The organism is Polynucleobacter sphagniphilus (genome assembly GCF_029892205.1).
Taxonomy (GTDB): Bacteria; Pseudomonadota; Gammaproteobacteria; order Burkholderiales; family Burkholderiaceae; genus Polynucleobacter; species Polynucleobacter sphagniphilus.
The window spans coordinates 112949-227074 of record NZ_JARXVX010000003.1; the positions used below are offsets into that span (position 1 = coordinate 112949).

114 protein-coding genes, 1 tRNA gene, 1 other RNA gene and 1 pseudogene (2 of these 117 only partly in view) are annotated in these 114126 nt (G+C 46.2%); 69 read left to right on the plus strand and 48 right to left on the minus strand.

What is annotated here, in order from left to right; translation table 11 throughout:
* Positions 1–472, plus strand: partial view of a lipoyl(octanoyl) transferase LipB gene (lipB, locus tag M2125_RS07405; protein ID WP_277541869.1) — the 3' portion only. 173 nt of this gene lie to the left of the window's left edge; the window shows 472 of its 645 coding nt (coding positions 174–645); its start codon lies off the left edge, out of view; it ends in the stop codon at positions 470–472.
* 53 nt (positions 473–525) lie between these two features.
* Positions 526–1494 (plus strand): annotated as a pseudogene (lipA, locus tag M2125_RS07410) (lipoyl synthase); the annotation flags it as partial.
* Position 1495: 1 nt separating this feature from the next.
* On the opposite strand, the gene M2125_RS07415 reads toward lipA, so the two are convergent.
* Positions 1496–2185 carry a response regulator transcription factor gene (locus tag M2125_RS07415; protein ID WP_280742790.1) on the minus strand — a complete coding sequence of 230 codons (690 nt, stop codon included), beginning with the start codon at positions 2183–2185 and terminating at the stop codon, positions 1496–1498.
* Between the two features lie 124 nt (positions 2186–2309).
* Here M2125_RS07415 and M2125_RS07420 point away from each other — a divergent pair, with 124 nt between their 5' ends.
* The 8 genes from M2125_RS07420 (at position 2310) to M2125_RS07455 (ending at position 13238) form a co-directional block, all read left to right on the plus strand.
* Positions 2310–3032 carry a winged helix-turn-helix domain-containing protein gene (locus M2125_RS07420; protein WP_076024367.1) on the plus strand — a complete coding sequence of 241 codons (723 nt, stop codon included), beginning with the start codon at positions 2310–2312 and terminating at the stop codon, positions 3030–3032.
* Positions 3033–3503: 471 nt separating this feature from the next.
* Positions 3504–5243, plus strand: coding sequence for an outer membrane beta-barrel protein (locus tag M2125_RS07425; protein ID WP_280742791.1), 1740 nt, complete (start codon positions 3504–3506; stop codon positions 5241–5243).
* Positions 5244–5372: 129 nt separating this feature from the next.
* On the plus strand, positions 5373–5891 hold the full coding sequence (locus M2125_RS07430; protein WP_076024365.1) for a hypothetical protein: 519 nt from the start codon (positions 5373–5375) through the stop codon (positions 5889–5891).
* A 266-nt stretch (positions 5892–6157) separates the two neighbouring features.
* Positions 6158–7429: an efflux RND transporter periplasmic adaptor subunit gene (locus tag M2125_RS07435; RefSeq protein ID WP_280742792.1), complete on the plus strand. Its 1272-nt coding sequence runs from the start codon at positions 6158–6160 to the stop codon at positions 7427–7429.
* A 49-nt stretch (positions 7430–7478) separates the two neighbouring features.
* Positions 7479–10730, plus strand: a complete 3252-nt coding sequence (locus M2125_RS07440; protein ID WP_076024364.1) for an efflux RND transporter permease subunit — start codon at positions 7479–7481, stop codon at positions 10728–10730.
* 1 nt (position 10731) lies between these two features.
* A complete protein-coding gene (locus M2125_RS07445; protein ID WP_143742184.1) occupies positions 10732–10947 on the plus strand; it encodes a hypothetical protein in 216 nt (71 codons plus the stop codon).
* A 12-nt stretch (positions 10948–10959) separates the two neighbouring features.
* Entirely contained in the window at positions 10960–11718 is a 759-nt protein-coding gene (locus M2125_RS07450; protein ID WP_076024362.1) for a hypothetical protein, read from the plus strand.
* An 8-nt stretch (positions 11719–11726) separates the two neighbouring features.
* A complete protein-coding gene (locus tag M2125_RS07455; RefSeq protein ID WP_076024361.1) occupies positions 11727–13238 on the plus strand; it encodes an efflux transporter outer membrane subunit in 1512 nt (503 codons plus the stop codon).
* Between the two features lie 53 nt (positions 13239–13291).
* On the opposite strand, the gene M2125_RS07460 is transcribed toward M2125_RS07455, so the two are convergent.
* Together M2125_RS07460 and M2125_RS07465 are read right to left on the minus strand one after the other, a co-directional pair.
* Positions 13292–13657 (minus strand): hypothetical protein, encoded by a 366-nt coding sequence (locus M2125_RS07460; protein ID WP_076024360.1) that lies wholly within the window; start codon positions 13655–13657, stop codon positions 13292–13294.
* A gap of 145 nt (positions 13658–13802) precedes the next feature.
* On the minus strand, positions 13803–14120 hold the full coding sequence (locus M2125_RS07465; protein ID WP_076024359.1) for an EF-hand domain-containing protein: 318 nt from the start codon (positions 14118–14120) through the stop codon (positions 13803–13805).
* 209 nt (positions 14121–14329) lie between these two features.
* Between M2125_RS07465 and M2125_RS07470 the strand changes: the two genes are divergently transcribed.
* From M2125_RS07470 to M2125_RS07480, 3 genes are read left to right on the plus strand one after another with little or no spacing between them, the layout of a single operon-like run.
* Positions 14330–16024: an outer membrane beta-barrel protein gene (locus tag M2125_RS07470; protein ID WP_277541886.1), complete on the plus strand. Its 1695-nt coding sequence runs from the start codon at positions 14330–14332 to the stop codon at positions 16022–16024.
* 20 nt (positions 16025–16044) lie between these two features.
* Positions 16045–16620: a pentapeptide repeat-containing protein gene (locus tag M2125_RS07475; RefSeq protein WP_076024358.1), complete on the plus strand. Its 576-nt coding sequence runs from the start codon at positions 16045–16047 to the stop codon at positions 16618–16620.
* Between the two features lie 16 nt (positions 16621–16636).
* Positions 16637–17221 (plus strand): hypothetical protein, encoded by a 585-nt coding sequence (locus M2125_RS07480; protein ID WP_280742793.1) that lies wholly within the window; start codon positions 16637–16639, stop codon positions 17219–17221.
* A 29-nt stretch (positions 17222–17250) separates the two neighbouring features.
* Here M2125_RS07480 and M2125_RS07485 read toward each other — a convergent pair whose 3' ends face one another.
* Entirely contained in the window at positions 17251–17460 is a 210-nt protein-coding gene (locus tag M2125_RS07485; RefSeq protein WP_420875843.1) for an accessory factor UbiK family protein, read from the minus strand.
* A gap of 228 nt (positions 17461–17688) precedes the next feature.
* Between M2125_RS07485 and M2125_RS07490 the strand changes: the two genes are divergently transcribed.
* From M2125_RS07490 to ptsP, 7 genes are all read left to right on the plus strand, one after another.
* Complete coding sequence (locus M2125_RS07490) at positions 17689–18027, plus strand: P-II family nitrogen regulator (protein WP_076024356.1); 339 nt, start codon at positions 17689–17691, stop codon at positions 18025–18027.
* Between the two features lie 15 nt (positions 18028–18042).
* Positions 18043–19518 carry an ammonium transporter gene (locus tag M2125_RS07495; protein WP_076024355.1) on the plus strand — a complete coding sequence of 492 codons (1476 nt, stop codon included), beginning with the start codon at positions 18043–18045 and terminating at the stop codon, positions 19516–19518.
* Between the two features lie 102 nt (positions 19519–19620).
* Positions 19621–20919, plus strand: coding sequence for a glutamate--cysteine ligase (gshA, locus tag M2125_RS07500; RefSeq protein WP_076024354.1), 1299 nt, complete (start codon positions 19621–19623; stop codon positions 20917–20919).
* A gap of 18 nt (positions 20920–20937) precedes the next feature.
* Positions 20938–21885, plus strand: a complete 948-nt coding sequence (gene gshB, locus M2125_RS07505) for a glutathione synthase (RefSeq protein ID WP_280742794.1) — start codon at positions 20938–20940, stop codon at positions 21883–21885.
* Positions 21882–22298 carry a PTS sugar transporter subunit IIA gene (locus M2125_RS07510; protein ID WP_076023621.1) on the plus strand — a complete coding sequence of 139 codons (417 nt, stop codon included), beginning with the start codon at positions 21882–21884 and terminating at the stop codon, positions 22296–22298. The genes gshB and M2125_RS07510 overlap by 4 nt, the downstream gene beginning before the upstream one ends.
* A 25-nt stretch (positions 22299–22323) precedes the next feature.
* Positions 22324–22593 carry an HPr family phosphocarrier protein gene (locus M2125_RS07515; RefSeq protein WP_076023622.1) on the plus strand — a complete coding sequence of 90 codons (270 nt, stop codon included), beginning with the start codon at positions 22324–22326 and terminating at the stop codon, positions 22591–22593.
* Between the two features lie 2 nt (positions 22594–22595).
* Positions 22596–24347: a phosphoenolpyruvate--protein phosphotransferase gene (gene ptsP, locus M2125_RS07520; protein WP_076023623.1), complete on the plus strand. Its 1752-nt coding sequence runs from the start codon at positions 22596–22598 to the stop codon at positions 24345–24347.
* On the opposite strand, the gene M2125_RS07525 is transcribed toward ptsP, so the two are convergent.
* Genes M2125_RS07525 through gpmA form a run of 3 tightly spaced genes read right to left on the minus strand, consistent with a single transcriptional unit; the run spans position 24344 to position 27259 of the window.
* On the minus strand, positions 24344–25096 hold the full coding sequence (locus tag M2125_RS07525; RefSeq protein WP_076023624.1) for a HesA/MoeB/ThiF family protein: 753 nt from the start codon (positions 25094–25096) through the stop codon (positions 24344–24346). The two genes, ptsP and M2125_RS07525, sit on opposite strands and share 4 nt — an antisense overlap.
* A 27-nt stretch (positions 25097–25123) precedes the next feature.
* A complete protein-coding gene (locus M2125_RS07530; RefSeq protein WP_280742795.1) occupies positions 25124–26557 on the minus strand; it encodes a S41 family peptidase in 1434 nt (477 codons plus the stop codon).
* 6 nt (positions 26558–26563) lie between these two features.
* Positions 26564–27259 (minus strand): 2,3-diphosphoglycerate-dependent phosphoglycerate mutase, encoded by a 696-nt coding sequence (gene gpmA / locus M2125_RS07535; protein ID WP_076023626.1) that lies wholly within the window; start codon positions 27257–27259, stop codon positions 26564–26566.
* Between the two features lie 22 nt (positions 27260–27281).
* On the opposite strand from gpmA, the gene M2125_RS07540 reads away from it, so the two are divergent.
* From M2125_RS07540 to M2125_RS07555, 4 genes are read left to right on the plus strand one after another with little or no spacing between them, the layout of a single operon-like run.
* Entirely contained in the window at positions 27282–27695 is a 414-nt protein-coding gene (locus tag M2125_RS07540) for a rhodanese-like domain-containing protein (protein WP_076023627.1), read from the plus strand.
* Positions 27696–27705: 10 nt separating this feature from the next.
* On the plus strand, positions 27706–27960 hold the full coding sequence (grxC, locus tag M2125_RS07545; RefSeq protein WP_076023628.1) for a glutaredoxin 3: 255 nt from the start codon (positions 27706–27708) through the stop codon (positions 27958–27960).
* 28 nt (positions 27961–27988) lie between these two features.
* Positions 27989–28492: a protein-export chaperone SecB gene (gene secB, locus M2125_RS07550; RefSeq protein ID WP_277541901.1), complete on the plus strand. Its 504-nt coding sequence runs from the start codon at positions 27989–27991 to the stop codon at positions 28490–28492.
* Positions 28493–28516: 24 nt separating this feature from the next.
* Complete coding sequence (locus M2125_RS07555; RefSeq protein WP_277541903.1) at positions 28517–29539, plus strand: NAD(P)H-dependent glycerol-3-phosphate dehydrogenase; 1023 nt, start codon at positions 28517–28519, stop codon at positions 29537–29539.
* Here M2125_RS07555 and trmL read toward each other — a convergent pair.
* Together trmL and M2125_RS07565 are read right to left on the minus strand one after the other, a co-directional pair.
* Entirely contained in the window at positions 29536–30006 is a 471-nt protein-coding gene (gene trmL, locus M2125_RS07560; RefSeq protein WP_277541905.1) for a tRNA (uridine(34)/cytosine(34)/5-carboxymethylaminomethyluridine(34)-2'-O)-methyltransferase TrmL, read from the minus strand. The genes M2125_RS07555 and trmL overlap by 4 nt on opposite strands.
* A complete protein-coding gene (locus M2125_RS07565) occupies positions 29999–30763 on the minus strand; it encodes a ComF family protein (RefSeq protein ID WP_076023845.1) in 765 nt (254 codons plus the stop codon). The genes trmL and M2125_RS07565 overlap by 8 nt, the downstream gene beginning before the upstream one ends.
* 23 nt (positions 30764–30786) lie before the next feature.
* Between M2125_RS07565 and M2125_RS07570 the strand changes: the two genes are divergently transcribed.
* From M2125_RS07570 to M2125_RS07600, 7 genes are all read left to right on the plus strand, one after another.
* On the plus strand, positions 30787–31587 hold the full coding sequence (locus M2125_RS07570; protein ID WP_277541908.1) for a class I SAM-dependent methyltransferase: 801 nt from the start codon (positions 30787–30789) through the stop codon (positions 31585–31587).
* Positions 31588–31767: 180 nt separating this feature from the next.
* Positions 31768–32925: a cytochrome c oxidase subunit II gene (gene coxB / locus M2125_RS07575; protein WP_076023633.1), complete on the plus strand. Its 1158-nt coding sequence runs from the start codon at positions 31768–31770 to the stop codon at positions 32923–32925.
* Between the two features lie 36 nt (positions 32926–32961).
* Positions 32962–34581 (plus strand): cytochrome c oxidase subunit I, encoded by a 1620-nt coding sequence (gene ctaD / locus M2125_RS07580; protein ID WP_076023634.1) that lies wholly within the window; start codon positions 32962–32964, stop codon positions 34579–34581.
* Positions 34565–34696: a cytochrome oxidase small assembly protein gene (locus tag M2125_RS07585; protein ID WP_269844384.1), complete on the plus strand. Its 132-nt coding sequence runs from the start codon at positions 34565–34567 to the stop codon at positions 34694–34696. The genes ctaD and M2125_RS07585 overlap by 17 nt, the downstream gene beginning before the upstream one ends.
* A gap of 16 nt (positions 34697–34712) precedes the next feature.
* On the plus strand, positions 34713–35303 hold the full coding sequence (locus M2125_RS07590) for a cytochrome c oxidase assembly protein (RefSeq protein ID WP_076023635.1): 591 nt from the start codon (positions 34713–34715) through the stop codon (positions 35301–35303).
* A complete protein-coding gene (locus M2125_RS07595; protein WP_076023636.1) occupies positions 35300–35494 on the plus strand; it encodes a DUF2970 domain-containing protein in 195 nt (64 codons plus the stop codon). The genes M2125_RS07590 and M2125_RS07595 overlap by 4 nt, the downstream gene beginning before the upstream one ends.
* A gap of 29 nt (positions 35495–35523) precedes the next feature.
* Positions 35524–36378, plus strand: a complete 855-nt coding sequence (locus M2125_RS07600; RefSeq protein WP_076023637.1) for a cytochrome c oxidase subunit 3 — start codon at positions 35524–35526, stop codon at positions 36376–36378.
* Positions 36379–36442: 64 nt separating this feature from the next.
* On the opposite strand, the gene M2125_RS07605 is transcribed toward M2125_RS07600, so the two are convergent.
* Positions 36443–36655 carry a twin transmembrane helix small protein gene (locus M2125_RS07605; RefSeq protein ID WP_076023638.1) on the minus strand — a complete coding sequence of 71 codons (213 nt, stop codon included), beginning with the start codon at positions 36653–36655 and terminating at the stop codon, positions 36443–36445.
* 12 nt (positions 36656–36667) lie between these two features.
* Between M2125_RS07605 and M2125_RS07610 the strand changes: the two genes are divergently transcribed.
* Genes M2125_RS07610 through M2125_RS07630 form a run of 5 tightly spaced genes read left to right on the plus strand, consistent with a single transcriptional unit; the run spans position 36668 to position 40700 of the window.
* Complete coding sequence (locus M2125_RS07610) at positions 36668–37444, plus strand: SURF1 family protein (protein ID WP_280742796.1); 777 nt, start codon at positions 36668–36670, stop codon at positions 37442–37444.
* Positions 37437–38096 carry a hypothetical protein gene (locus M2125_RS07615; protein WP_076023640.1) on the plus strand — a complete coding sequence of 220 codons (660 nt, stop codon included), beginning with the start codon at positions 37437–37439 and terminating at the stop codon, positions 38094–38096. The genes M2125_RS07610 and M2125_RS07615 overlap by 8 nt, the downstream gene beginning before the upstream one ends.
* A complete protein-coding gene (locus M2125_RS07620; protein ID WP_277541918.1) occupies positions 38093–39187 on the plus strand; it encodes a COX15/CtaA family protein in 1095 nt (364 codons plus the stop codon). The genes M2125_RS07615 and M2125_RS07620 overlap by 4 nt, the downstream gene beginning before the upstream one ends.
* A 9-nt stretch (positions 39188–39196) precedes the next feature.
* A complete protein-coding gene (cyoE, locus tag M2125_RS07625) occupies positions 39197–40090 on the plus strand; it encodes a heme o synthase (RefSeq protein ID WP_076023642.1) in 894 nt (297 codons plus the stop codon).
* A gap of 7 nt (positions 40091–40097) precedes the next feature.
* Positions 40098–40700, plus strand: a complete 603-nt coding sequence (locus M2125_RS07630; RefSeq protein WP_076023643.1) for an SCO family protein — start codon at positions 40098–40100, stop codon at positions 40698–40700.
* Between the two features lie 4 nt (positions 40701–40704).
* Here M2125_RS07630 and rpoH read toward each other — a convergent pair whose 3' ends face one another.
* Positions 40705–41646, minus strand: a complete 942-nt coding sequence (gene rpoH, locus M2125_RS07635; protein WP_277541922.1) for an RNA polymerase sigma factor RpoH — start codon at positions 41644–41646, stop codon at positions 40705–40707.
* A 90-nt stretch (positions 41647–41736) separates the two neighbouring features.
* Positions 41737–42627, minus strand: coding sequence for a signal recognition particle-docking protein FtsY (gene ftsY, locus M2125_RS07640; protein ID WP_277541924.1), 891 nt, complete (start codon positions 42625–42627; stop codon positions 41737–41739).
* 19 nt (positions 42628–42646) lie between these two features.
* Here ftsY and M2125_RS07645 point away from each other — a divergent pair, with 19 nt between their 5' ends.
* The 5 genes from M2125_RS07645 to M2125_RS07665 are packed head-to-tail and all read left to right on the plus strand — an operon-like array spanning position 42647 to position 46866.
* Complete coding sequence (locus M2125_RS07645) at positions 42647–44071, plus strand: M16 family metallopeptidase (protein ID WP_280742797.1); 1425 nt, start codon at positions 42647–42649, stop codon at positions 44069–44071.
* Complete coding sequence (locus M2125_RS07650) at positions 44068–45414, plus strand: M16 family metallopeptidase (protein WP_280742798.1); 1347 nt, start codon at positions 44068–44070, stop codon at positions 45412–45414. The genes M2125_RS07645 and M2125_RS07650 overlap by 4 nt, the downstream gene beginning before the upstream one ends.
* Positions 45415–45446: 32 nt before the next feature.
* A complete protein-coding gene (gene rsmD, locus M2125_RS07655; RefSeq protein ID WP_083657516.1) occupies positions 45447–46037 on the plus strand; it encodes a 16S rRNA (guanine(966)-N(2))-methyltransferase RsmD in 591 nt (196 codons plus the stop codon).
* A 36-nt stretch (positions 46038–46073) separates the two neighbouring features.
* Positions 46074–46568 (plus strand): pantetheine-phosphate adenylyltransferase, encoded by a 495-nt coding sequence (coaD, locus tag M2125_RS07660; RefSeq protein WP_076023648.1) that lies wholly within the window; start codon positions 46074–46076, stop codon positions 46566–46568.
* Between the two features lie 28 nt (positions 46569–46596).
* Entirely contained in the window at positions 46597–46866 is a 270-nt protein-coding gene (locus M2125_RS07665; protein ID WP_076023649.1) for a YfhL family 4Fe-4S dicluster ferredoxin, read from the plus strand.
* On the opposite strand, the gene pth is transcribed toward M2125_RS07665, so the two are convergent.
* From pth to M2125_RS07695, 6 genes are all read right to left on the minus strand, one after another.
* Positions 46863–47453 carry an aminoacyl-tRNA hydrolase gene (pth, locus tag M2125_RS07670; protein WP_076023650.1) on the minus strand — a complete coding sequence of 197 codons (591 nt, stop codon included), beginning with the start codon at positions 47451–47453 and terminating at the stop codon, positions 46863–46865. The genes M2125_RS07665 and pth overlap by 4 nt on opposite strands.
* 94 nt (positions 47454–47547) lie before the next feature.
* Complete coding sequence (locus M2125_RS07675) at positions 47548–48180, minus strand: 50S ribosomal protein L25/general stress protein Ctc (RefSeq protein WP_280742799.1); 633 nt, start codon at positions 48178–48180, stop codon at positions 47548–47550.
* 136 nt (positions 48181–48316) lie between these two features.
* Positions 48317–49285 (minus strand): ribose-phosphate pyrophosphokinase, encoded by a 969-nt coding sequence (locus M2125_RS07680; RefSeq protein WP_083657517.1) that lies wholly within the window; start codon positions 49283–49285, stop codon positions 48317–48319.
* 59 nt (positions 49286–49344) lie between these two features.
* A tRNA-Gln gene (locus tag M2125_RS07685) sits at positions 49345–49421 on the minus strand.
* Between the two features lie 5 nt (positions 49422–49426).
* A complete protein-coding gene (gene ispE / locus M2125_RS07690) occupies positions 49427–50311 on the minus strand; it encodes a 4-(cytidine 5'-diphospho)-2-C-methyl-D-erythritol kinase (protein WP_280741659.1) in 885 nt (294 codons plus the stop codon).
* Positions 50304–51788, minus strand: a complete 1485-nt coding sequence (locus tag M2125_RS07695) for a lipoprotein insertase outer membrane protein LolB (RefSeq protein ID WP_076023653.1) — start codon at positions 51786–51788, stop codon at positions 50304–50306. Before M2125_RS07695 ends, ispE begins: the two co-directional genes overlap by 8 nt.
* A gap of 35 nt (positions 51789–51823) precedes the next feature.
* On the opposite strand from M2125_RS07695, the gene mutM reads away from it, so the two are divergent.
* Both mutM and mutY read left to right on the plus strand, forming a co-directional pair.
* Positions 51824–52660: a bifunctional DNA-formamidopyrimidine glycosylase/DNA-(apurinic or apyrimidinic site) lyase gene (mutM, locus tag M2125_RS07700; RefSeq protein ID WP_280742800.1), complete on the plus strand. Its 837-nt coding sequence runs from the start codon at positions 51824–51826 to the stop codon at positions 52658–52660.
* A complete protein-coding gene (gene mutY, locus M2125_RS07705) occupies positions 52645–53778 on the plus strand; it encodes an A/G-specific adenine glycosylase (RefSeq protein WP_076023655.1) in 1134 nt (377 codons plus the stop codon). The genes mutM and mutY overlap by 16 nt, the downstream gene beginning before the upstream one ends.
* Here mutY and rapZ read toward each other — a convergent pair.
* The 9 genes from rapZ to M2125_RS07750 all read right to left on the minus strand — a co-directional run bounded on the left by rapZ (position 53732) and on the right by M2125_RS07750 (position 60166).
* Positions 53732–54622: an RNase adapter RapZ gene (gene rapZ, locus M2125_RS07710; RefSeq protein WP_076023656.1), complete on the minus strand. Its 891-nt coding sequence runs from the start codon at positions 54620–54622 to the stop codon at positions 53732–53734. The two genes, mutY and rapZ, sit on opposite strands and share 47 nt — an antisense overlap.
* Before the next feature lies 1 nt (position 54623).
* A complete protein-coding gene (gene hprK / locus M2125_RS07715) occupies positions 54624–55598 on the minus strand; it encodes an HPr(Ser) kinase/phosphatase (protein WP_198929292.1) in 975 nt (324 codons plus the stop codon).
* 8 nt (positions 55599–55606) lie between these two features.
* Positions 55607–56068, minus strand: coding sequence for a PTS sugar transporter subunit IIA (locus M2125_RS07720; RefSeq protein WP_076023658.1), 462 nt, complete (start codon positions 56066–56068; stop codon positions 55607–55609).
* 32 nt (positions 56069–56100) lie between these two features.
* Positions 56101–56424 (minus strand): ribosome hibernation-promoting factor, HPF/YfiA family, encoded by a 324-nt coding sequence (gene hpf / locus M2125_RS07725; RefSeq protein WP_076023659.1) that lies wholly within the window; start codon positions 56422–56424, stop codon positions 56101–56103.
* 178 nt (positions 56425–56602) lie between these two features.
* Positions 56603–57370: an LPS export ABC transporter ATP-binding protein gene (lptB, locus tag M2125_RS07730; RefSeq protein ID WP_076023660.1), complete on the minus strand. Its 768-nt coding sequence runs from the start codon at positions 57368–57370 to the stop codon at positions 56603–56605.
* A complete protein-coding gene (locus M2125_RS07735; protein WP_076023661.1) occupies positions 57367–57921 on the minus strand; it encodes an LptA/OstA family protein in 555 nt (184 codons plus the stop codon). The genes lptB and M2125_RS07735 overlap by 4 nt, the downstream gene beginning before the upstream one ends.
* On the minus strand, positions 57921–58562 hold the full coding sequence (lptC, locus tag M2125_RS07740; RefSeq protein WP_076023662.1) for an LPS export ABC transporter periplasmic protein LptC: 642 nt from the start codon (positions 58560–58562) through the stop codon (positions 57921–57923). The genes M2125_RS07735 and lptC overlap by 1 nt, the downstream gene beginning before the upstream one ends.
* Positions 58563–58572: 10 nt before the next feature.
* On the minus strand, positions 58573–59145 hold the full coding sequence (locus M2125_RS07745) for a KdsC family phosphatase (RefSeq protein ID WP_076023663.1): 573 nt from the start codon (positions 59143–59145) through the stop codon (positions 58573–58575).
* Positions 59146–59173: 28 nt separating this feature from the next.
* Positions 59174–60166: a KpsF/GutQ family sugar-phosphate isomerase gene (locus tag M2125_RS07750; protein ID WP_280742801.1), complete on the minus strand. Its 993-nt coding sequence runs from the start codon at positions 60164–60166 to the stop codon at positions 59174–59176.
* A gap of 11 nt (positions 60167–60177) precedes the next feature.
* Between M2125_RS07750 and M2125_RS07755 the strand changes: the two genes are divergently transcribed.
* Positions 60178–62160 carry a monovalent cation:proton antiporter family protein gene (locus M2125_RS07755; protein ID WP_076023665.1) on the plus strand — a complete coding sequence of 661 codons (1983 nt, stop codon included), beginning with the start codon at positions 60178–60180 and terminating at the stop codon, positions 62158–62160.
* Positions 62161–62170: 10 nt separating this feature from the next.
* Here M2125_RS07755 and uvrA read toward each other — a convergent pair whose 3' ends face one another.
* On the minus strand, positions 62171–65062 hold the full coding sequence (gene uvrA / locus M2125_RS07760; RefSeq protein ID WP_076023666.1) for an excinuclease ABC subunit UvrA: 2892 nt from the start codon (positions 65060–65062) through the stop codon (positions 62171–62173).
* 37 nt (positions 65063–65099) lie between these two features.
* On the opposite strand from uvrA, the gene M2125_RS07765 reads away from it, so the two are divergent.
* The 3 genes from M2125_RS07765 (at position 65100) to M2125_RS07775 (ending at position 68161) form a co-directional block, all read left to right on the plus strand.
* On the plus strand, positions 65100–66278 hold the full coding sequence (locus M2125_RS07765; RefSeq protein WP_076023667.1) for an MFS transporter: 1179 nt from the start codon (positions 65100–65102) through the stop codon (positions 66276–66278).
* A 69-nt stretch (positions 66279–66347) separates the two neighbouring features.
* Positions 66348–66806 carry a single-stranded DNA-binding protein gene (gene ssb, locus M2125_RS07770; RefSeq protein WP_076023668.1) on the plus strand — a complete coding sequence of 153 codons (459 nt, stop codon included), beginning with the start codon at positions 66348–66350 and terminating at the stop codon, positions 66804–66806.
* 182 nt (positions 66807–66988) lie between these two features.
* The gene (locus M2125_RS07775) at positions 66989–68161 is read left to right on the plus strand and encodes a hypothetical protein (protein WP_076023669.1); all 1173 of its coding nucleotides are present in this window, start codon (positions 66989–66991) and stop codon (positions 68159–68161) included.
* Positions 68162–68188: 27 nt separating this feature from the next.
* Here M2125_RS07775 and queF read toward each other — a convergent pair whose 3' ends face one another.
* From queF to ilvA, 3 genes are read right to left on the minus strand one after another with little or no spacing between them, the layout of a single operon-like run.
* Positions 68189–69016, minus strand: coding sequence for an NADPH-dependent 7-cyano-7-deazaguanine reductase QueF (gene queF / locus M2125_RS07780; RefSeq protein ID WP_076023670.1), 828 nt, complete (start codon positions 69014–69016; stop codon positions 68189–68191).
* A 19-nt stretch (positions 69017–69035) separates the two neighbouring features.
* Positions 69036–69947, minus strand: a complete 912-nt coding sequence (locus M2125_RS07785; RefSeq protein ID WP_076023671.1) for a 5'-nucleotidase — start codon at positions 69945–69947, stop codon at positions 69036–69038.
* Between the two features lie 15 nt (positions 69948–69962).
* A complete protein-coding gene (gene ilvA, locus M2125_RS07790; RefSeq protein WP_280742802.1) occupies positions 69963–71483 on the minus strand; it encodes a threonine ammonia-lyase, biosynthetic in 1521 nt (506 codons plus the stop codon).
* A gap of 133 nt (positions 71484–71616) precedes the next feature.
* Here ilvA and M2125_RS07795 point away from each other — a divergent pair, with 133 nt between their 5' ends.
* From M2125_RS07795 to rnpB, 13 genes are all read left to right on the plus strand, one after another.
* A complete protein-coding gene (locus M2125_RS07795; protein WP_076023673.1) occupies positions 71617–75456 on the plus strand; it encodes a DUF3683 domain-containing protein in 3840 nt (1279 codons plus the stop codon).
* Positions 75456–75842, plus strand: a complete 387-nt coding sequence (locus M2125_RS07800; protein WP_076023674.1) for a gamma-butyrobetaine hydroxylase family protein — start codon at positions 75456–75458, stop codon at positions 75840–75842. The genes M2125_RS07795 and M2125_RS07800 overlap by 1 nt, the downstream gene beginning before the upstream one ends.
* A 30-nt stretch (positions 75843–75872) precedes the next feature.
* On the plus strand, positions 75873–76616 hold the full coding sequence (gene ubiE, locus M2125_RS07805) for a bifunctional demethylmenaquinone methyltransferase/2-methoxy-6-polyprenyl-1,4-benzoquinol methylase UbiE (protein ID WP_076023675.1): 744 nt from the start codon (positions 75873–75875) through the stop codon (positions 76614–76616).
* A gap of 27 nt (positions 76617–76643) precedes the next feature.
* On the plus strand, positions 76644–77549 hold the full coding sequence (locus M2125_RS07810) for a Tim44 domain-containing protein (RefSeq protein WP_076023848.1): 906 nt from the start codon (positions 76644–76646) through the stop codon (positions 77547–77549).
* Positions 77550–77602: 53 nt separating this feature from the next.
* The gene (locus tag M2125_RS07815; RefSeq protein WP_277541960.1) at positions 77603–78223 is read left to right on the plus strand and encodes a ubiquinone biosynthesis accessory factor UbiJ; all 621 of its coding nucleotides are present in this window, start codon (positions 77603–77605) and stop codon (positions 78221–78223) included.
* Positions 78224–78226: 3 nt separating this feature from the next.
* On the plus strand, positions 78227–79813 hold the full coding sequence (gene ubiB, locus M2125_RS07820; RefSeq protein WP_280741664.1) for a ubiquinone biosynthesis regulatory protein kinase UbiB: 1587 nt from the start codon (positions 78227–78229) through the stop codon (positions 79811–79813).
* A gap of 52 nt (positions 79814–79865) precedes the next feature.
* The gene (locus tag M2125_RS07825) at positions 79866–80519 is read left to right on the plus strand and encodes a DUF502 domain-containing protein (RefSeq protein WP_076023678.1); all 654 of its coding nucleotides are present in this window, start codon (positions 79866–79868) and stop codon (positions 80517–80519) included.
* A gap of 16 nt (positions 80520–80535) precedes the next feature.
* Entirely contained in the window at positions 80536–82335 is a 1800-nt protein-coding gene (gene aspS / locus M2125_RS07830) for an aspartate--tRNA ligase (RefSeq protein ID WP_076023679.1), read from the plus strand.
* A 29-nt stretch (positions 82336–82364) separates the two neighbouring features.
* The gene (nudB, locus tag M2125_RS07835; RefSeq protein WP_076023680.1) at positions 82365–82805 is read left to right on the plus strand and encodes a dihydroneopterin triphosphate diphosphatase; all 441 of its coding nucleotides are present in this window, start codon (positions 82365–82367) and stop codon (positions 82803–82805) included.
* Between the two features lie 27 nt (positions 82806–82832).
* A complete protein-coding gene (locus M2125_RS07840) occupies positions 82833–84656 on the plus strand; it encodes an ABCB family ABC transporter ATP-binding protein/permease (RefSeq protein ID WP_076023681.1) in 1824 nt (607 codons plus the stop codon).
* A gap of 9 nt (positions 84657–84665) precedes the next feature.
* Complete coding sequence (locus M2125_RS07845; RefSeq protein ID WP_076023682.1) at positions 84666–85982, plus strand: glycerate kinase type-2 family protein; 1317 nt, start codon at positions 84666–84668, stop codon at positions 85980–85982.
* A 15-nt stretch (positions 85983–85997) separates the two neighbouring features.
* Entirely contained in the window at positions 85998–87059 is a 1062-nt protein-coding gene (pyrC, locus tag M2125_RS07850) for a dihydroorotase (protein WP_280742803.1), read from the plus strand.
* Positions 87060–87108: 49 nt separating this feature from the next.
* Positions 87109–87415, plus strand: an RNA gene (gene rnpB, locus M2125_RS07855) — RNase P RNA component class A.
* Here the strand turns inward: rnpB and M2125_RS07860 are convergent.
* Positions 87416–87838 carry an OsmC family protein gene (locus M2125_RS07860; protein ID WP_076023684.1) on the minus strand — a complete coding sequence of 141 codons (423 nt, stop codon included), beginning with the start codon at positions 87836–87838 and terminating at the stop codon, positions 87416–87418.
* A 410-nt stretch (positions 87839–88248) separates the two neighbouring features.
* Here M2125_RS07860 and rplM point away from each other — a divergent pair, with 410 nt between their 5' ends.
* From rplM to erpA, 4 genes are all read left to right on the plus strand, one after another.
* Positions 88249–88677 (plus strand): 50S ribosomal protein L13, encoded by a 429-nt coding sequence (gene rplM / locus M2125_RS07865; protein ID WP_071466176.1) that lies wholly within the window; start codon positions 88249–88251, stop codon positions 88675–88677.
* Between the two features lie 9 nt (positions 88678–88686).
* Positions 88687–89088: a 30S ribosomal protein S9 gene (rpsI, locus tag M2125_RS07870; protein WP_076023685.1), complete on the plus strand. Its 402-nt coding sequence runs from the start codon at positions 88687–88689 to the stop codon at positions 89086–89088.
* A gap of 148 nt (positions 89089–89236) precedes the next feature.
* Positions 89237–90295, plus strand: a complete 1059-nt coding sequence (gene argC / locus M2125_RS07875; protein WP_076023686.1) for an N-acetyl-gamma-glutamyl-phosphate reductase — start codon at positions 89237–89239, stop codon at positions 90293–90295.
* 105 nt (positions 90296–90400) lie between these two features.
* Entirely contained in the window at positions 90401–90787 is a 387-nt protein-coding gene (erpA, locus tag M2125_RS07880) for an iron-sulfur cluster insertion protein ErpA (RefSeq protein WP_076023687.1), read from the plus strand.
* Between the two features lie 17 nt (positions 90788–90804).
* On the opposite strand, the gene M2125_RS07885 is transcribed toward erpA, so the two are convergent.
* A complete protein-coding gene (locus M2125_RS07885; RefSeq protein ID WP_076023688.1) occupies positions 90805–91935 on the minus strand; it encodes an anhydro-N-acetylmuramic acid kinase in 1131 nt (376 codons plus the stop codon).
* A 62-nt stretch (positions 91936–91997) separates the two neighbouring features.
* On the opposite strand from M2125_RS07885, the gene tyrS reads away from it, so the two are divergent.
* Entirely contained in the window at positions 91998–93230 is a 1233-nt protein-coding gene (tyrS, locus tag M2125_RS07890) for a tyrosine--tRNA ligase (RefSeq protein WP_076023689.1), read from the plus strand.
* A 49-nt stretch (positions 93231–93279) separates the two neighbouring features.
* On the opposite strand, the gene ruvB is transcribed toward tyrS, so the two are convergent.
* From ruvB to M2125_RS07940, 10 genes are all read right to left on the minus strand, one after another.
* Complete coding sequence (gene ruvB, locus M2125_RS07895; protein ID WP_280742805.1) at positions 93280–94344, minus strand: Holliday junction branch migration DNA helicase RuvB; 1065 nt, start codon at positions 94342–94344, stop codon at positions 93280–93282.
* Between the two features lie 18 nt (positions 94345–94362).
* Entirely contained in the window at positions 94363–94944 is a 582-nt protein-coding gene (ruvA, locus tag M2125_RS07900) for a Holliday junction branch migration protein RuvA (protein ID WP_280742806.1), read from the minus strand.
* A gap of 39 nt (positions 94945–94983) precedes the next feature.
* Positions 94984–95502, minus strand: a complete 519-nt coding sequence (gene ruvC / locus M2125_RS07905) for a crossover junction endodeoxyribonuclease RuvC (RefSeq protein WP_076023692.1) — start codon at positions 95500–95502, stop codon at positions 94984–94986.
* A gap of 6 nt (positions 95503–95508) precedes the next feature.
* Positions 95509–97089, minus strand: coding sequence for a bifunctional phosphoribosylaminoimidazolecarboxamide formyltransferase/IMP cyclohydrolase (gene purH / locus M2125_RS07910; RefSeq protein ID WP_076023693.1), 1581 nt, complete (start codon positions 97087–97089; stop codon positions 95509–95511).
* Between the two features lie 42 nt (positions 97090–97131).
* Positions 97132–97371 carry a helix-turn-helix domain-containing protein gene (locus M2125_RS07915; RefSeq protein WP_076023694.1) on the minus strand — a complete coding sequence of 80 codons (240 nt, stop codon included), beginning with the start codon at positions 97369–97371 and terminating at the stop codon, positions 97132–97134.
* 21 nt (positions 97372–97392) lie between these two features.
* On the minus strand, positions 97393–98409 hold the full coding sequence (gene dusB, locus M2125_RS07920) for a tRNA dihydrouridine synthase DusB (protein WP_280742807.1): 1017 nt from the start codon (positions 98407–98409) through the stop codon (positions 97393–97395).
* Positions 98410–98548: 139 nt separating this feature from the next.
* Positions 98549–99703 carry an FAD-dependent monooxygenase gene (locus M2125_RS07925; RefSeq protein WP_076023696.1) on the minus strand — a complete coding sequence of 385 codons (1155 nt, stop codon included), beginning with the start codon at positions 99701–99703 and terminating at the stop codon, positions 98549–98551.
* 12 nt (positions 99704–99715) lie between these two features.
* Positions 99716–101080 (minus strand): aminopeptidase P N-terminal domain-containing protein, encoded by a 1365-nt coding sequence (locus M2125_RS07930; protein WP_076023697.1) that lies wholly within the window; start codon positions 101078–101080, stop codon positions 99716–99718.
* Positions 101073–101795, minus strand: coding sequence for an N-acetylmuramate alpha-1-phosphate uridylyltransferase MurU (gene murU, locus M2125_RS07935; RefSeq protein WP_076023698.1), 723 nt, complete (start codon positions 101793–101795; stop codon positions 101073–101075). The genes M2125_RS07930 and murU overlap by 8 nt, the downstream gene beginning before the upstream one ends.
* A complete protein-coding gene (locus M2125_RS07940) occupies positions 101788–102792 on the minus strand; it encodes an aminoglycoside phosphotransferase family protein (RefSeq protein ID WP_083657518.1) in 1005 nt (334 codons plus the stop codon). Before M2125_RS07940 ends, murU begins: the two co-directional genes overlap by 8 nt.
* A 33-nt stretch (positions 102793–102825) precedes the next feature.
* Between M2125_RS07940 and M2125_RS07945 the strand changes: the two genes are divergently transcribed.
* Genes M2125_RS07945 through rsmA form a run of 4 tightly spaced genes read left to right on the plus strand, consistent with a single transcriptional unit; the run spans position 102826 to position 108570 of the window.
* Positions 102826–105357 (plus strand): LPS-assembly protein LptD, encoded by a 2532-nt coding sequence (locus M2125_RS07945; RefSeq protein ID WP_280742808.1) that lies wholly within the window; start codon positions 102826–102828, stop codon positions 105355–105357.
* 11 nt (positions 105358–105368) lie between these two features.
* A complete protein-coding gene (locus tag M2125_RS07950; RefSeq protein ID WP_277541984.1) occupies positions 105369–106808 on the plus strand; it encodes a peptidylprolyl isomerase in 1440 nt (479 codons plus the stop codon).
* Positions 106786–107790 (plus strand): 4-hydroxythreonine-4-phosphate dehydrogenase PdxA, encoded by a 1005-nt coding sequence (gene pdxA / locus M2125_RS07955; protein WP_076023702.1) that lies wholly within the window; start codon positions 106786–106788, stop codon positions 107788–107790. Before M2125_RS07950 ends, pdxA begins: the two co-directional genes overlap by 23 nt.
* Positions 107791–108570, plus strand: coding sequence for a 16S rRNA (adenine(1518)-N(6)/adenine(1519)-N(6))-dimethyltransferase RsmA (gene rsmA / locus M2125_RS07960; RefSeq protein ID WP_280742809.1), 780 nt, complete (start codon positions 107791–107793; stop codon positions 108568–108570).
* Here the strand turns inward: rsmA and M2125_RS07965 are convergent.
* The 5 genes in view from M2125_RS07965 to lnt are tightly spaced (at most 49 nt apart) and all read right to left on the minus strand, a layout consistent with a single transcriptional unit that may run on beyond the window.
* A complete protein-coding gene (locus M2125_RS07965) occupies positions 108559–109299 on the minus strand; it encodes a lysophospholipid acyltransferase family protein (protein WP_076023703.1) in 741 nt (246 codons plus the stop codon). The genes rsmA and M2125_RS07965 overlap by 12 nt on opposite strands.
* 7 nt (positions 109300–109306) lie before the next feature.
* Positions 109307–109879: a D-glycero-beta-D-manno-heptose 1,7-bisphosphate 7-phosphatase gene (gene gmhB, locus M2125_RS07970; protein ID WP_076023704.1), complete on the minus strand. Its 573-nt coding sequence runs from the start codon at positions 109877–109879 to the stop codon at positions 109307–109309.
* Positions 109876–112014, minus strand: coding sequence for a glycine--tRNA ligase subunit beta (gene glyS, locus M2125_RS07975; protein WP_277541989.1), 2139 nt, complete (start codon positions 112012–112014; stop codon positions 109876–109878). Before glyS ends, gmhB begins: the two co-directional genes overlap by 4 nt.
* Before the next feature lie 16 nt (positions 112015–112030).
* On the minus strand, positions 112031–112915 hold the full coding sequence (glyQ, locus tag M2125_RS07980) for a glycine--tRNA ligase subunit alpha (protein WP_076023706.1): 885 nt from the start codon (positions 112913–112915) through the stop codon (positions 112031–112033).
* Between the two features lie 49 nt (positions 112916–112964).
* Positions 112965–114126: the 3' portion of an apolipoprotein N-acyltransferase gene (gene lnt, locus M2125_RS07985; protein WP_076023707.1), read on the minus strand. 347 nt of this gene lie beyond the right edge of the window; 1162 of the gene's 1509 nt are visible here — the last part of the coding sequence; the start codon falls outside the window, past its right edge; its stop codon occupies positions 112965–112967.

Consider the following 114126-nt stretch of genomic DNA (forward strand, 5'->3'; position numbering starts at 1 on the left):
GAGCAATCAAATTCCATTGGTGCAGGTTGATCGTGGGGGTGAGATTACCTATCATGGACCAGGGCAGATTGTGATTTACCTGCTCTTGGATCTACGTCGATTAGGTATCTTTGTAAAAGAATTGGTTTTGCGGATTGAGCAAGCTCTCATCGATACGCTCGCTGAATATGGATTGAAGGCGGAGAGGCATGCTGGAGCACCGGGCATTTATGTGGCAGAACAAGATGAAATATCCCAGTCTTGGGCGGGCGCTAAGATCGCTGCACTGGGCTTAAAAGTCTCAAAAGGGTGCTCGTATCATGGTTTAGCCCTCAATGTGGCCACTGATTTAGGGGCTTTTGCCCGTATTCATCCTTGCGGCTATGAGGGTTTGAAGACGGTTGATATGCAAACCCTTGGGATCGGGGACAATATAGATCTTATTAGCCAAACGCTCTTAGGGCATTTGCAACAGCAATTGATCAAATCATGACCACTGACAAAACAAGTATCAATTCCGATAAAGAAGTGCGCCAAGACTTGGCTTACGATGCAACGCGTAAGCAAAAGTCGAGCGAGAAGACTGCGCGCATTCCAATCAAAATTGTTCCATTGGCAGAGGTATTGAAAAAACCGGATTGGATTAGGGTAAAGGCAGCCTCAGGCAATTCACGTTTTTCTGAAATCAAAAAGATCTTGCGTGAGAATGAATTAGTCACAGTATGTGAAGAAGCCAGTTGCCCCAATATTGGTGAATGCTTTGGTAAGGGCACGGCTACTTTCATGATCATGGGCGACAAATGCACACGACGTTGTCCATTTTGCGATGTGGGGCATGGTAGACCAGATCCACTGGATGAAAAAGAGCCAGGCAATTTAGCAAGAACAATTGCTGCTTTAAAGCTCAATTACGTCGTGATTACAAGTGTTGATCGTGATGACTTGCGTGATGGCGGTGCCATGCACTATGTTGATTGCATCTCCCAATCAAGAGCGCTTTCGCCAAAGACACGTATTGAAGTATTGGTGCCAGATTTTCGGGGTCGTCTTGACAAGGCTCTCGATATTTTTTCTGAGCATGCGCCACAAGGTTTGCCTGATGTGATGAATCACAATTTAGAAACCGTGCCACGTCTGTACAAGCAGGCTCGTCCCGGCGCTGATTATGCGCATTCATTGAAGTTGTTGAAAGAATTTAAAGAGCGCTTCCCGCATATCCCAACCAAGAGTGGCTTAATGGTGGGTCTGGGCGAAACCGATGAAGAAATCTTGAAAGTGATGCGCGACATGCGCGAGCACAATATTGACATGCTCACGATTGGCCAATACCTAGCGCCTTCTGGACATCATCTCCCAGTGCAGCGTTATGTTCATCCAGATGTCTTTAAGCATTTTGAAAAAGAGGCTTATGCCATGGGCTTTTCGCATGCGGCAGTCGGTGCTATGGTGCGTTCGAGCTATCACGCTGACCAGCAGGCCCATCATGCCGGCCTAATGGAAAATCAAATCGCTTGATTTAAGTAAGGACTAGTGGGTTGATGGAGTAGCCCACTTTAGGAATTGAAGAAATCAATTCGCGCGTTTCTCCAGCTTCCGCTATCTTGTTCTTAATTCCCCAAATGCTGACTCGGAGTGAGCCAATGGCATGCTTGTAGGATGGCCCCCAGATTTCATTGATCAGCTCTTCGTGGGAGAAAATTTTCCCCGGTTGAGTGAGCAAAAGAGAGAGCACGCGATATTCGAATACGCTTAGGCTGATACTGCCTTTGGGCCCCTGCAGCTTTCTGTCTAAATTGCTAATTTTTAGATCGCCTAATTGCAGTGATAAATCAGAGGAATTGTCGATCATCTTCTTGCGCAGAAATAGGCGAATGCGCGCATTGAGCTCATCTAAGGAAAAAGGCTTTTCTAGGAAGGCATCTGCCCCCAGCTCTAAGATATTGACGATGGTGTTTTCATCATTAAAAGCGGATACAGCAATGATCGGCACCTTAGACCATTTGCGGATTTCAGAAATCACATACTGGCCATTGACGTCAGGAAGCCCAAGATCCAAGATGATTAAGTCTGGACGTCTTGACTTGGCCAACTGCATGCCTTCGCTACCATTTTTTGCGGCAAAGGTTTTAAAGCCTTCTCGACCAAATAGTCTTTTCAACAAAAGTTGATGCGAGTTCTCGTCTTCGATTACTAAAATTGTGATCATCTCGGAGCAATGATATATTGCGAGGGCTATTGGGCCCCAGCTTTGAAAAAATTCTAACATTTGCAAGGCCTTGGGCTCATACTGTTTACATATGATCATGCAACCATCCTCGGAAAAATAGATAGTGCCTGCATTTATTAAGAATCAGCCTTGGGTTGGCAAGATTGGATGCATTTTTTTGGGCGCTCCTGTCGATCTCATGAGCATCTCGTTTGCCGCAGAGATTCCAGATGAGCATCTGCAAGTTCTCACTGAGATCAATAGCGAATCTGTCCATCATTTGGACATCATTCTGTTTGTGCTTGGCAGAGCAGATCAAGCCATCATGGATCGATTGTTTGCGGAACTCAAACTCTTGCGTGCTCAAGATACGCTGCCAGTTGCCACTTATGGCATTGCTTTAGAGGGTCATGAGAAAGTGGCATTGATTAATACAGGCTTGAATGAGTGCCTCAGTCCCAATGAGACCCCCCGTGAAATGCTAGCCAAAATGAAGGCATTGATACGCAGATATGGGTTTGAGAAGGCGCCGGCTTCGGAAATCATGCAACTTGGCGACTGTGTCATTGACTTTACAAAGCACACGATTTCCTTGAATGGCGAGACTAGCAACTTATCGCCCATCGAGTATCGGCTCCTCAAATATTTTGAGAAAAACAAAGGTGTACTGCTGACTCAGCAGCAAATTTTTTCCCATGTTTGGGGGGTCGATAAGCCCTTTAATAGTCACTATGTAGTTCTTTATATCGGCAAAATCCGCAAAAGAATCGGCGACTCGGCAAGCAATCCCCAGTGGATTGTTTCGGATAAGGGTTTGGGCTATCGGTTTATGGATGAAAGCATTTAGTCGTTCCAACCGACCAGCCTTGATTGGGATGCCAGATTGTTGTGCATCTGCAACAAAACTGACTTCAAGTCTTTATTTTCATTTTTAGCGCCTGCTGCCACATTGGCGCTCCTGAGTGATCATGCTCAAAAATAAGGGGAAACACCTATAAACCCTTGGTTTTATTGGGTTTATCAGCAATGCCCCCATTTTATTTTAATTTTTATTTTACTTATTTGAATCTGAATTTAATTATTTTTTAATTAAATTAAATCAATTTGAGCCTTTATTTATATGACTCAGAACGGCATTAATTAATTATTTTACGTTTTTAGCTATTTAATAATTATTTTTTTACTTTACTTTCTTAGCATAGCTACATGGGATAAATGAGTAACAAAAGTGTCACCGAATTTCCTATGAAAAATGCAATGCAAATCAGCTGTTCCGGATTTTTGGAATTTTAGCGTTTTAAATGAAAGGTAGGACGATATGTCTAACAAATGGCGAAGTAACGCAGTCAAGGGGGTAATGGCAGTTGCTATTACTGCCGCTGCATTTGGGGTAGCGCAGAACGCCAGCGCAGAAGCCCAGGTAACGGCGAAATCCGTTCCTTGTGACCCCTACGCCAAATACGACTGTTTAGATTCGTATTTGGGTGATGGTTTCTGGAACCGTTTAACAAATTACTACAAATTAGAGATGGGTAAAGATGCGGCTCCTGCCGATCCAAATGCACCTCCCTCACGTAGTGAAGATTTCCCACCTGCGGCCCAAACTACGCCTCCAATGCCATTTACTGAATGGCCAAACGGTGGTAATCCTGGAATTGGGGTCACTACGCCAAACATGGTTGACAGTCCGTTCATGAACGCGATTGCCAACACTACTGTTGGTCAGTGGATGATTGATAACCACATTCAAGCATACGGTTGGGCCAACGCGGGTTTTAACTTCAGTACAAATAACACCCACGGTGGTAACGCTCCTGCAGCGTATGACTACAACCCGAACGTTCCTGTATTGAACCAAATCGTTGAGTACGTTGAGCGTCTGCCAGATACAGTGCAAAAAGAGCACAACGATTGGGGCTTCCGTCTGAACATGATTTACGGTGAAGACTATCGTTACACCACTTCATACGGTGTCTTCAGTGGCCAGTTGATGAACAAAAACTTCCAGTATGGCTTTGATGCTGTGATGGCTTATTTCGATTGGTTCACACCATCTGTTGCACAAGGTTTGAATATTCGTATTGGTCGTTACATTGCGATTCCCGATATTGAAGCGCAGTTGGCTCCAAACAACTATATGTACTCACACTCGATTACGTATGGTTATGACAACTATACGAACGAAGGCATCTTAGGCACATTGGCATTGGACAAGAACTGGCAAGTGCAAGCTGGTGTAACTGCTGGTACTGACACAACCTTGCAACATATGTGGACTACTAACACCATTAACTGTTCGGTACTCTATCCATGTAAGGGCGCAACATATAACCAACAAACTGGTTTGAGCACCCAAACGCAAGGTATGTTGCAAGATCCAGGTGCTAAGCCATCCTTTACCGGTGCAATTCGCTGGAACTCGGATGATGGCAAAACTAGCGTTCAAGTGGTTGAGAATGGTATCAATAGTGGTCAATGGGGTTATAACAACCTGCAATGGCACGGCGCTACTTTCTACCACCAGTTTGATGAGCACTGGCATATTTCTACTGAGTTCTATAACGAATTCCAGAAGAATGTACCAAATGCGCAAAATCCTATGATTGCTAGTATGTATGGCAACTGGGGTAATGGTGGCACTGGGTTTAATTCCAACCAAATGCCATTTGCTCAGTTTAATTACAATGCACCTAACTTAGCTGCTTGTGGTAACGCTACAGCGTTAAGTTGCCGAGCGATGGCTAATGGCTCTGTAACTTACATTAACTATCAAATTGATCCGTTAAATAATTTGTCCTTCCGCCCTGAGTTTTACTGGGATGCGCAAGGTCAGCGTACTGGCGTAAGTAGCTATCAAACTGGTACAGCTAGTGCTACAGGTGCTTCAGCTGCTGGCGCTATTTATCGTAACTATGCATTCGGTTGGCAACACTGGTTCTCCCCACAGATCGAAGTACGTCCTGAAGTGGCATGGTACTCAGCTTCCAACCCAGTGTTTAACAACGGTCAAACACGCTATCAAACAGTTTGGTCTGGTGACATTATCTGGCACTGGTAAGCATGTTTGAAGTAGAAGTTAAGTAATATCTGTATCAATAGAAACAGCATGGATTTAACCCCATGCTGTTTTTTTATTGGGATGTTTCGCACTACACTTGAAGTAATTTCAGGATTAAGGAAGTCATTTATGTCGAATAAAACAAATATAGTGACCTTATGCGCTAGTTTGACCGCAATCGTTTTATTAACTTTGTCCAGTCCATCTTGGGCGGGAATATTTGGCGACTACTCTTATGATGATTGCTATAAGAGTTTGAAATCCAAATACGGTGAAGGCACTACCGAGGGTTACATTGAAAAGATTTGTCGGAAACGCTATCCCAAAATGCCTAAATTAGACGACCGTGGCGATGTTAAATTCATCTGCAAGGCCACGAAAGATGAGAAAGACATATTTCATTTTGCGGTGATCGACAATATCGCAGAGATGACAAAGTCGATCGACGATCCTCACAAAATCGAATTTAATGTTTTGGTACGCAAAAATAATGCATTTGCCTTAAAAAGCCGTGAATCTCAGAAGATTAATGGTAAACAGATCTACATCATCGTTGACATTAATACGGGTACTGGTAAAGGACAAATCTATTTTGCAGACAATGAGCAAACCCCAATTGCCACTACTGAGTTATTTTGCTCTGAGTAGATGTTCTTAGTTTTTGTGGTTGGTGAACCAGGGTGGGTTACTTGTGCACTAATAAGGTGCATAAGTAATATTTCAGCCATCTGGGATAACTAGAATGAGTGTCTAGATAGTGTGGGCAAAAAAAATGATGCCCAAAACCTGGATTAGTCAATTTTTACACTTTTTTTACTGCGATTTATGACAGCAGACAGGCTTTTGCATTGTTTTTATTATGTGCAAATGCACAATTTTCATTGAGCGGCAACGATTCTTAATTTGATTAAAAAATGAATACACCAAAAAATCTAAATGAACTAAAGCAACGTGTCCAAGCTTGGTATGCGACCAAAGTGAAGCCTAGCGTTGATGAAGCAATCGTTGCTTGGAATACGAAGCTCACTAAAAAGCAGCGCACACTGATTGTCATCGGCGTGGTGATTGTGTTGATTTTGTACTTTGGCTTGCCATTCTTAAAGCATGCCGAAGAAGAGAAAGTGGAGACTGGACCTAAAACCTTCGTTGTTCTCAATGAAAAGCAGGTTTCCACTATCGCACTCAAGGCAGTTGGAAGTGCTGAATTTACCGCTGAATTTCCAGCATACGGCAGCATTGATTTCAATCAAAACTCAGCCGTTCAAGTATTTACCAACTATCAAGGTAGAGTCATTAAGGCGAACTTTGATGTAGGTGATGCCGTTAAAAAAGGAGATGTACTCTTTACTGTAGATAGTCCAGATTTGGCTAGTGCCGAGTCCGCATTGTTAAGCGCTAAGGGCGTTTATGACAACACTACTGCTGTGCTCAACAGAGCAAAACAGTTATATGAATTAAAGTCCATTTCTTTGCAGCAGTATCAACAAAACGTTGCCGATCAAACTGCTGCAGATGCATCTTTAAAAGCGGCGCGCGATACCGTTCGTATGTTTGGTAAGTCAGCTAGTGATATTCAGCAGATCGAAACCAAGCGCAAGATGGATTCCACTTTGGCGGTTTTAAGCCCATTGGATGGTCAGGTAGTAGCGCGTAATGTTCAGCCTGGTTTATTAGTTCAGCCAGGCAATACACCTGCTCCATTTATTGTGGCAGATCCAATAATGAAATGGTTGGTGATCAATGCGCCTGAATCTGAAAGTACACGCTTGGCACAGGGTCAAGAATTGGATGTGACTGTGCCTGCTTTACCCAACGAGAAATTCACAGCTAAGGTGAAGATTGTCGGTTCCATCGTTGATCCAGTTACTAGAACGGTTAATGTGCGTGCCGATGTAGCCGACCCTAAAAATATGATGCGTGGTGGTATGTATGCCAACTATGTGGTCCATGCCGATGCGCCAATCAAAGGCATTGCCGTTCCAATTGAAGCAGTTGTACGCGAAGGCGATGGCTCCAATACAGTTTGGGTGACCACTGATGGCGGAAAACACATGAATGTGCGTTCTGTGAAATTGGGAATTCGGAGTAATGGCTTGGTACAAGTTACTGAAGGTCTGCAAGAGGGTGAAGTGATTGCAACCACGAATGCTATTTTCCTCAGCAACTTATTAGTTGTTGGCGAATAAGAGCTTAGTAACCATTACTGCTATTGAAAAAATTTAAGAAAGATTTCTTGTGATTAAGTCGCTCATTGCTTTTGGCCTTTCACGACGCCCAATTATTTTATTAACCCTCTTCGTCTTCTTGGGGGCGGGTTTGTTTGCTTTTAGCAAACTCAATATCGAGGCTTATCCAAATCCAGCCCCGGTGATTCTGGAGATTACTGCTCAGGCCCCCGGTTTGTCTGCCGAGGAGATGGAGAAGTACTACACCATTCCAATGGAAATTGGTTTGTATTCAACTCCGGGCATTACCAATATTCGCTCAACTTCTTTCTATGGCCTGTCATTTGTGCGGGTTACTTTTAGATACGGCATTGATTTCTATTTTGCCTATTCACAAGCTGCAGTTGCAATTCAGCAAAACATTAATTTGCCAGGCAATTTGGTGCCCACCATTCAGCAATCAAGCTTAACGGGTGAAATTTATCGTTACGAAGTAGTAGGTCCTCCCGGATTTGGTTTGAGCAATTTGCGTACAGTTCAAGATTGGATTGTTGCCCGTCGTCTCGCCACCATTCCCGGAATTGTGATGATCAATAGCTGGGGTGGTACTACTAAAGAATTCCAGGTTCATGTGGATATGGCCAAGCTACAAGCTTATGGCATGACTCTCAATCAAGTGCTCACCAACCTGGGAAGCTCCAATATTAACGTTGGTGGTCGTGAGATTGAGTACGGTCAGCAGTCAATCAACATCCGTGGCGTTGGTTTGATTGATGATGGTGGTGAGTACAACATTGTTGATGGTTACCACACCAAAGATATTGAAAACGTCGTTCTTTCTCAAACGAATGGCGTGCCGATTCGTGTGAAAGATATTGGTACCGTTGAGGTTGGTTTTGTCCCTCGCTTAGGTATTGCTGGTAAAGACCATAACGATGACATAGTTGCATCGATTGTGGCGATGGGTCGCAATCAACATACCAATGACATGATTCCTAAAGTCAAGGAGATGGTTGAGAAGATGAACACTGACGGTAGCTTGCCGGCAGGTGTCAAGGTTGTTTCTTACTATGACCGTTCTGGCTTGGTTGGCGTTACTACGCATACCGTATTAGAAAACTTAGTCTTAGGTTGTTTATTCGTATTCTTTATCCAGTGGATTTTCTTGGGTGATCTACGAAGCGCAATCATTGTGGGTATCAACATTCCATTCGCATTGCTATTTAGTATCATTATTTTGGTGTTGCGCGATGAGGACGCCAACCTCTTATCTATCGGTGCGGTGGACTTCGGAATTATTGTTGACTCGGCGGTAATTCTTGTTGAGAATATTTTCAGAAACTTTCAATCAACGCCTGCCCAACGAGTGGGTATGTTGCGTGATTTATCTTCGGGTCGTTTAGGTATTGATCCTAAGGTTGCTGATGGTGGTGGCGAGGGATCTGCATCCAAGCCTTGGTCTGACCGCTTAAAAATGATTTATATCAGTGCCTGTCAGATTGATACCTCAGTTTTGTTCTCGGTTGTCATTACAGTAGCCGCATTTATTCCGCTCTTCACGATGCAAGGTGTGGAAGGTCAAATTTTTGGACCAATGGCAAAAACCTATGCTTATGCATTGACCGGTGGTTTGCTTGCAACCTTCACAATTACTCCGGTCTTATGCTCCTATATGTTGCCAGAGCATATTGAAGAAGTAGAGACATTCATTGTGCGTTGGTTGCGTGAGCGCTATGAGCCATTGCTAAAGTGGTCATTAAACAATGGCAAGAAGTCTGTGATGTACGGTGTTCTCTTTTTAGTGGTCTGCGGAATTGCAGGTTCACGCTTAGGCTCTGAGTTTCTACCAGCCCTAGAAGAAGGAAACTTGTGGATTCGTGCGGCGATGCCAATGACCATGGGTCTGAATGCGGGTACTGAGCCAACACGCAAGATGCGCGAAATCTTGCTACGTCATCCAGAGGTGGTTACAGTGGTTTCGCAACACGGTCGTCCTGATAACGGAAGCGATGCTTCGCCATTCTCAAACGTAGAGCTGTTTGTACCGCTAAAGCCAATGGATGAATGGCCTAAGGGTGAAGATAAAGAGCAGTTGGTGGCTAAGATTCAAAAAGAATTTAATGATGAATTACCTGGCGTTGTCTTTAACTTCTCTCAATATATTCAAGATAACGTTGAGGAGGCGCTCTCCGGTGTGAAGGGTGCAAACTCAGTCAAAATTATTGGCCCTGATTTAAAAGAATTAGAGAAGTATGCTGTGCAAGTTAAGGATGTAATGGCTAAGATCAAAGGTGTTGATGATCTCGGTATTTTTAACGTGCTCGGTCAACCCAACTTAAATATTAAGATCAACCGTGAAAAAGCTGCGCGCTATAACTTGAATACGGGTGATGTCAATGCCTATATCCAGGCCGCCCTTTCTGATCAAGTTGCTACTACTGTGTTGGAGGGGCCACGCCAATTCAATCTTTCTGTGCGCTTGGATAAATCGTATCGAAACGATATCGATAAGATCAAAGAGTTGCGGGTGGGTTACCAAAATAATAACGGTGGCACCTCTTACGTTCCACTTAAAGATGTGGCTGATATCAGCCTAGATACTGGGGCGTCATTCATTTATCACGAATCGACTGTGCGTTACATTCCAATTAAATTTAGCGTGCGTGGTCGTGACTTGGGTAGTACGGTTTCCGAAGCGCAGCAGAGAATTGCTAAGGCTGTACCGTTGGCTCGTGGTTATCGTATTGAGTGGGCGGGTGAGTTCGAGAGTTTGCAAAAAGCATCTGCTCGCTTGATGGTGATTGTTCCAATTACTTTGATCGTGATCATCATTCTCTTGTACTGCTTGTTTAATAATGTTCGCGACGTGGTATTTGTACTCTCTGGTTTGCCGTTTGCGATTGGCGGAGGCATCTTAGGCCTGTGGATTTCGGGTCTTGATTTCAGTATTTCTGCGGCAATTGGTTTCATCTCCTTGTTTGGTATTAGTGTGATGAACGGTATTTTGATGACTACATACTTCAATGAAACCTATAAAACCGGCAAGATGAATAGTATCGATGCGATGTACCATGCTGCGACACACCGTATGCGACCTATGCTGATGACCGCATGGTCAGCATGTATCGGTCTTTTCCCTGCAGCGATTGCAACAGGTATTGGTAGTCAAGTTCAGAAACCACTGGCAACGGTAGTTGTGGGCGGCTTGTTGATTGGCCCAATCATGCTATTGATCGTGGTTCCAGCACTTTGCTTGCTGATGATCAAAGAGGAAGGCGAGCTCAAAGGTCCAAGTCATATTTCTGAAGATGCACATCACTAATATGAAAAGACACTTCTTGTTCTCAAGGGCTCTCTGCTTCCTGTTGGTTTTAGCGAGTTCTTCTTTAGCCTTAGCTGCACAAGTGGGTGGGGCTAAGGCGGCTGCTCCTATGATTCCAGCCGGTCCGCCAGCTCAGACCAAGAAGACGCCTGGACCAACAGGTGGTCCAGCTCCTGGAACACCGAATGTGCCTGATGCAAAACCGGTGAAGAAATAATCAACCCTCGCCATGAATCACTCTACTCAAGCCCTCGAAATGCGAAAACCAACTCTAGCCAAAATGGCCTGGGTTAAAGGCCTGTTTCGTTTTGATCTTGCAGGGCGGGTTTCGCATTTACAAGAATTGCAGACAGGAAATACTTCGTTTGTTGTGAGTTTGCTATTGTTTGCGGCTCTCATTCAGATCTGTGCATTATTTATTCCGTTTTTTGCTTGGTTTACTTGGCCGTACTTAGTCTTCGCTTGCGTAGATATTCTGAATACTCAAAAGCCGTCTTGGCGTTTAGCACCAAAGCTATTGGGTAAGCGCATTCTTGCTCTTAAAAGTCAGTTATCTGTCGCCTTCTCTTTGTTTCTTTATGGTGCGCTAGGCTTGCTGATGTTCCGCGTGATTGCCGATCTCATTCAACGTATTTCGCTCCCTGTTGGAGTGCTGCCAAACGAGATGGTGGCGTTGCTTCCATATACGCTGTCTGAAGCTATTTGTTTATTGTTTATTGGAGCTAGTTCAGCGCGCTATACCGTGAGCTTGGAAGACCCCCTCTCTATTTTGAGTAAATCTTTAATGGATTTGGTGTTGGCGCCGATTTCATTTTTGATCTTGGTGACGCTTCAAACGATTGTGATCGCTCCCCTAGCAATTCATATTAGTCTGGCATTGAAGATGCCGGTGCTATCTACTTTTTTAGGGCATGCGCCATTTATTTTGATTGCTCTGTTTTGGTCTTGTGGGCAAATAATCAAGACTTCGGCCAGTGAAAGAACTTAATACTTACTATGCATAATTTCAAAAAACGAATTCTAGTTGCAAGCTTGGGTGCCTTGGTTGGCTCTGGTTTAATTTCTTGCGCAGTTGGCCCTGACTACAAAAGACCGGATGTCGTACCTGCGAGCACATCATCCTTTACGCGTGATGCTAATGCCGTTGAGACGGCTAAACCTTCTACTATTGATCAAGATTGGTGGAAAGCTTACGGCTCTCCACAGTTAAATGATTTGGTTGAGTTGGCCCTCAAAAATAATCCGAATATTGAAGCGGCATCTGCTAATTTAAGAGTAGCGCAGCAAAACGTGATTGCTCAGCAGGGCTTCTTTTTTCCACAGGTCAATGCCGGCTATGCCGTTTCAAGACAGAGCACTGGTAACAACCTTCAGCCTGCGATTAACGTAACGCCGCCATCTATTTATACCTTCCAAACTGCGCAATTAAGCGTTGGTTTTACGCCTGATATTTTTGGTGGAAATCGTAGAGCAGTGGAGTCCTTAGTTGGTCAAGCGAATTCACAACAATATCAATTAGATGCTTTGCGCATCACTATCATCACAAACGTTATTGCTACAGCTGCACAAGAAGCGGTTTACCGAGAAGAGCTGCAATCAGCCATTCAATCGGTAGAGGCACAGCGTCTTCAGCTAGAGCACACGGGTCATATGGTGCGCTTAGGCTATTTGGGCGGCATGGATTTAGCTAACGCGCAATCTGCTTATGCGGCTGCCGCAGCTCAAGTGCCTACTTTGAGAAAGATGCATGAGCAAGCCTTAGATTTGTTGGCAGTGTATTGCGGTAAGTTTCCAAATGAACAATTGCTATTGCCGAATTTGGAGTCTTTGCACATACCTGAAAACTTGCCAAATGCCTTGCCTTCTAGCTTGGTTACGCAACGTCCTGACGTACGTGCAGCCGAAGAATTGGTGCGTGCAAGTAATGCGCAAATTGGCGTAGCCATTGCTAACCGCATTCCACAATTCTCCATCACCGGGCTGGTTGGTGGCGTGACGGGCCCAGCATTTTCTAATCTCTTTGGCAATGATTCAATCTGGGGTCTTACCGGTGGTGTCACAGCGCCGATCTTTGCTGGCGGTACCTTAGCGGCTCGCCAAAAAGCAGCTGAAGCTGGCTTAGATGCATCCGTTGCACAATACAAAGCAACTGTACTGACTGCATTTCAGAACGTAGCGGATACTTTGTATGCCCTTGATAATGATGGCAAGTTATATGCGCTAGCAAAAGACAGTGAGCAGGCCAATAAGACTGTTTATGAAATGACCCAATCTCAACTGAAATTAGGTTATGCATCTGAGCCTGGCATGTTGATGGCGCAGCAACAATATCTGCAATCTAAGATTAATCGCGTGCAAGCATTTGCTGTTTACTTGGGCGATACGGCTGCACTGTATCAATCATTGGGTGGCGGTTGGGTTTCTCCTGAGCAGGCTCAAGCTGCACAGAAAGCAAAGGAGACGCCTAGTCAGGCCAATCAATCGCCTTTGCAAAAGTTATTAGACTAATAAAAAAGCCCTGTGAATCATCAACAGGGCTCTTTAAATAGCGCCGACGCCAATTAGAAAGGTCGGTTGTAGCTAAATGAGTTCTGATCAAACTGGTGAATAGAGATGTAAGAATCTTGATGCAAGTCGCCAAGCACCTCATTGAGCGCTACAAATGTTTCACGAATAAAGTTTGCCTTCTCTTCGTCATTGATTAAATCGGAAATAGTGACATTCATGATCATGCAATTTTTTTGCTGTTCACTTAATGGCACTCCACCAATGACCCAAAGATCTAGCGGTATGTACTCGACCATCACTACGGTGTAGTCTTTTCTGCCACGGAGGTATTGCAGATTCATATCCAAAATAACCTTGGAAATAGACTTCGTGGTTCCGTAGGATTTATTGCCGCTCACTTTGATTGTAAAAATGGCCATACTTGTCTCCCCTAATGCTTGAGCATTAATTGTGTTGGATCATGCAATGAATGAAGATAATGCCTCAAAATTGATAGGGGATTATTCAGTGAATACCCCATGTTCATATCTTTGAGGTCTTGATGATCAAGGCAGAGCTTGCTGCTTATTTACTACCGCCACCAGTGTGAGGTTGAGTGATATTGAGTTTTTTGAGTTCTGTAATGTCCAATTTGCCTGCCTTGTTGACATCCAAATTATCAAACTCAGCTGACATGTAGTTCATAAACTCGGTTTTAGAGACCATGCCATCGTTGTCAGCATCCATGAGCAATAAGAGACGCTTTACCAAGGGCTCACCTTTGGTAATTTGGTAATTTCCTGTTGGCGTAGAGTGTGATCCACCGGCTCCAAATGCAGAATAGGCTAAAGAAAGCCCCAGTAGTACTGCAAAAATAGAGAATAACTTCAATAACTTAGTCATAAAACACCCTGAATAAACGGATACGGCTTAATTAAGTACTTGATATTAGTATAAGGATACTTATTCTCTAAAATCCATCAAATATTGTGGCGCCACCAAATTGGTGCAAGCGCTTTCTCGTTCTGCACTAGCAAAGTGCACAATTCAAAACTGAGTGATTACCCCACACTAAAATTTGCAATATATATCTTTCTAACGGTAATGATTTAATGAAAAGAGCATTCTCCAAGTCATCCCTTGGTCTAAAAACTGTCTTATGCGGGTTAGGGATTACTTTTTCCCTCGCTTTTCAGTTGACCTACGCCGATGAATCTGCAACGGTTGCAGTGATTCCAGCTCCTGGCGCCACTGATTGCAACCCTTATGAGGAGTACACCTGTCTTGATGATTATTTGGGTACAGGTTTTTGGCAGCGCTTAAAAAATTATTACAAGTTAGAGATGGGGCAGGCTACTCCACCTGTTGATCCTGATGGTCCTTTGTCGCGTCGGGATGATTTCCCACCAGAAGCCCAGACTATTCCGCCAATGCCATTTACTGAGTGGCCTTATGGTGGAACTAATCCGTTGGGCGCCACCATTCCAAATTCAGTAGATAGCCCATTGATGGCAGCTATTGGGGATACCGATATTGGTAAGTGGATGTTTGAAAATCATATCCAGGCTTACGGCTGGGTGGACGTCGGCGGAAATGTCAGTACCAGTAAGGTCAGTCACGGTGGTAACTCACCAGCAGCATATGACTACAATCCAAATGCTTTGGATTTGAATCAAATTGTTTTATATATCGATCGCTTTCCCGATATGGTTCAAAAAGAACACAATGACTGGGGTTTCCGTCTCTCAGGAATTTATGGTTCCGACTATCGCTACACAACCTCTTATGGCCTGGGCAGTAATCAATTGATCACCAAGAATCTGGCCAATGGTTGGGATACGCCAATGATTTATGCAGACTGGTATACCCCATTTGTAATGGAAGGCTTAAATATTCGGGTGGGTCGCTATATTTCTTTGCCAGATATTGAAGCCCAATTGGCACCAAATAACTATATGTATACGCACTCAATGACGTATACATATGACAACTACACCAACACCGGCATTATGGCCTCGTTGGCAGTCAATAAAAATTGGATTGTCCAGTTTGGTGTTGCCGATGGTACGGAAGCAACGATTCCACATATGTATCAGAAGCAAACAAATCCTTACCCGAATAATCCTGCTGCTGGACAGATTAACCCGCTCTATCCAGGCACCACTTTTCGCGTTGATCCAGGAGCCAATCCAAACTTTACCCTTTGCGGTCGTTGGAACTCCGATGATGGCAAGGATGATGTGAATTTTTGCGCCAATGATATCAATCGCGGTAATTACGGCTACAACAATTTACAGTGGTACGGTATTACCGTGTATCACCAGATTGATGAGCACTGGCATCTTGATGCAGAGCTGTACAACGAGCATCAGAATAATGCGCCAAATGCCCTCAATTCCACAGTGCAAACCATCTATGCCAATAACGGTTCGCCATTTGCATCTCAATTTATGCCATACAACGCCCCTAGTTTGGCGCAGTGTGCAAATGCCAGCGTCTTGACTTGTACATCCTCATCAACTGGCTTAACTGGCTATCTCAATTACTCTCCTGATCCAATGAATAATTTCTCATTACGTCCAGAAATTTATTGGGACTATCAGGGTCAACGTACTGGTACGGCAACCACCTACCGTAATATTGCGGTAGGTTGGCAACATTGGTTCTCACCACAAATTGAAGTGCGTCCTGAGATTGGCTACATGAAGGCAAATACTGCCGCCTTTAATGGAAATTCTAATTTAGGGATTGCTCCCAATCGGAATAATCAAACGGTTTTGGCTGGCGATATTATTTGGCACTTTTAATCAGAGAGTTTGGAGTTTCTATGCTTAAGTTCATTTCTATTGCTACCACTCTTTGTTTTGCTATGCTGTCATTGACTGCTGCTGCAGCTGACTGTCCGTCGGCTCAAGCGATTGCATCTGCAGCACCAGGTGCGCTCAAAGGCACCACCTGGGCTGGTTGTGATTACACCAAGGCTAATCTCTCTAGTGGTTTGAATTTAGAGAACGCCAATTTAAGTCAAACCATTTTGGTTGATGCCAATTTGAGCAATGCCAATCTAAATGAGACTCTTATGCAAGAGGCTAACCTGACGAATGCCACGTTGGTGAAGACTTCGTTTAAGGAGTCCAATCTCACTTACGCTAACCTGACTGGCGCAAATCTCTCAAGCGCCAATCTGAGTCATGCTCGGCTGTATGGTGTGTATTTGCGACAAGCAAATCTCAAGGGCGCAAATTTAAGCTCTGCCGATCTGACTGCGGCTGACTTGTCTAATGCGGACTTAACGGGAGCTAATATTGATGATGCTAACTTTGAATATGCCAAATTAGGTGGCGCTACTTGGGTTACGGGCGATCGCGTATGCAAGCCAGGTAGCTTGGGTGAGTGTAATTAATTTTTTCCCAAATCAATTGTTCAAACGTTCCTTTGTAGTCTTTGCCTTTATTGGCTTACTGACTTTTATGCTTTGCGCTTGTAGCCCTCAATTAGATTGGCGCACAGTCACATCTACTCAAGCGCAGTACTCGGCTTTATTTCCGGCAAAGCCAGAACACCTTGAGCGTCATCTGGTATATCAAGATCAGGATATTTTGCAGGTTCTAGACGCTGTAAAAATAGATGATGCTATTTTTTCAATTAGCACTATTGAACTCAAAAAAGACCAAGCTAGCCTTGAAGATGGCATCCTGGAAAGCTCGAAAAATGCTCTGAGTCAACAAGCTGATTTAGTGAAAGATGCGTCTCTCATTAAGGAAGCAAGTTATCAAACGGCCGATCACCAGTGCTTTGCAGTCAAAGATTATTATTTTGAAGTGAAGATGCCAAGCCATTCGCAGTTCATGCGATCAAGGTGGATCGTGAGACGCACTCCTGCGGGAGAAGTTTTTATTTATCAGGTTTCTGTATTGCTACAGAATGTGAAAAGTGGCACTGTGGAACAAATGCTCTCTCAAGAGCAGTACGCTACTTTTTTTGAAGAGTTCCATCCTCTTTAGAGGATTGGTGGGTGAGTTGCTGCTTGAGCTTAATTGCCGACTTGCTCTAGCGCCGCCACTTTCTTTTCAAGGGCCTCAAGCTTTTCTCTAGTCTTGGCTAGAACTTTAGATTGCAGTTCGAATTCTTCGCGGGTCACTAAGTCCATTTTTTGGAAACCCTGATTCATGAGCGCTTTGACGTTCTTTTCAATCTCTTGCGCTGGTGAGTTGCGAATGGCATCCCCCACTTTTGCTTGCATGCCAGAGGCAATTTGCTGAATTTGCTCAAGAATCTCGCCAGTTTTTTTCATAGGTAGCCGTGGTGCTTTATTTTGGTGCAATTAAATGAACTATTTTGGTGCATTTGCATTGATAACGTGAATTTATTAATTCAATTCAAGGTATCTTAAGTCATTATTTTAGCGTGGAAGGTGGATTCTTTCCGCCTTAATAAGATTATTTAATTCTTTTCCTGAACGGAGAAATGTATGAAATTAATTACTACCATCATAAAGCCCTTCAAGCTTGATGAAGTACGTGAAGCCTTATCGGAAGTCGGCGTTTCCGGCATTACCGTAACTGAAGTAAAAGGCTTTGGTCGCCAAAAGGGCCACACTGAGCTATATCGCGGTGCTGAGTATGTAGTGGATTTTTTGCCTAAGGTAAAAATTGAAGCGGCTGTTGAAGATGGCATTCTCGAGCGTGCGCTTGAAGCCATTGAAAAATCTGCTCGTACAGGCAAGATTGGGGATGGCAAGATTTTTGTTTCTCCGATTGAGCATGTCATTCGTATTCGCACCGGTGAAACCGGTGTGGCAGCCCTTTAATAAGAGAGGTAAAAAATGTTCACTTGGATAAAACAACTTGTCGCTGGCGGCGCGATTGCCTTAAGTCTTGGCGTAGCCGGTGTAATGGTGACTGCACCAGCACATGCAGATGAAGCTAAAAAGCCTGCAGTAGTTGCTCCAGCTGCTGGTACAGCCGCAGCCGCAACTGCACCTACAGCCGTACCTAATAAAGGCGATACAGCTTGGATGTTGGTTTCTACTGCCTTGGTTTTGTTGATGACTTTGCCGGGCTTGGCTTTGTTCTACGGCGGTTTGACACGTAGCAAAAATATTCTATCGATCTGCATGCAATGTATGGTCATTTTCTCGGTAATTACGGTCTTATGGTCCCTTTATGGCTATAGCATCGCGTTTACTGAAGGTGGACCATTCTTGGGTGGATTAGATCGCTTGTTCTTATCTGGTATTACTCCTGATTCTGTAGCCGCTACTTTCTCTAAGGGTGTTGTTATTCCTGAGTATGTATTTATGGCATTCCAGGCAGTATTTGCCACCATTACCTGCTGCTTGATCATTGGTTCTTTTGCGGAGCGCGCTAAGTTTTCTGCAATTTTAGTATTCATGGTGATTTGGTTCACATTTAGCTATTTGCCAATCGCACACATGGTTTGGTTCTGGCCTGGTCCTGATGACATCAAAGATGCTGCTTCACTGGAAGCGGTAACTGCGCGTGCTGGTTGGTTGTTCCAAAAAGGCGTACTTGATTTTGCTGGCGGTACAGTGGTTCATATCAATGCGGCGATTGCTGGTTTGGTTGGTTCATTCGTTATCGGTAAGCGTATTGGTTACGGTAAAGAAGCCATGAAGCCACATAACTTAGTCTATGTAATGACTGGTGCCGCTCTCTTGTGGTTCGGTTGGTTTGGTTTTAATGCGGGTTCTGCTTTAGAGGCAAACGGCAGTGCAGCATTGGCATTCGTGAATACTTATTTGGCTACTGCAGCTGCAGTATTGAGCTGGTCATTGGGTGAGTGGGTTCACAAAGGTAAGCCTTCTGTATTGGGCGCAGCTTCTGGTTGCGTAGCAGGCTTGGTTGCAATTACCCCTGCTGCTGGTTTTGTAGGCCCAATGGGCGCTCTAGCAATCGGTGCTGCTGCTGGTGTGGTGTGCTTGTGGGGTGTTACTGGCCTCAAGCGTATGCTTGGCTCTGATGACAGTTTGGATGTGTTCGGTGTACACGGCGTTGGCGGTATCTTGGGCGCCTTGTTGACTGGCATCTTCGCTGATCCAGCTCTGGGCGGTACAGGTATCTGGGATTATGTTGCTAATGCTGTTAGCCCAGACTATTCCATTCCTAGTCAGCTTTGGGTTCAGGCTCAGGGTGTGATTACCACAGTCATTTGGTCAGCACTTGTATCCTTCATCGCCTTCAAATTGATCGATATCGTGATTGGTTTGCGTGTGAAAGAGGACGAAGAGCGCGAAGGCTTGGATATCAGCTCCCACGGCGAGACCGCTTACGAGAGTTAATCCATACTTACCCTGATTGGGCAGGCTTGCTTGGCTGCCTAGTTTTTAAGCGCGGGATCTCAGTATCCCGCGTCTTTCTTTTAAAAATCTTACAATGATGAAATGGTCCCACATCTCATCACTGCCCTGAGCGGCCCTTTGCTTGAACTCGAGACAAAGGTATTAGAAGCAACCCCAACAATTGAGCGCTGGTTTAGGCTGGAGTGGCAAGAGCACACCCCACCGTTTTACTGCTCGGTTGATCTGCGTAATTCTGGATTTAAGCTTGCTCCAGTAGATACCAATCTATTTCCAGGTGGATTTAATAACCTATCGCCACAAATGCTCCCATTGGCGGTTCAGGCAGCAATGGCTGCGATCGAGAAGATCTGCCCAGAAGCCAAAAATTTATTATTGATTCCTGAGCGTCATACGCGTAATACCTTCTATTTGCAAAATATCGCACGGCTTTCATCGATCTTGCGTCAAGCGGGTTTGAATGTTCGCCTCGGTAGCTTGTCTGATGAAATCAAAAAACCCACTTGGATTGATTTGCCCGATGGCAATCGTTTATTAATGGAGCCTTTGGCGCGCACTGGACTGAAAAAGCAGCGCTTGGGATTAAAGGATTTTGATCCTTGCTCCATCTTATTGAATAATGATTTATCGGCTGGGATTCCCCCTGTTCTAGAAAATATTCACGAACAATATTTATTGCCCGGCCTGCACGCCGGCTGGCATGTGCGTCGTAAGTCGGCGCACTTTGCCGCATATGAAGAAGTGGCCAAGAAGTTTGCCAAGGTGGTCAACATTGATCCTTGGATGATTAATCCTTACTTTACGAGTTGCTCGAATGTGAATTTTCATGAGCGTAAGGGTGAAGATGAGTTACAAACAGCCGTCGAACAGATTCTAAAAAAGACTGCCAAAAAATATCGTGAGTACGGCATTAAAGAAAAACCGTATGTCGTAGTCAAGGCAGATGCTGGCACATATGGCATGGGTGTGATGGTTGTTCAAGATCCAGCCCAGCTCAAAGGTTTGAATCGCAAAGACCGTAATAAAATGAGTGTGGTCAAAGAGGGTCTTGAAGTAAGTGATGTGCTCATTCAAGAGGGCGTCTATTCATTTGAAAAAGTAAATGAGGCCGTGGCAGAGCCGGTGGTTTACATGATTGATCGTTATGTCATTGGCGGCTTCTACCGCGTGCATACAGATCGCGGCCCGAATGAGAATTTAAATGCACCCGGTATGCATTTTGTGCCTTTGGCCTTTGAGCAAAACTCCATGCCTGATTTATCTGCTAAGCCCGGTAGTGCTGCGCCAAATCGCTTTTATTTGTATGGTGTAGTTGCACGTCTAGCCCTGTTGGCTGCCTCCTTAGAGCTAGAGCGCACCGATCCCAATGCTGAATTTTCTTAATAGCTAAATAAATAAAAAATGGATTTTTTATTTATTGCCGACCCCCTAGAGTCTTTCAAGATCTACAAAGACACTACTTTGGCAATGATGCGCGCTACGCAAGGGGCAGGTCATCGCCTCTGGTTTTGTCAAAGTTGCCAAATTCTATGGAAAGATAATTTTGTCGTAGCCGATTGCCAGACTGTGGCAATTAAGCCAAGTGGAACTTCTTGGTATGAGTTAGGTGAAATAGAGCAGCGTAAATTAAATAGTTTTTCTGCCGTGCTGATGCGCACCGACCCACCTTTTGATATTGAATATCTCAATACCACTTGGATGTTATCCGCCGCTGTCCGGCAGGGGGCTGTGGTCATGAATAATCCTGCAGCAATTCGTGATCACTCTGAAAAATTATCGATTACTGAGTTCCCGGAGCTGATTCCACCAACTTTGGTGACGCGTGAGCTTGAGGCAGTACAAGCCTTTCATCAACAGCATGCCGATATTGTTGTGAAGCCTTTAGATGGAATGGGCGGCATGGGTATTTTCCGGGTAGGGCCTGACGGCCTTAATCTGGCGAGCATTGTTGAAACGCTAGGCGAGAATGGTACAAGAACCTTAATGGTTCAACGTTTCTTGCCAGAAATCTCCCAGGGCGACAAGCGCGTACTTTTAATTGATGGGGAGGTTGTGCCATTCGCATTGGCGCGCATTCCGCAAGGTAGTGAAATTCGTGGCAACTTAGCCGCTGGTGGTAAGGGTGTAGCAATGCCTTTAACTGATTCTGAAAAAAGAGTTGCTGAGCGGTTGGCCCCCCTCTTAAATGAGCGCGGTTTATTTTTGGTTGGACTCGACTTAATTGGAGGCTATGTCACTGAGATTAATGTGACGAGCCCCACTTGCTTTGTAGAAATTACTGAGCAAACGGGTTTTGATGTTGCCGCTTTTTGGTTAAAAGCACTTGAAAAAAGATTGAGCCTGACATGACGGGAATTGTGATTGTGGCCCATACCCCAGTAGCGAGTGCTATGTTGGGATTTGTGGAGCATGCATTTGGAGTGATGCCACAAGGAGTGAGGGCGGTGGATATTCCTGCACATGAAGATACCAAAATCAGTTTTGATCGCGTGCTTGAGGCCGCCAAGGGCGTGAACTCAGGTAAAGGCGTGCTCATTTTGACCGATGTCATGGGCGCAACGCCGGCAAACGTGGCCTCTAAGATAGAGGCTGCTGGTGCTGTGACTGGCCTAGCTGCGCCGGTGATTGTCTTAGCTGGACTCAATCTTCCTATGTTAATGCGTTGCATTTCACACCGAAGTGATGATTTAGAGGGTTTAGCTCAAAAAGCCTTGCAGGGTGGTCAGCATGGGATTTTGCGTCTTGGCGCTAAAGTGACATAACAACAGAAGGAAATCAGTTCCGATCATGCCAGTTTCAGAAATTGAAATTATTAATAAGCTAGGGCTGCATGCCAGAGCATCTGCCAAGTTATCGCAACTGGCAGCCCAATTTCCTTGTGAAATACTTCTGTCGCGCAATGGTAGGCAGATCAATGCAAAAAGCATTATGGGTGTGATGATGCTGGCTGCTGGTATGGGTAGCACCATTACGCTTGAAACAGTAGGCGAGCAAGCCGATGAAGCAATGCAAGCGTTGACGCATTTAATTAATGACCGCTTTGGTGAGGGTGAGTAAGCATGACATTTGCCCTGCACGGAATTCCAGTATCTAAAGGCATTGCCATTGGCAAGGCGGTACTGATTTCACGTGCAGCGTTAGAGGTTAGCCACTATTTAATCGAAGCAGGAAAAGAAGAGTTAGAGGCGCAAAAATTAATTAATGCATTTGAGCAAGTACGTCTTGAGTTAGAGCAGCTACGTTATGGCTTGCCCAAAGATGCTCCGGGTGAGATGGCGGCATTCTTGGATGTGCATGGCATGATTTTGGCTGATCCTGCGCTAGCTGAAAAACCCTTGAAACTGATTCGTAGCCAGCGTTTAAATGCTGCTTGGGCTTTAACGACTGAGCTCAATGATTTGCTAGAACAGTTCTCTGAAATTGAAGATACCTACTTAAAAGAGCGGGCAAATGACATACGGCAGGTTGCTGAGCGCGTTCTCAAGGCACTCAAGTCGGGCGAAAAGGAATCGACAGAAGACCCTGAATTAGCATTATTCGGTGAGGTAGATGTAGATGCCATTATTGTTGCGCACGATATTGCGCCTCACGATATGTTGCGTTTCAAGGATCGCGCACTCACTGGCTTTGTCACTGATTTAGGTGGCAAAACTTCTCACACCGCTATTGTGGCCCGCAGCATGGAAATACCCGCGGTGGTGGGTGTGCGTCACGCCAGTGAAATGATTCGTCATGGCGATTGGTTGATTCTTGACGGTGAGCATGGTGTAGTCATCGTTGCACCAGACGAGCAACTCTTATCGGAATATCGCTCTCTCAGAGCGCAGGCCTTGGAAGATACCCGCCAGCTCCAGCAGCTCAAGTATGCAAAAACCCGCACCTTAGATGGCGTTGATATCTCTTTGTTTGCCAATATTGAATTACCTGAAGATGCTACGCAAGCGGTTGAAGTGGGTGCAGTGGGTGTTGGCCTATTTCGTTCCGAATTTTTATTCATGGATCGCAACCAAGCTCTGCCTGATGAAGAAAAGCAATATCAAGAGTATCGTCGCGTTGTCGATCTGATGCATGGCCTGCCGGTCAATATTCGCACGATTGACGTTGGGGCAGATAAGGCTTTGGGTGCAGGTACGGATTTATCTCAGACGGGTACTTCTCCCTTGGGTTTACGTGCAATTCGCTGGTCACTGACTGAGCCAGAAATTTTTCTTACGCAATTGAGGGCCATTTTGCGGGCATCTGCCCATGGCCAAGCGCGCATCATGATTCCCATGCTGGCACATGCAAAAGAGATTGATGAAACTTTGCGCTTAATAGAAAAAGCCAAACAACAATTGCATCAACGCGGCAAGGCTTTTAACCCCAATATTCAAGTAGGGGCAATGATTGAGATTCCTGCGGCCGCCTTGGTGTTACCTTTATTTATCAAGCGCTTTGATTTCCTATCTATTGGTACAAACGATTTAATTCAATACACATTGGCTATCGACCGGGCTGACCATGCGGTGGCACATTTGTATGACCCATTGCATCCGGCAATTTTGTATTTACTCTCGAACATTATTAGTCAAGCAAAACGTGCGAATGTGCCGATTTCTGTTTGCGGTGAAATGGCGGGAGACCCTGCTCTCACTAAATTGCTATTGGCTTTGGGTTTAACCGATTTCTCAATGCACTTCAGTCAGTTACTCTTGGTTAAGCAAGAAATTTTGCAGGCCGATGTTGGCCAATTACAGGCCCATATCCCACAACTCTTAGAGGCGGTTGAGCCTGAAGCCCAAGCGAAGGCGCTTGAATTCTTATTGGCTTAGTGGGCTTTGCCGCAAACGGGGCAGTCTGGGTTACGAGATAGCTTGATTTCATCTATCTGAGTTGAACGCGCATTCCAAAGCAATAGTCGCCCAACCAAAGGTGCGCCAAAGCCTATCAATAGTTGCAGACATTGAGCGGCCTGCATTGCTCCAATGATTCCTACTAATGGTGAAAAGATACCCATGCTTGAACAGCTTACTTCCTCAAATTGCTCTTCTGGTGAGAAGATGCAAGCATAACAAGGTGAGCTAGATTGACGGGGATCAAACACTGTTAATTGACCGTCAAAACCCAATGCTGAGCCTGACACTAGAGGCGTTTGATGTGCCACACAACAAGCATTAATGAATTGCCGAGTAGAAAAGTTATCGGTGCAATCGAGCACTATATCAACGCTAGGCAGTAACTCATCGAGGAGTGCTTGCTCGGCTTTGGCAGCAATCGCATGGATTTGTATATTGGGATTGAGCGTTTCTAAAAAGGTTTTTGCAGACAATGCTTTGCTTTTCCCAACCGAATCTTGGGAATACATAATTTGTCTTTGGAGATTGGTTAACTCAACTTGATCATGATCAATCAAGGTGATCTTGCCAATGCCTGCTGCAACAAGATAGGGGGCTGCAGCACTGCCTAAGCCCCCGCATCCAATGACTAGAACATGTGATGCCAAGAGTTTTTCTTGGCCAAGCACATCGATTTCCTCAAGAAGCAAATGCCTAGAGTAACGCAGCAATTGCTCATCATTCATATACAGATATGTAGTCTGAAAATGAAATTATTCGAGCTTGGATGAGGAGCGCTTCACAGGCTCACCATTAATAAATGCCACTGCTTGTGAAAGCATGAAGTCATCTGCACTTCCCAATTCGACTGGTTTTTTGTTCTTGTCTTTTTCTTTTTCCTCAGGCGTCTTCTTCGCATTTTTTTCTTCAATGCGCTGCAACTCTTCCAAGCGACGTTTTTCGCGATCGGCAATTAACTTGTCTTCAGAGGACTGCGTATTTTTAAGGTGCTTCTCACTATCCACTTCACGCGTGATCAATACATCATCGGGATCACCATCTTTATTTTGATCGACTGCGATATCGGGTTTAATGCCAAACGCCTGAATCGATTTACCGCTGGGAGTGTAGTAATAAGCGGTAGTAATTTTTAATGCAGAATCGTTTGAGAGTGGGCGAACTGTCTGAACAGAGCCTTTGCCAAAACTCGTTTTACCAATAATGGTCGCGCGTTTGTAATCTTGCAGGGCGCCCGCAACAATCTCTGAAGCAGAGGCGGAGTAGGCGTTAACCAATACGACCATTGGCAATTTCTTAAACATCTCAGGCACGCCAGCCAAAGGATCGCCAGGTTCATTGAGTCGATACATTGCTGGCGTGGCATTAAATACTTGTTGCGAGTCAGGTGACTGACCTTTGGTTGAAACAATGACTGAGTCTGGAGGTAAGAATGCTGCGGCAACACCAACAGCGCCTTGCAGGAGGCCGCCACCATTGTTGCGGAGATCCAAGATGATGCCTTTCAGCTTGGGATCTTGCGCCGCAATGTCGGTTAACTTTTTAGCTAGATCCGGCACTGTGCGCTCTTGGAAGCTGGTGATGCGAACCCAGGCAATATCGTTATCCAGAATTTTAGTTTTAACAGATTGAACTTTGATTTCAGCGCGCGTAATGGTTACTGGAAAGCTACGTTCTTCACTCTTGCGATATATCGTCAATGTAATTTTTGTGCCAGGAGTTCCACGCATAGTGCGCACTGCTTTGTCTAATGACATGCCGCGCAGCGGTTTGTCATCTAAGCGAGTAATGAGATCGCCTGCTTGTAAACCAGCACGTGAGGCAGGAGTGTCTTCAATTGGATTGAGAACTTTTACTACGCCATCTTCAGAAGTAATTTCGATGCCTAAGCCAGCAAACTTACCTGAAGTTTGCTCCTGCATCTCTTCAAAATCTTTTTTATCCAAAAAGGTGGAATGCGGATCTAAGCTGCTCACCATTCCTTTGACGGCATCCGTTAGTAACTGCTTGTCATCAATTGGTTGCACATAGTCATGCTTGATTTGCGCAAATACATTGGAGAGGGTACGCAATTCATCTAATGGAAGCTGCGCATTCTGTTGTGCGGTAGCTGAGATTTGAATGGTTGCAAAAACCCCCGCAATCAGACCAACCGCGATGAGGGCAAAGTTTTTCAAAAATTGACGCATGTATTTTTAACCCTGATTCAAATAAAAATGTTTGATTGGCTTGAGGTTGTCATCCAATTCATAAACGAGTGGTACACCGTTAGGGACATTAATTTCCATGATATCGCTATCGGAGACTTGATCTAAGTACTTAATTAAAGAGCGAATACTATTGCCGTGCGCAACCAATAGAACACGTTTACCGGCTTTCAGTGCGGGTGCAATAGATTCATTCCATAAAGGGAGTACGCGCTCCACATTGTCTTTAAGGCACTCACCCAAAGGAATGTCTGCCGTAGCTAATTTTGAATAGCGGCGATCATGTTGAGGGTTGCGCTCATCACGAGTCTCCAGGAGTGGTGGCCTTACATCATATGAACGGCGCCAAATATGTACTTGCTCGTCGCCATATTCTGCAGCGGTTTCAGCCTTATTAAGGCCAGTAAGGGCGCCATAATGGCGCTCATTCAGTCTCCAGCTATGAACTACGGGAATCCACATCAAGTCCATAGCGTCTTGAACGTGCCATAGGGTACGGATAGCCCTTCTCAAAACGGAGGTATAGGCAACATCGAACTCATAACCTGCTTTTCGCAGGTCTTCACCTGCAGCAAGGGCTTGTTCAGTCCCTTTGGGGGTTAAGTCAACGTCGGCCCAGCCAGTAAAGCGGTTTTCAAGGTTCCAGGCGGATTCGCCATGACGAATAAGGACAAGTTGTTTCATAGAGCCATTCTATAATCCGGTGATGAACTTTCTCACGCAAATTGATAATTTAGCGCTGATCGCCTTATTGGTAGTTTCAGGCATCGCGCTTTTCCTCCCTACATTATCTACGCTTATTAGCGGAAAAGGCTTGTCTCCCACCGAGGCAACCATTTGGATTAATCGCCGCAAGGCCTATGTATTTGATTTACGACCTGAAGAGGCCTTCAAACTGGGCCATTTGCCCGGTGCAAAACGCCTTTCTTCCGCGGACCTCGCTGCTAGTCTAGAAAAGATGAAATTGAACCGTAAACACCCTGTAGTTCTGGTGTGTGAAACGGGGTCTGAGTCACTTAAGGCAATTGGCCAAGTGCGCCAATTAGGCTTTTCTGAGGTTGCCACCCTGCAAGGTGGCGTTGCAGCCTGGAAGGCAGCCATTCTTCCATTGGTGAAATAAGAAAGAACTTATGCCTCCGGTCACGATGTATAGCACCCAAGTCTGTCCTTACTGTGTGATGGCAGAGAAATTGCTGCAAAAGAAGGGTATACAAAATATTGAAAAGATTCTGATCGATCGCGATCCTGCCCAGCGCGAGGTCATGATGACTCGAACCGGAAGGCGTACTGTCCCTCAAATTTACATTGGCGATACCCATGTTGGGGGTTTCGATGATTTAGCCGCGCTCGATCGCGCAGGTAAATTGGATGCGCTCTTAGCTTAATGCTTGAAAAATTAATAAGGAATTTGTGATGACTGAAAATACTGCCGCTGCACCAGAAAATAATGAAGAAGCGAAACAGCCTGGCTTTCGTATTCAGCGTATTTATTTGAAAGATTTATCGCTTGAGCAGCCCAATGCACCCCAGATTCTCTTGGTGGCTGCAGAACCAACAGTAGAAGTTGAGGTGGATGTAGTGGTAAATCGTCTCAGTGATGAAATTTTCGAGGTCGCTTTGATCTCAACGGTTACTGCTAAGGTTGATGGAAAAGTGCTGTTTTTGGTAGAGGTAAAACAGGCTGGAATTTTTGAATTCAACCATATTCCACCAGAGCAAATTGACCCTATGTTGGGTATTGCTTGCCCGACGATTTTGTATCCATATTTACGCTCTAACATTGCTGATGTGATTAGTCGCGCAGGCTTCCAACCCATTCATCTCAATGAGATTAATTTCCACGGCATGTATGAGCACCGTATCCGTCAGGCACAAGAGGCGGCGCTTGCAGAAGCCAAGGGAAGTCTTCCTAACTAATTTCATTCACGAGCTCTCAGAATCATGAAAGTGACGCTGCTTGGAGCTGGTGCTTGGGGAACAGCCATGGCTGCGCAAGCAGCTCGCCACCTCCCAAGTGCAGATGTATGCCTTTGGTCCCGTAGCCCCGGACAAATTGCGGAGATTAAAAAGACCGGTCAAAACCAGGCGTATTTACCGGGCGCAACTTTGCCAACCGGCCTTGAGTTAGAAGCTCATTTTGAGAAGGCTATTGCTAGATTGTCGTCAGATGATCTTTTGGTGATTGCCACCCCAATGGCGGGTTTGTCTGACACCATTTCTCAGATATTAGAGCTCGCGAAGCACCCTTTACACATTGTGTGGTTATGTAAAGGGCTTGAGCCCGATACGGCGCTCTTGCCACATCAAGTGGTTGAGCGCCAAGACCGTTTACATCATCATGGTTTAGTGCATTCTTACGGCGCTTTATCGGGTCCCAGTTTTGCTAAAGAGGTTGCGCAAGGAATGCCTTGTGCCTTAACCGTTGCAAGTAAGTCCAAGACTTTATGTGAGATTGTTCAAGCCGCTTTTCATCATGGCAATATGCGCATCTATGCAAGTGATGATTTGATTGGTGTGGAATTGGGTGGCGCCATTAAAAATGTCCTAGCGATTGCCGCTGGAATTGGTGATGGTCTCGATCTTGGGCTCAATGCCCGCGCAGCGGTGTTAACGCGCGGTCTTGCGGAGATGATGCGTTTGGTGAAGGCTGCTGGTGGCAAGTCTGAAACATGCATGGGTTTGACTGGTGTGGGCGATTTAATTTTGACAGCTACTGGCGATCTGTCTCGTAACCGCCAGGTGGGCCTTGCGCTAGCAGCCGGCAAATCTTTGCAAGAAATTTTAGATAACTTGGGGCACGTAGCGGAAGGTGTTTTATGTGCCGCTGCAGTAGGTAATCTAGCTAAGCGCTTAGGCGTTGAAATGCCCATTACAGCTAGCATGGGTGAGGTGCTTGCAGGCAAACTCACTCCATTGGAGGCTGTTACTAAATTGATGGGGCGCGACCCCAAAATTGAAACTTAGTTACCGCCTGTAAAAGCGCTTTGACGCCAGGCTTCATATACCACAATGGCAACCGTATTGGATAGATTGAGACTGCGACTGCCATCTTGCATGGCTAAGCGCATGCGATTTGGAGCGGGTATAGAGCCCCTCACTTCATCGCTAATCCCTTTTGTTTCAGAGCCAAAGACAAAGTAGTCATTGGGCAAATAGATGCCTTCATGAAACTTCCCAGAACCTTTGGTTGTTAAAGCAAACATCCTATCGACTGGTGGCTTTTCATTCTCAAGAAATGCTTTCCAACTGGGATGCACTTTTACTTTTGCAAACTCATGGTAATCAAGCCCAGCTCGGCGCAATTTCGCATCTTCCATGGGGAAGCCTAAGGGCTCTATCAGATGTAATTTTGCGCCCGTATTTGCGCATAGGCGAATGATATTGCCAGTATTTGGAGGGATTTCAGGTTCGAATAAGACGATATTAAACATGGAGAGTTTTAGTTTGTTGTGGCTCTAGAGTGCGCAGCACCGCCCAATTAATTACGCGCGATACCCCATTGTCCTTCAGAATGCGCGCGATTTCATTGAAGGTTGCTCCGGTAGTCATGACATCGTCGAATACCACCACTGTTTGTTGCTCTAATTGGGCACGATAGAGTGGATTAATATAAAACTGATCGCGAATCGCAAGTTCACGCGCTGATCTGCTAGCTAATGCTTGCTGTACCGGATGATGGAGGCGCAATAAAACGTTTGGCAGCCTTTGCATCTGCTCTGGGCATTGAATACGACGCGCAATTTCCCAACTTTGATTGAAGCCTCGCATCGCGAGTTTTTCTTTGCTTAATGGCACTGGTAAGAGAAAGTGAGCATGATGGGTTTTTAGGTCCCTCGGAATGAATTGATCCCATACTTGTGCCAGCCCATGCGCATAAGCTAAGCGCTTTTGGTATTTGAGCAAGTGCAATGCGTTTTGCAAACAACCGAGATAGCGATCAAGGCAAATGGTTTGATCAAAATAGGGTGGTGTCCTGATGCACTGAATGCAATGAACTTGGGATGTCTCATCTGCTTGTAGTGGGACGCCGCACTGCAAGCAACATACGTAATTGAATAGGCCATTTGCTGTCAGTTGAGTGGTGCATTTGAGGCACAAACTATCGCGCTGAAACGATCCACAGGAAATGCATGAGGTTGGCAAAATATGGGCACAAACCGAGGTGAAAAGATTGTTCAATAAGCGCATGGGGCGCTGAGTATACTGAGGCAATGACCCAATCAATCAGATGGCTACAGGATGAAATTGCAGATCGAATGCTGCAAAAACTGGACATTGTGAAGCTGGAGGCAAAAGACCTTTTGCTGATCCCAGATTTCCCTGGGGCACACCTGCAGTTTTTAGCGAAACTTTTCCCCAATGCGTCTATTCATAGCGCGCAGGAGCTTGATGCAAGCAAAGAGCCCTTGCGATTGAGGGTTTCTAGATTCTGGCGCTCGGTATTTAAAAAAGACACGCGATTTTCCTTGGAGGTCTACCTCAAGACGGGGCGGATTGATTTGCCCAATAATTCAGTGGATTTAATTTTTAGCGATTTGCTCATCCAAGACTTGGCTGATCCTAAGCGCTTTTTAGGCGAGTGCTGGCGGGTATTGCGGGAGGGTGGATTACTTACTTTTAGTTATCTTGGCCCAGATACTGGTAAGGAGCTCGGTGCAGAATTGCCTGTTACCGGGATTCAGCCCAAAAAACTCGCGAGTCCTTGGGATATGCACGATATGGGGGATGCATTGCTTGGTGTGCGTTTTGCCGATCCTGTTATGGATATGGAATTGCTCCATTTGGACTACGAATCACCAAAATTACTAATTGATGATGCAGTCAACCTTGGATTGATCGAAAAGCCTGCTGCTAGCGCATCAACTATTGGGGATTTACCCAATAAGCTGACCCTAGAGTTAGTTTATGGGCATGCTTGGGCGGTTGGAAAGCACCTTGCAAAAGCACAAAATCAGCTTGCTTATATTGATGTAAATCAAATCGGACGCAAGACTAGGAGTGATTCTGCTTAAGTGTAAGTGCTTACTATCATTTAGACCATTGTCAAGATTGGTTAAGGCACTGTTTATGCGGTTTGTTGATATACCTAATTAACCCTATAATCTTGGCTGGATGTATTGGCTTGATACCGCTTTTTGGACTATCTGAGGCTGTTTTGCCCCAGGTATTCACGACAATAAACAGAGAATAAGATGAATTTATTTGGAAAAGTCACTAGGGCTTCGCTCTATGTAGTAGCAGCCTTTGGAACTGCATTTGCTCACGCAACTGAAAATATGCCTGGCGGCCCCGCTGTAAACCAGCTCAATTTTGCAGCTCCTGCAACCAAAATCATGGCTCAAATCCATTGGTTGCATTGGATGATGTTGGTTATCTGTGCTGTCATTTTTGTGGGTGTTTTTGGGGTGATGTTTTACTCCATCCTCAGGCACCGCAAATCCATAGGCCATAAATCTGCCTCATTCCATGAAAGCATCACTGTTGAAATTCTTTGGACAGTCGTGCCATTGCTCATCGTGATCGGTATGGCATTGCCTGCGACAAAAACAGTTGTAGCGATGAAGGACACCACTAATTCTGATATCACCATTAAAACGACTGGATACCAGTGGAAATGGGGATATGACTACATTAAGGGCGAGGGCGAAGGCATTAGCTTTTTATCCACTCTCTCTACTTCGCGTGAAGCGATCAATAACTTGGCACCAAAGTCAGATACTTACTTGATGGAAGTAGATAACGAGATGGTCGTGCCGGTTGGTAAAAAGATTCGTTTAATCACGACGGCTAATGACGTGATTCACTCATGGACAATTCCAGCGTTCGGCGTAAAGCAAGATGCGATTCCTGGATTTGTGCGTGACACCTGGTTTAAGGCTGAAACGATTGGTACTTTCCGTGGTCAGTGTTCTGAGTTGTGCGGAGCTGAGCATGCTTTTATGCCGATTGTTGTCAAAGTAGTTTCCCAGGAGGATTACACCAAATGGGTTGAGCAGAAGAAAAAAGAAATGGCTGCTGCTTCAGATGATCCTTCCAAGATTTACACGCTAGATGAGCAAAAAGAGCGTGGTGCCAAAGTGTATGCCGCCAATTGTGCCGCTTGCCATCAGGCCAACGGTAAGGGAATGGGAGCTTTCCCAGCATTAGATGGCAGCAAAATGGTTCTTGGCCCTAAAGCCGATCAGATCCACCTGGTACTCAACGGGAAGAATGCGATGCCTAAATGGGGTGGCGTAATTTCTGATGGTGATATTGCCGCTGTGATTACGTATGAACGTAACGCTTGGGGCAACAAAACCGGTGAAGTGATTCAGACTCAAGATGTTGCAAATGCTCGCGCAGCAAACTAATTAACTTATTTAGATATAACTAACTCGGAGTAATCCATGAGCACAGTCTCTACTACCATTGACCACGCACACGATCACGCGCATGATGATCACACGCCACACGGCTGGCGTCGTTGGTTGTTCGCAACCAACCATAAAGACATTGGCACGATGTATTTGATGTTCTCGTTTATCAGTCTGTTGGCTGGCGGAACCATGGCTTTGGGTATTCGTTTGGAGTTATTCCAGCCAGGCTTGCAATTTTTCCGCCCTGAGTTCTTTAATCAGCTCACCACCATGCATGGTTTGATCATGGTGTTCGGTGCGATCATGCCAGCCTTTGTTGGCTTTGCGAACTGGATGGTGCCATTGCAAATTGGTGCTTCAGATATGGCCTTTGCACGTATGAACAACTTCAGCTTCTGGATTCTTCCAGTAGCTGCTTGTTTATTGTTCGGCTCTTTCTTTGCGCCGGGCGGTGCACCTGCTGGCGGTTGGACTCTCTATGCGCCATTAACTAATCAAATGGGTCCTGGCTTAGATATGGCGATTTTTGCCCTCCATTTATTGGGTGCTTCTTCCATCATGGGTTCGATTAATATCATCGTGACCATTTTGAATATGCGCGCTCCCGGCATGACATTGATGAAGATGCCCATGTTCTGCTGGACTTGGTTGATTACTGCTTACTTGTTAATTGCTGTAATGCCTGTATTGGCTGGCGCAATCACCATGGTGTTGACTGATCGTCATTTCGGTACCAGCTTCTTCTCTGCAGTTGGTGGTGGCGACCCGATCATGTTCCAGCATATTTTCTGGTTCTTCGGTCACCCAGAGGTTTACATCATGATTTTGCCTGCGTTTGGCATCATCAGTGAGATCATTCCTGCATTCTCCAGAAAAACCTTGTTTGGCTATAGCTCCATGGTGTATGCCACTGCATCTATTGCGATTTTGTCCTTCATTGTTTGGGCGCATCACATGTTTGCAACTGGTATGCCAGTGACAGGCCAACTGTTCTTTATGTACGCAACCATGTTGATTGCGGTTCCAACAGGTGTGAAGATTTTTAACTGGGTTGCAACCATGTGGAGAGGGTCAATGACCTTTGAAACACCGATGCTGTGGTCGGTTGGATTTATTTTCGTATTCACCATGGGTGGATTTACTGGGTTGATTCTGGCAATGGCCCCGATTGATATTGGCCTACAAGATACCTATTACGTGGTTGCGCACTTCCACTATGTATTGGTTGCTGGTTCCTTGTTTGCGATGTTTGCTGGTTTCTATTACTGGTGTCCAAAGTGGACTGGCTATATGGCTAGCGAAACTCGTGGCAAGATCCATTTCTGGGCTTCCATGATTTTCTTCAACATCACCTTCTTCCCAATGCATTTCTTGGGCTTAGCAGGTATGCCACGTCGTTATGCAGACTACCCAACTCAGTTTGCTGATTTCAATATGATTGCTTCGATTGGTGCGCTCGGCTTTGGTCTGGCTCAGGTGTATTTCCTGGTATTTGTTGTATTGCCTGCGTACCGTGGTCAAGGTCAAAAAGCGCCCATGAAGCCTTGGGATGGTGCCAAAGGTTTGGAGTGGACAGTGCCTTCACCAGCACCCCACCATACTTTTGAAACACCTCCAAGTGCAGAACAAATGCATGAAGCCGGAATTTAATTCCAGCTCTAAGGAAGCCCTAGCTGCGAATAATCGCAGAATGGGGCTTACCCTTTTGAGTGTCGCTGTCATATTTTTTATTGGCATCGTTCTCAAGCGGAGTGTTTTGGGTTAATCCCAATTAAGTTGATATGGCAGGCCTGCAAACGCTTAATCGTCAAATTTTGCTGAAGCTTTTAATAGTGTCAGTAATGATGTTTGGTTTTGGCTATGCCCTAGTGCCGATGTACAAAGCTTTATGTGAAGTAACTGGTATCAATGTTTTAACGAATAAGAATGACTATGGTGTGCGTGCCTATAGCCCGAATAAGGTTGGCAACACCCAAGTAGATTATTCCCGTGTGATTACGGTTGAGTTTGATTCCAATAGTCGTGGGCCGTTTTCATTTCGCCCACTAAAGAATTTTTTGGAAGTGCATCCTGGTGAAATGATGCAAATTGATTATCAGGTATCCAATAATTTGGATCGTGCTGTGCAGGCTCAGGCCATTCCCAGTTACGCTCCTAAGGTGGCGACCGAGTATTTCACTAAGCTGGAATGTTTTTGTTTTCAGCAGCAAACTTTAGCTGCGCATGAAACAAAGACTATGCCGGTGGTTTTTATTATTGATGCTGGTTTACCGCAAGATGTGAAGACGATTACCTTGTCTTACACATTCTTCGAGGTAGGCGAGGGTCAACATGCAGTACCTGAAGCGCCTAAATCGAAGGTGGCCTCATGAAAAAGAAAAGTTCTTTTTTGCAGTCAATGATTGCTGTGATGTGGGCTTTTTTAGGTGTCCGTAAGAAATCGGGTTTACAAGACGATGTAGCTTCGTTGAGTTTTATCCACATTATTATTGCGGGAGTGCTGGGCGCTTTGATTTTTATGAGTGTGCTCCTCCTGATTGTTAAAGCAGTTGTGTCCCATTGATTATTTTTTGATTGAATAGAGGAAATACGATGTCATCCAATTCAACCCCATACTATTTTGTCCCTGGACTGTCTAAACATCCAGTCGTGACGGCTATTGGCTTAATTGCTTTTGGTTTTGGCATGACTGGCTGGGTAAACCACACAAGCTGGGGCGGTCCTTTGGCGATTGCCGGTGTCGTATGGGTGCTGTTTTCTCTCTACCACTGGTTTGGTGACACGATTGCTGAATCAAATACTGGTAAGAATGGTACAAACGTCGACGTTTCCTATCGCTGGTCGATGGCCTGGTTCATCTTCTCAGAAATTATGTTCTTTGGTGCTTTCTTTGCTGCTTTGTTCTATTCGCGCAATATTGCAATGCCTTGGCTCGGTTCTGTTGAAGGCAAATTACTCTGGCCCAACTTTACAGCGGTATGGCCGAATGCCGGCCCTGCTGGCTTGATCCCTCAGTTTGAGACGATGGGTCCTTGGCCAATCCCAACAATCAATACATTGTTACTTTTAAGCTCTGGTGTGACTGTGACCTATGCACATCATGCATTGCGTGAAAATCACATCAAGCAGGCCATTATTGGTTTGGCTGCAACAGTCAGCTTGGGTTTCATTTTCTTGTGCTTCCAGGGTTTTGAGTACTACCACGCATACCATGAGCTTGGCTTGAAATTAACCTCTGGTATTTATGGCTCCACCTTTTTTATGTTGACTGGTTTCCATGGATTCCACGTATTCTTGGGTGGCTTGATGTTGGCAATTGTTTTGCGTCGCGCAATTCGCGGGGACTTCACTGCTGAGCATCATTTCGCATTTGAGGGTGCGGCTTGGTATTGGCACTTTGTTGACGTAGTCTGGCTTGGTCTTTACATCGCTGTTTACTGGATGTAATGAGAGACAAAAATCGGGGCTTAAAGCCCCGATGTGTTTTATGGCCTTTGCATCCTCAAGCTGTTTACCTGACTCCCACCTGAATACCGGTAGACTCAATGAGCCCAAAGTAGTGAGCAATCCAGATTCCTGCAAATAATGCGATTGATAAGCCGATGCGTAACATCAAAGAATGAATCATTCTTGAGCTACCACCTTTGTCGCGCATCATAAAGAATAGGGCGGAACCAAGACTGCCAACAATCATTAATAATGCTATTGCTATAACCCATTTCATTCTGCGAACCCCTTGAATATATTCACTAGCCTCATCGGCTCTCGTCTAGTCGCTACTGTATCAGCCCTTTTTGTAATTGGGGTGGGTTGCGCTGCAGGGGTCTGGCAACTAGATAGAGCGCACCAAAAGATGGCCTTGTCGCAAAGCATGGCTGAGCATGCCCAATTACCGCCATTGGCTTTAAATGGCCGCTCTTGGACTCTAGAAGAAGTATTACAACGGCGTGTCGTTGCTAAAGGGCATTACTTGCCCAGTCAAACTATTTGGCTCGATAACCGCCCTCGTCCTATACCAGCAGGTGGTGCTGATAGCGCCGCTCAGTCTGGTTTTTTTGTCATGACGCCCTTTCAATTGCAGGGCAGTGATACTGTGTTGTGGGTAAACCGAGGCTGGGCTCCCCGTAACACTGAAAACCGTACAGAATTACCACCTGTCAGCACCCCCGATGGCCTTGTTGAAGTTGAGGGTATTGCTTTGGCAAATCCAGGCAAGGTGTATGACTTGGGTAAAAATGATGGACCTATTGTCAGGCCCCGGATTGAGCAGAATTTAGATTTAGCAAAAGAAGCGAATTTGCACCAGTGGCAACAGCTGCCATTTATATTGCGCGAAACCAATGTAGATGGCTTGGATGGTTTGGCGAGGAGTTGGGCACCCCCAACAACAGGAGTCGAGCGCCATCATGCTTATGCCTTCCAGTGGTTTGCTTTGGCATTGTGTGGCTTTATTTTTTGGCTGGTGACTGGTTTAAAACAATATCGGCAACAAGGTGGTGATCAGAGTGAATGAAAACGAAGTATTAATTCCGGCATCTCAAATGGATCCTTCGGCAATCAATGCACGCACTAAGCGTGGGCGCATACAAATGCTGTTTTTATTATTGGCCTGCGCTGCCCCAGTACTAGCATCTTATTTTGCTTACTATGTATATAAGCCTGAGGGTGGCAAAACGAATTACGGCACGCTGGTTCAGCCTGTCCAAGAAACCAATCCCGCTTGGTTTGCTTTACCTCTTCAAGGTAAGTGGACTTTAGTGGCAGCTCGTCCAGCGGGCGATTGTACGGTGCAGAATACTAAATGCCTTGAAGCATTATTTTTGATGCGCCAATTGCGCGTAGCAATGGGCAGGGAAAGTAATCGCGTACAACTGCTGTGGGTGAATACCGATGGCAAGCAAGTGGACCCAGAAATAGCCCTTGCCTATGATCATGAAACCGCTGGTTTTACTGTTGAAGATCTGCCATCCAACCCAGAACTTAAAGCGCAGTTTATGCAGTGGCTCAATCACGAAGGTGCAGGACAGCAAATCCAGCTGATCGATCCCAGTGGTGCAAAGATGATGTATTTTCCGGTGACTAATTCTCCTAAGGAGTTTGGCAGCATCAAGAAGGATTTAGAGAAGCTCCTGCGCATTAATTACAAGGGCGAAAAATTGCAATGAGCAGCATTGCTTTATTCCTCGAGCTTGCGGTCATTGCAATTGTCTTTGCAGGCCTGCCTTTGACTTATCTGTGGCAAAAGCGCGAGTATGGTTTTTTTGAAAAACTCAATTGGCTCTTAGTCTTCATGACATTTGATCTGATTGTGTTCGGTGCTTTTACACGTCTGAGTGATTCTGGATTGGGTTGTCCTGATTGGCCAGGTTGCTATGGCACCTCTAATCCATGGCACGCTCTGGGAGATATTCAGGAGGCAAATGCCGCTTTTCCGACGGGGCCTGTATCACTTGCAAAAGCATGGATTGAAATGATTCATCGCTACCTAGCAATGACAGTTGGTACATTAATTGTGGTGCAACTGCTTATGGCGTACAGCAAGGTGAAGTCGCTTGGCACTAAACCACTGTATGGCAGTTTGGGTTTATTGCTCTTGGTCTGTATTCAAGGGGCATTTGGTGCATGGACAGTCACGCTGAAATTGCAACCGATTATTGTGAGCACCCATTTGCTCTTAGCAATTGTTTTGCTTGGATGCTTAACTGCTTACGCAAATCAAGCATGCTTTCATAAAACTGCAGAACCAGCCAATCAAGAGCGCTTGCCAGCTAAGTTACTCGCTGCTGCCTTTGGAGTACTTGGCGTGCAAATTTTCTTAGGTGCCTGGGTCAGTACAAATTATGCCGTGCTGGCTTGTCCTGATTTTCCGACTTGCTTAGGAGCATTTTGGCCTGAAACACAGTGGCAAGAAGGTTTTACGCTGTGGCGACAGTTAGGCCTCACCGCAGGAGGTGAGTATCTCTCTCCGACTGCATTACAGACTATTCATTGGGCGCATCGTCTTTTTGCGGTGCTCGTTTTGCTTGTGCTGACCACTTTGTTTTTCGTTGCACGTCAGTTACCCCAGTTAAAGTCCTTATCCAAATTGCTGTTGGGGCTTTTAATTCTCCAGGTAATTACAGGAATTTCTAATGTGGTCTTTCAGTGGCCATTGTTGGCGGCTTTAATGCATACCGGCGGCGCAGCCGCTTTAGTGTTTTGTTTAGTACGAATGAGTTATTGGGCGAGCTGGAAATCCCCGATTCAATTAAGATAGAAGACCATCATGAGTAGCCCTAATTCCACCGCCGTAGTCCCGATGCCTCGTTGGCGACAATATTGGGTCTTAACAAAGCCTCGGGTCACTCAGTTAGCCGTTTTTTGTGCTGTGATTGGGATGTTTCTTGCCACCCCTGGCATGGTCCCATACCCAATTTTGCTTGGCGGGATTGTTGGTATATGGCTATTGGCAGGCGCTGCTTTTGCAATGAATTGTCTAATTGAGCAGGCAGTTGATGCAAAAATGAAGCGAACATCTTGGAGGCCTTCTGCTACAGGTGAGCTAAAGCCTATTCATATTGTGATTTTCTCGATCATTTTGGGCTCCCTTGGAATGGTCATTTTGTGGAACTTCACCAATCCCTTAACGATGTGGCTGACTGCTGCAACTTTTGTGGGTTATGCGGTGATTTATACCTGGCTATTAAAACCAGCGACTCCGCAAAATATTGTCATTGGTGGATTGTCTGGGGCAATGCCACCAGCCCTAGGTTGGGCCGCAGTTACTAATAGCCTGTCTGCTGAAGCATGGCTCTTGGTGTTAATTATTTTTGTATGGACGCCCCCACATTTTTGGGCCTTAGCTTTGTATCGTCGTGATGACTACGCACAGTCCGGATTGCCAATGCTACCCGTCACGCATGGTGAGCGCTTTACACTACTCAATATTTTGCTTTACACCCTGATTTTGATTGCAGCCACCTTACTTCCATACATCTATGGGATGAGTGGCTTGGTCTATCTGATTGCAGCCGTGCTTTTGGGTTTCATCTTCCTGACTTATGTCATTGCCTTATTTATCTCTTATAGCGATGCCTTGGCAAAGAGGACCTTCCGTTTTTCTATCACTTATTTATCACTCTTATTTGCAGCCCTGTTGATAGATCACTATTTCATTTAAGAAAATAATGAGAAATCCACTCTATCGCCTTGGATCGTTAATCGCCGCCTCTATTTTGGGGCTTGCCCTATTGGGCTGCAGCCCAAAAGCCAGTTTTACGAATGTGGATATCACTGGAAGTACCGCATTTGGTAAAGAATTTAGCTTGCTAGATCCGGATGATAAGACCAGAACATTGGAAGATTTCAAAGGCAAAGTGGTAGTAATGTTTTTTGGTTATACCCAGTGCCCCGATGTCTGTCCAACTACTTTGACAGAGATGGAGCAAGCAATGAACTTGCTAGGGCCCCAATCAAATCAGGTACAAGTTCTTTTTGTGACAGTCGATCCACAGCGAGATACGGCAGCGATACTAAAACAGTATGTACCGGCTTTTGATCCGCGTTTTCTGGGTCTACGACCAGCGGATGATGCTGCTTTAGAAAAGGTTACCAAAGACTTTAAGATTTACTACAAGAAAGTGCCCGGATCGAGCCCGGGTTCATATACCATTGATCACACCGCAGGCAGCTATGCTTTTGACCGTAATGGGCAATTGCGATTATTTATCAAGCATGCGCAAGGTCCGCAGACCTTAGCGCAAGACTTGAAAGAGTTGTTGAAACAGTAAAAAATTAAGCGGCTGGTGCTTGTAGCATCGCCCGCATTTTTTTCAGAGCGGACATCTCGATTTGGCGCACGCGTTCGGCAGAGATGCCGTATTCATCAGCTAAATCATGTAATGTTTTTGTGCCATGACCATCGGCATCCATCGCTAACCAGCGAGATTGCACAATATTTCGGCTGCGCTCATCTAATGCCATCAAGGCGTTGTTTAGCTGAGGTCCTTGGAGTGCATCCGTTTGGGCAGCGGCCATCATTTCAGTAGGCTCCTGAGTGCTATCACTGAGCCACTGAATGGGTGCGTAGGCAGCATCTTCGTCGCTATCATCACTGTCCAGTGCAACATCACCGCCAGCCAAGCGCATTTCCATTTCCCTGACATCGGACCCCTTAACGTCGAGGGCTTTTGCAAGCGCCTCAATTTCACCGGGAGTTAATGCGCTGAGAGTCGGTTTATTGCTGCGTAAATTGAAGAACAACTTTCGCTGTGCTTTGGTAGTGGCAACCTTAACGAGGCGCCAGTTTTTGAGAATATATTCATGAATCTCGGCTTTGATCCAATGAATTGCATAAGATACTAAGCGTGCCCCCTGAGTAGGGTCATAGCGCTTCACAGCCTTCATCAAGCCTACATTACCTTCTTGTATGAGGTCGGCGTGTGGAATACCATACCCAAGATACTGGCGGGCAACGGAGACGACTAAACGTAGGTGTGATAACACCAAGGTTTTAGCGGCATCCACATTTTCAGTGCGACGAAATTCCTGCGCAAGATGGAGTTCTTCAGCAGCACTGAGCATGGGGACGCGATTAACATAATTAATGTAGGCATCGAGTGTGCCAATCCCGAGGGATGGCAACATTGGAAAAGCAAGCGAACCACCAGCAGTCTGCGCTGCTGGCAATGTTTGCCTGGCTTGCACTAGCGGTTTATCAGCTTTCTTTTGAACCATTTTTTTGAATTTTTTAAGTGTGAATAAGTTCCATTTTAGCACTCCTGTTAAGAGACTGCTAATGCTTTTTTACTTTTGCAAGCAACTGATTTAATTGAATAATTCTGCTGAATATTGCTCGGCAGTGAAGGGGACTAGGTCGTCAATTCCCTCACCTTTTCCAAGGGCCAGAATGGCTGGTTTTGGGCCGTCTTTCAGAGTATGGGCAAGGGCGCAGATTACCCCCCCTTTTGCAGTGCCATCGAGCTTAGTCACGATGATTCCGGTAAGACCAAGGGCTGCATGAAATGCCTTGACTTGGCTCAAACCATTTTGTCCAGTGTTTCCATCTAGAACGAGTAAGTTCTGGTGTGGTGCCCCGGGTAGGGCTTTGCCGATGACGCGCTTGACCTTCTTAAGCTCTTCCATCAGGTGGTCTTGCGTTGCCAGACGTCCGGCCGTATCAATAATGAGAATATCGCTTTTGCGTGAGATGGCCGAATGGATGGCGTCATGCGCCACTGCCGCTGCGTCACCACCTTCTTGAGTGATGACATCAACCTGGTTGCGCCCACCCCACTCTTGCAATTGATTGCGTGCCGCAGCACGGAAGGTATCGCCAGCGGCCAATAGGACTGATTTACCCTGCGACTGAAAGAGTCGACATAACTTGCCGATGGTGGTTGTCTTGCCTGCCCCATTCACGCCAATTACCAGCCAAACTTCAGGGCTACCTATTAAGGTATGGGTATATAAGGGGTTGGGTGAGGGCTCTATGGCGCCAAGTAATGCGGCGACCTCTTGGATGAGAAGTTGTTGTAAGTCTTCAGGGGTAGATGCCTTTTCTGACTTTGCTGCTTTACGCAGCTTAATCATCAATTGCTCAGTGGTGGGTAGTCCCACATCACTTTGGATGAGTGTCTCTTCGAGAGTCTCAAACCAAGCTTCGTCAGTTTGGTTGGATTTAAATAGAGAACCGAGGGTTTTACGTAGGCCGAACATAATCGATACAATTTAAAAGATGCATCTTATCAATTTAATTTTTGGAGATACAGTGATCTTACAGATGCGCAGCGTTTTACCGCGGCTTTCTTTGCTTTTCTTGCTCTGTATGCCTTTATTGGCATGCGCTGAAGCAAATCAGACTGCTGATACCCATGAGTACCAACTCTCGAATGGCCTCAAACTCATTGTGAGGGAGGACCATCGCGCTCCTACTGTGGCACATATGGTTTGGTATCGCGCAGGATCAATTGATGAAACCAATGGTCGCACTGGTGTAGCCCATGTCCTTGAGCATATGATGTTTAAGGGTACCGATCAAGTAAAAGCTGGTGAATTCTCCCGCTTAGTTGCTGCCGTGGGAGGGCGCGAGAATGCCTTTACCAATCGTGATTACACCGCCTTCTTTCAGCAGGTTGAAAAATCAAAATTAAACGATGTAATGAAGCTAGAAGCCGACCGCATGTCTAATCTCAATTTTGATGATGCAGAATATGCCAAAGAAATTCAGGTGATCATGGAAGAGCGGCGCTTACGCACCGAAGATAATCCAGCTAGCCTATTAAATGAATCCTTGATGGCAACCGCTTTTATGAGTTCGCCTTATCGTCATCCTGTGATTGGTTGGATGAATGATTTGCAAAATATGAAAGCAGTTGATGCGCGTAACTGGTATCAGAGTTGGTATGCGCCTAATAATGCAGTCGTTGTGATTAGCGGGGATGTTGATCCAGAGCAAACCTTGCGTATGGTCGAGAAATATTATGGCCCTGCTCAGGCACGTGAATTACCGGTTCGCAAACCACAAATTGAGCCACCTCAAAAGGGTATCAAGCAGGTAGAAGTGAAAGCACCTGCTGATAGTTTGCAGCTTGCAATGGCCTGGAAGGTTCCTCGTTTAGAGCCTGGCAAGTTAGATGATGTTGAGCCTTATGCCCTTGAATTACTTGCCGGAGTGCTGGATGGTTATGACAACGCCCGCTTAGATCGAATCTTGGTGAAGCAAGAGCGTGTGGTCAACGATATCAATGTCAGTTATGACATGATTTCTCGTGGGCCAGAATTATTTACGATCAGTGCGCGCGTGGCAAAAGGAAAAACGATTGCACAATCGCAAGCCGCTATTCGCGGGGTCTTGAATGAATTAATGGCAAAAGGTATTTTGGATTCCGAGTTAAAGCGGATTCAGGTCCACCTGCTTTCCGATCAAATTTATAAACGGGATTCCATCTTTGGTCAGGCAATGGAAATTGGCAGTATCGAAATGGCTGGATTCTCATGGCGTGATATCGACACGATTTTGGAAAAAATGCAAACCATCACACCCGAACAAGTTCAAGCGGTAGCAAAAAAATATTTAGTGGATAGCGGCTTGACGATTGCAGTGTTGGATCCTCAAGCTCGCAATACTTCGGATGTCTCGATTAAGGGAGCTACAAAATGAAGCCCCCTTTCTCCGTTAAACAAGCATTTGTTTTTGGGATATTCCTGTTTATTGCTTGGATACACAGTGCATATGCCATCTTGCCCATAGAGCAATTGCCCGCAGTAAATGGTGCGAAAGCTTTTTTAGTTCAAACCAAGGCCTTGCCGATGGTGGATATTGAGGTCAGCATTGATGCAGGCGATCGCTATGATCCAAAGGGTAAGAGTGGCTTAGCCTCGATGACTGCGGAGCTGATGAGTTATGGTGTGCGTGGCGAACAGCACGGATTATCTGAGGCGCAAATTGCTGATGAGATTGCTGATTTAGGTGCAAATATTGCTACCTCAGTGAGTGGTGAGCGTGCAACTTTACGTATTCGCAGCTTAAGTAGAAAAGATTTGCGCGATAGGGCAGTGCAATTAGCGGCTGATATGTTAAGTACCCCGATCTATGATGCAAAAATATTGGCGCGGGAAAAACAGCGTTCTATTACTGGTTTACTCGAAGCAGAAACTAAACCGGATTTTGTACTGGAGCGTCAATTTAGCAAATTGATTTATGGTGACTATCCATTAGCAAATTCGCCCTCGGTTAAATCGATTGCCGCGATTGAGGCCAATGATTTAGTGCGGTTTCATAAACAGTTTTATCGTGGTGAGCGCATGATTGTCAGCATTGTTGGCGATGTGAGCCCTGCAGAAGCTAATGAGGTAGTGCATACCTTGCTCAAAAGAATTCCACCATCAGGGCCAGCGATTCCAGCCCTACCCGCTTTTGCGCGCTCACCTGTAGAGCCATTAGCAGATCGTGAGGTAGATATTCCCTTTGATTCGCAGCAAGCGCATATTGCCATGGGAATGACAGCGATTACTCGCAATAATCCCGATTTCTTCCCGCTCTTGGTGGGTAATTATGTTTTAGGCGGGGGCGGTTTCGTCTCGCGCTTAATGACTGAGGTCCGTGAAAAACGCGGGCTTGCCTATAGTGTCTTCAGTTATTTTGCACCCGGTAAAGATGTGGGTATTTTTCAAGCGGGATTGCAAACAAAGAGTGATCAAGCTTCCTTGGCGCTTGATGTTATGAGTTCAACCATGGCAAAGTTTATTGAGGATGGACCCACCCAATCTGAATTGCTCGCAGCCAAAGCAAATTTGATTAATGGTTATCCGCTGCGCATTGATAACAATCGCAAATTATTGGATACGGTTTCCTCGATTGTTTGGAATGGTCTGCCCTTAGATACGATGGAGACATGGACACAGCAAGTCAATGCCGTTAGCCTTGAGCAGGTTAATGCTGCTTTCCAGAAATACCTTGCGATGGATCGCATGAAAATTGTTGTACTGGGAGCATCCAAATAAATAAGCCTACTAAGGGAACTTCTAAGGGTGTTTTGCAGCCTCCAAAGAAAGTGCGCATTATTGGTGGGATTTGGCGTAGTCGCTTATTATCCGTCATAGACGTGCCTGGATTGCGCCCTAGTACAGATCGTATTCGAGAGACCTTATTTAATTGGTTGGGGCAGGACTTAAGTGGCTTACGCTGCCTCGATTTATTTGCGGGTACTGGCGCTCTCGGTTTTGAGGCAGGATCTCGGCAAGCAGCTTCCGTTGTCTTATTGGAGAAGGATAAGAAGGCCTTTAGTAATTTGCAGGCGAATCTGGCTTTATTGCAATCCTCAGCCGTGCCTGGCACTGTTGAAATACTGCATCGGGATAGTTTTGAGTTTTTGAAAACACAAGGCGATTCCAGCTGCAATTTGATCTTTATCGATCCCCCATTTCAGGATGGGGTGTTACTTGATCGGGCCGTCATTGAGGCGGGTCGGGTTTGTGATGATGCTGCGGGGGGCGGTATTTATGTTGAGTTTCCTGCAAATCGCCCTAGAGGCGATATAGAAGCCTTACTTCCAGGGTGGCATTGTGGAAAGTACTTAGAGGCAGGGCAGGTAAAAGCCTGTCTATTTCGCAGAATAAGGGACTAAACTCTTGCCTGTAGCTGATAAAGCCTTAGGAGAATTATGACTGTCGCTGTATATCCAGGAACGTTTGACCCTTTTACTCGTGGACATGAGGACTTAGTTCGTCGTGCATCGAGTATTTTTGGCGAGCTGATTGTGGGTGTTGCTGACAGTCGCAGCAAAAAACCCTTCTTTACCTTAGAAGAGCGGATTGAAATTGCGAAGGAAGTCTTGGGTCACTATTCCAATGTGAAGATTGTTGGTTTTACCGGCCTACTGAAAGATTTTGCACGTGAACACAATGCACGTGTGATCGTGCGTGGACTCAGAGCAGTATCTGACTTTGAATACGAATTCCAAATGGCGGGCATGAATCGTTACCTATTGCCGGATGTGGAGACATTGTTTCTCACGCCATCTGATCAGTATCAATTTATTTCCGGCACCTTTGTGCGTGAGATTGCCTCCATGGGTGGAGATGTGAGTAAGTTTGTTTTCCCGTCTGTTGAAAAATGGTTGGTGAACAAGGTTGCCGATAGCAATTCAAAGAAATAATTCTTTAAAAAGACACAAGAATCTCAATATGGCTTTAATGATCACAGACGAATGCATCAACTGCGATGTATGCGAGCCAGAATGTCCGAATGACGCCATTTACATGGGCCTAGAGATTTATGAAATAGATCCAGATAAATGTACTGAGTGTGTTGGTCACTACGACGTACCGCAGTGCCGCCAGGTTTGCCCTGTCGATTGCATACCATTTAGCCCGAATCATGTTGAGACTAAAGAGCAATTAATGGCTAAATACGAAGTATTAATTGCAGCAACACGCGCTAAGGCACGTACTTAATTTTTCGAGTGTAGTTCCAACATCGCAGTTTGGGTGTCACCCTTGAGAAATAAGGACAAAATCTGTAAGCCATTTTCGATGCTTTGATCAATGCGCTTTTGTTCCTCTTGTAGGGGCCTTCTGAGAACATAATCTGCCACGTCCATAGGCCTGCCATCGCCAGCAAGATCACGCGGATGACCAATACCTAGGCGTAAACGCCAATAATCAGGCGTTCCTAGGTGTGCCTGAATGTCTTTTAAGCCATTGTGGCCCCCGGTACCTCCCCCCAGCTTCAGGCGAGCTGTGCCAGGCTTGAGGTCAAGCTCATCTTGAACGACTAAAACATCCTTGGGCAAAATTTTATGGAAGCGGCACATTGCTCCAACTGCTTGCCCACTTAAGTTCATATAAGTGCTTGGTTTGAGTAAGAAGATATCTTCAGCTGCCGATTTGGCCTTGGCCGCCTTGCCAGAAAAGCGTTTTTCCGTCTCAAAGCGGGTGCCTAATTGTTTTGCGAGGGCGTCTACAAACCAGAAGCCCGCATTATGGCGGTCCTCTTCGTGTTCATCTCCTGGATTGCCTAAGCCAACAATTAATTTAGTCATAATTTGAGTGTAAGAATAAAAGCATTTCTACAAAAAAGAAAACCCGCGAGTAGCGGGTCTTCTCATTGAAGCAATTGCCTTTAAAGCATCAGGCTTATTTTTTTGCTTCAGCGGCTGGTGCAGCAGCAGCTGCTGAAGGAGCGGCTTCAGCGTCAGCAGCTTTAACAGATGGGATACGTGCGTTAACGAGCACTGGATTCTCTTGCTCAACGTGCAATACCAAAGTCACACCTTTAGGTAATACAACATCTTTAGCGTGGATTGCATGACCCACTTCGATTTTGCCCAAATCTACTTCAATGAATTCTGGCAAATCAGCTGGCAAGCAAGAAACTTCCAATTCGTTCGTAATGTGGCTTAGTGCTGCACCTTGCAATTTAACCGCATCAGATGCGTCTGCATTGGTGAAGTGCAATGGAACACGCATATGAACTTTCTCAGATGCGGAAACACGCTGGAAGTCGATATGCAGTACCAATGGCTTAAATGGATGCATTTGATAATCGCGCAACAACACTTTCTGTGCTTTGCCATCGATCTCAAGATCAAGAATAGATGAGTGAAATGCTTCTTTGCGAAGAGCATGGAATAGCGCATTGTGATCCAACTCAATTGCGAGTGCTGGGTCATTGCTACCGTAAATGATTCCTGGAGTTTTTCCAGAGTTGCGCAGACGGCGGCTCGCACCCGTTCCCTGTACGCTTCTATTAAAGGCTACTACTTTCATATTGAATTCCCAAAATTAAGGTTAATTTCCGTTCGCGACCAAACAGAAAAGCCTTTGATTATAGCGTGGGATTGGATGCTTTTGCCTAAAAAGGCTGGAAAAATACCAAAAAAGGGCTTAATTACTTGTTTTTGGCTTATTCGGCAAACATCGACATCACGGAGTCACCTTTGCTGATGCGGGAAAGCGTTTCAGCGAGGATGGGAGCAACGCTCAGTTGGCGAATCTTACTTACTTTGATTGCTTCCGGAGTCAGGGGAATGGTGTCGGTAACAACCAGTTCATCCAATTGCGAGGCAGCAATTCGAGCAACTGCCCCACCGGAAAGAACGGCATGGGTACAGTAGGCAGTTACACCCTTGGCACCACGCTCTTTCAGGGCTTCAGCAGCCTTGCAGAGCGTACCGCCAGTATCAATAATGTCATCCATGATGACGCAATGGCGTCCTTCTACTTCACCAATTAAGTGCATTACTTCTGAAACGTTTGCTTTTGGGCGACGTTTATCAATAATGGCCAAATCGGTGCCCAATTGTTTAGCCATGGCGCGAGCGCGAACAACACCGCCAATATCTGGCGAAACAATGATTAAATCTTTTTGGGTCTTTTGGGCCTGCAGGTCAGCCAGCAATACGGGAGACGCGTAGATGTTATCAACAGGGATGTCGAAGAAGCCCTGAATTTGGTCCGCATGGAGGTCCATTGTTAATACGCGCTCGACACCAGCGACTGACTGGAGCATGTTCGCAACAATTCGTGCTGAGATGGCAACCCGTGCTGAACGAGGACGGCGATCTTGTCTTGCGTAACCGAAGTAAGGAATCACTGCGGTTATGCGGCTTGCAGATGCTCGTTTCAGGGCATCAATCATGATCATTAATTCCATCAAACTGTCGTTCGTTGGCGCACAGGTTGATTGAATTACCACCACATTTTTACCGCGCACGTTTTCTTGAATTTCTACCTGAATCTCGCCATCGGAGAAGCGGCCGACGAATGCTTTCCCCATGGGGAGGTCGAGCTCTTTAGCAACGGCTTGGGCCAAAACAGGATTTGCATTGCCTGTAAATAGAGTCAATTGGTCAGCATTCATTGTGGCGGACATAGGATATTTGGTATTTTGGTGATATTGAATGGGTGATGTATGTTTGTTTCTACAGTATTTGGCAGGGGAAGAAGGATTCGAACCTTCGCATGCTGGAATCAAAATCCAGTGCCTTAACCAGCTTGGCGATTCCCCTACAGCTTACTCTGAAGAAATCAAATTGTAAGCGGGATTTTTATTTAGCCCCCTAACAATTCGACCTACCCATCCTTTTGGAAGATTTTGCAAAAGATTTTCTAGTTTGGCAGTATCTGCATGAGGTTCAAGAACCGCAAATACGCTACTGCCAGAACCGGACATACGAGGCCTTGAATTTGGCATCACCTCAGCAATCCAATCTAATGCTTGCTTCACTTCAGGATTCATCCGCATCGCTACTGCCTGACAATCATTTGACTGAAATGACATTGGCTCTGCAAGAAAGCCATCTATTGTAATCGGAGCGTGGTCTCGGGTCAAATCACTGTCTTTAAAAATGTCTGCAGTAACAATCCCCTGTTTTGGAAAAATCACTAAAAAGTCCTTTGTTTCCAAGGAAATACCCGAAATCTGCTCACCAATCCCCTCGACAAAAGCATTTTGTCCAAAAATGAAAAAAGGTACATCAGCCCCCAGTTTGAGCCCTAACTCGCTCAACGTGGGAATATCGAGATTCAATTTCCATAGGTAATTAAGACCAATTAAGGTGGAGGCTGCGTCTGATGAGCCGCCACCTAAGCCTGCTCCCATCGGAATTTCCTTTTTAAGGGCAATTTCTACGCCACCATCAACCTGACCAAGCTCCATTAAAAGGTGGGCTGCGCGAACTACTAAGTCTTCCTCTGGGGGGACGCCAGGGATTGGGTTAATGCGCCGAATCTCTTTTTCCGGAATCCATTGAAGACTTAGCGTATCGCACCAGTCAATGAGCTGGAAGACAGATTGCAAGAGATGGTAGCCGTCTGGACGGCGACCAATAATATGAAGAAATAGATTGAGCTTGGCAGGGCAGGCAAGCTCAAGTGTCTGCACACTCGGACTACTCATTCGGGTTATCAAATACCAGACGAATATCAATCGATCCGACGTTTGAGCTGCGGCTCATGGTCAGTTTTTCTAAATTGCTCGATTTGCTCCAGGTATATCGCAAAATCCAGCCATCTTGAGTAATTTGACTGACTTGACCTTTTTCATTGCGCTCAATGCTGGCATTGCTTCCGGGCCGCGCTTGTCCTCGCAACCAATCGGAGAGCCCACGTGCGGGCAGCGGCAAGCCCAAGACATTTTGAATCAGGGTATCTGCATCAATTGCAGTGACCACTTCCCCATTGCGTTCGAGGGATGCTTCACTTGGAGTAATCGTAATTTTCGCAAGTGAGCTACCAACGGGGCTACGGATTTCTAAAATATCTTTGAGCTCATCCTGAGTTAAGGTAAATCCACCCGATCCACCTTGATTTTGGCCTTCAGTAAGACCGGTGATTTTTACTGCAAATCGTCCGTCCCAAGATCCTTGCGCAGTTTTATCTGAGATTGACCAGCTTGGTTTTAGGCGCGCTAGGGTTTCCTTTAGTGTGGGATTATTGGCATCGAGCTTTTGCCCTTCACGCCATATATCTTCAGCCTCTGCGGGGCGATTCATGGTCCATAACACTTCGCCAAGATGAGCAGCAATATCAGCCTCAGGTTTTTCCTCAAAAGCTTTTTGTAACTGCGAGAGAGCTAGTGCGTTCTTACCAAGTCGAAAATTAACCCATCCGAGACTATCCAAAATAAAAGCATCTTGCGGAGCAATTTCATGCGCTTTGCTGATTAATTTATAAGCCTCTGGCAAATTTTGATTGCGATCTGCCAGTGAGTAACCTAGGGCATTTAAGCTGTTGGCATCGTTTGGATGCTTGCGCAATATTTGACGCAAAGTTTTTTCCATCACATCGGTATGTCCTGATTGCTCAGCAGCCATGGCATAGGCGTAAAGAATCTCGGGATTTTGTGGCTCTGGCTTGAGTGCTGAAACAATTTCATAATAGGCACTCATTCCTTGGGCTTCATTACCTGTTTTTGTAATCAGCTCTTGTAATTGGAAGAGCGTCTGCTCACGCTGGGCTGGCGTCTGATGATTGAGAAGTGCAATGGCAGGGGGTACCGCATCAGACCAGCGTTGATTCAGAATGTAAAGGGTAATCAATGCTTCCTTGGGTTTGACATCGGACGGCTTGGCCAAGCTTTCCCATTCTTGCGCTGCTTGGAGGGCCAACTTGGGCGAGCCGGCGGCTACGGCAATTTCCATGGCGCGTTGTGCAAGACGAGGGTCTTTTAAGTCTTGCGCTAGGTCTAAATAGGTTTTGTACGCCAATCCAGCTTCGCCGCGTTGCAAAGCTATTTCTGAGGCCAGAACTGCAAAGACCCCTTCGCCACTTTCAATGGCATTTGCATAGCTAGGCGCGCAGTAGAGGCTAGCAATCCCAATGGAGGCAGAAAGTATTAAACCCTTAAAAAGGGACTTTTGAAAAAGTTTGCTCATAAGCACATTCTAATCCGCGAATCTACAATCCATCTATGCCAGAACTTCCAGAAGTAGAAGTCACCAAACTCGGAATTGCACCCCATCTCATCGGTAGGGCGCTGACTGCCGTCAAGATATTGGATGGACGCTTGCGCTGGCCCATTCCCAGTAATTTAGGCAAAATTTTGCCAGGACAGACAGTGCATGCAATTGCGCGCCGGGGAAAGTATTTATTGGTAGAAATGGACCAAGGCCATCTTTTGTTGCATTTAGGCATGACTGGAACCCTAAGGGTCTTGGCGAAATCGGATCCCTTGAAAACGCATGATCGCGTTGCCTTTGAGTTTGGTGCGCTGAGTCTGCGTCTACACGATCCCCGAAAATTTGGCGCTGTCTTGTGGCATGCAAAAAAACAAGGTCCGGTTGAGAGTCATCCCTTGCTAAAAAAATTAGGTGTTGAGCCATTCTCTGAGGAATTTTCTGGCGAGAATGGTGTTGCAGTTTTATACGCATGCTCGCGAGGTCGTAGTGTAGCCACCAAGCAATTTTTACTGGCTGGCCAAGCGGTGGTTGGAGTAGGCAATATTTATTGCTCGGAGTCTTTGTTTGAAGCAGGGATTCATCCTGCAAAGCCGGCTGGAAAATTAACACGTCCAGAATGCGCTCGCCTAGCCAAGGCGGTACGGATGATTCTTAAAAAAGCAATTGATGCAGGTGGCAGTACCCTCAATGATTTTGTCAATAGCGAAGGGGAGCCAGGATACTTTACTCTTCAAAGCAAGGTCTATGATCGTAAAAATTTACCATGCAAGATTTGCAAAACACCAATCAAGCAAATAGTTCAGGGGCAGCGCTCAACTTATTTTTGCCCGCAATGTCAAAAGCGTTGATTACCAGTTTCTCCAAGAAGTTAATTGCCTGGCATGGCCTTCATGGGCGCGCAGGTCTACCTTGGCAAAATAATCTTGACCCTTATGCAGTATGGGTATCAGAAATCATGCTGCAACAAACTCAAGTAGCTACAGTGCTAGAGCGCTATCCTCGCTTTATGAAGCGCTTTCCAACGGTGAAGCAATTAGCAGCGGCAAGCATGGATGAAGTTATGGCGGAGTGGGCTGGATTGGGTTATTACTCGCGTGCCAGAAACTTGCACGCCTGTGCTGTTCAAGTAGTCGAGCGGTTTGCAGGAAAGTTCCCAAATGACCCAGTGCTACTGGAGCAATTAAAAGGGATTGGTAGATCTACCGCTGGCGCCATTGCCGCTTTTGCATTTCATGTGCGCGCCCCTATTTTGGATGCGAATGTAAAGCGTGTTCTAGCAAGAATATTTGCAATCGAAGACCCGATTGAAGAAAAAGCTGTCAATGATCGCTTATGGAACTTGGCTGGTGAATTGTTACCCAGCCAGGCAAAGGACATGCCAACCTATACGCAAGCCTTGATGGATTTTGGCGCAACTTGGTGCACTTCTCGTGGGCCTGTTTGTTTGAGCAATAACCATCAATGCCCTTTTTCTAAAGACTGCCAGGCTAATTTAAGCGATCAAGTTCTCATATTGCCCCGTAAACGTATCAAAGCAAAATCCCCGGAATTCAATTGCGACATGCTTTTAATGAGATCTGGCAATTGGGTGTTATTGCAAAAACGTCCTAGCAAAGCCATTTGGGGTGGTTTATGGTCTCTGCCAGAATCAAGTTGGAGTGCTAGAGCTGGTGCAAGAACGAATGATCTGCAGTCTCAAGAATTATTTGCGCTGACCTTGCCTGATTCCCTTGCACCTCAGTCTTTGAAAACAACGGAACCTCTAAAACGCGGTCCTCAAATAAAGCATGTCTTCACGCACAGACGTCTGTGGATGCAAATTTGGGAGCTGTCGGTGGCAAAGCCAATTGAATGGGGTGATGCTGATTTGCAGTGGGTTTCACTGCGTCAGTTAGGTCAATATGGCTTACCCCAGCCAATTAAAGTGCTACTGCAGGGATTGAGTCTAATTCGCGATGGCGTGTAAGGAAATTAATCTGACTGGTCGCCAAGTTTTTTTGCACACTAAAATATTTATTGAGCTGGCCAACTAAGTAAACTGAGCGATGTTGGCCGCCAGTGCATCCGATTGCAACGGTGAGGTAGCTGCGACCATCAGCAATATAGTGGGGCAACCACTTTTCAACAAAGTGAATGATGTCCACTTCCATACTTTGTACTTCCGGTATTTTTTCTAAGAAAGCTTGTACTGGGGCATCATTACCAGTCAAGGGGCGGAGCGCTTTGTCATAGTGAGGGTTCGGTAAGCATCGAACATCAAACACCAAGTCGGCATCGCTTGGCACTCCTTTTTTAAATCCGAAGGATTCAAAAACAACCGTTAGTCCAAGCGGTTTATCTTTTAAGAGGTCTTGTATCCAAGAGCGCAGTGCATGGGCTGGCAAATTGCTGGTATCAATGCTGTGTGCTTGCGCACGTAAAGGCTCTAACAAACTACGTTCTTTATCTATAGCCTCAATTAAGGTGGCAGCCCCAGACTGCTCACTTGTTCCGGAAAGTGGGTGACGTCGCCGAGTTTCTGAAAAGCGTTGAACCAGGGTATTGGTGTCTGCATTTAAGAAGACAATGCGAATCTCGTGTGAACGGCGCAATTGTTCCAGTATGAGAGGAAGGTCTGCGATCGATTCACCTCGCCTGGCATCAATTGCTACAGCAACCCGATCACACTTTTCTTTTTCAAGCGTGCTAATGAGATTTTCAAGCAAGGGAACAGGAAGGTTGTCTACACAATCATAGCCAGCATCCTCAAAAGCCCTGAGTGCCACTGATTTACCTGAGCCCGAGATACCGGTAATCAGATTAATTTGCATATTAGAGCAGGCGACCTTGGGTTTTATTGGAATAGGCATCCGCATTCATCTGCTGTCGCTGACGCTCCATAAATTCTTTAAGCGTATCAATGCCGCGTAATTGCAAAATGGTATTTCTAACGGCAGCCTCAACCAGTACCGCTAAGTTTCGACCCGCTGCCACTTGAATTTTCACAGTACGAATGGGGACGCCCAGAATATCGATATGCTGAGCTTCTAATGGCAGTCTTTCAAATTCACCATCGTTTCTACGAACTAACTGAACGATGAGGCGTAACTTCAATTTGCGGCGTACAGCAGTTTCACCAAAGATGGTGCGAATGTCTAATAAGCCTAAGCCACGCACTTCCAATAAATTGCGCAGAATCACTGGACAGCGCCCTTCTAGATAATCGGGACCCAGTCTTGCAAAATCGACTGCATCATCTGCAACCAAGCCATGACCACGGGAAATCAATTCGAGGCCCAACTCACTTTTACCTAAACCAGACTCGCCCATAATTAAGACGCCTAAACCTAGGATATCCATAAACACACCATGCATGGTTGTTTGGGGTGCGCCAATTTTGGTGAGATAGATGCGAAGGTGGTCAATGACAGTTGCTGCTGAAACTGTCGTCATAAACAAGGGTGTTGAAGAGCGTTGGCAAAATAACTGCAAATCTGGATCTGCTGCTCTGCCATCGGCCACGATGACGCAAGGCGGTGTCTTGGAAATTAAGCTGGAAATTTGCTCTTGTTTTTGTTTGGGATCAAGTGCCGCATGGTAGTCAACCTCTTGTTCGCCGAAAATCTGAATACGGCTGGGGTGAATTAGGTTTAAATGTCCAACCAAGTCTGAGCTGGCTGCGGCTGCTTTAACTGCCTCCGGTGGAAAGGTACGATCTGCACCTTCTAAACCACTAATCCATGAAAGTTTTAGTTCTGCGACATTATCGTCAAAGATCTGTTGCGCATTCACACTCTCAAGAAGCAGCAGCTGGGTCATTTACTTGGGCTCCATTGCTGCAGAAGTTCATAGACCTTAGTACGTTCTTTTTCGGAAGCCAGCGTGTTACGCGCACCCGGGTCTGATAGTAATTGCGCAATGGAAGAGAGAATCTCTAGGTGTTGCTGAGTCGCCTTTTCTGGAACCAAGAGGAAAATCAACACTGAAACTGGCTCGCCATCCGGTGCAGCAAATTCAATTGCTTGCGCTAGTTTGATAAAGGCGGCAACGGGATGCTTTAAGCCTTTGACGCGCCCATGGGGAATTGCAACACCAGCACCAAGGGCAGTAGAGCCCAAATCCTCGCGCGCGTTTAAAAAGCCAACTACAGCAGCAGCATCAATACTGCCTTCTTTGGCAAAAAGGTTCCCGGCTGCCGCGAATGCATCAGCCCTGCTTTTTGCAGGGTTATCTAATGCAATGCGGTCCAGGGTAAAAAGATCTGTCAGGGCATTCATGTGAATTGATTATAGGTGTCCTGACCCTTCACTTACTCGAAATGCTTTTCGTGATGGTGATCTTGGATTTTTTCTTTATGTTTTGCAACTTGACGCTCGAGTTTATCTACTACGGCATCCATCGCGTGATAGAGGTCTGCATGATGGGCTTCGGCGAAAAGTTCTTTACCTTTAAGGTGAAGGGTAATTTCAGCGCCTTGCCGTAAATCTTTTTCTTTGGCGTTATCGACGATCAAAATGGCGGAGGCATCTATAACATGGTCAAAGTGCTTACGAATTTTGGATAATCCAGCCTCCAAATGAGTGCGCATAGCGGGTGTAACTTCTACATGTCGGCTATTAATTTTTAAATTCATCAGCAGCTCCTTTGATAGATCAGTGCGCAAAGTACTACTGGGGCGCGCAACATACCCCTGTAATTTAAATGAACAATTTTTGTACTTTTATCTTACGAACCTCCAGCGTATCAGCGATTTGACTGAAATCCAAGAGGGGTTGCTGATTTATTTTTAAGGCAGAAAAAGAGCCTTGGGGCTACATCCTGAAGTTTTCGCCTAAATACACTCTACGCACAGCATCATTTTCAATAATTTCATCGGGCTTGCCCTCAGCTAGAACGCTACCCTCGCTAATGATGTAGGCATGGTCGCAAATACCGAGGGTTTCTCGTACATTGTGATCGGTAATGAGAACGCCAATTTGGCGATCACGTAGAAAGCGTACGATTCTCTGAATCTCACCTACTGCAATGGGGTCGACACCAGCAAAGGGTTCATCCAGCAGGATAAATTTAGGTTGAGATGCGAGTGCCCTAGCAATTTCAACACGGCGCCGCTCACCGCCTGAAAGAGAGAGAGCTGGATTGTTACGTAAGTGCGTAATTTGCAGTTCACCCAAAAGCTCATCTAAGCGATGATTCATTTCTGCCTTAGTGAGGCGCTTACCACCTTGAACTTGAAGCTCTAATACTGCTTGAATATTTTCAGCGACATTGAGCTTACGAAAGACGGAAGCTTCTTGAGGTAAGTATGAAAGACCCATTCTGGCACGCTCATGAATGGGTAGGTGGGTGATATCGACGCCATCAAGAATGATGTTGCCACCATCCAGAGGGACAAGACCCACAATCATATAAAACGAGGTAGTTTTACCGGCACCGTTAGGACCTAGTAAGCCAACAACTTCGCCGCACTTTACTTCTACTGAAACATCGCGTACGACCGTTCTGGAGCCGTAACGCTTTTGAAGATGATGGGCGTTCAGGGTGGCAGGTTGATGGTTACTTGCTAAATCCGCTGTCATTTCTCTAATGTGGCTTTTCGTCTAGGTGAAAGAATGGCTCTTGCTAAAGGCAAGTCATCCGGTTTGGCATCCGCAGGGGGTATCACGTGATAGTACTGCTTCACATCATCGTACTCAATTTTCCAACCCTTTAATTGATCGAGCATTTGCATATTGAGCAAGCGCTTTAAGGTGGCATTGCCAGTGATGATGAGCATTTCTGTTTTAGCGTCATAAATCACTTGATTACCATGGCCCTGCATAAATTCATTGGCAATTCCTTCTTTGCGCTGCCTAAAGGTGGCAATTGCTTCGGGGGTACCTTTCACATCAATGAACTCATAGCCTTCGGGATCTACTTTAATATTGCCATGTTCGCCGGTGACTACAATGCTGCCTTTGATGAGCAGGATCTGTCCATCTAGATCATAAATTTGCTTCACGTCATCGACTGATACTTGGTCGGCTTCCAAAATAATGGGCTTATCTTGATCCGCTTTTTCAGCAAATGCGTAATGAGGCATGCAGATATGCCATCCAATAGCAAGTAGAAGTGCTAGTTTGAGCTTCATTAAGGTGTGCCTCGTGGAAGACGCTCGATACGACCTTTTACTTGCCCAATGAGAACCATACTTTGTTCAACATTATTAAATGTACCGCCATCAGTGGAATTGATCACTGACATCCCTTGTTCTAAGGTAATAGGCTTATCCGTTTGGATGATGTCATCGTTAATCAATACTTTGAAATAAGAGGACTGCGCAAGCAAGCGTAACAGAGCTGGTTGTGTCGCCGTCGCCGCCTGGGGAGGTCGCAAAATCTCCGCATGATCATATAGATCCAGAATAGTCAGATCACCATCCAAATGACCTTTATCTGCTTTGACAGTAACGGGCGGTTTTTCTACCTGAAATAAACGCATGCGAGGTGTTGTGATGTCAATGGTGGCATCATCATCATAGTGAATCACCTTGCTTCCTAAGATGCGGTATTTTGTATTGCCGAGCTCATTGAGAGTAGATAAAGCCCCATTGGTAATGGTGTAGTCAGGCTCATGTAAGCGTACCTGCTCAATGGTCGATTTTTCTGGTGGGGTGCTTTTTTGAACCAGCCAGAAAGTCAGGAGTGTCAAGATTCCCATGATGAGCAGCGGCAGTAGCCGCAATAGCCCACGCAACATGCTCGATTTGAACGCTTCCTGCTTGGTCGGCATCAATACATCCTTAAGCACGAGCCTGATTGAGCAAATTCTCGTAGCGGTTTTGCGCTTTAAGTATCAGATCGCATACTTCGCGAACGGCACTATTGCCGCCAGCTCGGGTAGTCACTAGATGGGCAACTGCTTTGACTGCCTCGTGAGCTTGGGCGGGGCAAATAATGAAACCAGCTCGCTGCATCATTTTGAGGTCAGGCCAGTCATCTCCCATCACAGCACAGTCTGAACGCTTGAGGGATAAATCGCTGAGCAGTTTGTCTAGAGCAATTGCTTTATTTTCAACCCCCACATGAACATGCTGTATACCTAATTCTTGGCAGCGGGCAAGCACTGCTTTTGATTGGCGACCCGTAATGATGGCGGTAGGAATGCCACATTGCTCTAAGAGTTTGATGCCTAAACCATCTTGGATATCAAATGCTTTGAAAGCCTCTTTACCCTCACCATCTAAAAATACTTGTCCGTTAGTCAGGACACCATCCACATCGAGCACCAAGAGTTTGACTTGACCTGCCCGCTCCCATGCTTGCGGGAAATTGCTCAATGGATTGGTTTGGTGTGTATGAAAAGCACTAGGCATGGTTTGTATTTCGAATGTGAAAGCCGAATTAAATTACTTTGGCGGCAAATAAATCATGCAGATTGAGGGCGCCGAGTAAGGTTCCGGCTGCATCTGTCACCACCAAATGGTTGATACGGTGTTTTTCCATCATTTCGATGGCTTCTTCTGCAAGGAGTTCGGGTGGAATGGTGTGGGGGGCAGAAGCTATGGCTGCTTTTAGGGTGAGCCCCTCAAGATTGGTCGTTTTTTCTAGTAGGCGACGCAAATCACCATCAGTAAAAATACCTGCAACATGATTATTTCGATCTAGCGCAACCACCATGCCCATGCGTTTAGCCGTCATCTCCAACAATGCCGCCTGCAAAGTAGTATCTAGATTGATCTTAGGCGTTTCTTCAAAACTGCGCATGACACTTCGCACGTGCATCAATTGTTTGCGTCCTAAGCGACCACCTGGATGGGAGCGCTGAAAATCTTCTGCTTGAAAGCCCCTAGCATCTAATAGGGCTACCGCCAAAGCGTCACCCATAGCGAGGGCAGCCGTAGTGCTAGAGGTGGGCGCCAAATTTAAGGGGCATGCCTCTTTTTCAACGCTAGTATCAAGATGGGCATCAGCTAGCTGGGCTAGTGAAGATCTTGGTGCGCCAGTAAGCGCAATGAATTTAGCCCCCGTGCGTTTGACGATAGGTACGATGGTCAGGAGCTCATCGGTCTCACCGGAATTGGAAAGGGCGACAAATACATCATCTCGAGTGACCATGCCTAAGTCACCATGGCTGGCTTCAGCCGGGTGCACAAAAAAGGCTGGTGATCCAGTGGAGGCAAAGGTCGCAGCGATCTTACGGGCAATATGTCCAGATTTACCGATTCCAGAAACTACGATGCGACCTTTACAGGCGTGAAGCAGTTCCACGGCTAGAACCAGGGCATCCGCATTGGGCCCTTCCAGTCGATCGCGCATGGTTTGCAGGGCGCTAGCCTCAATAGTGAGGGTATCGCGTGCAAGCTTTAGGGTTCGTTCACGAGTCTTAGCTATCATCGAGTAAGTATATGCCGTCAGCCCTTCAATTAACTCTCATCTTGTTAGCCTCCGGAGTGGCTGGAGTCGTTATTTTCCGCTATTTTGGTTTACCCCCCATTTTGGGCTATTTGGCTATAGGGGTGCTGATTGGCCCCAACGCCCTGGGTTTGGCTAACGATTCGGCTACTGTGAAGTATTTGGGGGAGTTTGGGGTCGTTTTCTTGATGTTTTCCATTGGACTTGAATTTAACCTGCACAAGCTAAGAGCGATGCGTTCTATCGTATTTGGCCTGGGAGGCAGTCAGGTCCTTTTGACTATGCTGCTAGCGGTTCCAGCTAGCTTGCTCATGAACTGGATTTACCCGATTTCTTGGGAGGCTGCGATAGCCTTGGGTGGCGCTTTAGCGATGTCTTCCACCGCCATTGTGACCAAACTGATTGCCGATCGTTCTGAGCTGGAAACCGACCATGGCCGCAACATTATTGGTATTTTGCTGTTTCAAGATCTGGCGGTTGTTTTCCTATTGATCTTGTTGCCTTCATTGGGCAAAAACCCGGGTGATTTATTCATTGCATTAAGTGCTGCAGCAATCAAAATCTCGGTCGCTCTGGTGTTGATTTTTGTTCTTGGGCAAACGCTCATGAGTCGCTGGTTCCGCTTAGTGACCAAGCTGCGCTCCCAAGAGCTATTCATGCTCAATTTGTTATTAATCGTTTTAGGCATGGCTGGACTGACAGAGCATTTTGGTTTGTCTTTGGCCTTGGGTGCTTTTTTAGCGGGCATGCTCATCTCGGAGACACCCTATCGCCATCAAGTTGAGGAAGATATAAAGCCATTTCGCGATGTGCTGCTTGGCCTATTTTTTATTACGATCGGGATGTTGCTCGATTTTCATGTGATTGCCCAGCAATGGATATTGGTTCTACTGCTTTTAATCGGACCTTTGCTGTTTAAATTTGGCCTTATTGCATTACTTTCACGTGCTTTTGGCTCTACTCCTGGCATCTCTATTCGCACTGGACTTTGTTTAGCGCAAGCTGGCGAATTTGGATTTGTGCTGCTCAACCAAATCGACGGTTTAGATTTGATTGATCCAGCTTTAAGTCAAGCGGTATTGGCTGCCATGTTGCTATCGATGTTTGGCGCACCTTTCTTAATCCAATATAGCGATCGGATTGCGATGCGCTTTTCTAGTAATGAGTGGCTCTTGCAATCACTGGCATTAACGCGTGTTGCAGCCAAGAGCGTGCGCACGGAAAACCATGTTGTCATTTGCGGTTTTGGTCGCTCGGGGCAAAGTTTGGCTCGCATGCTTGATCAAGAAAAAATACCCTATATCGCCTTGGATATGGATCCGGATCGTGTAAAAACAGCGGCTGCTGCTGGCGATAACGTGGTGTATGGGGATGCTAGTCGTGAGAATTATTTGATTGCTGCAGGTTTATCACGCGCAAAAGCGGTTGTGATTACCTATGCTGATACACCTGCAAGTTTTAAGGTCTTGCATCAAGTCGAACGCTTACGTCCTGGCATGACTGTTTTGGTGCGCACCAAAGATGATGCCGATTTAGCAAAGTTACAGGCGGCGGGGGCCACTGAGGTTGTGCCGGAATTGATTGAAGGTAGTTTAATGATGGCCTCGCATGTCTTATTGATGATGGGCGTGCCGATGCGCAAAGTGGTGCGTATTGTCTCTAATGCACGCGAGGCACGCTACAGCTTATTGCGCGGCTACTTCCGCGGCTCGGAAGTAGAAGACTTTGATTCTAATGAATCCTGGCGTTTGCATTCGGTAACGCTCTTGCCTGAATCAATTAGTATTGGCAAAACTCTTGAAGAACTTGCTTTGGAAAACGATGGCGTGAGTATCCAAGCAGTCAGGCGCAAAGTGGGCGGCGGAGATTACATTAAGCTCGAACTCACACCCCACTTGCGATTACAAGCAAACGATATCTTGGTACTCTCAGGCAATCCAGAAGCGACTGAATTAGCGCAATCTAAATTGCTCTGAGAACGTCGGTTTACTTAGCCTTTTTCTTACTTTCTGCTGTTCTACGGGTAAGTAGCGGGGCTAAATAGTGGCCGGTAAAGCTGGCTTCATTTTTAGCGACATCCTCAGGCGTCCCGGTAGCGATAATTTGCCCACCACCAGCACCCCCTTTAGGCCCTAGATCAATAATCCAATCTGCAGTTTTGATCACATCCAAATTGTGTTCAATGATCACAATGGTATTGCCTTGTTTTTTAAGTGTCTGCAGAACAGTGAGTAGCAATTGAATATCATGAAAGTGCAGACCAGTAGTCGGTTCGTCCAAAATGTACAAAGTTCTACCGGTATCACGTTTAGATAATTCAAGCGAGAGTTTGACTCGCTGGGCTTCACCGCCAGACAGAGTGGTAGCGCTTTGTCCGAGCTTGACATAACCCAAGCCAACATCGAGCAGGGTTTTGAGCTTACGCTTAACAATTGGCACTGCTTCAAAAAACTCATGGGCTTGCTCGATGGTCATTGCTAGCACTTCATGAATATTTTTACCTTTGTAGCGAATGTCTAAAGTCTCACGGTTATAGCGTTTGCCATGACAGACATCACAAGGTACATAAACGTCTGGCAGGAAATGCATTTCTACTTTGAGTACGCCATCCCCTTCGCAGGCATCACAACGACCGCCCTTGACGTTGAAAGAGAAGCGACCCGCTTCATAGCCACGCTCACGCGATGCAGGAACGCCGGCAAATAATTCACGGATGGGCGTAAACAAGCCGGTATAGGTAGCGGGGTTAGAACGCGGGGTTCTGCCGATAGGTGATTGATCGACACTAATGACTTTATCGAAATGCTCTAATCCTTTGATGGCATCATGCGCGGCTGGTTCGGCAACCGATCCATAAATATGCTGAGCAACAGCATGATGCAAAGTATCGTTAATTAAAGTAGATTTTCCTGAGCCTGATACACCAGTCACGCAGGTTAATAGCCCAACTGGAATTTTGGCGTGGACGGATTGCAAGTTATTGCCGCGAGCGCCAATGATTTCTAGAAAGCGATCATTTACTGGAATGCGTTTTTCAGGAACCGCAATACATTCACGCCCGGATAAATATGCGCCGGTCAGAGATTTAGGGTTCGCTTCTACCTCTGCTGGAGTTCCTTGCGCCACTACTTCGCCACCATGGACACCCGCTCCAGGGCCAATGTCGATGACATAGTCTGAAGCACGAATCATGTCTTCATCATGTTCTACTACCAGTACGCTGTTACCTAAATCACGCAGGTGCTTGAGGGTGCCAATGAGGCGATCATTATCGCGTTGGTGTAGTCCAATAGAGGGTTCATCTAGCACATACATTACCCCGGTCAAGCCAGAGCCAATTTGAGAAGCCAAACGAATACGCTGCGCTTCACCGCCTGAGAGGGTATCGGCACTGCGCTCTAGTGAGAGATAGTCCAGACCTACATCATTTAAGAAGCGCAAGCGTGCGCCAATTTCTTTAACGATTTTGTCAGCGATTTCACGCTTGGCGCCTTTGAGCTGCAGTGCCTCAAAATACTCTTTGGCTTCTTTGAGTGGTAGGGCGCTGATTTCATAAATGGCGCGCGATTGCTTGCCATCACCCACCTTCACAAAGCGCGCCTCTTTGCGCAGGCGACTGCCGCCACAATCACGACACACCTGCATATTTTGATAGCGCGCTAATTCTTCGCGTACGGTCACTGAATCAGTCTCGCGATAGCGTCGCTCAAAGTTCGCAACAATGCCTTCAAAAGGATGCTGGCGAACGCTCATTTTGCCGCGTTCGTTGATGTATTCAAAGGGAATCTCGATATCACCCGAGCCCAGCAAAATCAGATCTTGCTGTTTTTTGCTGAGGGTCTCAAATGGCTTTTCAACATCAAACCCACCGTGTTTTGCTAATGTCTGCAATAGCTTGAAGTAAAACTGATTACGGCGATCCCAGCCTTTGATCGCACCCGATGCGAGTGATAAATCAGGATGTGCCACGATCCGCTTTGGATCAAAGAACGATTGATGACCTAGGCCATCGCATGAAGGGCAAGCGCCCATAGGGTTGTTGAAGGAGAAGAGGCGGGGCTCTAATTCTTGTAGTGAATAAGAGCAAACTGGGCAAGCAAATTTACTCGAGAAAATGATCTCTTCACCAGTGTCCATATTGACCACCATTGCTTTGCCTTCAGCAAGGCGTAAGGCAGTTTCAAATGATTCCGCAACACGTTGTTGAATATCGGGACGCACTTTAATACGATCAACCACTACTTCAATGGAGTGCTTGTCGTTTTTCTTCAGGCTAGGTAGTTTGTCAACTTCAAAGATTTCCGCTTTGGCAGTATTCGTTGTGCCGCCACCAGAGCGAACACGGAAACGAACAAAGCCTTGTGCCTGCAGATCTTGGAAAAGGTCAACGAATTCACCCTTACGCTCGCTCACTACGGGGGCCAAGATCATCAACTTCGTTTCTTCTGGCATGGCCAAGACAGTGTCGACCATTTGTGAGACGCTTTGCGCCTCTAAAGGCAGATTGTGTTCGGGGCAATGAGGTGTGCCAGCACGTGCGAATAATAAGCGCAAGTAATCATGAATTTCAGTCACAGTACCCACAGTCGATCGGGGGTTGTGACTTGTGGCTTTTTGCTCAATCGAAATGGCAGGCGACAATCCTTCAATCACATCCACATCTGGTTTTTCCATGAGCTGGAGAAATTGACGGGCATAAGCAGAGAGGGACTCAACATAGCGTCTTTGACCTTCTGCATACAAAGTATCGAAAGCAAGGGAGCTTTTTCCTGAGCCAGATAAGCCGGTCAAGACGACCAATTTCTCTCTAGGGATATCTAGATTGATATTTTTGAGGTTGTGCGTACGTGCACCGCGGATTTTAATTTCGTTATTCATGATTTTTTAGCGTAACTTGTTAATATAGCTCTTTCCTATGAATCCTTCTGAACTTCGCTCAACTCTCGCCTTAGCGGGCATCTTTGGCCTTCGCATGCTAGGTCTTTTCTTGCTTTTACCGGTCTTTAGCGTCTATGCGCGCGGCTTACCGGGCGGGGAGCACGCCCTTTGGGTGGGGCTCACTCTGGGCATATTCAATATTGTTCAGGCTTGTTTGTATATCCCCTTGGGGAGGCTTTCTGACCGCATAGGACGAAAACCTGTAGTTTTCTGGGGTCTTTCTCTCTTTGTGGCTGGTGCCCTGATATGCGCAGCCCGTGATGATCTCATCTGGATTGCGATTGGGCGGGGTGTGATGGGTGCAGGTGCTATTTCTGCGGCTATATCGGCCTGGGTCGCAGACTTAACCCGTGAGCAAGTGCGCACCCGAGCCATGGCTTTGGTGGGCGGTAGTATTGCCCTCTCCTTTGCTCTTTCCTTGGTGATTGCTGCGCCAATCTATCGCATGATTGGGATGGGTGGAATTTTCATCATTTTGGCGATTCTTGGAGTCTTGGCGATGGGGGTGACCTATTTTGTTCTACCCAATAACAAACCCGAGCTCAAAGCGGCGCAAGCATCTTTAAAAGAAGTCTTTTTACGCCCGGAATTAATGCGTCTGAATGCCGGCGTCTTTGTTTTGCATGCCACCCAAGTGGCTATGTTTTTAGTGGTACCTCGTTTATTGGTACAAGCAGGCTTACCTTTAAGTTCCCATTGGGAGATTTATTTGCCAGTAGTACTACTCTCATTCTGCTTGATGGCACCCGTATTGATCATGGGTGAGAAGAAACAAAAACTGCGCAATGTGCTCTTGATTGCGATTATTTTGCTTTTCATTGCAGAATGCGCGTTTACCCAGGCTGGCTCTGTAATGGCTATCGCGGTTGGCTTGTTAATTTACTTTGTCGGATTTAACTTGCTGGAAGCTTTGCAGCCTTCATTGGTATCTCGTTTTGCCAAAGAGTCTAAGGGTACCGCTTTGGGGGTTTACAACACCACGCAATCGATTGGCCTCTTTTCAGGGGCTGTGATTGGGGGTTGGTTAATGGATAGCCATGGCCAGTTATCCGTCTTTGTCATGGGCGCAGTACTGCTTTTGTGCTGGCTTATAATTGCCTGGTCTATGCAGGATTTGCCAGCAAAAGTGGTAGATGCAAGCGCTGCAAAAGCATAGACCCATCCGTAGCTGCTTTATATTTTTTTAATCGATTTATTCACATCATCATTTTCTTCGGGAGACAACATGGCTTCGGTAAATAAGGTCATCATCGTAGGTAACGTAGGGCGCGACCCAGAGACACGTTATATGCCAAGCGGCGACGCCGTTACAAACATCTCAGTAGCAACTTCAGATCGCTACAAAGACAAACAGTCAGGTGAGATGAAAGAAACCACAGAATGGCACCGCGTTGCATTCTTTGGCAAGCTTGCTGAGATTGCTGGGCAATACCTCAAAAAAGGTTCACAGGTTTATGTTGAAGGTCGTTTGCGTACGCGCAAATGGACTGATGCAAGCGGTCAAGAAAAATATTCCACTGAGATCGTTGCAGAAACAATGCAAATGCTTGGCGGTAAGCCAGTAGGCGGTAGTGAAGGTGGTGGTGAAGGTTATAGTCGCCCACGTTCTGTAGAGCAGTCCGCTCCAGCCGCATCTTCAAGCGCAGCATCGCTAGGCGCAATGGATGACGACATTCCGTTCTAAGGGAGACCTAAAGGTATTAGTTAACAACTAATCAAATAAACCCCTCTTAGCCTTGTGCTTACAGGGGTTTGTTCTTGACTTCATTCTTTTGCATTGCTTTTTAACAAAAAGTAGCAATACTCTTAAAATAAGACATGCAAATAAATAGGTTCACGAATTCAGTCCTCAGCCTTTTGGGGATTATGGCCATATTACTTGCGCCAGCCCCTTCTGTTGCAGCACCATTTTTCTTCCCAGATGTGAATCCTTCTTTTGGTAAGAGCGATCCGCCAGATTGGTTGCATGATGGTAGAGGAAATGATGGTTATGTCACGATTACATCTGAAGTGATCCCAACGAGTGCTTGCACGCAAATGTCTAGCCATCGCTTTTGGGGATCTGACAAAACACAATTAGTTTTATCCATTACGAGCTATGGCTTCAAAAATAAATTAGACAAACTAGAAGTTCCGATTGCGACATTTGACGGGCGTGAGAATGGCTCTCAGTGTGCATCTTTGAGTACAACCCCATTACAAGTCGTGCCGATGACCAATATGGCTTCTTATTCCATATTGAGTCCAGGCAAGCTTTCTTTGGTGCTCAATGTGAAGAGTTCTAATGATTCCAATCAAGACTATGTTGGTTCGGCTAAATTCTTATTAGGGGCGGCAGCTATCGTGGCTACTGGTGGCTCTGCTGCAGCTATTGGGGGTGTATCAACTGCTGTGGGCAGTTCGGTGGTTTCTGATACCCAAACCAAGGCAAATACTTTGCTGCAGGGCATGATTGATGCAAAGGTTCCAATCTCATTTAGTTGGCCTGAGCTACGTCAAGGTATTCAATCTGTAGAGATCCCTGTGTATAAAACCGATCAAGATATTAATAAGATTACCGATAAAGAGATTGAAAAATTACAAAAGGATCCAAAGGCGGATAAGCAATTACTGTTTACCGTGAAGCTTAGTTTTCAATTCTCAAGAACCTTGTTTTATCCCACCATGGTAGATATCGATGATTTAGTCAATCGGGAGAATCTATCCTCGCAGCATGTTTTAAATCACTTGGCGCCGGAGTCTACTCAGAACTTTATGCAGATTTTGAATAACTCATCACCCAGTCTGCTGCAAAAAATTGGGCGTTCTGATGGCTCTGATTTAGCGCGAGCCTGCTCTTCAGGTTTTGATAAGTTAAAAGTTGCGGGTCTAGATAATGTCGATATTGCGATTGTGATGAAATCATTTATAGATGAAGCAAAAGCTACCGAGACCTGGTACTCTAATCCTGAAATAGTAAGGAGTTGCTTTGGTCAGGCACCCAGCATTGCTTCCTATTTAGAAAAGATTTATGACCCCTCATCAGCTCCCGCAAAGTAGCGGAGAGCCGATGAGTTTGCTGGCGTGCTATTGCCTTGCGTGACGTGTGTTATCAGGCCAAGGCGCATTATGATCTGTGCGAAATGGATTGATATCCAGCCCGCCCCGTCTTGTATAGCGCGCATAAACAGATAATTTTTCTGGCTTGCACTGGCGCTTGATATCAGAAAAAATGGTCTCGACACAATGCTCATGAAATTCGCCAAGTTGTCTAAAGCCAATGAGGTAACGCAATAACCCTTCTTCTAATATCGGGCGTCCTTGATAGCGAATTTGGACGCTGGCCCAATCAGGCTGTCCTGTTACTGGACAATTGGATTTAAGTAGATGCGAGACCAAGCATTGCTCTATTGGACCAAAGGAATCGTTCACTCCAAGTAATCCTGGATCAGCGGAAAGATTGGGGTCAACCTCAATATCGAGTCGATCGATGAGAACGCCGGTCATTTCTTGCATCCCTTTTTTGGCAACCACATCAGTTGGGTAGATGCGAGTCGATACTTTGCTGCCAGCCACCGCAGATAAATCAGTGATGATTCTTTCGCGTACCGCATCTTCATTTTCAAAGCGGGCGCTATTGAGGCTATTGAGATAGAGCTTGAATGACTTCGATTCAATCATGTTGGGAGAATCGGCGGGCACTTGAAACTCAGCTAAGGCAATTTGTGGTTTACCCCTTTGATTGAGCCAGCTTAATTCATACGCATTCCAGATATCCACACCGACAAACGGCAGGACTTGATTAGCCTCAATGCCTAACTTTGCGCGATTTTCAGAGCGGGGAATTGGAAAAAGCAAACTCGGATCGTATTGATCGGGATATTGCGATGCTTGGCCGAGCGGTAATGTTGCCATAATGAAGTTCTTGATTTACTTAATTTGTTTTAGGCTTATTCGATACGCCAGAGACTACGTGACCGGTTGGTGCAACCGATGCTGCTGATTGGCAATGGCCAGTCTGATCATCAAAGAAAAAATCAGGCTCGAATTCGCGTAGGAATTCGCTCTTTGAGAGCCCCCCTAAGAACATCGCTTCATCTACATCAATGCCCCAAGCCATCAAGGTGCGAATTGCGCGCTCATGTGCTGGAGCTGAGCGAGCAGTGACTAGGGCCGTGCGAATACGCATGCCTTTTTCGCTGGTGGTGCGTTGCAAGCGATGCAGTGCCTCTAGAAGCGGTTTAAAGGGACCCGGGGGCAATGGAATGTCAGCTTTCTTGCTCTCATGGGCGACAAATGCCTCTAGGCCTTTATCTTGAAAAACTTGTTCTGCTTCGTCTGAGAACAACACGGCGTCTCCGTCAAATGCGATGCGAATTTCATTAGGGTGTGATTCCGCAGTTTTTGTGGATTCAGGATAAACGCGTGCCGCAGGAAACCCGGCTTCAATAGTTGCGCGCACGTCATCTTCATTAGCCGAAAGAAATAGATTGGCATGCAATGAACGCAGATAACTATAAGGAGGGCGCCCTCTGGTAAATACCCCACGTTCTAAATGTAAGCCATGATGTTTGGCTGAGCGAAATACACGCAAGCCGCTGACTGGATCATTGCGCGACAGAATGACAACCTCGACTCTTTGCTGACCCTCCTCATTAAAGGCAAGTAGTTTTTTAATGAGGGGAAATGCCACGCCAGTTTGTGCTGCCTCACCTAGTCGATCAAGCTGTAGTTTCATATATGCGCTGTCATCGGTTGATTCGAAGATACGATTTTCTTCTTCAAAATCAAACAGGGCGCGCGATGAAATCGCAACAACCAGTTTTCCAGTGAGTGTGTAGGACATTTTTTAAATAGAGTCTTATTTTAGAAACAGTCGATAAGCTGGATTATTGGTCTCATCCCAATGTGGATAGCCAAGAGAGGCCAAGAAATTTTGGAATTTCTTCTGCTCATTTTTGGGAACTTGAATACCCACCAAGATACGACCATAGTCAGCGCCATGATTGCGATAATGGAACAGGCTAATATTCCAGTTAGGCGCCATGCTGGTCAAGAATTTCATCAAGGCTCCAGGGCGCTCTGGGAATTCAAAGCGATAGAGCAATTCGTCGTTCGCGAGTGCTGAGTTTCCGCCAACCATGTGACGCAGATGCGATTTGGCTAACTCATCATGGGTTAAGTCAATCGTTGCAAATTTAGCCTTGGTAAAGTGATTCGCAATAGCAGCACTATCAGTCGCTTTTTGCGTGCCAATGCCAACAAAGATATGGGCTTGATTTTGATCGGTGATACGATAATTAAATTCAGTGACGTTGCGCTTGCCCAGTAATTCGCAGAAGCGTTTAAATGAGCCGCGTTCTTCGGGGATGGTGACGGCAAATACTGCCTCACGGAATTCACCAACGTCCGCGCGTTCCGCAACAAAACGCAAACGACTGAAATTCATATTTGCACCACAAGCAACTGCTACCAAGGTTTTTTTCTTGGTGCGATGGGTCTCCACATACTTCTTCATGCCGGCAATAGCCAAGGCGCCAGCAGGCTCCAGAATGCTTCGAGTATCGGTAAAGACATCATTAATTGCCGCACAGATCTCATCTGTATCGACAGTGATGATGTCGTCAACTACCTTTTTGCAAATACGGAAGGTTTCTTTGCCCACCAGCTTGACTGCCGTGCCATCTGAGAAGAGGCCTACATCCTTCATCTCGATGCGTTTATTGGCTTTGAGAGAACGACGCATCGCATCTGAATCGGATGCCTGTACGCCAATAATTTTGGTCTTTGGGCTAATGGCTTTGGTGTACTCGCCAATTCCAGAGATGAGGCCACCACCACCGATGGCTACAAAGATGGCTTCGATAGGCGCTTGATGTTGCTCGAAAATTTCCATGGCAATCGTGCCCTGTCCAGCAATGACATCCGGGTCATCAAAGGGGTGAACAAAGGTTAAGCCACGTTTTTTCTCAAGAAGTTCTGAATATTCAAATGCGTCGCTATAGGACTCGCCATGCAGAATGACCTCTACCCAGGAGCCGCCTCGAGCTTTTACAGCCTCAATTTTGACGCTGGGAGTAGTGGTTGGCATCACAATGACGGCCTTACATTTCATTTTGGAGGCCGCTAGGGCCACCCCTTGAGCGTGATTGCCTGCCGAGGCTGCGATGACCCCGCGTTTTAAGGCTTCCGGGGGTAAATGGGCCATCTTGTTGTAAGCGCCACGTAATTTGAAGGAAAAAACCGGTTGGTTATCTTCTCTTTTGAGTAAAACTTGGTTGCCTAAGCGCTTGCTGAGTGCAGGAGCGAGCTGTAATTCAGTTTCCCTGGCTACATCGTAGACTCGGGCCGATAAAATTTTCTTTAAATAGTTCGTTGCCATCTGATGAGCGTACCACGGATGGCCCTAAGCCCTTAGATTTGAAAGGGTTTATTTCCGCCAGCAGCAACTTTGTCGGATTCCTGCCAATATCAGCTTCGCTCTATTAAAATGCTTATTTATCAAATATGACGCTATGAACGCTCCATTGGCTTTAAATCAGTTGTTGGACGCCGAGGCGGGCACCCCCCGTTTACGCGAAATTCCCTACAACTACACCTCTTTTTCCGATCGAGAAATCGTGATTCGCCTCTTGGGCGAGGAGTCTTGGCGCGTTTTAAATGACTTGCGCGGTGTACGTCGTACTGGCCGTTCTGCGCGGATGTTGTTTGAGGTCTTAGGTGATATTTGGGTCGTACAGCGCAATCCATTCTTGCAAGATGATTTGCTGGATAACGCCAATCGCCGCAAGCTCTTGATCGATGCCCTCTGGCATCGTCTGGGTGAAGTGAAAAAACGCTCTAGCGGCGATTCTGCAGATCAGGTGCAGATCTTATTGAATGCTGCACATCGCGCAGTCGACAATTTTGAGACTGGGTTTAAAGAAGTAGAGCAGTTACGTAAGCGCGCCCTCAAGATATTGGGTCGTCATACCGCTACTGACAATATTTGTTTTGACGGCGTGTCGCGTGCAGCGCATGTGACTGATGCTACTGACTGGCGGGTGGAGTTTCCCTTGGTGGTTCTCAAGCCTGATTATGAATCTGAAATTCCTGGGCTCGTAAAAGCCTGTATTGAATTGGGCCTGACCATCATTCCACGTGGAGGTGGCACTGGCTACACCGGCGGTGCAATTCCTTTGTATGCAATGTCAGCCGTGATCAATACTGAGAAGTTGCAAGATATTGGCGGCGTCAAACTCAAACGTTTGCCAGGGGTTACTCATGAAGTGTCTACCATCTTTACTGGTGCAGGCGTTGTAACGCGACGTGTTTCCGACGCCGCAGAGCATGCTGGGCTTGTATTTGCTGTCGATCCAACCTCAGCTGATGCCAGTTGCATTGGTGGCAATATCGCGATGAATGCTGGTGGTAAGAAAGCCGTTCTTTGGGGTACTGCACTAGATAACTTGGCTAGCTGGAGAATGGTTGATCCAGAGGGTAACTGGTTAGATATCGAGCGTCTTGATCATAATTTAGGCAAGATTCATGAAGTTGATCAAGTGCGCTTTGAGTTAACTTGGTCGGATGGTTTGAGTGAGCCAGGCGAGCGTATTCTGAAAAAAGAAACTCTCCAAGTAGAAGGCAAGCGCTTTCGTAAAGAAGGTTTGGGTAAGGATGTTACAGATAAGTTTTTATCTGGACTACCAGGAGTTCAAAAAGAAGGTTGCGACGGTTTAATCACGAGTGCCACTTGGGTCTTGCATCGCATGCCTAAATACATGCGTACTGTTTGCTTAGAGTTTTTTGGTCAAGCACGAGAAGCCATTCCAAGCATTGTCGAAATCAAGGCCTATTTAGATGGCTTGAGTAAACAAGGTGGCCCAATATTGGCTGGCTTAGAACACTTAGATGATCGATACCTCAGGGCGGTTGGCTATTCCACTAAATCCAAGCGTAATAGCTTGCCAAAAATGGTTTTGATTGGTGATATCGCAGGTGATGACGAAGCAGCGGTGGCAGCGGCAACCAGTGAAGTTGTGCGTATGGCTAATTTGCGTGTCGGCGAGGGCTTTGTTGCTGTGAGTGCGGAAGCGCGCAAAAAGTTCTGGTTAGACCGGGCCCGTACTGCAGCCATTGCGCGGCACACCAATGCCTTCAAAATCAATGAAGATGTAGTGATTCCATTGCCGCGGATGGGTGAGTACACCGATGGGATCGATCGCATCAACATTGAGTTGTCCCTGAAAAATAAATTGCAAGTATTGGATGGTCTCGAGTCTTTCTTGAGAAAGAGCGCTTTGCCATTAGGTAAGGGCGATGATGACTATGAAATTCCGACTGCCGAGATTTTGGGCGATCGGGTGCAGCAGGCCTTGGAATTAATTGCGAAGGTGCGCACCCGTTGGTCTGACTGGTTGGTTGGAATGGATAACTATTTCTCACAGCTCCAGAATTTCAGTTTGCGTGCATCCTGGAAGGAGGAGGTACGCGCTGAGCTAAGGATTATTTTTGGCGGTTTAGCATTCGAACCGATTTTGGCTGAGCTCGAAGCAACGCATAAGCGTATATTGCGTAAGCGGGTGTTTGTCGCCTTGCATATGCATGCAGGTGACGGTAACGTACATACCAATATTCCAGTCAATTCTGATGACTATGAGATGTTGCAAGATGCGCATCATGCAGTTGATCGCATTATGAAATTAGCCCGCTCTTTAGATGGCGTGATTTCGGGTGAACATGGTATTGGTATTACCAAGCTTGAATACCTCACTGAAGCAGAGTTAAAGGACTTCCGTAGCTATAAAAATCGTGTGGATCCTGAAGGTCGTTTCAACAAAGGTAAGTTAATGCCCAACGCCGATCTCAGCATGGCTTACACGCCGAGCTTTGGTTTGATGGGTCATGAATCGATCATCATGCAGCAGAGCGATATTGGCGCAATTGCTGATAGCGTGAAAGATTGCTTGCGTTGCGGTAAGTGCAAGCCAGTGTGCTCTACGCATGTACCACGCGCAAACTTGCTTTACAGTCCACGCGACAAAATCTTGGCAACTTCATTGTTGATCGAGGCATTTTTATATGAAGAGCAAACGCGTCGCGGTGTATCCATTCGTCATTGGGAAATGTTTGATGACGTTGCTGCGCATTGCACAGTTTGTCATAAATGCTTAACACCATGTCCGGTCAAAATTGACTTCGGTGATGTGACTATGAACATGCGTAATTTATTACGCAAGATGGGCCAGCAACGTTTTAACCCTGGTACGGCTGCATCCATGTTCTTCTTAAATGCAACCAGCCCAGAAACAATTAATCTAGCGCGTACGGCTATGATTGGCTGGGGATATAAGTTGCAACGATTAGGCAATGATGTGCTGCGTAAATTCGCGCGCAAACAGACTACCCATCCACCAGCGACGGTTGGTAAGCCAAGTGTGAAGGAGCAAGTTATCTTCTTTGTTAATAAGAAGATGCCGGGCAATTTACCGAAGAAAACAGCGCGTGCACTGCTTGATATTGAAGATGCCAATTACGTGCCAATTATTCGAGATCCTAAAACCACTTCTTCAGAAACCGAAGCGGTGTTTTATTTCCCAGGTTGCGGCTCTGAGCGCTTATTCTCACAAGTAGGCTTAGCGACTCAAGCAATGCTGTGGAATGTCGGTGTACAAACTGTATTGCCACCAGGTTATTTATGTTGCGGCTATCCGCAGCGCGGCAATGGTGACTTTGATAAAGCGGAAAAGATGATTACCGATAATCGGGTTCTATTCCATCGGGTTGCTAACACCCTCAATTATTTGGACATTAAGACAGTGGTAGTTTCTTGCGGAACTTGCTACGACCAATTAGCAGGCTATCAGTTCGAGCAAATTTTCCCCGGCTGTCGCATTATTGATATTCATGAGTATCTCCTCGAGAAGGGCGTCAAGCTGGAGAATGTGACGGGCGTGAAGTACATGTATCACGATCCGTGTCACTCCCCAATGAAATTGCAAGATCCTTTAAAAACGGTAAATGAACTTATTCAGCTTGAAGATGGCAAAGCCATTCAGAAGAATGACCGTTGCTGTGGTGAGTCAGGTACATTGGCTGTCACGCGCCCAGATATTTCTACTCAAGTGCGTTTCCGCAAACAAATTGAAATGGAAAAGGGCGCTAATGAATTGCGTAAAGATGACTTTACTGGCGATGTCAAAGTCTTGACTAGTTGCCCTTCTTGCTTGCAAGGCCTAACCCGTTTTGATTCCGATAGTGATACCACTGCCGACTATATCGTGGTTGAAATGGCTCAAAAATTATTAGGTAAGAACTGGATGCAAGAGTATGTAGTTAAGGCCAATCAAGGTGGTATCGAAAGGGTATTGGTTTAATGATTCCAACTAACCTCGTGGTGCATCAGCAATCCAAGGTATTAGAGTTGACCTATGAGAATGGGAGTACGTATTGTTTGCCGTTTGAATTATTGCGCGTACTCTCACCCTCTGCTGAAGTACAAGGACATGGCCCAGGGCAAGAAACCTTGCAAACTGGCAAAAGAGATGTATTGATTACCAGTCTTGAACCAGTGGGACATTACGCCCTTAAGCCTACATTTTCAGATGGGCATGACTCTGGTTTATTTACTTGGGATTATTTATATAAGCTATGTGAGAATCAAGAACAACTCTGGTTAACTCATCTAGAAAAGCTGGCTGCCGCTGGGCTAGATCGAGATGCCCCAATGACTAAGCAAGGTCATTCTTGCGGCAGTCACTAAAAGTAATTATTCAGATAGAGAGCGCCATTCATGAGTAAAACGCACTTCGGTTATCAAAGCGTAGATGAAGCAGAAAAAGCTGGCAAGGTTGCCGAGGTATTTCATTCTGTGGCTGCGAAATACGATGTGATGAATGATTTGATGTCATTTGGATTACACCGTGTTTGGAAAAAAATCACTATTGCGCGTGCGCAAGTTCGTCCTGGCCAGAAGGTCTTGGATATTGCAGGCGGTACTGGAGATTTGGCTGCCGCCTTTGCTCGCGCAGCTGGCTGGGGTCAAAACACCGAGGCGCAGGTATGGTTAAGTGATATTAATGCTTCGATGCTAGGTGTTGGTCGCGACCGTTTGCTTGATCAGGGCTTAGCTTTGCCATGTGTTCAATTCGATGCTGAGAAGATTCCATTTCCAGAAAATCATTTTGATGTGGTGACTGTGGCATTTGGTTTGCGCAATATGACCCATAAAGACGTGGCTTTAGCCGAAATGCGTCGCGTGATCAAACCAGGTGGTCGCGTGCTTGTCTTGGAGTTTTCAAAACCTGATGCCTTTTTGCAGTCTGTGTATGACGCTTATTCATTCAAGGTGCTACCTTGGTTGGGTGAGAAGATTGCTCAGGATTCAGAAAGCTATCGCTATCTGGCTGAATCTATCCGGATGCATCCAGATGCGGATGCCTTAAAAGAAATCATGCTCGGCGTTGGATTTGATGAGGTAGAGACTCATCGTATGACAGGTGGTATTGTTGCTTTGCATATTGGTTTTAAATATTAAGCAAAGAGGTTTTATATGGAATACCAAATGAATCAGCGTTTCTTCAAAGCATTACTAATTAGCCTGAGTTTGTTGCTCGCTTTTGTTGGACCAGTAAACGCTGCACGTTTGGGCGGTGGCAAAAGTTTTGGTCGCGCACCTAGCGCCCCCATTCAAAGGCAAGCTACGCCGCTCCAAAAGCCAGCGCAGCAGACCCAAGCAGCTCCTGCTGCACCTACTCCTCAAGCACCTACGCCAAGTCGTTTTGGTGGAATGGGTGGGATGTTGGGAGGCTTGGCTGCTGGATTAGGCATTGGTTATCTTTTATCTCATTTTGGCTTGGGGGAAGGCGCTTCCTCTTTAATTACTGGTTTGCTTCTTGCTGCTTTAGCTGGATTTGCGATCATGTTTGTCATTCGCAAATTACTTCCCGCAAGCTCGGTCATGACGCAATCCAATCACCTGAGGCAAGGGATGCAGCGTACAAGTGAATCTGGCTTACGACAAGAGCCGGCATTTACCCCTGCCGCAAATGCATTTGCTGGTGTTGGCTTAGAGGCTCAGCCTTTCCACTCAACTTTGCCCCCTGGTTTTGATGAGTATGCTTTTTTAGCCAATGCAAAGCAGTACTTCATTAGTTTGCAAAAGGCTTGGGATAGCGGTGACTTGGGGGCATTGCGCGAATACACAACGCCTGAAATGTTTGCAACCATCTCACAAGATTTATCCGGCCGTAGTGATAGCGCTAATCAAACCGATGTCTTGACCATAGATGCCAAATTATTGGGAATTGAGACTGCGGATGCGAGTTATTTCTGTAGCGTCCAGTTTTCAGGCTTAATTCGCGAGCAAATAGATGCACCTGCTAATCATTTCTCTGAAATCTGGAATCTAACTAAGCCTTTAGAGGGTCCTGGAGGCTGGGTACTGGCGGGTATTAGGCAGTTGGTTTAAGCTTAGGGCACTTTCCATTGGAAAACCCGCGTACTTGCGGGTTTTTTACACTCATGAATAGCACTTCTTCAACCACACACACCATTGCAGCTGCCACAGCCTGCCGCGGGATTAATCATGTGCTCTCTGCTGAGCCCTGGGCGATGACTGAATTAAGTCGACATGCCTATAAAACCATCTTGATAGAAATGCCGCTTGGCAATCTTGGTTTTGAATTAAGTTCAGAAGGCCTGCTTAAGGCGGCTTCCGAAATAGAGCAGCCATCCCTAATCTTGAGCATTTCAGCAAAAGCATTAACTGAAATCCTTGGCAGCCCAGGCAATTTGCGGGAACAGGCATTTAAAGCGGTGAAGATTGCAGGTGATGCAGATTTGGCGCAATTATTAGGTCGATTAATTGGTCAGGTTCGCTGGGAGTATGAGGAGGATTTATCTCGTTTGCTAGGTGATGCGCCTGCACACTTTACAGTTAAGCAAGGGAAAAAATGGCTCTCTGCAAGCAAGTTGGCTGCTGGTGATTTGCTTGATAACGTGGTTGAGTACGTTAGCGAAGAAAAAAAAGTATTACTAAATAAGCGTGATTTTGCTAACCGCAAGGCAGAATTAAATGATTTACGAGATGCGGTAGACCGCATCGAAAAACGCATTCAATTACTAGAAAAAAAGGCTTTATAAATCGTGCGTCGACTAGCTCGTCTTTTCTATATCTTTTTTACAGCATGGCGCTATGGCTTATTGCCTCTATTACGTGACCTCTTAAGACCTGGCATTCGTAAGGGCTTCTTAACCATGCTGTGTTGGCTTTCTCCCAATTCAAAGATGCCGCGAGGCGTACGCATTCGCTTGACGCTAGAAGCTCTTGGACCGATCTTTGTGAAATTTGGTCAAGTTTTATCAACACGTCGTGATCTTCTGCCAGAGGATATTGCGAATGAATTGGCCAAACTACAAGATCAAGTTCCACCATTTTCAAATGAAGAGTCGCGCCGCTTAATTGAAGTAGATCTAGGTCAATCCATTGAAGAGATCTTTTTAGAGTTTGATGCAACACCGGTAGCGAGTGCTTCTGTAGCGCAGGTGCACTTTGGGGTATTGCGAGGCACTGAGAAGCATCCCGAGTGGCATGGACGAGCAGTTGCCATTAAAGTACTGCGCCCCGGCATTCTGCCAGTCATTGAGGGCGACATTGCACTTTTATATGATTTAGCAAAAATTGTTGAACGTAGCTCCGAAGACGGTCGTCGCCTCAAGCCACGCGAGAACGTGGCTGAATTTGATACCTACTTACATGACGAATTGGACTTAATGCGCGAAGCAGCGAACGCGAGCCAGTTGCGTCGGTACTTTGTGGACTCCAAAAAATTGATGATCCCTGAAATGTATTGGGATTTCTGTCATACCAATGTCATTGTGATGGAAAGGATGAATGGGGTCTCCATCGGTCGTACGAAGGTCTTGCAAGAGGCGGGTGTCGATTTTAAAAAGTTGGCTGCTGATGGCGTTGAAATATTTTTTACTCAAGTGTTTGAGTATGGTTTTTTCCATGCAGATATGCATCCTGGAAATATCCTCATTAGCTTAGAGCCAGAAACATTCGGAAGATTTATTTCCTTAGACTTTGGAATCGTTGGCGCACTGAGTGAGTCCGACAAAAATTATTTAGCCCTTAATTTCTTGGCATTTTTTAATCGCGATTACCGTCGCGTCGCTGAACTGCATATTGAATCTGGTTGGGTTCCTGCAAACACAAGAGTAGAAGAGTTAGAGGGGGCGGTGCGCTCCGTATGTGAGCCTTATTTTGATCGCCCGCTCAAAGAGATATCTTTAGGACTTGTCTTAATGCGCCTATTCCAAACCTCAAGACGCTTTAAGGTAGAAATTCAGCCGCAATTGACCTTGCTCCAAAAAACCTTGTTAAACGTAGAAGGCCTTGCCCGCCAACTAGATCCGGATCTGGATCTTTGGAAAACCGCTAAGCCAATCCTGGAAAAATGGATTAGTCAGCAATTAGGATGGCGTGGTTTGATCGATGGCCTGAAGGAAGAGGCACCCTCTTGGGCAAAAATTCTCCCTACTTTGCCGCGCCTGATTGCCCAAAGCTTGGATCAGGGTCATCGGCAAAAGAATGAGAAAAACCCAGAATTAGAGGTTTTGAAAGCACTTTTGCTCCAAGAAAGACGCACTCATCGGCTTTTAGTAGGGGCCTTACTCTTTGCTGGTGGGTTTTTGGCTGGAATTTTGATAATTAGCTCCGGTATTTACTAGTCCCGCCCCGTTGCCACTTTAACCCGCTAAAATGCTGGGTTAGGCAAGGAATATGAAAAAATACTTTATCGCTGGCATTCTCGTTTGGGCTCCTATGGCAGTCACTATTTGGGTGATTACCTGGGGCTTGGGCTTGCTTGATGGTGTTTTTGGCTCAGTAGTGCAGGCCATTATGGCAGTACTTCCTCGTGAGTCTGCTGCAGAACTTCAGCGTTTCCGTGAGCTACCTGCAGTGGGTATTTTGATTGTGGTCGCTGTAGTCATGTTTACTGGCTTAATCGCAATTAATTTTGCTGGGCAGTGGTGGTTAAAAGTCTGGGATAAGTTTGTAAACCGTATTCCGGTAGTGCGTTCCATCTATTCAAGTGTCCAACAAGTTTCTTCCACCCTATTCTCTGGTAGTGGCCAAGCATTCAGTAAGGCACTGTTAATTCGTTACCCGCATCCGAATTCTTGGGCTATTGCGTTTCAAACTGGAATCCCTGCAAAAGAAGTCAGCAGTAAGTTGGGCGAGGATTACGTCAATGTTTTCCTGCCAACCACCCCAAACCCCACCTCCGGTTTTTTTATGATTGTTCCTCGCGCAGAAACAATTCAACTAGATATGAGTGTCGAGGAAGCGTTGAAGCATATTGTTTCAATGGGTTCTGTGCCACCCACGAGTTCAACTGGCCTGACTTCAAGTCAGTCACCAAGTCATTTTTGATTTATAGGAAATTGTTATGTCGATGCGAAGCCATACCTGCGGTCAGGTAACCGATTCACTGATTGGTCAAGAGGTCACCCTCTCTGGATGGGTCAACCGCCGCCGTGATCATGGGGGTGTAATCTTTATTGACTTGCGCGACCACCAAGGTTTTGTGCAAGTTGTTTGTGATCCGGATCGCCCAGAAATGTTTGCGCTTGCCGAGCAGGTGCGTAATGAATTCTGTATTCAGATCAAAGGCTTGGTACGTGCCCGCCCAGCTGGTACTGAGAATGCTGACTTAGTTAGCGGCAAAGTAGAAATCTTGTGCCACAGCTTGGTGATCTTGAATGCTTCGGTTACACCACCATTCCAATTGGATGATGAGAATCTCTCCGAAACAACCCGCTTAACCCATCGCGTTTTAGATTTACGTCGTCCACAGATGCAAAAGAATTTGCGTTTGCGTTACAACGTAGCCATGGAATGCCGTCGCTATTTAGATGAAGCCGGATTCATTGATATCGAAACGCCAATGCTTACCAAAAGCACGCCAGAAGGTGCGCGTGATTATCTAGTGCCTTCCCGTGTGCATGATGGCCAGTTCTTTGCTTTGCCGCAATCTCCCCAGTTGTTTAAACAATTGTTGATGGTTGCTGGGTTTGATCGTTATTACCAAATCACGAAGTGTTTCCGGGATGAGGATTTGCGTGCTGATCGTCAGCCAGAATTTACACAGATCGATTGTGAAACTGCTTTCTTAAGTGAGTTAGAGATTCGTGATTTATTTGAAAACATGATTCGTCATATTTTCAAGAAAACCATGAACGTTGAATTGCCTAATCCATTCCCAACCATGCCTTACTCAGAAGGTATGGCGCGTTTCGGATCTGATAAGCCAGATTTGCGTGTGAATTTTGAGTTCACTGAATTAACTGATTTGATGAAAGATGTTGATTTCAAGGTGTTTTCTGGAGCTGCAAATCAAGCAGGTGGTCGCGTAGTTGGTTTGTGCGTACCTGGTGGCGCAGAGATCAGTCGAAGTGAAATCGATGACTACACTCAGTTTGTTTCTATCTATGGCGCTAAGGGCCTAGCTTGGATTAAGGTGAACTCAATTGCAGAAGGCCGTAATGGCTTGCAATCACCCATTGTGAAAAATTTACATGATGCAGCGGTAGAAGGCATTCTCAAACGTACTGGTGCAAAAGACGGCGATATTATTTTCTTTGGAGCAGATAAAGAAAAAGTAGTGAACGATGCCATGGGTAATTTGCGTTTACGTATTGGCCATTCTGCTTGGGGTAAAGAGCATGGACTCTTTACTGAGGGTTGGAGACCATTGTGGGTGGTTGACTTCCCAATGTTCGATTACGACGATGGCGAGGCGCGCTGGGTTGCTTGTCATCATCCGTTTACTAGTCCCAAAGATGAGCATATGCAATATCTGGAGTCTGATCCGGGCAAGTGTTTGGCGAAGGCTTACGATATGGTCCTCAATGGTAGCGAGATTGGTGGTGGATCGGTTCGTATTCACCAAGAGGCTGTACAGAGCCAGGTATTCCGTGCCTTGAAGATTGGTGCTGAAGAGGCACAAGCCAAGTTTGGGTTCTTACTCGATGCGCTTCAGTATGGCGCCCCTCCTCACGGCGGTATCGCCTTTGGTTTGGATCGTATCGTGACCATGATGACTGGTGCAGAGTCGATTCGTGATGTGATTGCTTTCCCGAAAACACAACGTGCTCAGTGCTTATTAACCCAGGCTCCCAGTCCGGTTGATGAGCGTCAATTGCGCGAATTGCATATTCGTTTGCGTCAAGCAGCCCCTGCTGCGTAATTGCATATCAGAACGCTAGCGCGCTTATCTTGAAAATCCCCATTTCGGTTTTAGTTGTTATTTACAAATCGACTGGGGATGTTTTATTAATTGAGCGAGCAGATCGGAGCGGCTTTTGGCAGTCAGTCACAGGCAGTCTTGATGCACCCGATGAAGATCTAGCAACAGCAGCTGCAAGAGAGGTGCTGGAGGAAACTGGTATTGATATTACCTCCTTGCCAGAAGGCGCATTGCAAAATATGCACCACCAAATTGAGTATGAGATTTATCCGCAGTGGCGTTATCGTTATCCTCCTGGCATCACTCAAAATACGGAACATTGGTTTTCATTGGAGGTTCCAGACAATACGAGCGTTACACTTGCGCCTAGAGAGCATGTGGCTTACCAGTGGCTACCCTTTGAACAAGCTGCTAAGCAATGTTTTTCTCGTAGCAATGGCGAAGCGATCTTGCATCTCTTTTCAGCATAGCTAGTGATAACTCACTAAGATAGTGTCATGAGACATTCATCTGGTCGACACCACGCAGATCCTTCTGCAAATTCTTCTAAAGACAATGATTGGCGTGTGATACGCGATTTATTGCCTTACTTATTGGAATATAAATTTAGGGTAGCGCTTGCTCTAGCGTGTTTGATTGCGGCAAAACTTGCGAATTTAGGTATTCCAATTTTGATGAAGCGCTTGATTGATGCTCTCAACATCAAGGCGGATGCCCCTCAAGCTTTGGTGATAGTGCCGGTTGCTCTCATTATTGCCTATGGCGCATTACGCATCTCGGCATCCCTCTTTAATGAATTGCGTGAAGGGATTTTTGCGCGCGTGACTCAAAACGCAGTACGCAAAGTGGCATTGCAAGTTTTTGAGCATTTACATGCTTTGGCCTTGAGTTTTCACCTAGCGCGTCAAACTGGAGGTGTTAGTCGTGATATCGAGCGTGGGACGCGTGGCATCCAGTCCTTAATTTCCTATTCACTCTATAGCATCCTACCGACCTTAATTGAGTTTTGTTTGGTGCTGGGTTACTTTGCATACTCCTATGACTTTTGGTTTGCGGGCATCACCTTAACTGCCTTGGTTTTGTATATTGGTTTCACGGTCTTGGTTACTGAGTGGCGCACTCACTTTAGAAGAACCATGAATGAAATGGATTCAAAGGCAAATCAAAAAGCCATTGATTCTTTGCTGAATTTTGAGACCGTGAAATATTTTGGCAATGAAGCTTTTGAAGCAAAGCGCTACGACGATAATTTGATTCGATATCAAGCTGCTGCAATTAAATCGCAAAAGTCTTTAGCGCTATTGAATTTAGGTCAGCAAACTATTATTGCAACAGGTTTGGTATTGATTTTATGGCGGGCTACGCTGGGTGTCGTCAATGGCAGTATGACCTTGGGCGACTTAGTATTAGTTAATACCTTGATGATTCAGTTGTACGTCCCACTTAATTTCTTGGGCGTGATTTACCGCGAGATTAAGCAAGCGTTAACGGATATGGATCGAATGTTTTCTTTGCTCAATACCGAAAAGGAAATTGCAGATGCTCCAGGCGCATCCCCATTGCACATTCAAACGCATTCATTGGGACCAGATGTGCGTTTTGAGCACGTTTCTTTTCATTACGATGCCAAACGTGAAATCCTAAAAGATGTCAGCTTTCATATCCCTGCTGGAACTATTGCTGCTGTAGTTGGGCAAAGCGGGGCGGGTAAAAGCACCCTAGCACGCCTGTTATTTCGCTTCTATGACATTCAATCTGGATCTATTTTGATCGATGGTCAAAATATTCAAGATGTCACGCAAGCTAGTTTGCGTAAAGCAATTGGAATTGTTCCTCAGGATACGGTACTTTTTAACGATACCATTGGCTACAACATTGCCTACGGTGATCCAAGCGCCTCCACCGAGGCAGTACACGAGGCTGCGCGAGCGGCACAAATTGATGGCTTTATTAAGCACCTTCCCGATGGCTATCACACCCAGGTTGGGGAGCGTGGCCTCAAGTTATCCGGCGGTGAAAAGCAGCGGGTTGCCATTGCCCGTACTTTGTTGAAAAAGCCAGCCATGCTCATTTTTGACGAGGCAACCTCAGCTTTGGACTCGAAAACAGAGCGTGCTTTTCAGGAGGAATTGCTCAATTTAGCTAAAAATCGCACAACCCTGATTATTGCCCATCGACTTTCAACCATCATTCATGCCGATCAGATTCTTGTCATGGATCAAGGTCAAATTGTTGAGCGTGGCACCCATTCTGAGCTCCTCATGGCCAATGGCCGTTATACAGAAATGTGGCAAATGCAAGAGCGAGTGGCGCTTGATTAGAATAGAGTAATGACTCAAGAAACCATTCTTAAAAATGCTTTTGCAGCTGCATTGGCGGTTGCTGACCCCCAAAAGATCGTTCCCGAGCATTTGGGAAAAATCTTTCCAAATGGACTGAGCGGCCGATGTGTAGTAGTTGGTGCCGGCAAAGCCAGCGCCTCAATGGCCAGCGCCCTTGAGCGCCATGCAAAAGTGCATTGGCCTGAAGCCCAATTAGAGGGTGTGGTGCTGACGCGATATGGCCATGGCTCACCCACATCTCACATTAAGATTATTGAGGCTGGTCACCCCGTGCCCGATCAAGCGGGTATGGATGGTGCAAAAGCAATTTTTGCATTGGCCAATCAACTACAGCAAGGCGATGTTTTAATTGCTCTGGTATCGGGTGGAGGCTCTAGCTTACTCACACTCCCACAGGATGGTATCAGCATTGATGACATGCGCATCACGACCCAAGCACTTCTGCGTAGTGGTGCCCCTATTGAAGAAATGAATATCGTGCGCAAGCATTTGTCGGCGATTCTGGGGGGCAACTTAGCTAGAGTTGCAATTGATCGTGGTGCCCGGGTCGAGGCTTTATTAATTTCAGATGTGACCGGCGACTCACCCGCTGATATTGCTAGTGGGCCTTGTGCAGCAGATTACTCTAGCTATCAAGATGCCTTAGATATTTTGGCTAAATACCATCTCAATACAGAGCAAGTGCCTACCTCTGTTCTCAGTCATTTACAGAAGGGTGTGGCTGGCCAGATTCCTGAAACTTTAAAAGAGACTGATTTAAATAGCGCACACGTAGTCAATCATGTGATTGCCACAGCCCACAACAGTCTTGAAGCTGCCGCCACTTATATTAAAAGTGTTGGCTATCAACCCATTATCTTGGGTGACACCATTACTGGTGAAGCAAGAGATGTGGCGTTAGTGCATGCTGCAATTGCCCGAGAACTCTCCGGTTACCAATCTTGGGCCAAGCCGCCAGTGGCACTGATTTCTGGTGGAGAATGTACGGTGACTTTACCTCCGGGTATCGTGGGTCGTGGTGGCCGCTGCAGTGAATTCTTATTGGCTTTACTGGCAGCGACACCTGATATGTCCAATATTGCTGGATTGGCTGCAGATACCGATGGTATTGATGGTAGCGAAAAGAATGCGGGTGCTTGGTTTACTCCTGAAACGCGCCGTACTGCTCATGCAAGAGACATTCGTCCAAGTCATTTTTTAGCAGCCCATGATTGCTTTGGATTCTTTGCTGATTTATCTGCTTTGGTTGAAACTGGCCCAACGCTGACCAATGTAAATGACTTCCGTATTATTTTGATTGATTAACTAAAGCCAATTCTTATGTCGAATCACTTAACTCAAATTCAAATCACCCAGCCTGATGATTGGCATTTGCATATTCGTGATGGTGAAGTGATGAGAGATGTATTGGTTGATACAGCGCGGCAATTTGCACGTGCGATCATCATGCCTAACCTCAAGCCCCCAGTCACTACCGTAGATTTGGCGGATGCCTATCGGGCTCGGATTGAGAGTCAGCTCCAAGTGTTAGGCATTACAAGCTTTACGCCATTAATGACCTTGTACTTGACTGATAACACTTCAGCCGATGAAGTACGTAAAGCAAAAGCGTCAGGTATTACAGGGATTAAGTTATATCCTGCGGGTGCTACAACTAATAGTGATGCGGGTGTGAGTGATTTGAAGTATTGCACTAAAGCGCTTGAGGCAATGCAGGAAGTGGGTATGCCTCTTCTAGTGCATGGTGAGGTTACTCACTCTGACATTGATATCTTTGATCGTGAAGCTGTTTTCATTGATCAAGTATTAATTCCTCTGCGTAAAAACTTTCCGGCACTCAAGATTGTGTTTGAACACATCACCACACTCCAGGCGGCACACTATGTGCGTGATGCTATGAGTGAGCAAAATACTATTGCTGCAACCATTACCCCACAACATTTGCTCATGAATCGCAATGCGATTTTTGCTGGTGGCATTCGCCCACACAATTACTGCTTGCCAGTTCTTAAACGTGAGGAGCATCGCCTTGCTTTGTTGGAGGTGGCTACTAGCGGTAGTCCGCGATTCTTCTTGGGAACAGATAGTGCTCCGCATGCGAAGGGTGCCAAAGAGGCTGCCTGTGGTTGTGCTGGTTGCTATAGTGCTTTTAATGCTTTGGGCTTATATGCTGAGGCATTTGAGAGTGTTGGCAAGCTCGATAAATTAGAGGGCTTTGCTAGTTTCTATGGCCCTGATTTCTATTCATTACCGCGTAATACTGGAAAGATTACCCTCATTAAGCAGGCGCAAGCCATTCCAGCAGAGTTGCCATTGGGTGAGCAAACCATTGTGCCTTTGCGTGCTGGTGAGAGTATTGCCTGGTCCTTGGCAGCTATTTAAATCAATTAAATTAAGCCACTTTTCTCCGACTGCGTTAGACTGCAGGCGCAGAGTCAATTAGGCAATCGCCGCCTCTTTATTGAGGGGGAGGAAAGTCCGGACTCCATAGGGTAGGGTGATGGTTAACGACCATCCACGGTGACGTGAGGAATAGGGCCACAGAGACGAGCGTATTTAGTTACGGTGAAACGCGGTAACCTCCACCTGGAGCAATCCCAAGTAAGTAGGCGATGAGGCGTCCCGCTGAGTCTACGGGTAGGGAGCTTGAGCCGTCAGGTAACTGCCGGCCTAGAGGAATGATTGCCCCTAGATGCAAATCTAGGCGACAGAATCCGGCTTATCGATTGACTCTGCACTTATTCAGCAACAAGCTCAATGCTGTAGCTTAGCTCAGCCGTTTTGGCCAACATAGCTGTGGCTGAGCAATATTTGTCATGCGATAGTTTGACGGCTCGATCCACTTTGGCAGGATCTAGATCTTTCCCCTTGATCTGAAAATGCAGGTTGATCTTGGTAAAGACTTTGGGATCCTCAGTGGCCCGTTCAGCTTTGAGGGTGACATTGCAGGCACTAATGGCCTGACGGGAGCGTTGTAGGATTAAAACAACATCAAATGCAGAGCATCCTCCTGCTCCTGCTAGGAGCATTTCCATCGGTCGGGGAGCTAGATTTTTACCGCCTGCTTCCGGGGCGCCATCCATATTAATGAGGTGACCACTACCGGTTTCTGCTGAAAAAGCCATGCCATCAGTTCCTAACCAGGCTACTTTGCATTCCATATTAGTGATCCCTAACTTAGTAAATTAATCAATATTATCAATAGTTTACCAATTTATACATAAAACAGTGTTGGAATAAAAGCATTAAATAATTGACCGCGGTCAATTTTTTTGCACCGCACAATGAATTTTGTGTAAAATAACCATATTGGTAGTCAGTCTTATGTAAGAGATTGATGTACCTCCCAGTGTCTCCTCCACTTAAACATAGGTGGATTCCAACCCAGGACTCGTTCCTGGGTTTTTTTTGGGTTACAATTCAAGGCTTTACTGAATTGCCGTCCTAGTCAGCGGTAATTGTTTTACCAGTGAAATTACAGAATCTGCGAGCTTGCAAACATAAGCAGGGCCAAGGTGGACGTAGTTTGATTGGAGTAATTTTTATTTTGACTATAACAATTTGATAAATCATGAAAACTTTTTCTGCAAAATCCCATGAGGTAGTGCATGAATGGTTCGTGATTGACGCTACGGACAAAGTCCTCGGTCGTGTCGCCAGTGAAGTGGCACACCGTCTACGCGGCAAGCACAAACCCGAATACACACCACACGTTGATACTGGCGACTTTATTGTTGTCATCAATTCTTCTAAGCTGCGTGTTACAGGCACCAAAGGCTTGAACAAGATTTATTACCGTCACAGCGGATACCCAGGTGGTATTAGCTCGACTAACTTCGACAAAATGCAAGACCGTTTCCCAGGTCGCGCTTTAGAGAAGGCTGTGAAGGGTATGTTGCCAAAAGGCCCACTAGGCTATGCCATGATCAAGAAATTAAAAGTCTACGGCGACGCCAATCATCCGCATGCGGCTCAACAGCCAAAAGCGTTAGAGATTTAAGGAAACCAAATGGCTATTAATTACGGAAATTGGAATTACGGCACAGGTCGTCGCAAGAGCTCTGTTGCACGTGTATTCATCAAATCAGGCAAAGGTGAGATTACTGTTAACGGTAAACCTATCGATGCATACTTTGCTCGCGAAACATCACGCATGATCGCTCGTCAGCCTTTGGCTCTCACAGCCCACCTCACTACCTTTGATATCAAGGTAAACGTGAGTGGTGGCGGTGAAACTGGCCAAGCTGGTGCAGTTCGTCACGGTGTGACGCGCGCATTGATCGACTACGACAACGCATTGAAGCCAGCCCTGTCTAAAGCAGGCTTGGTGACTCGCGATGCTCGTGAAGTTGAGCGTAAAAAAGTTGGTCTGCACGGCGCGCGTCGTCGCAAGCAGTTCAGCAAGCGCTAATTCTTTCAGTCGCTTATGTTTTATCAGAAAGGGTCGCGCAAGCGGCCCTTTTTGTTTCTACAATCAATAGAATTGTAAGAATCGTGCAGTAAGCTTTATCCATTCTTTTTAATTAATAAGTTGCGCAATCAGTATTTTGGAGAAACACATGATTAAGGTTGGCATTGTTGGTGGAACTGGTTATACAGGCGTTGAGTTATTGCGCTTACTCGCCCAACATCCTGAAGTGAAGCTTCAGGCCATTACATCTCGAACGGAAGCTGGTATGCCAGTAGCGGAGATGTTTCCTTCTTTGCGTGGTCGTATTGATCTTCAGTTCACTACTCCTGATGAAGCAAAGCTAAATGAGTGCGATGTCGTCTTCTTTGCAACTCCGCATGGTGTTGCAATGGCGCAGGCAAAAGAACTACTTGCTAACAATGTGAAGATTCTGGACTTGGCCGCAGACTTTCGTTTAAAGGATGTAAAAGAATTTGCTAAATGGTATGGGATGGAGCATAGCTGCCCAGATATTTTGGCTGAAGCGGTGTATGGCTTGGCTGAAATTAATCGTGAGGCGATTAAGAAGGCGCGTGTTGTGGGATTAGCTGGTTGCTATCCGACTTCGGTGCAGTTGGGTTTGGCGCCGCTACTCTCACCAAAATCAACTGGTGGTAAGCGCTTGATCGATGGTACACATATTATTTCCGACTCGAAGTCGGGTACTTCTGGTGCCGGCCGTAAAGCTGAAATTGGGACTTTGCTTTCTGAGTCGAGTGATAACTTTAAGGCTTATGGTGTTAAAGGCCATCGTCACCTTCCTGAAATCGTCCAAGGTTTGAAGGCAATTGCAGGCCATGAAGAAATCGGTCTGACATTTGTGCCACACCTCACTCCAATGATTCGGGGCATTCATTCCACAATTTATGTACGCTTGACTGAGGTGGGTGAAAGCGTGGACTACCAAAAGCTCTATGAAGACTTTTATAAGAATGAGCCTTTTGTGGATGTGATGCCAGCGGGCAGTCATCCAGAAACCCGTTCCGTGAGAGGTAGCAATGGCTTACGTATTGCAATTCATCGTCCAGGTGGCGGTGATACCTTGGTGATTTTGGTGGTCGAGGACAATTTGGTTAAAGGTGCTTCTGGCCAGGGGGTTCAGTGTATGAACTTGATGTTTGGCTTGCCAGAGACCATGGGCTTGACTCAAATCGCTGTATCCCCTTGAATGCTAGGGGTTTGAGGCCTATTATTGGCTCTATTAAGACCCCGCGTGCAAGCAGGATATTAAAAGCCTAAAATAGGACATTGCCTTTCGAATTAGGAGTAAATCATGACACAAGCAGCCACCCAAGAATCAGTAGCACCAGCAGTCGATCTCGCCGAACCACCAACACCATTGGTGTTTACGGATAGCGCTGCGGCTAAGGTTGCTGATTTGATTGCCGAAGAAGGTAATCCAGAATTGAAATTACGCGTCTTTGTTCAGGGCGGCGGTTGTTCTGGATTTCAGTACGGATTTACTTTTGATGATGCCGTAAATGAAGATGACACTTTGTTTGAAAAGAACGGTGTGACTTTGCTGGTTGATTCAATGAGTTTCCAATATTTAGTTGGCGCTGAGATTGATTACAAAGAAGATATCAACGGTTCGCAATTTGTGATTAAGAATCCCAATGCGACTACCACTTGTGGTTGTGGTTCCTCTTTCTCTGCATAAACATAACACTAAGTAATTTAAGCTGGATAACAAGCGCCCAAAATTCTAGGGCCCTTCGCTCCAGTAACGGCTGGCAAATTTGCCGGCCGTTTTTCTTTGTGAGCCCACGCTAGCCAAGCAAAGGCAAGTCCTTCAACGAGTTGTGGGTCAATGCCAAATTGATTGCTAGTTACAACAATCAGTGGGTGCTCGAATAGCTCCAATGATTTAGTCTCTAGCAGATGCATGAGTGCCGTATTTTGCGCGCCACCCCCACAGACAATCAGTTGTTTAGTTTTTGGCGCATAACTAGCAAGCGCTTGTAGTGCTGAGATAGCAGTCAAGTGCAAAAGCGTAGCTTGTACATCTTCAGGCTCAATATTTTCATCGCTAATATTGTTGCGAAGCCACTCAAGATGAAAATCATCCCGGCCGGTACTCTTCGGTGGCTGCTTGGCAAAGAATGAATCAGCCAACATACGTTCTAGTAATTTTGTATGAACGCTACCTTGTAAGGCCCAGTTGCCATTGGCATCATAGGCATGCCCTTGTTGCTCTGCAATCCAAGCATCCATCAGCATATTTCCGGGCCCACAATCAAAGCCCCTTACTTCGCCCTGCATTGGTAATAAGGTGAGGTTGGCAATGCCGCCAAGATTAAGTGCAGCGCGATCTTCATTGCTTGCGCCAAACTGCTGATCATGAAAGGCTGGCACCAAAGGTGCCCCGTGGCCACCGGCTGCCATATCTCGGCTGCGGAAGTCGGCAATGACATCAATACCCGTTTCCTCGGCCAAAAGTGCTGGATTCAGGGTTTGATGGGTATAGGCTAAGTCGCCGAAACCAGGTTGATGACGAATGGTTTGGCCATGTGCGCCAATGGCACTGATTTGGGCAGGAGATAGCTCTGCCTTTTGTAGCAATTGCTGAACGCATGTTGCATAAGCTAAAGACAGTAAATTGGCAGCTTGGTTTTCCCGATGAATTTCATTATGACCTGGGCTTTGAAGGTCGGAGAGGATTTTGCGTAAGGGATCATCAAAAACAGTGCTGACGGCCTCTAAAACGCTGGATTTACCATTTGCATCGATTTGGGCGAGAACGGCATCAATCCCATCTAGGCTGGTGCCAGACATAAGGCCAATGTAGTAGGAGTGCGGTTTATTCATCTCGTTCTCAGGAATGCGACAATTATGCTTTAGCAACTTAAATACTAAATCACTGTATCAGCATGACAGCTAAACCAGAACAAAAATACCCATTAACCCCTGAAGTTTTTGCCGCTCTTGAAGTCACGAAGCGTGGCTGTGATGAGCTATTGGTCGAGGCAGATTGGGTGCAGAAGTTGGCGCGTAGTCAAGCCACGAATACCCCGCTGAGGATTAAATTGGGTTTAGATCCTACTGCGCCAGATATTCATCTAGGGCATACGGTAGTTTTGAACAAATTGCGTCAATTACAAGACTTGGGTCATACAGTGATCTTTTTGATTGGCGACTTTACCAGCATGATCGGCGATCCATCTGGACGTAATGCTACTCGCCCCCCATTAACTCCTGAAGCTATTGCGATTAATGCAGAAACCTACTATCGCCAGGCGAGCATGGTTTTAGACCCTGCAAAAACGGAAGTGCGTTACAACAGTGAGTGGTGTGATCCATTGGGCGCACGCGGCATGATTCAGTTGGCTGCTAAATACACTGTTGCACAAATGCTAGAGCGCGATGACTTTACTAAGCGCTATCGTAATGGTGTACCGATCTCCGTGCATGAGTTCTTGTATCCATTGATGCAAGGTTATGACTCAGTAGCGCTTAAGAGTGATCTGGAGCTAGGTGGTACTGATCAAAAATTCAATCTTCTCGTTGGGCGCGAACTTCAGCGTGAGTATGGCCAAGAGCCGCAATGCATTTTGACTATGCCACTTTTGGTTGGTCTAGATGGTGTTGAGAAGATGAGTAAGTCCAAGGGTAATTACATTGGCATCAGCGAACCTGCTGGCGAGATGTTTGGCAAGCTAATGAGTATCTCCGATGACTTGATGTGGGATTACTTCACCTTGCTCTCATTCCGTCCCATGGCAGAAATTGATTTAATGAAGCAAGAAGTAGCGGCCGGTAGAAATCCACGTGATTGCAAAGTGATGCTCGCTCAAGAAATTGTGGCACGTTTTCATACGCAAGCGGCGGCAGAAAAGGCTCTAGATGACTTTAATCACCGCGCTAAAGGTGGCATACCGGATGACATTCCAGAGGTGACCCTCACAGGTGCTCCAATGGGAGTCGCCAATTTTCTCAAGGCTGCAGGGCTTGCTCCATCTACCTCAGAAGCTAATCGCAATATCGAGCAAAACGGTGTGAAGATTGATGGCGCCACCATCACCGATAAGCAACTCAAGGTTGAAGCTGGGACCTATGTGGTGCAGGTAGGTAAACGTCGGTTTGCTAAGGTCGCACTCAGTTAATTAAAAAACCACCCTCGGGTGGTTTTTAATAGGACTTGAGTTTGCTCTTTCAATCGAGCAGATTATTATTCGGAGGCGTTAAGCCAAAGTGCTCATAGGCTTGCCGGGTTGCTATGCGACCACGTGAGGTGCGTTGCAAATAGCCCTGCTGAATCAGGTAGGGCTCTAGGACATCTTCAATCGTATCGCGCTCTTCGCCAATGGCTGCAGCCAAGTTATCTATTCCGACCGGCCCACCATCAAATTTATGCAAGATGGCTTCGAGCAATTTGCGATCCATCACATCAAAGCCGCTAGGATCTACGTCGAGCATCTTCAAAGCCGCGTCAGCCATGGCTTTAGTAATGGTGCCAGTACCTTTGACTTCAGCATAGTCACGCACCCGGCGCAGCAGGCGGTTTGCAATACGTGGAGTGCCACGAGCGCGCTTGGCAATTTCTACTGAGCCTTCCGGGTCAATCTTCGCTTTGAGTAGATTGGCTGAACGATCAATAATTTTCGTGAGCTCTTCAGTGGTGTAAAACTCTAGACGCGCCACAATCCCAAAACGATCACGCAATGGGTTGGTGAGCATCCCAGCGCGGGTGGTTGCACCAATCAGAGTAAATGGCTTGAGATCGATTTTGACGCTCCGAGCAGCGGGCCCTTCGCCAATCATGATGTCTAGACTGTAATCCTCGAGTGCAGGGTAAAGAATCTCCTCAACTACAGGAGACAAGCGATGAATCTCGTCAATAAACAAGACGTCGTTTGTTTCTAGATTGGTTAGCAGGGCTGCTAGATCACCTGGCCTATCTAAGACCGGACCACTGGTTTGGCGAAGATTCACACCGAGCTCACGGGCAATGATATGCGCCAGGGTTGTTTTACCAAGACCTGGAGGGCCAAATAGCAATACATGATCAAGTGCTTCTTGACGGGCTCTAGTGGCGCTAATGAATATCTCTAATTGAGCGCGCGCTTTGGTTTGACCAACATATTCATCGAGTTGTTTAGGGCGCAGTGCTTTTTCAAAAACAGCTTCTGCATTACCTGCTGAGCCACTCACAATGCGATCACCGTTTTCTGGTAAATCGTCGGGAAGAGTGCTTAGATCGTCAGTGTGTATCGCCATACCGCAAGTGTAGTGGGTTTAGCCTTTAGATAGGTACTTCAGACCCAGACGGATGCCATCGGATACGGAGCTGTCCACCGGAATTTGTTTGAGCGCCAAAAGCGCTTCTTTTTCTGAGTAGCCCAACGCAAGCAGAGCCTGTAGTACCTCACTACTCGCCTCGATAATATGAGGCTTGCCTGTACCAATACCAAGATCAGGAGCTAGTTTGTCTTTCAGTTCCAAGCAGAGGCGTTCGGCCGTCTTTTTGCCAATACCCGGAACCTGAGTTAAGCGACCTGCTTCTTGCATGGCAATTGCTTGGGCTAGTTCATTCACACTCATGCCTGAGAGCACGGCTAATGCGGTGCGGGAGCCCACGCCGCTAATTTTGATTAAAGCCCTAAAAGCCTCACGCTCAGTTTCAGTAGCAAAGCCAAAGAGTTGCTGCGCATCTTCGCGTACCTGAAAGTGGGTCAGGAGAGTAATCTTTTGATTGACCTCCGGTAGCTGATACAGCGTGCTCATAGGCACGTCAATTTCATAGCCAACCCCTTGGCAATCAACCAATAGGCGGGGAGGGTGAACCGAAATTAAGGTTCCTTGTATACGACCAATCATGTCAGGATCTTACCTTGTTTCCATTAATTCATTGAGCGTTTACTTGCTGCGCTTCTTGGTCGCCAGTGCACTGCTGATTGCTTTTGGAATATGAGCATGGTGTGCTGCGCAAATGGCTACTCCTAATGCATCGGAGGCATCTGCACCAGGCGCACGGCTTAAACGCAGTAGTCGCTTAACCATCTCTTGCACTTGGGGCTTAGCGGCTCGACCCGTACCAACAATCGATTGCTTGACACGTAAGGCACTAAATTCATCTACGGGTAGTTTGGCGGCAACCAAGGCTGCGATCACGGCACCCCTGGCTTGGCCTAGCATTAAGGTCGAGCGTGGATTGACGTTTAAGAAGACCTCTTCAATGGCAGCCGCCTGGGGTTGATAGGTATCGATGACCTCTTTGATCCCAGCATATAAAGCGCCAAGGCGTTCAGGTAAGCCTTTGGCTGGATCGCCACTTTCAATCGTCCCAGAGGCTACATACGTCAACTTTTGGCCTTCGACATCAATCACGCCAAAGCCAGTAATACGTAGTCCTGGGTCGATTCCTATCCAGCGCATGGCTTCTTAATGACGGAAATGACGAGTACCAGTAAAGATCATGGCAATGCCATGCTCATTTGCTGCCGCAATGATTTCATCATCACGCATACTGCCCCCTGGCTGAATAGCGCAACTGGCGCCACCATTGACTACCACATCAAGGCCATCGCGGAAAGGGAAGAAAGCGTCGCTAGCGACCGCAGATCCTTTCAGGCTTAGGCCAGCATTTTCAGCCTTGATACTGGCCATCCGTGCAGAATCTACTCGACTCATTTGGCCGGCGCCAATACCGAGAGTCATCCCATTGGCGCAATAGACAATCGCATTCGATTTCACAAATTTGGCAACACGCCAAGCAAATAACATGTCATTCATCTCGCTGGGAGTTGGCAAACGTTTGCTAACTACGCGCATTTCACTTTCAAGAACATTTTTAGCATCTGGTGATTGCACTAGCAAACCGCCACCAACGCGTTTGAAGTCAAATGTATTAAAGCCGTCACCCAATGGGATTTCTAATAGGCGAACATTTTGTTTGGCAGCAAAAATTGCTTTAGCTTCATCGCTAAAGCTGGGGGCAATCAACACTTCCACAAATTGCTTAGAGATTTCTTGAGCAGCAGCGCCATCACATGGCACATTAAAGGCGATGATTCCACCAAAGGCGGAGCTTGGATCGGTTTTAAATGCCTTTTGGTAAGCCTCAAGCGCATTGACGCCCACTGCTACACCACAAGGGTTGGCATGCTTAATGATGACGCAAGCAGCAGCGCCACCGGCGTTATTTGCAAAGCTCTTTACGCACTCCCAGGCAGAATCTGCATCTGCAATATTGTTATAAGACAGCTCTTTACCTTGGAGCTGCTTGTAATTAGCTAAAGCACCTGCTACTGGTTGAATATCTTTGTAGAAAGCAGCGGACTGATGTGGATTCTCACCGTAACGCATCTCTTGAACTTTTTCAAAAGCAAGATGCAGTGTATCGGGATAGGCAGAGCGTGCTTTGTGATCTAGTGCATCATCTAATGAAGAAAGGTAGTTTGCAATGGCACCGTCGTATTGAGCGGTATGCGCAAATACTTTCTTCGCAAGACTCAAATTCGTTTTGTATGACACGACATTTTGATTGGCTTTCATTTCTGCCAATACAGGCTCGTAATCTGCTGGTGAAATCAATACAGTGACATCTTGATGGTTCTTAGCAGCAGCGCGCAGCATGGCTGGTCCACCAATATCAATATTCTCTACTGCATCTTCAAAAGAGCAGTTTTCACGCGAAACTGTTTCATTAAAAGGGTAAAGATTGATCACCAGCATATCAATGGTATCAATTCCATGTTCTTTTAATGCAGCCATATGCTCAGGGAAGTCCCGGCGCGCTAGCAAGCCACCATGCACCATAGGATGAAGAGTTTTAACCCGGCCATCGAGCATTTCTGGGAATTTGGTGAGTGAAGATACTTCAACTACGGGCAGTTTATTTTCTGCCAAGAGTTTTGCCGTACCGCCTGTAGAGATGAGCTTGATGCCCTGCTCATGTAATGCTTTAGCAAAAGGCACAATGCCATTTTTATCGGAGACGGAAAGAAGAGCTGTGCGGATCATATTGGAGATAAAGAGTAGTTAAAGTTTGATAGATAAATTGATTTACTTGATGAGTTTGTGCTCTAGTAATTTTTTATGCAGCGTATTGCGATTGATCCCAAGAAATTGTGCAGCCAAAGATTGATTTTGTTTGGCATGTTGCATTACTAACTCAAGCATGGGTTTTTCGACTACCCCCAAAACCATTTGATAAATATCGTTTGGAGGAGTTCCCTTCAGATCATCAAGATAGCGTTGTAATTGGGTTTCAATACATTCGGTGATGGGGTGTTTATTGGTCATCGTCAAAAGAGGGCGGGCTTGTTAAGCGGCCTCTAAAAAAAGTAATTGATCGGAATGGGATTTCATCTCATCAAAAAAATCATTCACCATTTGCAACTGGGTTTTGCAATCATCAGCAGTGTTCATGCGCTGCCTAAAGGCATGAGAGTCGCGCAAACTTTTGCAATACCAGCCAATATGTTTTCGGGCCGTACGCAAGCCAATGTATTCACCATAAAACTCATAGTGATCTAGCAAGTGGGCATTCATGATGCTTTGAATTTCTTCGATTTGTGGGGTTGGTAATTTCCCACCCGTTTCCAAAAAATGATTAATTTCTCGAAAGATCCAAGGGCGACCCTGGGCTGCACGACCAATCATGATGGCATCTGCACCCGTAGTCTGTAAAACAAACTGAGCCTTTTCGGGGGTATTGATATCACCATTGGCCACCACTGGAATACCAACACTATTTTTAACAGCAGCAATCGTTTCGTACTCAGCCTCGCCGTGATACAAATCTGCCTTTGTGCGACCGTGGACAGTTAGCATGGAGATACCAACTTTTTCTGCCAACTGAGCAATTGCGATCGCATTCTTATGCTCGCGATCCCAGCCAGTTCGAATTTTCAATGTCACTGGAACGGCGTCCGGCCCAACACCAACTGCTTGTACTACCGCTTCCAGAATTTTTTCTACCAATGGTTCATCACGCAAGAGGGCCGAGCCCGCGGCAACATTACATACTTTTTTCGCTGGACAACCCATATTGATATCAATAATTTGGGCGCCATGATCAACGTTGAGTTTGGCCGCGGCTGCCATCATTGCCGGATCAGCACCTGCAATTTGTACAGCAATCGGCTTGAATTCGCCTTGGTGGTTGGCGCGACGCTGGGTCTTTTCGCTCTTCCAAAGGAGTGCATTTGAAGCAATCATCTCGGAAACTGCATAACCTGCACCCAACTTTTTACACAGTTGTCTAAATGGACGGTCCGTTACTCCCGCCATGGGGGCAACAAAGAGTCGATTTGCGAGAAGGTGAGGACCAATCTTCATTAAAAAAGTCGGGGCTGTGAAATGTCGCTGTGGCGGGTTGGAAAGCATGACACTTTAGCACAGGAAGGGGGTAAATTGCCTAAAAAATAGGCAAATCCAGTCTAAAAATGGTAAACCTGCAGATCTGAGTTAAACAGGCCTAACGGCGACCAAACATCATTTGGCGGGCTAAGGCTATTTTCACTGGAGGAAGCCACTGCAGACTCGATAAAGCCAGTCCGCGAGCCAGTACAACGGGAAGAAGATTGGACGTAAATACCCGCGCCATGATGTCTGTTAAACCAATGGTGGCCGTTCGGTCCGCTTTGCGGCTAGTTGCATAGTCTTTGAGGGTATGAGGCAGAGATTCGGATGATGATTCTTCTGTTCCCGAATACAGCGCTGAGAGTTTTTCAGCCAAAAGATAGGCGTCACGTAGGCCTAGATTAAGACCTTGGCCGGCAACGGGATGTAAGGTCTGGGCGGCATTACCAATCCAAACCTCATTGCCTTGGGTAATTTCTTTGCGATAGTTCAAGCCCAGTTCATACAGTCGCCGATCGCGCACTTTTAAGAATTTCCCCAGCCGAGTGCCAAACTCTTTTTGAAGTTCAGTCAGAAAATCGACATCATTGAGATCTAGGCGCATTTTTGCTACCGCAGGTGAGCTGCACCAGACTACATTAAGGGTATTGGCGTCATAGTGGCTGGGCAGGATCGCTAGGGGACCTTCTGCAGTAAAACGCTCCCATGCTTGATAGGGGATAGCGCTTTCTACTTCAACCAAGCCAACCAAAGCTGACTGACCATAGTCACGGCCAGATTCAACCCAATCTTGTGTTTTAAATAAGCCACCTTCGGCATGCACAATGCATTTGGCGTCTGTTGTAGGACTTTCTTGATTGGGTGCGATGTGCTCCCAAGCAAAATTGGGGGATGTTTTCTGAATTGCCCTTAGGGATTTGCGTAAGGTCAGGTGAATATCGCGATAGCGAATGATGTGGCCCAGAGCATCCTGATGAAGCTCTTCACGTGTCATCAAGGCGCGACCAAAACGACCTGATTGGGAAACATGTACCCGATGAATATCAGCCGCTTCCTTGGGCCATGCCTTGATCGTATCTAGTAGCAGCTTACTGCCGTGTGAAAGAGCAATACCGCGACTATCAGCTGCCACAAGATCCGCATCATCGGCTGGATTGCGATCTTGCAACACGAGTTTTGCCTCTGGAAATTTTTGCAGACACCATGCTGCGCAAGCTAGACCAACAGGACCGCCGCCTTGAATCAAGATATCGAAATGATCGTTGCTCATGCGCTGACTGGTTTAATGCTGCATTAATGCTTGAATTTCATCGGGGTCAACTGGCACACCACGGGAAATTAATTCACAAGCCGAGTTTGTGACAACGGCATCGTCTTCAATACGGATACCAATATTCCAAAACATTGGATCAATATCATCGGCTGGTCTGACATAAAGCCCTGGTTCAATAGTCAGCACCATGCCAGCCTGGAGTTTGCGCCATGGTTTTTCACTTGCCGATGCTGATGTGCTAGCTTCGCGATATGAGCCAACATCATGGACATCCATTCCCAACCAATGTGAGGTGCGGTGCATATAAAAACGACGATAGGCCCCAAGCTCAATAGCATTATCTAGTGAGCCTAACTCAGCACGCTTTAATAACTTTTCATCTAGTAAGCCTTGGGTTAAGACTCTTAGAGCAGCCTCATGTGGCTGTATAAAAGTATTGCCGGGACAAGTAACCGCAATGGCTGCCTCTTGGGCGGCGAGTGTAATCTCATAAAGCGCGCGCTGCGGACCGGTAAACGCGCCATTTACCGGGAAGGTGCGTGTAATATCAGATGCATAACCATCTAACTCGCAACCTGCATCGATTAAACATAAGTCGCCACTCACCAATTCTGTAGAGCCTGCGCGGTAATGAAGAATGCACGAGTTAGCACCACCTGCCACAATACTGTTGTAGGCAACACTTTGTGCGCCACTGTTACGGAACTCGTGCAGTAATTCGGCTTCGAGGTGGTATTCACGCATACCTGGTTTGCAGATTTGCATGGCACGTATGTGAGCGCGCGCAGAAATAGCAGCTGCTTTACGCATGATGTCCAGCTCATGAGGATCTTTAAAGAGACGCATTTCGTGGAGCAGGGCATCTACATCATGAAACTGTGAGGGGGGATTGATTCCGGAACGTCCCTGTTGGCGAACTTGCTTCATCCAATGGCGGAGTCTGCGATCATCCTCAGCGCTTTGAGCTAGGCGAATATAGACAGCATTTTGATCAGCTAATAGCTCTCCCAGCTTTACATCTAAAGTCTGGTTGCTGTGTGCGTATTGCACCCCCAGTATCTCAGGAGCAGCCTGAGGCCCTAGGCGGATGCCATCCCAAATTTCTCGTTCGGCATCTTTTGGGCGGCAAAACAGATGAGACTCTTGGCTATAAGAAGCGCCATTCCTCTGAACGATGATGACAAGGGTCGCCCCTGGCTCTTCAAAGCCGGTGAGATAAAAGAAATCACTGTCATGACGATAGGGAAATTCACTATCGCGATTGCGAGCAAGTTCGGGGGCAGTGTTGATGATGGCAATGCCGCTACCTGTTTGCGCATGTATTTGCCTGGCTAATTCATCCCGACGTTTTTGATAGATTTTGAGATTATTCATGCGCTGCGTTGAGTTCGTTTAAGCGTTGTGGAGTCCCTACATCGTGCCATGGACCAGTATATTTTTCAGCGGTGACTCTATTTTCCCTCATTGCTGCTCTTAATAAGGGAGCTAATTTTGTAGGCTCACCTCTTACCAAATCCTTAAATAAGTCTCGATGGTAAAGGCCAATACCAGAAAAGGTGAGTTTTTCGGCATCAGGCAACGCGCTATCTGAGACTTGCGAGTGATACAAATAAAAGTCGCCTTCTGGATGCTGCACGGGGTTGGGCACCAAGATCAAGTAGGCGAGCGGTTTGTGTGGATCTGCCAGCCTTTCAAGGCGAGTGAACTCATCGAGCAAATGATCCATCGGAAAGTTCGGGCAAAAGACATCTCCATTGATTACTAAGAAGTAGTCATGGGGGTCTAATAAGGGGAGTGCTTGGCAAATACCACCAGCAGTCTCTAAGGCAATCATTTCAGGAGAGTAGGTGATTTGTAGCCCAAACTGTGAGCCATTTCCCAGCGCATTTTCAATCTTCTCTCCCAGCCAGGCATGATTGATGACCACGTTTGTAATACCGGCTTTTGAGAGTGCTTCTAGGTGCCAGCTCAGCAAAGCTTTGCCTTTTATTTTTAATAAAGGCTTAGGTAGATCATCCGTTAAGGGACGCATGCGCTCACCTCGACCGGCAGCAAGCAATAAGCAAGGTAAAGAAGTGGGCCTAGTCATTCTGGTTTAGGCGAGTGGCTTCTAAGATGCGCGCTAAGGGCTTTAATTCAATATAGCGATTGGCTGTAGCAATGGCGTAATCGAGAACCAAGGGAATATCTTTGAGATAACCATCCTTACCGTCACGATGGAATAATCTTGCAAAAATACCCAGAACTTTGAGGTGGCGCTGTAAACCCATCCACTCAAAATCACGATAGAACTGTCCAAAATCACTTGGCATTGGTAATCCAGATTTGCGCCCCTCTTCCCAAAATTGAATGACCCAGTCAATCACCATTTCTTCGGGCCAGGCAATATAGGCATCACGCCATAACGAGGCGGCATCATAAGTAATCGGGCCATACACCGCATCTTGAAAATCTAAGATGCCCGGATTATTTTGGGCGGTTACCATTAAATTGCGCGAATGAAAGTCCCGATGCACAAATACTTTTTCTTGGGCTAGATTATTTTCAATAATCAGTGCAAAAGCCTGCCGCATTTGTGCCGTTTGTATTGCACTAAGCTCCAATTGAAGATGCTGCTTTAAATACCACTCTGGGAAAAGATCGAGCTCTCGTTGGAGTAGGGCTTGATCATAGTTGGGTAACACATTTGGTTTGCTGGCTAACTGCATTTGAACTAAGGCGTGGCTTGCATCTCGGTAGAGGGCATTTGCACTTTCATTATTAAGGGCTTCTAAATACGTTTTATGACCAAGGTCACTTAACAAAAGAAAGCCATCCTCAATATTTTGTTCTAGTATTTGAGGGACATGTAATCCTGCCTCAAATAGCAATAAATCGATCTCAATAAAGGCATCCAAAGGCTCATGTTGGGGTGGGGCATCCATCACGATCAGGGTCGGATAAGTGGGGTTTTTTGACTCAATCCGAAAATACCGCCTAAAGCTGGCGTCAGCTGAGGCGGGTGCCAATGTGGCTAGATCTAATTGCCAGCTAGGTTCAAGGCCCTTTAGCCAGCCACGAAGGGTGTCAATACGAGTATTAGTCATGGTCGATTCGTATAATAAGCTCGGTCTGCATCTATGAATCATTATCGCCGTCGCGCCGGTTTTTGCGCCCCTCTTTTTTTAGCTTTAGCCCCGCGCGTCATGATGGGGGTTGTAATGCTGCATTTTGCCCTTCCGGCAAATGCCCAGGCTCCTGCGCCTTTACCTCCAACGGCTCAATCTTTGGCAAATGCTGGCAACACCATTTTGATCCCGGATCGTGGGGAGGTGACAGTGCTCAAGCTGGACGATCAACTGCGTCTGGGTAAGCCAATTGAGGATGGTAAGGCGCTCACTTTTACTTCAAGTGATTCGATAGATGGTGTGGTGGATCGTGAGATGGTCTTGCGGGGGCGCGCACAGATTCGGCGCAATGGTGCGGTATTAAAAGCAGATGAGGTTCACTATAACCCCGATACAGATATTGCAGACTTAGTTGGCAATGCTGAAATGTCAAAAGGGAATGTCACCTTCAAGGGTCCGACTGCACAATTTAAGGTTGATGCTCGTGAAGGTGAAATGAAAACACCAAGTTACGAGTTGCGGGATAACCGTGCTACTGGTACTGCTGATAAATTAACCATTCAAAGCTCGGATATTTTTGTCTTTGATAATGCAACTTATTCGACCTGCACTCCTCAGAATTTAGACTGGTATTTTTCAGTTGATCGAATGGAGATTGATAACGAGCAAAAAGAAATGGTAGGCACTGGCGGTGTCTTGCATGTATTTGATGTACCCGTTGCCTATGTCCCTTATATAACAGCGCCCACTGCCAATCAACGGCGCTCAGGCATTCTGTCTCCAGTGGCTGGTTATAACTCCAATAATGGTTTTGATATAACGCAGCCCTATTATGTTGACATTGCCCCCAATCGAGATTTACTAGTTTTGCCTCGCTATATGTCTGACCGAGGATTGCAATTAGGCGGTCAGTACCGTTTCTTGGATCCTTCGTATGTTGGCACTTTGGCAGGTGATTACATGCATGACATCAAAACAGGCACTGATCGCTGGCGCTACGATTGGCAACAGCGTCAATTGTTTAGTGGAGCGATGGGGCCTGGAGGCGTACCTATGCCAGGTAGCTGGACAGGTTACGCCAATATAGCCCGCGTTTCTGATAGCGCATATCCTACCGATTTCTCGCAAAGTATTGCAGGAGTGGTTACCAGTCAGTTTCGCCAAGAGCTGGGGACATCGAAAGGTCTCACAGGAGATTTAAGCAATTGGATAGTTTCAGCAAAAGCCACTACCTTTCAGACTCTTCAGCCCGATCCGATCAATATTGTGCAAGCACCATACAACTTGCTGCCTAATATCACGGCATCCTATAACAATCGTTTAACGCCTACTGTAGCCGATCCTACAAGCAAGTATGTAGCCCTGCCATCTGGACCGACCAATACCTTTTCAGTGGATTTCTCACGCTTTCAGTACAACATTCAAGGTAATCTAGCGGCAACTGCGCCAGGCGCATATAGTCAAGCAGATAGAACTATTCTGCGTGGTGCCATGGCCTACCCTGAGATCACCCCTGGTTACTACATTACGCCTAAGATTAGTTTCCAGGCAAATAATTACAATGCAACTGCTCTCAACCCAGGCACCGCCCCAGCGCAAGGATTTGTTTTGCCAACGTTTAGCGTGGATTCTGGCTTAACATTTGAGCGTGATGCAGCTGAATTACATAGCTTCTTTGGGCGTGATATGGTGCTGACGATGGAGCCACGTGCTTTCTATGTTTATACGCCCTATCAAAATCAATCTAACACCCCTTTATTTGATACCGCTGATGGTGGTTATGGTTTGAGTCAAATATTTGCTGAAAATAATTTCATTGGCGGCGACCGAGTTGCCGATAATAATAAATTAACGATGGGTCTGACCAGTCGCATGTTAGAGGCTAGCTCTGGTGCCGAGCGCGCAGTCTTTACTTTGGCTCAGCGCCAAGAGTTTACTGGGCAAAAAGTCGGGCTCTATGGCACTGTAGTTGATCCGAGCACCTATTCTGATACATTAGGTGCGGCATCGGTGCGTTTGCTGGGTAACTTTAGTGCGGACGTATTTGCGGACTATAACGCGCAATTGAATCAGTTTGCGCAAACAACCTATGGTGCCAGTTGGCGACCAACCCCAGGCAGAAGTCTCAATATTGGCTATCAAACGCTCTGGACCCCGCCGACGGTAGCATCCCCGCAAAATAACGTACTCGCAGCACCTGCGGCCACCACGGTGAATCAGTACAACATTTCTGGGCAGTGGCCTATAACGCGTGAGATCTCCGTCGTGGGTCGGTGGGGATATGATGCCTTAACTTCAAAAACCCTTAATACATTGGCTGCTATGGAGTGGACTAGGGATTGTTGGACATTCAGGGCTGCCTATTCTCAGATCACTAACCCCACCCTAGTCACTCCTTTGACGACGCAAATTCTGTTTCAAGTCGAATTTAGGGGCTTTGGTAGCGTCGGCAGCAATCCAGTTGATATTATGAAGCTTAACGTACCTGGATATTTACCTACTTCTAAGCCAATACCACCATCAACATACGAGAACTATCAATGATGTTTTGCAGAATGCGATTTCAAGCGATGTTTGCCCTTACTGTATTTATGGGGCTATTTCTGTTGGGTAACACGAGCTTTGCTCAGGATGCTTCGAAAGCCGTTGCGCCATCAACGGACAACAAGACTCGCAATATTAACGGGGTAGCAGCCGTTGTAAACACCGGCTACATCACGCGGAAGGATATCGATGATCGAATTGCAGAACTTCAGAAGCAGGGAGTAAAACTGCCTGAGGGAGTGAACTTAAGAAAAGCCATCTTAGATCGCCTCATTATTGAAAAAATTCAACTCCAAAATGCTGAGGAGCTTGGAGTTACTGTTTCAGATAAAGAGTTGGATAAGATTATTGCGGACATGGCCGTAAAAAATAAACTCACTTTGGCGGAATTTAAAGAGAAGGCAGGCGCAACTGCCGGTAGTTTTTCTAAGTACAGGAAAATGCTGCGCGAAAACATACTGGTTTCTCGCTATCGTGAGCATGAGGTGGATGCAAAAATTACGATTTCAGAAGCTGAGATTGATAACTTTATTGCTGAGCGTAATCGTGCGATGGCTCAGCCCGCACCTCAACCCTCCAGACCTGCTGCAAAAGGTGAGTTGGAAGAAATTGATGTCGCTCAAATTTTTGTGCCAGTTGATCCTGCAGATGGCCCAAAGGCTCAGGCTGATGCGAAGAAGCAGGCCGATGCTTTATTGCGTGAAGGTCGAAGCAAGGCGGACTTCCTGCAGTTGGGTGCAACTGCAGCAAAGGAAAATCCAAAAATTAAATTTCAGGAAATGGGGTATCGCACTCCTGATCACATCCCTCAATTATTTAATGACGCCATCAAAAACGTTCCTAGTGGCCAACTGCCTAGTGCAGTTGTAAAAAGCCCCGCTGGTTATCATGTACTCAAAGTGTTGGATCGTCGTGCGGCAGTTGCTGCGCAATCCCCCCAGGCGGTTGCTGCACCAGCAGTCACCACCACACCAAAAAATATTATGATCACCCAGACCTTGGCGCGTCATATTTTGTTGCGTCAACGTGCTGGCCTCAGCGATCAGGATGCTGAAAGACGTTTAGCTGGCTATCGTGACCAAGTGCGTGCTAAAACAGCTGACTTTGGTGAGTTAGCAAAAAAATATTCCGAAGATGGATCCGCTCAAAATGGTGGAGAGCTTGGTTGGATGGGGCCTGGTGAGCTGGTTCCGGAGTTTGAGCAAACCATGAATCGTTTACAAATTGGCGAAGTGAGTAACCCTGTCAAAACCCAATTTGGTTGGCATCTCATTCAGGTATTAGAGCGACGCGAAACGGAATTGACTGTGGATAAGCAGCGTGAATTTGCTAAAGCAGCTATTCGTTCGAAAAAAATGGATCAGGCTTACGAAGATTGGGTGAATGAATTGCGCGATACGGCTACTGTCAAAATCCTTAACTTAGACGATGCAGCAAAAAGCAGCCGTTAATTTAGTGATTAGTTCCGGCGAGCCAGCCGGAGTTGGTCCAGAGGTATCTTTGGCTGCTGCTTTACATTTTCTTGATGAGCGGCCAAATGTCAATCTGACAATATTAGGTGATCCAAGTCTATTAAAGATCTCAGAAGCGCTTCCCTTAAGTCTTGCTGCGCGCCTTCAGATCGAGCCAATTGAACTCATTGAGGCGGTAGTTCCAGGCAAGCTCAATAGCAAGAATGCAGCCTATGTATTGAAGATGCTCGATACTGCTATTGATGCCTGCCTTGAGGGACGTTTTGATGGCATGGTAACTGCTCCATTACAAAAGAGTGTGATCAATCTTGCGGGAACGCCATTTAGTGGCCATACCGAGTACCTGGCTGAGCGCAGTCGAGTGGGGCATGTAGTAATGATGTTATCTGCACCCCTACCAATTGGATTTTTAGGTTTGCTAACCCCAAGAGATTTGCGGGTTGCTTTAGTGACAACCCATTTGCCTTTAAAAGCAGTGCCTAGTGCACTCACACTTGATCTAGTTTTGGAGACCATTCAAGTAGTTGCACGTGACTTGCATCAGCGTTTTGGGATTGCTCAGCCCGTCATCCGTGTGGCCGGTTTAAATCCTCACGCTGGTGAATCTGGCTATTTAGGGCGAGAAGAAATTGAATGCATTACCCCAGCGATAAAGGCTGCACAGGCTGCTGGTATTGCTGTAACTGGCCCTTATCCGGGGGACACCATGTTCGATACTGCTGCATTAAATACAGTGGATGCTTTTATTGCGATGTATCACGATCAAGGCTTGGCGCCATTTAAATTTGTGACATTTGGTGGTGGTGTCAATGTCACTTTAGGCCTGCCTATTATTCGTACCTCAGTGGATCATGGCACTGCCTTAGATATTGCAGGCAAAGGTATGGCAGATTCCAGAAGTATGTTGGAGGCTTTACGTTTAGCTTATCAATTGGCCCTTAATCAAAAGAAAAATTCATAAATGGTGCATCAGGCTCGCAAACGTTTTGGACAAAATTTCTTACAAGATACAGGCGTCATTTATTCAATCGTATCTTTAATTAACCCTCAGTCCGATACGCATCTCATTGAAATTGGTCCGGGTCTAGGTGCGTTAACAAGGCCCTTGCTCAGTAATGTGGAGCAACTCGATTTATTGGAGATTGACCGAGATTTAGTAGCCTTCTGGAATCAGCAAAATTTAAGTGGACTGAAGGTCATTGAAGGAGATGCCCTCACATTTGATTTCTTGGGGTGGGCGACAGATCGTTCTACTGGAAGTGGGCTCTGCAAGGTAGTGGGTAATCTGCCATATAACATTTCTTCCCCATTGTTATTTCATTTAGTGTCTGCTGCTAATGTGATTGATGAGCAAGTTTTTATGTTGCAGGCAGAGGTAGTTGAGCGCATGGTAGCAGACGCAGGAAGCTCAGATTTCAGTCGTCTATCGGTCATGTTACAGGCACGCTATCACATGGAGCAGGTGTTAGAAGTGCCACCCGAGGCCTTTGATCCGCAGCCTAAGGTCAATTCTGCTGTAGTACGAATGATTCCAAGGGCCGACTTTAATTTAAGTGCGACACAGTGGAGCGCTTTGGAGAAGGTGGTTGCAGCAGCGTTCTCGCAAAGAAGAAAAATGCTGCGCACTAACTTGCAAACTTATTCTGAAAAACTGGCTCTCACTGAGCTTGAGTTAAAAGCTAGGGCACAAGATATATCGGTAGATCGATATATTGAGTGGGCAAAAATCTTAGCTGTCTGAGTAGGCGCTCGGATCAATCACCCGCATTTCATTCTCAATCCAGCTTTCAACTTCTTGATGGAGTTGACCGCCAGTTTTACCAGCCGATGAAATAGCGGGGCCGATTGAGAAAATCACAGTGCCAGGTTTTTTTAGAAAACGATTCTTCGGCCAGCATCTACCTGCATTATGCGCAATTGGGATGACAAAGGCTTCGGTTGCACTAGCCAGTCTGGCGCCACCTTTGCTATAAGGTTTATGAGTACCTGTGGCTGTTCTAGTGCCTTCAGGAAATAACATGATCCATTTGCCTTCGGCCAAACGCTTGCGACCTTGATTGGCAACCGAGATGGCTGCAGTTTCTTTACTCGAGCGATTGATGTGAATCATCTTTAGTAAAGCTAAGGCCCAGCCAAAAAAAGGAATCCAAAGCAATTCACGCTTAAAAACAAAACAAAGTTGTTTCGGTAGCAGGGCAATGTAGGCAATGGTTTCGTAGGCTGACTGATGTTTGCTTAAAACTACTACTGGCTGGTCAAGCATTGCGTTCATATGCTGCATGCCGCGGATCTCATAACGAATATGGCAAAGGTGCCATAGCAGCCAAATAACCACCTTATTCCAGAGGCCGATAAAGCGATAGCGATTTTCTGGGTTCAGAAATGGAAAAGCAATAAAACACAGCACCGACCAAATGGGGGTGAAGATCACCAAAAAAATAGCGAATAGGATGGAGCGTAAATAAATCATTTGTGTTTTAAGACTTCGTTCCTAAGAGTGTATTCGTAAAGGCCAGTAGATCTTGATGAATTTCAGTGCCCTCTGGTAGACCCCCTTTTGACAGGGTTTTCTGGCCTTTGCCAGTGAGCACTAAATGGGGTGAGGCACCCAATGCTACCCCTGCCTGTAAATCTCGCAATGAATCTCCAACGATTGGTACGCCTGAGAGTGGGCTGTCACTGTCATTTTTTTTGTAATGTAGCGCTATTTGTTTCATGAGTCCTGGTAAGGGCTTTCGGCAATCACATTGCTGGGCATCGGTATGGGGACAGAAGAAAATACTATCTATCTGACCACCTAAAGGCTGCAGTAATTTTTCCATTTTGTTATGCATAGCATCCAGATCATTCATACCAAAGAAACCCCTTGCTATACCGGATTGATTGGTGGCAATAGCGATTTGATAGCCCGCATGATTGAGTAGGGCAATTGCTTCTAAGCTGCCTAGAAGCGGAATCCACTCATCACTGGATTTAACGTAGTCATCCCGATCCTCATTAATCACCCCGTCGCGATCGAGAATGATTAATTTATTGGTGTTACTACTCATGCTAATTTGCCGAGGTCGGCAATCAGATTCATTTTTTGGTGCAGTTGTTGCAGGAGTGCTAAGCGGTTATCGCGCAGCTCTGGATTGGGGTCCATTACCATGACATCAGCGAAGAATTGGTCAATAGGTTGGCTCAGCGCCACTAGTGCTTTTAAGAGCTCTACAAATTGGCGCTGTTCATAGGCTAATGAGAGGGCTGGGCTGATATTTTCTAGGGCCTGATAGAGCGCGATCTCTGCCGGATTGTGCAAAAGGGCTTTGGAGCACATGGCAGGTATTGCAGTCGTTGTTTTCTTTAAGATGTTGCTGATGCGCTTATTAGCTGCTGCTAATTGGCTTGCTTCAGTCAGAGCATTGAATTCACGCAAGGCAGTTAAGCGATCAATGAGGTCATTTAACTGGGTAGGAGATTGAGAAAGTACGGCATCAATTTCAGCGCTAGTAAATGGCTTGCCCCCAACAGATTGATCTTTCAGGTAAGCACGCAAGCGATCCAGAATAAAGACATAGATGTCCTCAGCCTTGGCTTTTTCTTGTACGTCTTTTTGGGGAAACTGCGCTTTTGCAAGCTCAATGAGTTTAGGTAGATGGAGAGCAAGATTTTTTTCTAGCAAGAGGCGGCAAATACCTAGCGCATGACGACGTAGGGCGTACGGATCTTTATCACCGGTTGGCGCTAAGCCTACTCCCCAAATGCCAACCAATGTTTCCAACTTATCGGCAATGGCCAAGATCGAGCCTGTTTGGGTTGTCGGCAATGCATCTCCTGCAAAGCGGGGCATATAGTGCTCACTGCATGCGCTGGCTACTTCTGTATCCTCGCCATCGTGGGTGGCGTAGTAGCGCCCCATGATGCCTTGTAATTCTGGGAACTCACCCACCATATCGGTCAGCAAATCAGTCTTAGCAATTTCCGCTGCACGATTAGCTAATTTGTCATCCACACCCAATTGTGTTGCGATTCCGCTAGCAATGGCTTGCACGCGCAGGGTGCGATCTAATTGATTGCCGAGTTGATTGTGATAGACCACTTTACCCAGGTCCGCTACCCGCGCTGCGAGCGTACGCTTTTGATCTTGCTGAAAGAAAAAGCGCGCATCTGAAAGGCGGGGGCGCACAACGCGCTCATTACCAGAAATAATCGCTGCAGGTTTATCGGTTTGAATATTAGAAACAATTAAAAAACGATTGCGTAGCTTGCCTTGTTTATCCGTCAATGCAAAATACTTTTGATTGGTTTGCATAGTAAGGATCAGGCATTCCTGAGGTACTTCTAAGAATTCATTATCGAAATGGCACTCGTAAATAGCTGGCCACTCTACCAGGGCTGTTACTTCATCTAATAGGCTATCAGGCATCAATACCAAATCATCGCCAGCCGCTTTTAATAGAGCAGTTTCAATAAATTGACGACGCTTGTTAAAGCTAGGCAATATTTTGGCATCCGCTTGCAAAGCAGATTCATATTGATCTGCTGATGCAATGGTGATGACGCCAGGGGCTAAGAAGCGGTGACCTTCAGTTTGATTGCTTGCATTAATTCCTAATGCGCTGATATTCAAAGAGTGATTGCCATGTAAGGCAATGATGCGATGAGCAGGACGCGCAAATTGAACATCAGCAAGTGCACCATTTTTTTGGAGCACTTGGTAGTGCATCATCTTGGCAATCGGTAGCTTATTCAAAGTTTGAATCAGTGCAGTTTGGGCCAAATCTTGCAGGGAGGCACCTTTGGCGGTGATATTGAGGTAGAGCGCTTCGTTCTTACCTTCACCTGATTTTTCTAGGGTGGCGATATCAATATCCGCATAGCCAAGTGCGCTTAATTTTTTGAGTAAAGGGGCAGTTGGTTTGCCATCAGCATCAAAGGCAATACTGGTGGGCAATAATTTTTCTCTTACAGGGTAATCTGGGGCTTGACTCAGGACATGGCTAATATGCACTGCCAAGCGACGTGGTGTTGCATAACTGGTCACGATGGAATCGTCACCTGCTAAACCAGCATGCTTTAGGTGGCTGTAAATACCTTCGCTAAATGCATCACCTAAGCGGCGCAATGATTTTGGAGGCAGTTCCTCAGTAAATACTTCAATCAACAAATTGGCTGATGGGGAAAGCGTATTGGGTGTACTCATATTTAGATGGCGGTGCTTAAGCGATAGCTTTGGGTTGGCACATTGGGAATCCCAGCTTTTCTCGAGATTCAAAGTAAGCTTGTGCAACTGCGCGGGAGAGATTCCGAATACGGCCAATATAGGCTGCACGTTCGGTAACGGAGATTGCGCCGCGTGCATCAAGCAAATTGAAGGTATGCGCTGCTTTTAAAACCATTTCATAAGCTGGTAATGCCAAAGGTACTTCCATGAGGCGCTTAGCTTCGCTCTCATAGTTTGAGAAGTTTGCAAATAACAAATCAGTATTGGAATGTTCGAAGTTGTAGCAAGACTGCTCTACTTCGTTCTGGTGATACACATCACCATAGGTAATGCCATCGGCCCACACAAGATCGTAGACGTTAGAGCAGTTTTGGATATACATGGCCAAGCGCTCAATACCGTAAGTAATTTCGCCCAGTACCGGCTTGCAATCTAAACCACCTACTTGCTGGAAGTAGGTAAATTGGGTTACTTCCATGCCGTTCAGCCAAACTTCCCAGCCCAGTCCCCAGGCGCCTAAAGTAGGGTTCTCCCAGTCGTCCTCAACAAAACGCACATCGTTTTCTTTGAGATCTAAGCCCAAGGCGGCCAATGAACCTAGGTACAGTTCAAGAATATTTTCGGGTGCTGGCTTAAGCACAACCTGATATTGGTAGTAGTGCTGCAAGCGATTTGGGTTCTCGCCATAGCGCCCATCTTTGGGTCGACGCGATGGCTGGACATAGGCTGCTTTCCAAGGCTCTGGGCCGATAGCGCGTAAGAAGGTGGCTGTATGAGATGTACCGGCACCGACCTCGAGATCGATAGGTTGCAAAAGGGCGCAACCTTGTTGGTCCCAGTAGTCTTGAAGTTTGAGAATGATTTGCTGAAATGTGAGCATGATTAACCTAGCTAAGCCATTGATTTTACATGGCTAAGACAGCAAAGCTTTAAAAGCGTTTTTGCCGAATAAAGCCTAAAACAAGCAGAAGGCAAGCCAAACTCAAAATAGGGGCATTACCCCAGCGGACATAAGGCGTTTTGCCGCTGTAGGCCTGTAATTTTGCGCTTAAGGTCGCTTGGGTAAATTGCGGTAGTTCCGCTAAAACCCGACCATCAGGACCTAAAACTGCTGTCACCCCGGTATTAGTGGCTCTGAGTGCCGGTAAACCAGTCTCAAGAGAGCGCAACTGGGAAAGGCGTAATTGCTGGGTAGGGGCCTGAGAAGCTCCAAACCAGGCTAAATTGGTCATATTAATTAATAGGTTGGCTTCTTGATCTGAATTGCGCAGGCGAGTTGCCAACTCACCGCCAAATACATCCTCATAGCAAATCGTAATGGCTGCATAAAGCGGTTCTTCATTCTGTCTGGCGATACGGAATAGGGGTTGATTGGTGGGGCCGCGTGCGAAATCACTTAAGGGCACGCTAAATGCATTCACGAACCAGCGAAAGCCCGGTGGGATGAATTCTCCAAAGGGCACAAGGTGGGATTTGTCATAGCGATAAGGTGGGTTGTGATCACTCAGTCCAAGTGCGCGATTTGAAAACTCTCGGCCATCAGGCGGATTTTCATGGTAACCAATCGCCCCAAATAGAAGGGTACTGTGGTTTTCATTGGCTAAGTCTTGTAAACGATCTAAGGTGCCTATGGGCAGGCTCATTTCAGGCCAGGGAAGCGAAGTCTCTGGCGAGACAACCAGCTGGGCCTGTGAATGGATCATTGCATTTTCATAAAACTGTATTTGCCTAAACATACCTTCACGACTAAAGACAAGGTGTTGGGCAAAGTTTCCTTGAATCAGTTCAATGCTGAGGGGTTCGCCGGTTGGCTTGGTAAAAGCCCACAAACCTGGGAGCTGTGAAAGTACTGTAAGGCTGAGAGCAAAAACCAGGAGTCCACGTACATTTTTTCGTAATTGCAATAGTTGCCAGGAGCTCAACACGACAAAGAAGGTACAACCCAAGCCCCCTAAATATGGAGCGATGGATGCAAAGGGTCCATGTACCTGTGTTTCGGCAAGTCCGAGCCAGGGAAATCCAGTAAATAAAACGTTGCGCACATACTCAGCCAGTACCCAGCTAGCCCCAAGAATTAAACCTAAGATGGGT

What these genes read in the sequence shown, in the direction of transcription:
- M2125_RS07415 (WP_280742790.1), bottom strand. Translation starts at nt 2,185, where the DNA reads ATGATCACAATTTTAGTAATCGAAGACGAGAACTCGCATCAACTTTTG.
- M2125_RS07425 (WP_280742791.1), top strand. Translation starts at nt 3,504, where the DNA reads ATGTCTAACAAATGGCGAAGTAACGCAGTCAAGGGGGTAATGGCAGTT.
- M2125_RS07430 (WP_076024365.1), top strand. Translation starts at nt 5,373, where the DNA reads ATGTCGAATAAAACAAATATAGTGACCTTATGCGCTAGTTTGACCGCA.
- M2125_RS07435 (WP_280742792.1), top strand. Translation starts at nt 6,158, where the DNA reads ATGAATACACCAAAAAATCTAAATGAACTAAAGCAACGTGTCCAAGCT.
- M2125_RS07445 (WP_143742184.1), top strand. Translation starts at nt 10,732, where the DNA reads ATGAAAAGACACTTCTTGTTCTCAAGGGCTCTCTGCTTCCTGTTGGTT.
- M2125_RS07450 (WP_076024362.1), top strand. Translation starts at nt 10,960, where the DNA reads ATGAATCACTCTACTCAAGCCCTCGAAATGCGAAAACCAACTCTAGCC.
- M2125_RS07455 (WP_076024361.1), top strand. Translation starts at nt 11,727, where the DNA reads ATGCATAATTTCAAAAAACGAATTCTAGTTGCAAGCTTGGGTGCCTTG.
- M2125_RS07460 (WP_076024360.1), bottom strand. Translation starts at nt 13,657, where the DNA reads ATGGCCATTTTTACAATCAAAGTGAGCGGCAATAAATCCTACGGAACC.
- M2125_RS07465 (WP_076024359.1), bottom strand. Translation starts at nt 14,120, where the DNA reads ATGACTAAGTTATTGAAGTTATTCTCTATTTTTGCAGTACTACTGGGG.
- M2125_RS07470 (WP_277541886.1), top strand. Translation starts at nt 14,330, where the DNA reads ATGAAAAGAGCATTCTCCAAGTCATCCCTTGGTCTAAAAACTGTCTTA.
- M2125_RS07475 (WP_076024358.1), top strand. Translation starts at nt 16,045, where the DNA reads ATGCTTAAGTTCATTTCTATTGCTACCACTCTTTGTTTTGCTATGCTG.
- M2125_RS07485 (WP_420875843.1), bottom strand. Translation starts at nt 17,460, where the DNA reads ATGCAAGCAAAAGTGGGGGATGCCATTCGCAACTCACCAGCGCAAGAG.
- M2125_RS07490 (WP_076024356.1), top strand. Translation starts at nt 17,689, where the DNA reads ATGAAATTAATTACTACCATCATAAAGCCCTTCAAGCTTGATGAAGTA.
- M2125_RS07495 (WP_076024355.1), top strand. Translation starts at nt 18,043, where the DNA reads ATGTTCACTTGGATAAAACAACTTGTCGCTGGCGGCGCGATTGCCTTA.
- gshA (WP_076024354.1), top strand. Translation starts at nt 19,621, where the DNA reads ATGGTCCCACATCTCATCACTGCCCTGAGCGGCCCTTTGCTTGAACTC.
- gshB (WP_280742794.1), top strand. Translation starts at nt 20,938, where the DNA reads ATGGATTTTTTATTTATTGCCGACCCCCTAGAGTCTTTCAAGATCTAC.
- M2125_RS07510 (WP_076023621.1), top strand. Translation starts at nt 21,882, where the DNA reads ATGACGGGAATTGTGATTGTGGCCCATACCCCAGTAGCGAGTGCTATG.
- M2125_RS07515 (WP_076023622.1), top strand. Translation starts at nt 22,324, where the DNA reads ATGCCAGTTTCAGAAATTGAAATTATTAATAAGCTAGGGCTGCATGCC.
- ptsP (WP_076023623.1), top strand. Translation starts at nt 22,596, where the DNA reads ATGACATTTGCCCTGCACGGAATTCCAGTATCTAAAGGCATTGCCATT.
- M2125_RS07525 (WP_076023624.1), bottom strand. Translation starts at nt 25,096, where the DNA reads ATGAATGATGAGCAATTGCTGCGTTACTCTAGGCATTTGCTTCTTGAG.
- M2125_RS07530 (WP_280742795.1), bottom strand. Translation starts at nt 26,557, where the DNA reads ATGCGTCAATTTTTGAAAAACTTTGCCCTCATCGCGGTTGGTCTGATT.
- gpmA (WP_076023626.1), bottom strand. Translation starts at nt 27,259, where the DNA reads ATGAAACAACTTGTCCTTATTCGTCATGGCGAATCCGCCTGGAACCTT.
- M2125_RS07540 (WP_076023627.1), top strand. Translation starts at nt 27,282, where the DNA reads ATGAACTTTCTCACGCAAATTGATAATTTAGCGCTGATCGCCTTATTG.
- grxC (WP_076023628.1), top strand. Translation starts at nt 27,706, where the DNA reads ATGCCTCCGGTCACGATGTATAGCACCCAAGTCTGTCCTTACTGTGTG.
- secB (WP_277541901.1), top strand. Translation starts at nt 27,989, where the DNA reads ATGACTGAAAATACTGCCGCTGCACCAGAAAATAATGAAGAAGCGAAA.
- M2125_RS07555 (WP_277541903.1), top strand. Translation starts at nt 28,517, where the DNA reads ATGAAAGTGACGCTGCTTGGAGCTGGTGCTTGGGGAACAGCCATGGCT.
- trmL (WP_277541905.1), bottom strand. Translation starts at nt 30,006, where the DNA reads ATGTTTAATATCGTCTTATTCGAACCTGAAATCCCTCCAAATACTGGC.
- M2125_RS07565 (WP_076023845.1), bottom strand. Translation starts at nt 30,763, where the DNA reads ATGCGCTTATTGAACAATCTTTTCACCTCGGTTTGTGCCCATATTTTG.
- M2125_RS07570 (WP_277541908.1), top strand. Translation starts at nt 30,787, where the DNA reads ATGACCCAATCAATCAGATGGCTACAGGATGAAATTGCAGATCGAATG.
- coxB (WP_076023633.1), top strand. Translation starts at nt 31,768, where the DNA reads ATGAATTTATTTGGAAAAGTCACTAGGGCTTCGCTCTATGTAGTAGCA.
- ctaD (WP_076023634.1), top strand. Translation starts at nt 32,962, where the DNA reads ATGAGCACAGTCTCTACTACCATTGACCACGCACACGATCACGCGCAT.
- M2125_RS07585 (WP_269844384.1), top strand. Translation starts at nt 34,565, where the DNA reads ATGAAGCCGGAATTTAATTCCAGCTCTAAGGAAGCCCTAGCTGCGAAT.
- M2125_RS07590 (WP_076023635.1), top strand. Translation starts at nt 34,713, where the DNA reads ATGGCAGGCCTGCAAACGCTTAATCGTCAAATTTTGCTGAAGCTTTTA.
- M2125_RS07595 (WP_076023636.1), top strand. Translation starts at nt 35,300, where the DNA reads ATGAAAAAGAAAAGTTCTTTTTTGCAGTCAATGATTGCTGTGATGTGG.
- M2125_RS07600 (WP_076023637.1), top strand. Translation starts at nt 35,524, where the DNA reads ATGTCATCCAATTCAACCCCATACTATTTTGTCCCTGGACTGTCTAAA.
- M2125_RS07605 (WP_076023638.1), bottom strand. Translation starts at nt 36,655, where the DNA reads ATGAAATGGGTTATAGCAATAGCATTATTAATGATTGTTGGCAGTCTT.
- M2125_RS07620 (WP_277541918.1), top strand. Translation starts at nt 38,093, where the DNA reads ATGAGCAGCATTGCTTTATTCCTCGAGCTTGCGGTCATTGCAATTGTC.
- cyoE (WP_076023642.1), top strand. Translation starts at nt 39,197, where the DNA reads ATGAGTAGCCCTAATTCCACCGCCGTAGTCCCGATGCCTCGTTGGCGA.
- M2125_RS07630 (WP_076023643.1), top strand. Translation starts at nt 40,098, where the DNA reads ATGAGAAATCCACTCTATCGCCTTGGATCGTTAATCGCCGCCTCTATT.
- rpoH (WP_277541922.1), bottom strand. Translation starts at nt 41,646, where the DNA reads ATGGTTCAAAAGAAAGCTGATAAACCGCTAGTGCAAGCCAGGCAAACA.
- ftsY (WP_277541924.1), bottom strand. Translation starts at nt 42,627, where the DNA reads ATGTTCGGCCTACGTAAAACCCTCGGTTCTCTATTTAAATCCAACCAA.
- M2125_RS07645 (WP_280742797.1), top strand. Translation starts at nt 42,647, where the DNA reads ATGCATCTTATCAATTTAATTTTTGGAGATACAGTGATCTTACAGATG.
- M2125_RS07650 (WP_280742798.1), top strand. Translation starts at nt 44,068, where the DNA reads ATGAAGCCCCCTTTCTCCGTTAAACAAGCATTTGTTTTTGGGATATTC.
- coaD (WP_076023648.1), top strand. Translation starts at nt 46,074, where the DNA reads ATGACTGTCGCTGTATATCCAGGAACGTTTGACCCTTTTACTCGTGGA.
- M2125_RS07665 (WP_076023649.1), top strand. Translation starts at nt 46,597, where the DNA reads ATGGCTTTAATGATCACAGACGAATGCATCAACTGCGATGTATGCGAG.
- pth (WP_076023650.1), bottom strand. Translation starts at nt 47,453, where the DNA reads ATGACTAAATTAATTGTTGGCTTAGGCAATCCAGGAGATGAACACGAA.
- M2125_RS07675 (WP_280742799.1), bottom strand. Translation starts at nt 48,180, where the DNA reads ATGAAAGTAGTAGCCTTTAATAGAAGCGTACAGGGAACGGGTGCGAGC.
- M2125_RS07680 (WP_083657517.1), bottom strand. Translation starts at nt 49,285, where the DNA reads ATGTCCGCCACAATGAATGCTGACCAATTGACTCTATTTACAGGCAAT.
- ispE (WP_280741659.1), bottom strand. Translation starts at nt 50,311, where the DNA reads ATGAGTAGTCCGAGTGTGCAGACACTTGAGCTTGCCTGCCCTGCCAAG.
- M2125_RS07695 (WP_076023653.1), bottom strand. Translation starts at nt 51,788, where the DNA reads ATGAGCAAACTTTTTCAAAAGTCCCTTTTTAAGGGTTTAATACTTTCT.
- mutM (WP_280742800.1), top strand. Translation starts at nt 51,824, where the DNA reads ATGCCAGAACTTCCAGAAGTAGAAGTCACCAAACTCGGAATTGCACCC.
- mutY (WP_076023655.1), top strand. Translation starts at nt 52,645, where the DNA reads ATGTCAAAAGCGTTGATTACCAGTTTCTCCAAGAAGTTAATTGCCTGG.
- rapZ (WP_076023656.1), bottom strand. Translation starts at nt 54,622, where the DNA reads ATGCAAATTAATCTGATTACCGGTATCTCGGGCTCAGGTAAATCAGTG.
- M2125_RS07720 (WP_076023658.1), bottom strand. Translation starts at nt 56,068, where the DNA reads ATGAATGCCCTGACAGATCTTTTTACCCTGGACCGCATTGCATTAGAT.
- hpf (WP_076023659.1), bottom strand. Translation starts at nt 56,424, where the DNA reads ATGAATTTAAAAATTAATAGCCGACATGTAGAAGTTACACCCGCTATG.
- lptB (WP_076023660.1), bottom strand. Translation starts at nt 57,370, where the DNA reads ATGACAGCGGATTTAGCAAGTAACCATCAACCTGCCACCCTGAACGCC.
- M2125_RS07735 (WP_076023661.1), bottom strand. Translation starts at nt 57,921, where the DNA reads ATGAAGCTCAAACTAGCACTTCTACTTGCTATTGGATGGCATATCTGC.
- lptC (WP_076023662.1), bottom strand. Translation starts at nt 58,562, where the DNA reads ATGCCGACCAAGCAGGAAGCGTTCAAATCGAGCATGTTGCGTGGGCTA.
- M2125_RS07745 (WP_076023663.1), bottom strand. Translation starts at nt 59,145, where the DNA reads ATGCCTAGTGCTTTTCATACACACCAAACCAATCCATTGAGCAATTTC.
- M2125_RS07750 (WP_280742801.1), bottom strand. Translation starts at nt 60,166, where the DNA reads ATGATAGCTAAGACTCGTGAACGAACCCTAAAGCTTGCACGCGATACC.
- M2125_RS07755 (WP_076023665.1), top strand. Translation starts at nt 60,178, where the DNA reads ATGCCGTCAGCCCTTCAATTAACTCTCATCTTGTTAGCCTCCGGAGTG.
- uvrA (WP_076023666.1), bottom strand. Translation starts at nt 65,062, where the DNA reads ATGAATAACGAAATTAAAATCCGCGGTGCACGTACGCACAACCTCAAA.
- M2125_RS07765 (WP_076023667.1), top strand. Translation starts at nt 65,100, where the DNA reads ATGAATCCTTCTGAACTTCGCTCAACTCTCGCCTTAGCGGGCATCTTT.
- ssb (WP_076023668.1), top strand. Translation starts at nt 66,348, where the DNA reads ATGGCTTCGGTAAATAAGGTCATCATCGTAGGTAACGTAGGGCGCGAC.
- M2125_RS07775 (WP_076023669.1), top strand. Translation starts at nt 66,989, where the DNA reads ATGGCCATATTACTTGCGCCAGCCCCTTCTGTTGCAGCACCATTTTTC.
- queF (WP_076023670.1), bottom strand. Translation starts at nt 69,016, where the DNA reads ATGGCAACATTACCGCTCGGCCAAGCATCGCAATATCCCGATCAATAC.
- M2125_RS07785 (WP_076023671.1), bottom strand. Translation starts at nt 69,947, where the DNA reads ATGTCCTACACACTCACTGGAAAACTGGTTGTTGCGATTTCATCGCGC.
- ilvA (WP_280742802.1), bottom strand. Translation starts at nt 71,483, where the DNA reads ATGGCAACGAACTATTTAAAGAAAATTTTATCGGCCCGAGTCTACGAT.
- M2125_RS07795 (WP_076023673.1), top strand. Translation starts at nt 71,617, where the DNA reads ATGAACGCTCCATTGGCTTTAAATCAGTTGTTGGACGCCGAGGCGGGC.
- M2125_RS07800 (WP_076023674.1), top strand. Translation starts at nt 75,456, where the DNA reads ATGATTCCAACTAACCTCGTGGTGCATCAGCAATCCAAGGTATTAGAG.
- ubiE (WP_076023675.1), top strand. Translation starts at nt 75,873, where the DNA reads ATGAGTAAAACGCACTTCGGTTATCAAAGCGTAGATGAAGCAGAAAAA.
- M2125_RS07810 (WP_076023848.1), top strand. Translation starts at nt 76,644, where the DNA reads ATGAATCAGCGTTTCTTCAAAGCATTACTAATTAGCCTGAGTTTGTTG.
- M2125_RS07815 (WP_277541960.1), top strand. Translation starts at nt 77,603, where the DNA reads ATGAATAGCACTTCTTCAACCACACACACCATTGCAGCTGCCACAGCC.
- M2125_RS07825 (WP_076023678.1), top strand. Translation starts at nt 79,866, where the DNA reads ATGAAAAAATACTTTATCGCTGGCATTCTCGTTTGGGCTCCTATGGCA.
- aspS (WP_076023679.1), top strand. Translation starts at nt 80,536, where the DNA reads ATGTCGATGCGAAGCCATACCTGCGGTCAGGTAACCGATTCACTGATT.
- M2125_RS07840 (WP_076023681.1), top strand. Translation starts at nt 82,833, where the DNA reads ATGAGACATTCATCTGGTCGACACCACGCAGATCCTTCTGCAAATTCT.
- M2125_RS07845 (WP_076023682.1), top strand. Translation starts at nt 84,666, where the DNA reads ATGACTCAAGAAACCATTCTTAAAAATGCTTTTGCAGCTGCATTGGCG.
- pyrC (WP_280742803.1), top strand. Translation starts at nt 85,998, where the DNA reads ATGTCGAATCACTTAACTCAAATTCAAATCACCCAGCCTGATGATTGG.
- M2125_RS07860 (WP_076023684.1), bottom strand. Translation starts at nt 87,838, where the DNA reads ATGGAATGCAAAGTAGCCTGGTTAGGAACTGATGGCATGGCTTTTTCA.
- rplM (WP_071466176.1), top strand. Translation starts at nt 88,249, where the DNA reads ATGAAAACTTTTTCTGCAAAATCCCATGAGGTAGTGCATGAATGGTTC.
- rpsI (WP_076023685.1), top strand. Translation starts at nt 88,687, where the DNA reads ATGGCTATTAATTACGGAAATTGGAATTACGGCACAGGTCGTCGCAAG.
- argC (WP_076023686.1), top strand. Translation starts at nt 89,237, where the DNA reads ATGATTAAGGTTGGCATTGTTGGTGGAACTGGTTATACAGGCGTTGAG.
- erpA (WP_076023687.1), top strand. Translation starts at nt 90,401, where the DNA reads ATGACACAAGCAGCCACCCAAGAATCAGTAGCACCAGCAGTCGATCTC.
- M2125_RS07885 (WP_076023688.1), bottom strand. Translation starts at nt 91,935, where the DNA reads ATGAATAAACCGCACTCCTACTACATTGGCCTTATGTCTGGCACCAGC.
- tyrS (WP_076023689.1), top strand. Translation starts at nt 91,998, where the DNA reads ATGACAGCTAAACCAGAACAAAAATACCCATTAACCCCTGAAGTTTTT.
- ruvB (WP_280742805.1), bottom strand. Translation starts at nt 94,344, where the DNA reads ATGGCGATACACACTGACGATCTAAGCACTCTTCCCGACGATTTACCA.
- ruvA (WP_280742806.1), bottom strand. Translation starts at nt 94,944, where the DNA reads ATGATTGGTCGTATACAAGGAACCTTAATTTCGGTTCACCCTCCCCGC.
- ruvC (WP_076023692.1), bottom strand. Translation starts at nt 95,502, where the DNA reads ATGCGCTGGATAGGAATCGACCCAGGACTACGTATTACTGGCTTTGGC.
- purH (WP_076023693.1), bottom strand. Translation starts at nt 97,089, where the DNA reads ATGATCCGCACAGCTCTTCTTTCCGTCTCCGATAAAAATGGCATTGTG.
- M2125_RS07915 (WP_076023694.1), bottom strand. Translation starts at nt 97,371, where the DNA reads ATGACCAATAAACACCCCATCACCGAATGTATTGAAACCCAATTACAA.
- dusB (WP_280742807.1), bottom strand. Translation starts at nt 98,409, where the DNA reads ATGAAGATTGGTCCTCACCTTCTCGCAAATCGACTCTTTGTTGCCCCC.
- M2125_RS07925 (WP_076023696.1), bottom strand. Translation starts at nt 99,703, where the DNA reads ATGAGCAACGATCATTTCGATATCTTGATTCAAGGCGGCGGTCCTGTT.
- M2125_RS07930 (WP_076023697.1), bottom strand. Translation starts at nt 101,080, where the DNA reads ATGAATAATCTCAAAATCTATCAAAAACGTCGGGATGAATTAGCCAGG.
- murU (WP_076023698.1), bottom strand. Translation starts at nt 101,795, where the DNA reads ATGACTAGGCCCACTTCTTTACCTTGCTTATTGCTTGCTGCCGGTCGA.
- M2125_RS07940 (WP_083657518.1), bottom strand. Translation starts at nt 102,792, where the DNA reads ATGACTAATACTCGTATTGACACCCTTCGTGGCTGGCTAAAGGGCCTT.
- M2125_RS07945 (WP_280742808.1), top strand. Translation starts at nt 102,826, where the DNA reads ATGAATCATTATCGCCGTCGCGCCGGTTTTTGCGCCCCTCTTTTTTTA.
- M2125_RS07950 (WP_277541984.1), top strand. Translation starts at nt 105,369, where the DNA reads ATGCGATTTCAAGCGATGTTTGCCCTTACTGTATTTATGGGGCTATTT.
- pdxA (WP_076023702.1), top strand. Translation starts at nt 106,786, where the DNA reads ATGCAGCAAAAAGCAGCCGTTAATTTAGTGATTAGTTCCGGCGAGCCA.
- rsmA (WP_280742809.1), top strand. Translation starts at nt 107,791, where the DNA reads ATGGTGCATCAGGCTCGCAAACGTTTTGGACAAAATTTCTTACAAGAT.
- M2125_RS07965 (WP_076023703.1), bottom strand. Translation starts at nt 109,299, where the DNA reads ATGATTTATTTACGCTCCATCCTATTCGCTATTTTTTTGGTGATCTTC.
- gmhB (WP_076023704.1), bottom strand. Translation starts at nt 109,879, where the DNA reads ATGAGTAGTAACACCAATAAATTAATCATTCTCGATCGCGACGGGGTG.
- glyS (WP_277541989.1), bottom strand. Translation starts at nt 112,014, where the DNA reads ATGAGTACACCCAATACGCTTTCCCCATCAGCCAATTTGTTGATTGAA.
- glyQ (WP_076023706.1), bottom strand. Translation starts at nt 112,915, where the DNA reads ATGCTCACATTTCAGCAAATCATTCTCAAACTTCAAGACTACTGGGAC.